This window comes from Pseudoalteromonas sp. BSi20652, from assembly GCF_000239855.1.
In the GTDB taxonomy this organism is placed as follows: Bacteria; Pseudomonadota; Gammaproteobacteria; order Enterobacterales; family Alteromonadaceae; genus Pseudoalteromonas.
Genome location: NZ_BADT01000191.1, coordinates 1 through 105,321, shown reverse-complemented (window position 1 = coordinate 105,321; position 105,321 = coordinate 1). Strand labels below are relative to the sequence as shown.

Here is a 105,321-nt window from a genome sequence, read left to right as displayed (position 1 = left end):
CGAAGCTAAGTTGATAATAATTCCCCGTTGGCAATGATTATCAACTAATTGTATTGGTGATAAGGAATTTATTTCCACTTGTGTCTTTTTAACCAAAAATACACGCCGCTTACAATAAAAAAGGTCAACGAAAGTGCGATTAATAACCATAAAAATTGCACTACAGGGCCAGCAAATTCACCAATATGAAACTTATATTTAAAGTTCCATACCTGTGTTGTAAGGTTAGTTTTACTAGCATCGAATGAATTTAGTATATTGGCGTTATAAGGGTTTACCCAAACCCAACTATAAGCGTGGCTTTCGTCAGGGTTTTTGATTCTGAGCGCCAATGGCTCGTCTGTCTTTTTTAGGTAAATATATTCTAAATAACTCGCCATTAGGAAAAATAGCCGTAGCATTTTTAATCGCTAAATTATATTGGTAGGGAAGGTTTACTGATATAGGCGTTTCTATTTTTGGGGGTTTAGGCCTGTTTTCTACTTTGTCAAAAGTGACAAACTCTACGATTGATTGAGTTTGTGTTTTCCAGTTAAAAGACATGCCAGTAAAGGCAATAAATATTAGCGGAATGAAAAAGAATACGCCTAAAACTGTGTGTAATTGATACAGTAATACTCTTAATTTTGCCCCAGGTTTTATAGCTAAACGTTTAATTCTATTTTTTGGCTTTACCCATATATAAAACCCGAGCAATACATTGACTAAAAGCATCAATGCACAAACCGACATCCAATTTCTAAAGGTTTTTTCACCCTTACTATTTTCAAATAACAACCAACGATGTAAGCCTTGAGCAAATCCGTAGATGGTGTCAGTTAATTCATAAACGTTTATTACATCGCCTGAGTAGGGGTTAACACTGGCATAGTGTTTATTGGTTAACCTGAATTGCCATGCAGCATTCGCTTTTTGTTCTGGCATAAAAAAGAATGACTTTTTGTCTCAGTTTGCATTTCTACATTTTGTATAAGCGCATCGTAATGTATTGAACGCGTTTGCGGCGTTACTTGCCATTTTTCTGGCTCTATAAAATGTTGAATATTTTTTGCATAAATCATAACAGCACCAGTTAAGCTAACTATTAATAAAAATAGTCCGCTTATGAGGGCAAGGCTTAAGTGAATTCTTCTTAACCAGAGTTTCAATGACAATATCTCAATGATGAGTTTAATGTGGTTTATTGTAAATGATAATGCGATGTATTTTCAATCAAATAATATTTTTGTTAAATGTATGGCCAATCTAACAGATGCTAGTTTTCGATTATGCCGTTTTTAATATTAAAGTGGCCATGTAAAACGTAATTAATACCGACTAATTAGTTTGAAATGTTTAGTGGGTTTGTTATTAACCATTTTCCCTTTGAGGATAACCGTTAATACATTGTGATACTGTATGTTATATGTTTATAACACCAGTAATGGTAAATCGTTTATTATTTTGCTGATATTTACATAGTTATAAGTACTGATGTGAGCGATTGTCATTTATAACCCATTTAAAAAATCATTTATAAAAATAGTGCTTATATCACCATAATTTTTAAACAGCTAAAAATGCGCTAAATATTTATTTTTTAAGGAGTTTGCAGCTCAAAACTTGCGTCTTTTAACATTTAGTGCATTAATATAAGTTATATAAAACAACAAAATCTGCTGGAAACCAAGCATGGATAAAGGTTTAAACTTTGGTCAGTTTACAGGCAAAGGACACACTGTTCGATATAAGCTGATTACAACTTTTATAATTATTGCATTAGTACCCGTGTGTTTACTTACCTGGTTTAGTTTTCAGCATGTAAATAATACCCTTAGGCACAATGCGAATAACGAACTTAATGAGTTAAGTAATATAGGCAAACAGTTTGCTAATATTTGGTTTTCAGACCATGTGAACGATCTATATTTACTTAAATCGCAGTTAGATAGTAACCCAGCCAAAAAGCAATACTTAACTAACGAATTTGTTAAACACTATGATTTTGTTAATTATGTTGAGTTTATCGATACCTCATCTTTTGATATTGCCCCTAATTCTTATTTTAGTCAGTCCCTGCAGCGTGATTTTATAACAATATACACTGAAGAAGGTAATACCTCTCAACCACTTTTTCGCACTATTGTGGTTAATGGGAAAGGCCACCACATAATTGCATTGCCAATAGTGAACACGCAAAATCAATTACAGAAAATATTACTCGCTGATGTGAATTTACAGGGGTTAGTAAATAATTTAAGTAAAATACACGCAGCTAGTAGCAATATTGCATTTTATTTAATGCATAACAAAAAAGTTGAAAAGCAAGCCACGACGACGACTCTAGATAATCAGTTTTTTTCTTCAAAATAACTCTCCTTCACAGCAAATATTTACATTTACAGATAACAGTGATCAGACATTTTATGCCTATATAAGTGATTTAGACTTTTTGAGTGAACAAGGTTGGCAGCTGTTCGTGTCAAAACCAGCCGAGGCTGCTCTTAAAGGGAGTGACTACTATAAACAGTTTGCTATTTTAACAAATGCCGGTGTCTTGATTCTTATTTTATGTTCATCATGGTGGTTTGCTCGCAGGTTGTCTCGCCCTTTAATTCGGTTAACCAAAATTGTAGAAAGCATTAAAGATGGTCAAGATATTACAGTTCCCATTTTAAAAGATAGTACTGAATTTAATCAGTTATCAATTAATCTTCACAAGCTAGTTAAAGTAAAAGAAGAGCAAAAAAGTTTGTTACAAAAGCAGCGCTCTGCTCTGCAAATAGCACTAAAACAACTGGCTGAACAAAAAGCAGCGCTTGATGAACATGCTATTGTTGCTATCACTGATTTAAAAGGGACTATTACTTTTGTAAATAAAAAGTTTTGTGAAGTGAGTGGTTATAAAGAGCATGAGCTTTTAGGTAAAAATCACCGACTTCTAAATTCGGGTACGCACCCTAACGCATTTTTAAAGAGATGTATAAAACTCTAAAAAGAGTTGAAATATGGCATGGGCAAATATGCAACAAGGCCAAGGATGGAGATTTTTATTGGGTAGATACGACCATAGTCCCATTTTTAGATGATGAAGGTAAACCACAAAGTTACGTTGCAATACGAACAGATATGACAGCGTTAAAATTGCAAGAATTTGAATTAGAACAACATAAAACACAGCTTCAATTAGTAATAGACAGCACTGCTGTAGGTATTTGGGATTGGTATATAGATACTAATAAAGTGACTTTTAACAATCGTTGGGCTGAAATAATAGGGTATAAGCTCAGTGAGTTAGAACCTTGCACAATTGATACTTGGTATAGGTTCGCTAATCCTGAAGACGCAGTTAAATCTGATTTAAAATTAAAAGAACATTTTGCTGGAAAAACGGACTATTACGTCAGCGAAGCACGAATGAAGCACAAACTAGGTCATTGGGTATGGGTGCTAGATACTGCAAAAGTAGTTGAATACAATAGTGATGGTTCGCCAAAAACGAATGATTGGTACGCATTTAGATATTACCAGCCAAAAACATACCGAATTTGAATTACAAATTAGTCGCGACCGTTTTGCATCGCTGGTTGCAAATATTCCCGGCATTATTTATCGATGTACGTTTGATGATACGTGGGTCATGCTTTATTTGAGTGAGCAAACTCTAGAGGTTACTGGCTATACCCCAGATGAATTAACAAACAATAAAGTGTTGAGCTTTTTTTGTTTAATGCATAAGCATGATAAAACTGAAGTTGAAATAGAGATCCGTAAGTGTATACAAGCTAAAAAATCATGGTCGGTAGAGTACAGATTAATTGATAAAAGTGGAGCACTTCGTTGGGTGCATGATCGCGGACAAGCAATTTATAACGCTAAAAATGAAGTAATATATCTCGATGGATTTATTCTAGATATTACCGAACGTTACAATACGCAATCAGAGATTAACCGCCAGCAAAGTTTGCTTGAATCAATGAGTAAGCAGGGTCGAATTGGTGCATGGGAAATTAACTTAAAGGCACAAACGCTTTATTGGTCAGATGAGGTAAAAGTAATTCATGAATTACCTGCAGATTATAAACCTGATTTAACAACAGCTATAAATTTTTATAAAGCAGGGGAACATCGCGAAAAAATATCACAGTTGTTTAATAAAGCGCTTACTTTAGGTGAAAGTTGGAGTGTTGAGCTTATTATTTTAACCAATAAAGGGGAGGAACGATGGGTTAAATCTATGGGACAAGCTGAATTTAAAAATGGTGAATGTGTTCGTGTATACGGATCATTTCAAAATATAGATGCACATAAACGACTTGAGTTAGAAAGTGAAAAATCAAATAGATACAATAAAAATCTTGCACAACTCACCATTGCCCCAGAAGTACAAAATAGTAACGTTACACAAGTTGAAAAGTTGATTGTTAAATCAATGTGCGACGTATTAGAAGTTGAACGTGCCAAATTATGGATATTTAATGACACCAGCGACGCCATGAGCTGTCACAGTTTATATATTAAAGATCAAGGATTTGTTGAATTAAGCGAAGTACTACATATTGCTGATTACCCTGATTATTTTCAGTTTATTAGGGAGCATAATTTAACGGCAATTAATGATGTAACCAACCATCCTGCTACCACTGAGTTTATTAAAGATTACATATTCCCTTTAAATATAAAATCTATACTTCATGCCTTTATTTCTATTGGTAACAGTGAGCTAGGCGTTTTGTGTGCTGAAAAAGTAGGTCAACACCATAATTGGACGCAAAGCGAAGAAACGTACTTACGCTCATTAGCAACGTTAGTAGGCAGTACGCTTGTATCACAACGAAGAAAAGAAATAGCAGAAGAACTCAAAATTGCATTAATAAAAGCTGAAGATGCTGCAATAGTTAAAAGCCAGTTTTTAGCCACGATGAGTCACGAAATTAGAACACCAATGAATGGTGTATTGGGCATGCTAGAACTTATTCAATTAGAGCCGTTATCAAAATCAATAGAAACAAAAGTAGGCATTGCTAAAAGTAGTGCGCATTCATTATTGGGAGTTATTAATGACATTTTAGATTTCTCAAAAGCTGAGGCGGGTAAAATTGAGCTCGAAAATATTAACTTTAATGCAAAAGATTTAATTGGTGAAATTGCTGCCGCACAAGCATTTACTGCACAAGAAAAAGGCATTGAAATTATTCTTGATTTAGTTCGCTTAGAGCCTGCACAGCTATGTGGCGATCCTGGTCGAATTAGGCAAGTACTTACAAACCTTCTAAGCAATGCAGTAAAATTTACAAACGAAGGTGAAGTTGTTATTAGCGCTCAAATAAATAAAGTAGAGAAAGGCTTAGCGTTTCAAATAAAAGTAAAAGATTCGGGTATCGGGATAAATGAGAAAAAACAACAAAAGTTATTTACGCCTTTTTCGCAGGTTGATGCTTCGACAACCCGAGAGTATGGTGGTACGGGGTTAGGTTTAGCTATTTGTAAACAGTTATGCGAGCTAATGAATGGCTCTATTTCATTGACAAGTGAAGCCGGTACAGGAAGTGAATTTACAGCGACTATATCGGTAACTCAAGGGGACCAAAAAGAACGTTATATTCACAAGCTTGATATAAAAAACTTATCAGTATTAGTTGTTGATGACAATAAAACAAATCGTATTGTAATATCTCAACAGCTAGAGCATTGGGGTGCTCAGGTCGAGCTTGCCAGTGATGCATACGAAGCATTGGAAATGTGTGAAAAACGCATTAATAACAAACAAACAATGTACGATATTGCTGTACTTGATATGCAAATGCCAGGTATGGATGGCATTGCACTTTGTAAAGCGCTCAAAGCACATAACGATTATAAAAATATGCCACTGGTAATGATGACCAGTATTGCGGGAATGGAAGGCGCCCAACGCTATTCAGACGCCGGATTTCAGGCTTATTTTCCTAAGCCAGTGACCACGGCCGATATGATTTCTGCGCTTTGTGTTATCACTAATAATAAACACAATGATGTATTACCTTTGGTAACATCTGGCTATATTTCATCTTTGAGAAAAGAAAAGCTACAGAGATATGCTCACATATTATTGGTTGAAGATAACTTAATTAATCAACGGGTGTCTACCTTAATGCTTAAAAAGCTAAACTGTGACATTACGCTGGCAGAAAATGGTCAACAAGCGGTCGATATTTTGAGTAAACACGAGGATGGCTACTTTAACGTGGTGTTAATGGATTGCCAAATGCCGGTTATGGATGGTTTTGATGCAACCGCTGCGATTAGAAATGGTGACGCGGGTGATAAACATAAAGACATTAAAATAATAGCGCTAACGGCTAATGCTATGGAGTCGGATAAACAGCGTTGTTTTGATGCAGGAATGGATAATTACCTAAGCAAACCAATTCAATTAGCTATTTTAAAAGATAAATTAGAACAGTATATTTAGGGAAAGTTAAATGAGTAAAGTAATTGAAATTCGTGATGCGCAGCCAAGTGATGCAAAAACAATTCTGCATTTTATTAACGAACTGGCAATTTACGAAAAAGAGCCAGATGCGGTTAAAACTAACGAACAAGCTATTTTAGATACATTATTTTGCGAAGGTGCAACTGCGCATAGTATTTTATGTTTAGATGGTGATGAGCCAATTGGTTTTGCGGTTTATTTTTATAACTACTCTACGTGGCTTGGAAAAAATGGTCTGTATTTAGAAGACTTATATGTGAGCCCCGATAACCGTGGTAAAGGAGCAGGTAAAGCAATAATGAAGCACTTAGCCAGTACGGCTCTACAAAACAACTGCGGTCGATTTGAGTGGGTTGTGCTTGATTGGAATAAACCCGCGATAGATTTTTACGACAGTATTGGTGCTAAGCCGCAAACTGAGTGGATTATTTATAGGTTAACAGGGAAGGAATTAATTGACTTTGCTAAGTAACCTGAGTTTAGTTTAAGTTATAAAAATTCATTTTCATTTATATTTATATTATGGGTTAGTCAATAAAGTATGTGATAAATGCACAGATGATTTTAGGTCAAAAAAAGTGATTAAATTTACTTTATCCTGAGTCAGCAGCAATCCCTTTTAATTGCGTTGACTGTGCACCTTTTCGATATTGTCTAACGTTTCAACTTTGGCAGCAATTATAATGATAATTCAAACAAAAATACCTAGCCCAATAGACGATATAATTATTCAAGCTAGTGACTTAGGTGTGAGTTACGTTGGATTTTATCCTCCAAAGGAGTATTCATTTACACCCTTAAGTAATATTACTAACAAAGCTGTGCTCATCTGCGTTGCGCAATTAAACGAGTATTTTAATAAACAACGAACCACGTTTGATGTTCCACTCGACACTAAAGGTACACCCTTTCAACACAATGTGTGGCAAGCGTTGTTAACAGTGCCTTTTGGTCAATCTCAAACATATGGTTATATTGCTAACATTCTAAAAAACCCAAAAGCAGTAAGAGCAGTCGGTGCTGCTAACGGTAAAAACCCGATTAGCATAATTGTACCGTGCCATAGAATCATTGGTGCAAATGCAAAGTTAACGGGTTATGCGGGTGGGCTTGATAGAAAACGTTGGTTATTGGAGCATGAAGGATTAATGTAATTTCATCACTTGCCACTAAAGAGTGTGATCTTTGTGGATTGAAATTTGTTCAATCTAGGGGCGATTTAATCGTGAAGCAAGGTGTGTAATCTAGTGGGCTCGGTAACTACTTCTGCGTTATCCACTGCCTTACATCCATGTAATAATAAGTAAAAACCGAGCAAAGCTTCCACGTCCTGCTTACGCCCTTCACCTGTATTAATGTAGGAAACAAAGAATCAATCGTCCCTAGGAAGAACCCAAAGCTCAACGCGCCTTAGTGTTTAAAGAATAAATATTATTGGCAAATTAACTATGCAAATTGGTATTAATTTAATATTGAGGTAGCATAAGCGCACTTTTTTATAAAATGGCACCCCAATGGCTCAATTATATTTTTACTACTCTGCAATGAACGCGGGTAAATCAACTACGTTATTACAATCTGCATTCAATTATAAAGAACGTGGTATGGAACCTGTTATTCTAACGGCAGCCATTGATGACAGACAAGGCGTGGGTAAGGTGTCATCTCGTATAGGCTTACAAGCGGATGCGCATGTATTTGATGCGAGTAAAGATGTATTTGATCTGATTCAATCACTTAATAACGACAAAAAACGCCATTGTGTGTTGGTTGATGAATGTCAATTTTTATCAAAAGAACAAGTAATGCAATTAACCGATGTAGTTGACGAGTTAGGCATACCGGTTTTGTGTTATGGCTTGCGCAACGACTTTAGAGGCGAGTTATTTGTTGGATCTCAATACTTACTTGCATGGGCTGATAAGCTGGTTGAGCTTAAAACAGTGTGCCACTGTGGGCGTAAAGCAAACCACGTACTACGAACAGATGAAAACGGTGATGCTATTGCAGATGGTAACCAGGTGGAAATTGGCGGCAATGACCGCTATGTGTCGGTATGCCGCAAACATTATAAAGCCGCGTTAAATATGGGTCGATAATGCCGTTATAAATGTATCAATATCTTTGCGCGTAATATCTAAATGCGTTACTAGCCTAAGTTGTTTACTTGGGCTAAATAATATTCCTTGTTGTTTAAGTGCCTCAGCAATCTCTTCAATGTTTATACTGCTAGTGTAGGTTGCGTAAACCATATTAGTGGTATTACTCATATCTACAGTAAAGCCACTGATTTGACTTAATTGTTGAGCCAGATAACGTGCATTTGCATGATCGTCTTTTAAGCGCTCTACATTGTGCTCAAGTGCATATTGTGCAGCAGCTGCAAGCATTCCTACTTGACGCATACCGCCGCCAAGTACTTTTCTCCAGCGCCTTGCTTTATTAATAAGTGCCTGCGTACCTAATAGTAACGAGCCAACGGGCGCACCTAATCCTTTAGATAAACAAACAGAGACTGAATCAACGTGTTTTGTGATTTCAGTGATATCAACGTTTAGCTCAACAGCGGCATTAAAAATACGTGCGCCATCTAAGTGCAGTGCTAAATTATGCGTATTAACAAAGTTGCGTGCTTGGGAAAAGTACTCAATAGAGAGTACTTTGCCGCCAATCGTATTTTCTAAACTTAGTAAACGCGTATTAGCAAAGTGGAAATCGGCTGGTTTGATTGCTGCGGCTATTTTTTTAAAGCTAATGCTGCCATCGGCTTCGTTTTCGATAGGTTGCGGTTGAATTGATCCTAAAACTGCCGCGCCACCGCCTTCAAATTTATAGTTATGCGCATTTTGGCCACAAATGTATTCGTCACCACGCTCACAATGTGCCATTAATGCAAGCAAATTAGCTTGTGTGCCTGAGCTACAGTAAAGTGCGGCTTCAAAATTAAAACGCTCACACGCATAAGCTTCTAACTGGTTAACGCTTTCATCATCACCATACACATCGTCACCAACAGGTGCATTGTGCATAATATCGCGCATTTCTTTTGAGGGTTTTGTAACCGTATCAGAGCGAAAGTCTATCATGATTTCCTTATCCTTTTAATGGTTTAAGCCAGTTCGCTGCAAATTTGCTCGCGTGTTTCTTTATCAAAATAGCTCCAGGCAATAAAGCGACTAATTTTTTGTCCTTGTGCCATATCAACTATTTTATATTCGGCTATTGGATGCGTTTTTAATACTTCTTCTAGCGGTGCAATGTTGTCTTTTTTAGAGACTAAAGAAGTAAACCACATTACCTGTTCAGCAACATCTTCGCTTTCTTTAATCATATTAGAGATAAATTTAACTTCGCCGCCATCGCACCATAATTCATTATTTTGACCGCCAAAGTTAAGTGCATTACTTGGTGTTTTACCTAAGTTTTTCCACTTTCGTTCGCTGCCTTTTGTCGCTTCTTCAGCACTGGCATGAAACGGAGGGTTACATAAAGTTAAGTGGTATAACTCTTTTTGATTTATTACGCCCTTAAAAATATGTGATGCATCTTTTTGGTGTTTTAACGTTACTTTTAAGCCATTAAATTGGGCAATTTGTTTCGCTATTTTTATTGATGCTGCATCAATATCGCTCCCCGTAAAATGCCACTTATATTCACTTGTACCAGTAAGTGGATAAACTAAGTTAGCGCCAGTACCGATATCAAGCACTTTAATTTGCTTACCAAAAGGTATTTTTTTTTGATTATCATCACTTAATAAGTCGGCCAAGTAGTGAATATAGTCAACACGACCAGGTATTGGAGGGCATAGGTTATGCGCAGGAATATCCCAAAAATCAATACTATAATGTGCTTTTAAAAGAGCTTGATTGAGTGTTTTAACAGCTTTGTTATCACTAAAATCAATGCTTTTAGTACCAGCAGGTGTTGTTATAACGAAGGGCAGTAGAGCAGGGTGCTCGGTTGTTAATAAATCGAAGTCGTACCCATTTTTATGTTGGTTACGAGGGTGTAATTTTGAACGTGCTTTATTTTCTTTCATGGCTTCATTTTAACAACAGATATGATGGGGTAATTGTAACAAATGCTGATGTGTAAAGTGCAGACATTTCCTTTGGTAAATTCAATATTACTGGTAGGATGAGTTGAAAATAATAAAAAGGAATAACTGTGGCAATTTCTCAGCAGTCAATAATAATTAATTTAGATAGTCAGCAAACCCTTCATTTACGTCGTATAGCCGATGATAATCAACAAGGTCCTGTTGTATTTTTTATGCATGGGGCAATTGAAAATGGGAAAATTTTTTATACTCATAGCAACAAAGGATTAGCCCCTTTTTTAGCCGAACAAGGCTATCGTTGCTATGTCGCTGACTTACGCGGCCGAGGCGATAGTAAACCGGTTATTTCACGTCAAGCACAATATGGACAAACCGAGTCCATTTTAGAAGATATTCCCGCCTTTATTAATCAAACAGAATTACTCGAAGGTAAAAAAGCCTGACTACTGGGTAGCGCATTCGTGGGGTGGTGTATTGATGAACAGTGTGTTTGCACGTTTTCCTGAATATATTAATGATGTAAAAGCGTGTGTGTATTTTGGCTCTAAGCGTTCTTTATTTAATAACCACCCTAAAAAGTTACTACAAGCCAATTTGATTTGGTTTTTATTGGCGCCATTGCTTGCTAAAAAACACGGTTATTTACCAGCAAAACGTTTAAAATGGGGAAGCGATGACGAAAGCCAAAAATCGCATTTTCAAAGTATGCAGTGGGCTAAAAAAACACCATGGATAGACTCTGATGACGGTTTTAACTATGCACAAGCACTTAAAAACCTGAATGTTCCTCCTACGCTGCATATAGCCGCAGTAAAAGATAAAGCATTAGCGCAACCAATCGATATTCAAAAATTTATGGATGAATCGGGGCCAGGCATTCAAAAAATGCTGATTTATGGGCGTAAACACGGGCATCATTTTGATTACGATCATATTAATATGCTCACTCATCCAGATGCCCGAAAAGATCAGTTTAAAGATTTACTTAATTGGTTTAACGCCCATCCTGCGATTTAACTTTCATTGAGTAATTTTAGTAATGGAGTTTTATAACGCTCCCATTTTGCAACAGCAGTGTTGTTTATTGGTTGACGAATAGCATGTTTACTTAGTGTGTTTACAGGCGAGTTACGCTTATAAAATGCTAATGAGCTTTCTTCAAATTGACAGCCTAAAAAACTCAGTAGTGATGTAAGCTGCTCTTTTGGGTTTGTTACTAACTCTTCGTAGTGAATGTTGTAAATAGACAGTGCGGGTATTGTTTGCCAGTGAATCATTAGCTTTGTATATAAAGCATGATATTGCTTAAATTCAACAAGTGAGCAAAAGTAAGGCTCGTTTTCAGCAAAGTAATTACTAAAAACAGAAAACGACTGTAGCGTTAAAGTCGCGGTCTAAGTTTATAAACTTCGCATTAGGAAATAGTATATGTATAAGCCCAATAGACTGATAATTACTTGGTAGTTTATTAATAATAAACGGTTTAATAGGCGTAGCGGTTTTTAACGTGGTTATATAAATTTCGCGCGCTTGAACAACAAGTTCATGTGTTAAATGGTTTAAGCATTGTGGATACGCAAAGCCCGTTTTTTGCTCTAAAAAAACAGCCACATTGTTACTTATACTTGTGCTTTCACCTATGCTGCTAAATTCACTGTGATTAGCGAGCATTTGTTCAAGTAATGTCGAGCCGCTTCTAGGCATACCAATAATAAATACGGGTGTAACATTGCCTGTAAATTGCTTACTGGCAGAGCTAATCAGTGCATTGGTATTATATTTTATTATTTCGTCATAAAACGTAGTTAAATCGTCAGTGTTAAAATTACTTAGTTTTCTCTGTAGTTTATTTGCCAGTACAAAGTAATTGAATGCTTGATCAGTATCTTCAAGGGCATCGTAACTTTTTGCCAAGGCATAATAACACACCATTTTTAATCGTAGATTATCTGTTTGAGTTAAAAAATGGTGCAAGTTACTAACGTAGTTATGTTCTTTATTAAAACGACCTAATTGAGCTAATTCAAATAAAATATACGCGGTAACGGGGTATACACCAATGCTAAGTGCATGAGCAAAGGTTGTATGGGCTTTATCTAGATCGCCATGTGTTAAGTAGTGTTGGGCTAAGTAATAGTGAGGATCTGGATTATGACTTGCCAACTTTTTTGCGTATTCAAGCACCGTTAGCGCATCGTTTGGCGAATTAACACCGTTAAATGCATCAGCAAGGGCGTGTAATGGTTCAAGCATATGAGGCATGCGCTCACAGGCTTTTTGGAGTAGGTATACAGCAGAATCATAGCGTTGTAGTCGTAGTGCAATTCTACCTAAGCCAAATAAAGCTTCACCATTATCAGGGCTGCTTTTTAGTAGTGCTTTATAATGAAATTCTGCTTCTTTGAGTTTGTTTTGCTGCAGTAGTTGGTTGGCTTTTGTAAGTAGCATAATTTACCGATTTTATTAAAAATATGATCATTTTATTGTGTTAAATAGCGCACTCACTGCATTAAAAATTATTCATAGTCGATTGAATGGGTGCAGAAAGCAATTACCGGAAGCAACACTATGTCATAATTTCGCCTTGTTATTACGCTATTACATCCACGCTATAATAGAACACTTATTTAATGCAATTAATATCATACATTATTATTTTTTATTCACTATAAAATTAAAAAGGCGAAATGTTTTAACATTTCGCCTTTGGTTCTTCATGAAAATAGTTTAGAAAGTATATGTTGCTTTAGCGTAGTAAAAGCCACCATTAATACCAAACGGAGATGTTTCGTAGAACTGACCACCCCAGTTATTGTTAGGCGTATCAATTCTATCAGCAAAATCTAGCTTTTCAGCATCTTGGTCAAATAGGTTTTGAGCACCAACTGAGAAGCTAATTGATTCATTTAAGAAGTAAGTTACTTCAGCATCAATAGTGACTGCAGAATCCGCAGTTTTAGCTGTTTCATCAAAATCAACATGAACACCTTGATATTCGCCGTAGTAATTTGCACGGGCAAATGCAGAGATTGATTCCCACTGTTGAGACAATGTGAACGTTGCACGATGATTAGGTAAATCTTCTTCTAAACGTTGTACTTTAAACGCGCCTGTAATATCACTAAATTGAGTTACTTCAGTGTCATTCCAGTTGTAAGCAAGACTAAATGTTGAACTGCCACCCATTAATTCAGCTGTATAGTTTGCAACTAAATCGATACCTTGCGTTGTTGTATCAAAGTCATTTGTAAAAAAGCTTACTTGTGCAAGACTCTGAACATTAGGTACACCTGCAGCTTCAAGGGTATCTTTGTCTGCTTGGCTTAAGTTGATTTTATCTGATTGGCTAATACGGTCATCTACTTGAATATTGTAGTAATCAAGTGTCAAGAATAAATCGCCTACTGTGTATACTGCACCTAATGTATAGCTTTGTGATTCTTCCGGTTCAAGTTCTGTTCCGCCAAGCTGTACAGCGATTGGGTTTGTTGGTGGAAGCAATGCAGAATCTTGTAGTACGCCATTATCTAAGCTTGTTTGGACGTTACTTACGTTAGCTTGACCCACTGTTGGCGCGCGGAAACCCGTACTTACAGAACCACGGATGTTTAAGTCTTCAGTAACATGATACTGAGCCATAACTTTGTAGTTTGTTGTAGTACCAAAGCTGTCGTAATCTTCAAAACGTAGAGCTAAACCAACCAAAAAGTCTTCAGTAAAGGGGGCTTCAATGTCTACAAATGCTGCGTAGTTACGACGGGTATATTCACCCGCATCTGATGGTTTAAAACCAGGAAAGCCATTAGAGCCTATACCAAAACCTTGTTCAGTAAATTCACCCGCTGTAAATGATGCTACATCGCCAGATATTACCGTAAATGTTTCTTCATGCCATTCTAGGCCACCGGCTACATTTACATCATAGGCTAAACCAAAATCAATTCCTTTGGAGATGTCAAAGTTAAAGTTTTTCTCTAGTTGCGAGTATTTACCTGGGCTAAAGTCACGTGGTGAGTCTAAGCCTAAAGATGCATTAACTGTGTCGAAAATAAAGTAGCGAGATTCATTAAGCCCTACTGTACCACTTAAGTCATAGTAAGCGTCTTTTAAGAAGCCACCAGTAAACATACCTTTAGTACCGATAGTTAAAGAGGTATCAGTAATGTTGCCACCAAAGTTAGGTGTAAACCCGCCTGGTATAGTTTCATTGAATGCAAAACAATTAGCAGAGGTTAGTGAATCTATTGCAGATTGATCTGGCGCACCGTTAGCTTGAATTTCCACTAGTGGACAATCTAGTTGAGCGTCATAACCATCTAAAGAACCCACTAATACAGTTGGAGTTGCAGCATCCCAAGCAGCTTGTCCTGCTTCATCAGTAGGGCGGCGCATATTAACGCCGTTAACTTCACGTATATTTCCGCCATATACGCCAGGACGAGTTGTTGGATTACGGTAGTAAAATCCACCACGTACATCTCGTTCAGAGTAATTACCAAACATGTAAAATTCTGAGTCGTTAGTTAGCTCTAAACCAACGTTACCAAAAATTGAAATGTCGTCATCTACTTCTGGTGCACCCCAAACTTGAGCTAAAGAAGATACACCTTCAACACCCGCAGCGGCTAAAGCAGCTGCATCTGGACGTTGAACTGAGCGACTTGTTGCATCAGATGTTTTGTATTGAAAGCTTAAATTGGCAAAACCGTTATCGGTAAATGGTAAGCCTACGTTACCTGAAATCTGCGTAGTGTCACCGTCGCCTTCGTAATACTGACCCTTACGAACTTCTAATTTGCCACCTTCAGATGCGTCTTTTAGTTGAAAGTTCATTACACCGGCAATAGCATCAGAACCGTACTGAGCGGCAGCACCGTCACGAAGTACTTCTACCTGTTTAATCGCAATACTTGGAATAACTGAAATATCAGAGCCCTGCGCACCATCGTTAATACCACCGCCTAAAAATGCGATTACAGATGCACGGTGACGACGTTTGCCGTTTAAAAGAACCAATGTGCTGTCTGATGGTAAACCACGTAAGTTAGCTGGGCGAACAAGAGATGCCGCGTCACTAATAGGGTTTTGGTGTACGTTAAATGATGGCACTGCACCTTTTAAAAGCTCAAGCATGTCAGTATTGCCTGATTTTTCAAGCTCTTCACCACCAATAATATCAATAGGAACCGGTGAATCACCGATTGAACGTGGAGCTGAGCGCGTACCTACTACGGCAATTTTCTCTAAATTCTTATTAACTTTAACCTGTGCTTGCTCATCTGCTGCTACAGCAGAACCTGAAATAAACAACCCTGCAGTGGTTGTTGCTAAGGCAAATTTAATTGCTTGATTTAGCGCTTTATTTTTAAGTTTCATTCTAATTTTCCCCAGTTAGAATAATTTTATGTTGCGACGTTAAACTGACACATCACTTGTTTTTAAATTTATTAAGTTCACAAAAGTATTTAAAAATTATCGTTTTTTTAAAACAGCCTAGTCAATTTGGCTTACTTTTTGTGATGTCCTATTAACAGCCTATACATAAAAAACGAGGAGGGCAATCGCTAATTAACCATTAAATAACAAAAAAGCACAAGAGAAGTAAATTTGCAACAATGGTGCATAAAGGGGCTGTAAATGAACTGATTCAGTGCAAAGTGAGTTTAATTAGGTGATTTAATGCAAAGTTATAGTTTAAATGTTACTGCTTTGTTTCTTTTTTGTTGTTTTTAAAGAGTGGAGGTTGCTTTCTATGGAGCTGGTTTTTCTTTGTATTCGCCTCATACACAGGCAGAACAGCTACCGCAGCGGCAATAGTCATCTGATTTAGGGTGCGTGGGTTTAGTTATGATGGAGCTTGGCGTTTGTTGCATTCTAAATTGCTTGTAAGTGCTAGATTGGTGCAAAGAGCAAAGTAACGGCCTTAGCAAGTAAATTATTCTTTGTTAACTAAGCGCCGTGTGTGAAAATGCAAGCTATGCGAATATATAAAGTTATTCACCGTGCACCTTGGCGGGTAGTTAAAATTAGTAAAAAACGCCAACAGCTGCGTTTTCGCCGTGCTATGGTGGCGCTTAAAATTGCACTTGCGCAAGAAAAACAAGAAACCAAAGAAATGCTCTCTATTTATAGACGCTACACTCAAGGTCAAACAAGTAAAGAAGAGTTAAAACGCGCAAATGAGCAATTTGTTGATATTTTAAAAGGGTTAGGACTCGGTGTGTTTGCAGTATTACCTTTTGCCCCGCTTACAATTCCTTTAGTTGTTAAATTAGGGAGTTTGGTGGGAGTTGATGTACTGCCAAGTTCGTTTAATATGAACAAATCTATTAAAGAACTAGATGCTAAAATAGATCAAGAAAATCAAAAGCAAGAATCTAAAAACAGCTTAAAAAAGTAATTAAAATCCCTTTAAATTAGCAATACCTTTTAGGTGCGCTTATTGATATGCTCTTAAGTACCATTTTTATATTATATGAGCTTTTTAATGAGTGCATTACTACGTCATACATCTTCTGGTATTTCTTTATCTTTTATTCTTAAAAACGAATTATCTGACTGGCAAGCACAGCAGCCTGCATTTATACAAAATTGGTTAACTAATACAGGTTTCGAAAAGCAAGGTGTTGCTTTAATCCCTGATGCTAAAACGGGCGAGTTAAGCCAGGTATTTTGTTTAATGCAAAGTAGCGATGATTTTTGGGCTGCGGGTAATTTAGCAAATACACTTCCTACTGGTACTTATCAAATTCAAGGCGAGAGCGCTTTTGTAGAGCAAGTTGCTTTAGGGTTTGTGCTTGGTGGTTACGAATTTAGTGAATATAAAGAAAAACCAACAGCAAAAGCGCAATTAGCCATTAGCGATAAAGTGTTGTTTGACCGTATTAGCCAACAAGCTGATGCCATTACACTTGCACGTGATTTAGTTAATACTCCAGCGGTAGATATGATGCCGCAACATTTATCGCAAGTAATGGAAGATTTAGCTGCAACTTACAATGGCGAATTTTCACAGTGGATTGGCGATGAGTTACTAGAGCAAAACTACCCGACTATTCACATGGTGGGTCGTGCAAGCGAAAATAAACCGCGTTTACTTGATTTAAAATGGGGCGCAACAGATGCTCCATTAATTACACTAGTAGGTAAGGGCGTATGTTTTGACTCGGGCGGACTTGATTTAAAACCAAGCTCTGGCATGCGTAACATGAAAAAAGACATGGGCGGCGCGGCGCACGTAATTGCACTAGCACAGCTTATTATGGCAGCTAACTTACCAATTAGATTACGAGTGCTTGTACCCGCTGTTGAAAATGCAGTATCGCGCAATGCATTTCGCCCTGGCGATGTTGTTAAAACACGCAAAGGCATTATGGTCGAAATTGATAATACAGACGCAGAAGGGCGCTTAGTATTGTGTGATGCATTAAGCGAAGCACAAAACGATAATCCTGAGCTAATTATTGATTTTGCTACCCTCACGGGTGCATGTCGTGTTGCGTTAGGCACGGAGCTTCCGGGCTTTTTCTCAACGCAGCGCGATGTAGCAAACGGTATTATTGATGCAGGTTTAAGTGTCCATGACCCTGTTTGGCAACTTCCGTTGTTTGAGCAATATAAAAGCTTACTAAAAAGTGATGTAGCCGATATGGCAAACTGCGCAAGTACACCGTTTGGTGGTGCTATTACTGCAGCGCTTTACTTAAAAGAATTTGTTGAACCAACAACACCGTGGGTACATTTTGATGTAATGGCGTGGAACTTACGTGCATTACCAGGTCGTCCAACGGGTGGTGAAGCATTAGGTATTCGTGCTGTATTTAACTACTTACAAAATCGTTTTAATAAATAAGTTTTTGATTCAATAGTAAGAACTTGAGCTTATGAGTTTTAAACCTCATAAAGCTCAAGTGGCAAGTCATCTGGATCGGCAAAAAAGGTAAACTTTTTGCCGGTTATTTCATCCACTCTAATATCCTCAACGTTTACATCGCACGACTCTAAATACGTTTTTGCAGTTTGTATATCTGCTACCTTAAAAGCTAAATGCCTTAAGCCTTGTGCTTCGGGATAGCTGGGTCTTTCGGGCGAACCATCAAACGAAAATAGCTCTATTTGGCTACCATCGGGCATGGCTAAATCTAATTTATATGAATTACGATCAGCTCTAAAGTGCTCATTAATAACGTTAAGTTTAAGTACATTGCTATAAAAGTGTTTAGAACGTGCATAGTCACTACAAATAATCGCAGCGTGGTGAATACCTAAAAGTTTCAAATTTAATTCCTTAAAAAGCAAAAACGCACTTAAATAAGTGCGTTTTATATGTTGCTTATTACATGTTGTATTAGCTTGGCTGCGCTTCTTTACATGCTTTAACGGCCGGTGCTACAAGCTCTAAACCAGTTTTATCACACGGCGGTAAAGCAGCATCGCTTACACTAATAGGCGTTACACGTTCGCCCCATTTTATGTAACTTGCAGCCCAGGTAAGGCCTGCACCAAATGCAGCAGACATAATGTTTGAATGCGGTTTAATTAACCCTTGCTCAACGGCTTCACATAACGCAATAGCAATAGTAGCCGCCGAGGTATTACCATATTCACCAATGTTAACCATCACTTTTTCGTCAGGTACTTTTAAACGATGCTGAATAGCCTGAATAATACGTAAGTTAGCTTGGTGTGGAACGAGTACATTAATATCATCAAGGCTCAAATCGGCTTGTTTAAGCACGTCGTCGCACGCTTCACTCATGCCTTTTACAGCTCGTTTGAAAATTTCACGACCTTCAAATAATAAATCAGATGGGCCAATTGGCTCATATTTATTTAAATCGCTACCAAAATTAGTGATGTGTAAAATATCGCGGTCTTCACTGTCACAACCAGTTTTGGTACCAAGTAAACCCGCTGGCGTATCTGCTGCTTCAAGTATTACTGCACCTGCGCCATCACCAAATAAAACAGCGCTGTCGCGACGTGCCCAGTTTACGTACCAGGTCATACGTTCAGCGGCAATAACGACTGCTTTTTTGATCATACCGGCTTGAATTTGTGCTGTAGCAGCTTGCAATGCATATAAAAAGCCCGAACATGCTGCGTTTGTATCCATTGCGGCAGCACCGGTTGCACCAATATTTTTTTGCACTTGCGAGGCGGTATTTGCCACAACAGTAGAAGGTGTACAGGTTGCTAATATCACTAAATCAATATCTTTAGGATCAACGCCTGCGCAGGCAATAGCATGCTTAGCAGCAACGGTTGCTAGATCGGCGGTACTTACATGGCTCACTCGGCGAGATTTAATGCCTGTACGCGTGGTTATCCACTCGTCGGTGGTATCAACTATTTCACTAATTTCATCGTTGCTAATGCTTGCTGGTGGAATGCATTTACCCCAACCAGTGATATGTGCGTAAGGCATAGTATGTTCTCTTAAGGTGGTCTGACATGTGTTACTAATGGGGGAGTTATACCAAAAAACGGCTTTCAAGACTAGTTTATAGCATGCTTTGTATCGTAAATATTCGCAATTACAGGTTATTTAAGGTATTGCTAGTATAAAAAAGGAGCAAGTATGAAAACAACATTAATAACAACATTCACTGCAATAACGATGGCGTTAATAACAAATGGGGCATTTGCTCAACAGCATAAAATTATTTATGCGGGCAGTTTACTTGCATCCGAGGATCAAAAAGTAAAAACAGAGCAAACGTTAGTCATAACAGATAATACAATAACAGCCATTAAAAGTGGCTACCTTACAAAGGCAGAACTTAACCTACCTGATGCCGATATTATCAATCTTAAAAATCAATTTGTAATGCCTGGTCTTATTGATATGCATGTTCACGTTACGTTTGAGCGAGATGCTAAAGCAAACCCTCATCGCTGGGCAACAGAATATGATGCCGATTATGCTTTGCGCTCAATCAAATATTTACAACGTACGCTTGATGCGGGGTTTACATCAGTGCGGGATTTAGGTAGCGATCATAAAGTAATATTTCCGCTAAAACGTGCTATTGAACGAAATGATATTAACGGCCCTCGCATTTTTGCAGCGGGTAATACAATATCGCCTACCGGTGGACACGCAGATATGCACGGTTATCGAAAAGATATTACAGATGCGGTTACAGGCGGGATTGGTATTTGTAATGGCGCGGATGATTGTAGCCGTGCGGTACGCGAGGTAATTAAAAGTGGCGCTGATGTAATTAAAATTACTGCCACGGGTGGAGTACTAAGTAATACCGCTGCTGGTGTTAACCAACAACTTACAGATGCAGAGCTGATTGCAATTGTTGATACTGCTCATCACTTGGGGCGTAAAGTTACAGCGCATGCACACGGTACACAAGGTATAAAAGCGGCCTTAAAAGCCGGTGTAGATTCTATTGAGCATGGCTCTTATTTAGATAAAGAGGCAATAAAGTTATTTAAAAAAACGGGAGCTTATTTAGTACCGACGCTTTTAGCGGGTGCAACGGTAAGTGAAGAGGTGCTTACAAATCCAAATATGCCACCGGCAATAGCCGACAAAGTGCGTGAAGTGACTCCAAAAATGCAGGCTTCGTTTAAACTTGCACTGAAAAACAAGGTTAATATAGCTTTTGGAACAGACTCTGGGGTGTCGCGTCATGGGCTCAATGCTAACGAATTTAGTTTAATGGTAAACAATGGAATGAGCGAAGCCCAAGCTATTAAATCAGCAACCATACATGCAGCTAAACTGCTGGGGCAAAGCGCATTCATTGGCGACTTGAGTGTTGGTAAACAAGCAGATATTATCAGTGTGAATGGCTCACCGCTTAAAAATATCGACGTACTTAAAAACGTGCAATTTGTTATGAAAGCCGGGCAAGTTTATAAACAATAGGGAAGGTTATGAGCAGCAAAATAAAAGTGTCGTTGTTTAATCATTTGATTGACGCTGAGCGCCAGTTACTAGACCCAGAAGTTCGCCAATCTGAGCGCGCATTAGATGCTTTACTCGATGATGAATTTATCGAAATTGCTGCCAATGGCACTACATTTAATAAATACCAAGTACTTACCCGCTTACCTACCGAGGTTGTGCCACAGTTTTATAATCAGCATTTTAAGGGCCGAATGCTGAGCGATGATGTAGTGCAACTTAGTTATCAAGCAGCTTATAGGCGCTCTGCTCGCAGTGAATTTAATTATTCATTGCGTATGTCGCTTTGGCGTAAGCAAGGTGAGCAATGGCAAATGGTGTTTCACCAAGGAACGCCTTGTGCGCCGTTTTCAATTTCGATGGATGATGATTAAAAATTACATAACCGTTAAAATAACCTTATTAAATATTTGATTGGGCAATAACCTCTTGTTAATGCAAACCGACCCCACCATTAGTCGACTATTAATGCTGCGAAGCGGCGCTATTGCGGTGCAATTAATCGCGGTGCTTAGCGTTTATTTTTTACTTGAACATCAAATTGCATTACTGCCTTTACTGATTGTTATTGCCGTTGAGGCTGTGTTTCAGCTTATTAGCCTGTTTGCCTATCGTAATGTAAGCCGCGCTAAACCTTTGGGTATGTTGATGCAGCTAACCGCTGATGTATTATTTTTAACGGTTTTGCTCTCACTAAGTGGCGGTGCAACCAATGCATTTGTATCACTGTTATTGCTGCCAATAATGATCGCTGCTGTTACGCTGCGAGAAAAAGGATTAGCTTATATTGCGGTATTAGCTATTGCCGCATACAGTTTTTTACTGATTAAGATGCCCGATCACAGCATGCATCAAATGAATATGAGTGGTCACTTTATTGGCATGTGGGTTAATTTTGTTTTAAGTGCTAGCGTAATCGCATTAGTGATTGGCGCAATGAGCAGGGCACTTAAAGAGCGAGAGCGAATTATTGCAAACGTGCGTGAAAAACAATTACGTAATGAACAGCTTGTTACCCTTGATGGGGCCGCTGCACAAATAACCCATCAACTAGCGACCCCAATTGCAAATTTACAGCTATTGTTTGAAGAGTTATTAGAAGACCAACCAAACAACCCCATTGTTAAGCACATGCAAGCGCCGCTTACTCAGTGTAGTACGCAACTTAACGACTTTAGAAAACTCTCAGAGCAATTACGTCTTAAAAATTCGCAAGAGCATACCACCGTAAAGCAACTGCAGACACAAATTACAGACACACTTCTACTGCAATACCCTGATCAGCAAATTAAATGGATTACGCCACCTATTGCAGCAACATTGATAAGTGATGCCATGTTATTGCCTGCTATTTTAAATTTATTGCAAAACGCCGCGCTCGCTAATCAAAAACAAGGTCAAACTCAATTAGAGCTGAGTTGGCAGCAAGATAACTTACATAGTGAATGCGTTTACTTGTTAATTCGCGATTTTGGCCCTGGCTTTTCATCATCGCAATTAGCAGAGCTGGGCGGGCAACTTATGCCAAGTGATCAAGGAATGGGGCTTGCTGTGCTTTTATCAAACGTTACTTTTGAGCGTTTAAATGGCTCACTTACCTTGTTTAACCATATCGATGGCGGCGCTGTCGCCAAAGTTAAACTCGCTATTGTAAACACTGAGAATAACGCCTCATGAAGTTACTTATAATTGAAGACGACATTAATTTAGCCAGCACACTAGCAAGGCGCCTAACTAAACAAGGCTTTACCTGCGAGGTGGCGCATAATCAAAGTGATGCGTTACTTGCTGCGCGCAAACTATTGCCCGACTTTGTTTTATTAGACATGAAACTAGGTGACGACAACGGACTTGCACTCATAAAGCCGCTGCGTAGTTTGCTCACTCAGGCTCATATTGTTTTACTAACTGGGTTTGCAAGTATAGCAACCGCAGTAGAGGCAATGCGTTTAGGCGCAAACGACTACCTTACTAAGCCGGTTGATATGGCAACATTATTAAAAGCGCTTAACACCGAGCCTGTGGCATCGGCATCGAGTGTTATTGATGATGCGGTTATGTCACCAGAGCGTTTAGAGTGGGAGCATATTCAACAAGTATTACACAGTAATAATGGCAATGTGTCGGTTACCGCGCGGCAACTTAATATGCATAGACGTACTTTGCAGCGCAAGTTACAAAAAAAGCCGGTGCAGCAGTAATTTAGTACTTAATTTAAGGAAAGTGTTATGAGCGATGATGCAGCGACAATAATACAAAATCAAAAAATTATATTATTTGATGCGCAATGTAAGCTTTGCAGCGCGTGGTGTAACTTTATTATTGCTCACGACACTAATACTATTTTTAAATTATGCAGCGTGCAATCTCCAAAAGGGGAACTGTTGTTAACGCATTTTGGTTTTTCAACAAGTGAATATGTCTCAATGGTGTTTGTTGAAAACGGTAAAGCGTATACACAAAGTCATGCTTTTTTTAACGTTGTTAAGCAGCTAGGTTACCCATACAAGCTAGCAAACGTATTCAGTATTTTGCCAAATAGGTTTAATAATTGGTTATACGATAGGGTTGCTTTAAATCGGTATTCGTTATTTGGAAAATATCAGTATTGCAGAATTCCCAACCCAGAGGATGCTAAACATTATTTAACCTGAACGCAGGTAAAGAAATTTACTAATGTTTTGAATCATAGTGCTCCATTAGACAAATACTTTAAGCAGTGGAATAACCGCAATGATGCAATATAAGCTGCTTATGCATCGGTCAGCTGTTAGGGTTTTTTCTTCTTGCCTTTGGTTGATTACTACTAATCTTGAGGTATTAATTTATACAAATTGATAGGTTATAAAATGGCTAGGCCTCTCAGGTTAGAGTGTACGGATGCGTTATAGGGCTATCCTCCCCGAAAATTAATAGAAGCCAAATGTATAATTTTTCTTATTGTAAACATAGGAGGAAAATATGAAAAAATTTATATCTATGTCTAAATTGTTATTTTTAATAGTAGCTGTTTTTTCTGTAAAAGCATTTCCTTTACAGGAAAATATTGAATGTAAAAAAGTATCATGGGGTCAACTATTTAAGAATCAAAGTGAGCTGATTGGAACTAAAGTGTGCTTAGTTGGATATTATGGACACCTTGATTTTTATGAAGATCGTGCAGCTTTAGAGAATATGTCAAAGCAATACTTAGTATTCCCATTTTACGGTGATGTAACGGAGGGGTTTGTTAAGCGTTGTAGCAATAGAATGCTTTTAGTGGAGGGCGTTATTTCCAGCCATGAAAAAAGTAAAGCACCACGAATAAGGAAAGTAACTAGGTTAAGCCCATTCTCAGACCCTGAATATAGCTGCTTAGATCAAATATCAGGTTTCGTGAATTAAAGTGTACTATTGAGTGTTGCCAATTATTAGATTGGTTAGCTATAAGTAGATGCTAGGTTTAGGTGGCTGTGCTAAAATCGCCGCGTTTAATTTTAGCTAACGGTATAAAAGGCTTTTTTAATGGCAAACACAGCACATGCACTTCACATTTTGGTTAAGCACAAAGAAATTGCAGAAGATATTATTAAGCAATTGGGTAAAGGTGCAAAGTTTCAAACCTTAGCTAAAAAGTATTCGTCATGCCCATCGGGCAAAAAAGGCGGAGACTTAGGTGAATTTGGACGCGGCCAAATGGTTCCACAGTTTGACAAAATTGCATTTAAAGGTGCAATTTTAGAGCCACATCTGGTTAAAACAAAATTTGGCTGGCATGTAATTAAAGTACTTTATCGTACTTAGTTTATTTAAACTGTTTAATAATTGACGCGTCTTAGCAAGCGTCCTTCTCATCACCTATCCTAAATTTTATATTTTGGCGAACTAAGAATTAGGATGGGTATCATCTTAACTTTCTTAATTTCCTCCTTAATAAAAAAACTGTATAAATAAACAGCTCTTGTTGTTTTGTCTAATATTACTGATCTCCACCATTTCGGTGTATTTTTGCACTAACTTAAAAGGTTTTGGAGTTAACTAATTGTTTACAGGTGTTTATTTGATGGCTAAGATAAATACATTGTAATATATGGACATTTGTCTATTTATAAAACAAAAATGACGAAGACAAAATTTTTATACATTTTTGTGTAAATATCTAGATTAACTTGGGATTAGAATGAAAAAAATTTTATTTGTATATTTATTAATTGTTAGTTCTCTATCGTATGCCGAAGCTGAAAAGGAAAATACAGTTACTGAAACCACAAAGTCAATGGTTTCTGGTCTAGTAAAGTTCAGTAAAGATTTAATCGAAGGTGCAGACGAGGGGGTGGATGAAGGTCGCAAAACAGGCTTAAGTCAAGATGGAGCAGTTTTAATTGACAATGGAACCGATCTTGAAAAATATCTAAGTATAAAGCTATTGAACGTGAATAAGGAGTCGGATACGGTATCTTCCATTGAATTAGGTTTTAAAAATAGTAACGAACATCCAGTTCGAGTAATAAACTTAGTCGAGTCTGAAAATATAATTGCCATAGATATTGATGGTTATGCTACTAATCTGGCTAAAGGTGAAGGTAATCCTTTAAATGTCACCATACCCAGTAAAGCGGGTAAAAAGCAAAAGTTTTATTTTGAACTTGCACCAGACTCCATTAAAGAAATTAGGATAATGGGTAAAGTATACACTAAGTAAAATGTATAACGCAGCCTTCCATCAAACTGCATAAGCTTCGTTTTTTTTGGTGTGACTTTAGCGTAATAACCCAAAACAATCTATGTTTACTTCGCTGTTTAAGGCAGTGATATGCTCAGTTATAGGAAACCAATGAAGAAGCTTGTATCTACTGACAACGTCATTGGGAACCTGCATGAAATAGCATTGACACCCATCCTAACTTTTAGGACTCGTAACAGTTTGCTCGGTTCCGCTTCGCTTCACATTTTAGCAAACAATTACAAGCCGCTTAAAACGGCGTTATATGCTTTTATCGGGTTGAGTGTAATATTTTGAATATCGAGTTTAACCAAAAAGAATGCTGTGATCACTTTGGTGCTAAATTTTCACCTGTAGAACAAACTCAACTTGTAACTATTTCTAAAGGTATTTATGAGAGTGTTGTTCCGGTGGAAGGTGTTAGATACCCTTCACCAGAACATATGAGCGGTTGGTGGTTAACTACCGATGAATATGATGGTAATTTAGATTCACTGGTCACCGTACATTTCCATCATTTAATTGAGAAACGCCCTGAATTAGCGTTATACATGGCGCTACCATTTGGTTGGCTACCGTTTTAATTTAGGTGGTAAAGATGAACACGTTTGGCTAGACCATGAAGTGGCAAACGAAAGCATATAACAAGAATATTAAACGGAAAAATTACAGTTGGCTGTTTTTCGTTCCTCAAACATTATAGCCAACTATATTTTTCCGCTTATGTAAGCGTTATATTTTAAGGATGATTCGTGCGTAACCTTCTAACTATTTTACTTTGCTCAACTTTAATAAGTTGTGCGTCAACTCAAAAAGATCAAAATACAGACCCAACTGTTTATCAACTAGATCAAGTTGACGCTCCAACTAAATGGATTATTCATATCTCACCTATTTATCCTAAAAAAGCCGCAGAAGAAAAGCTTGAGGGATGGATTAAAATGTCTGCTGTTATTACCGAAAATGGTAAAGTTACTGAAATACAGGTTTTAGATTCTCAGCCCAAGGGAGTCTTCGAAAAAGAGGCTAAGCGTGCATTTGGCAAGTGGGTTTATAAGCCTGCATTGTTAAATGGTAAAACTGTCAAAGTATATCGAGAAGAAACATTAGAATTTAAAATATAATAAGCTGTTTAACAAGGACAAAATACAGTTGGCTTTTGCTCCTTCGTCGCTAATTTTAGCCAATAATATTTTGCCCATTAACAGAGAGTTATGTGCTTCAATAAGTCTGAGAATTACTCAAGCAAGGAGAGAGTATTTTGACATTAGATGAATACAGAAAAGAATTTGAAAAATCTTCAAACAGATCTATTTCAATGCCGGTTGCTGGAGCCATTATTTGGAGTTTAGTTGGGCTTTTAAGTACACAATTTAGCGCAAATATTTCTATTTATATTTTACTTTTTCAACAGGCGGGATTTTTCCTATAGCTTTATTAATTGCTAAATTTAGGAAAGAGAACTTAGTTTCCTCATCCAATCCTTTAGCGAAACTAATGGGTCTATGCATCTTAATGGTCAATCTTCTTTGGGTAGTCCATATACCATTACTTTTAAATATACCTGAATTTGTTCCTTTGAGTTTAGGCGTTGGATTAGGACTTCATTGGGTAGTATATTCTTGGATCGTTAATCATCCTGTTGGCTTAATTCATGCTGTGTTAAGAAGTATTTTAATTGTAGCAGCTTGGTATTTTTTCCCTAATAGTAGTATTTCAGCTATCTCTTGCGTTATTGTTTTAACTTATTTAATAAGTATCTATCAAATGTTAACTAGAGATATAATAAGCACATAACAACACGCCCTGAGGTGGACAGCAAGCGCTAAAGCTCACTTTCCACCGCAAATTTTAACAGCGGTGATCCCTTACTTTTTAATGCAGTTAAGTAAGTTGATTCATCGTAGGGCGTATGTGTCTTCCAGCACCTAAATAGGATTCGTATCTACTTAAATGCCAATGATCTGATGATGGTATTATGGGGTTTTCCTTTAGCTTCTTGCGAATAAATTAACGTGAAACCCATCTTAATTGGGTTAGCTTTACTTGTTCAATTGAGGTACCTGTCTTGCTTTTTTTTGCTAAATAAATTAGCTGTTTATGTTCGTCGAAACTCAAATAAGTTACTGTGTCGTATGGCGCTTTACTTATCCGACCTACGTTTTCAAATATATTTGAAGGGTGGTGGTTACCTTCTCTGCTAGGCTAGTTGTCTAATATTGAATATTCGTTGGGTTTCGCTACGCTCTATCCAACCTACGTGTTTAACTTAAATTTTTACGCAGACGAAAATAGCGTTGCCTGAGCGTTCTACCCATCAGCCGAGATTAGTTAACCACTACAGATACCTATCCTAATTTTTATACAGTGAAGTTCATTTACGAGAATCCAAAAGGCTGTGTTAGAGATAAACCGCTTGTGATATTACAAATAGTCACGCGCATTTAATACTGTCATTTGACGATAAAATATCAAATAAGTTTATAGTAAGATAATTCTTGTTCGCTTACTTATACGTAGTAAAAAAAGGCTGCACATTGCAGCCTTTTTTAAGTATTAAACAACAATTTTACTCGTTAAGCATCTTGCTTGGCTTCTTCTTCACTAATTTGTTTAAGTGCTTGAATGAATGAGTCGCTTGGTTGTCCGCCAGTAAGTGCATATTTATCGTTTATGATAAATGTAGGTACTGACGTAATACCCATCTGTTTAAAGCGGTCTTGCTCTTGGCGTACGTCTTGTACGTATTTGTCTGAATGTAGAATACCGCGCGCAGTTTCTTTATCAAGACCTACTTTTTCAACAACGTCGAGCAGTGCTTCTTCTTGATTTAAGTATTTTAAATCTGTGAAGTGCGCTTCAAAAAAGGCGAGTTTTAGCTTCGTTTGCTTACCTTCTTCACGTGCCCACATTAATAAACGATGCAAATCAAAGCTGTTGATCATGATGCGTTTGCCATCAAAATTAAAGGTAAAGCCTGCACGTTGTCCCGCTTCGAACATGTTTTTACGATTTTCGTCGCCTTGTTCTTCACTTAGGTTGTACTTTTGCATTAAATGTTCGTTTAAGTCTTGACCTTCAATTGGCATATCTGGATTTAGTTCAAAAGGATGCCACGTAATATCTGCGCTCATTTCGTCTTTGAGTTGCTCTAATGCAGTTTCTAGGTTTTTATAACCCACTACACACCAAGGGCACATTACGTCTGAAACGATATCAATTTTAAAGTTTTTCATATTTATCCTTTTGAGGATTGCTTATAACTAAGTATAAAAAAGGATATTGGGATTAATTTAGCTTTATCAATACCAAACTAAAAAGAGCAGCTAAACAGCTGCTCTTTTAGAAGGTACTAATCTTTAGGCATTAAGCCCAAATGGGTCGTCAATGCTATGGCTAGGCTCTGTAAACCAATGAGGGCCGTTGTCGGTCATGTAAAAATGATCTTCTAAACGTACGCCAAATTCATCAGGTATAACTAACATTGGCTCGTTACTAAAGCACATGCCTGGGACAAGTGGGGTTTTATCACCGCCAACTAAGTATGGCCATTCGTGAATATCTAGCCCAATGCCGTGACCCGTTCGATGCGGGCAACCCGGTGTTTGGTAATGCGGGCCTAGCCCTTGCGCTGCTAAATAGTTACGTGCGCCCGCGTCTACGTCTTCGCAGGTGGCACCAATTTTAGCTGCATTAAATGCCGCCATTTGCGCTGCTTTTTCATGATCCCAAAACATGCGTTGGCGCATGGTTGGTTCGCCAAATACATAGGTACGGGTTATATCTGATAGGTAATCGTGTACTTTACAGCCGGTATCAATTAATACCATATCGCCTTTTTTAAGTACTTGGGCGTCTTTAACACCGTGCGGAAAAGAAGTTGCAACACCAAATAAAACAATACAAAAATAGTTACCTGGCGCGCCTACTTTTTGGTGTGCTTGCTTAATAAAGGCTTCTACTTCGGTGGTGGTTATTCCCTCATAAAGCATGCTTGCTGTGGCTTGATGTACGGCTAAGGTCATATCCATCGCGCGCTGCATTAAGCTAAGCTCATTAACTGATTTATGCATGCGGCAATGCGCCGTTACAGGTTGTGCGTTTATGAGTGTTAAACCCGTTTGTGCTTTATTAATGCCGTCGAATATAAAAAATTGTGCGCTTTCATCAATGCCAATGGTTGCGTTTTCATTAATATTTAACTTTTTTAGTACTTCAACAAAAAGTGCATAAGGATTTTCGTGCTCTTGCCACCCGTGAATAGGACCATCTATAACTTTAAATCCGTTTAAAGAGCCAATTTCGAAATAAGGCGCAATGTATTGTACTTCACCAAGGGCGGGTAATATTGCGCCAACCATGCGCTCGCTCGCGTACCATTTCATACCTGTAAAGTAGGTTAGGTTGGTGCCAGCGTTTAAATAAATTGCATCTATGTTGTTTGCAAGCATATACGCTTGCGCCTTTGCTATGCGCTCTAAATGCTCGGCAGGCGTAATAGGGGCTAGCGTTTGCGTCATATTACTTAGGCTTGCCAGCGCTTGCTCGCTTGATTGTGTACCTATACCTATGGTGGACATATTTTTCTCCTTGGATTTTATTAGGGCGCGTTGGTTTTTGGTGGTTGAATTTTCAGCAGTGTGTTTGGTATTTAAGCAAGGCAGAGTCTATGAAATGTGGTTGTTCCCCATAAATAGGCGATAACGCAGGATAAATGCCAAACATGCACTGCCCGAAGGGTTCTGTCTAGGGACAATTTACTCTTTGTTGCTCGGTTTTTACTTAGCCCACTAGGTTACAAACCTTGCGCCGCGATTAAATAGCCCCTAGATTGAACAAATTTCAATCCACAAAGGCCAACACTCCCTAGTCTGTTTCATACCAAGGTAAAATTCAATGTTATGCGATGAGAGGCTATTAGTTTATAGCCTCTTAAAAGGTCATGTTATTTTTTAGCGTATGGTAAGCGCGTTAGTTTATTACTTGTGTGGTAGCTATCAAGCCCTGTTACTGCCACTGTTTCTATTGCTTGTAAATCTAGGAAACCATCACTTTGAAGTGCTACTTCATCTAAATACACATCCATAATTTCGCCAATGACGAGCTCAGTGCCATTAATAGCTAAATGCTGGCTTTCTACAAATTTAACAGAATATTTTAAACGACTTTCTTTTACAAAAGGGGCTACAAAGTCGTTTAAGTATTCAGGCGTTAGGCCTGTTGCATCAAACTCAGATTCTTCTTTGTCGTAACGAGCCGAGGTTTGATGAGCTTGTTTGTAAATTGATTTATTTACTTGATTTATAGTGTAAGTGCCCGTTTGTAAAATGTTTTCAAACGTATGACGAGGAACACTATGAGGGCGCATTATCATACCTACCAATGGCGGATGTGCGCCCAAATGAATAACAGAACTCACTATCGATAAATTCGTATTTCCTTGTAAGTCTTGTGTGCCAATTAAATTTGCACTTTTAAAACCTGAAAGTGAATTTATTAAATGTGTACGGGTATGTTTTTCAAGTGCGTCAATTTGTGCTTTAGTAAAATGCATTAAAAATCCTTACCAAGGTATGGTTGAGCCTTGCCAGTCTAAATAAGCGGGTTCGCCGTTTAGTTTTAGATCAGGGTTATTATTTGTTAATTCAAAAAGTTGTTCAGCCACAAATTCAGGCGTGAATAATTTACCTTTGGGTACATTTTTTTGAAAAGGCTTTGAAAGTGCTGTGTCGGTAGTCCCTGGATGGAACAATATAAGTTTAGTATTTTTAGCGCGCCTAGCAAGCTCTATAGCGGCTGTTTTAAATAGCATGTTAAGCGCTGCTTTTGATGCGCGATACGTATACCAACCACCTAATTTATTATCGTTAATGCTTCCTACGCGAGCGCTCAGTGCTGTAACAGTACACTGCGTTTTGTGTGTTAACAGCGGCATTATGCTCTGTAAACACAATAATGGCGTGAGTGTATTTGCACAAAGTAATTCATTAAAGTAATCAGCGTTTAAGTCTTCTAACTTTTTTTCTGGCATGTGCTGAGCGTTATGAAGCTTACCATTAAACATAATAACTTGATGTAAGTCAGCTTTTATATCTTTTAATAGTTGTGTGAACGATGCCAAACTTTTAGCACTGTAGTCGGTACTAAAGTGCTCAATATTTGTAGAGGTAATACTGTTTTGTTCACTTGAGCTTACACACAGTACTTTAAATTGCGATGCATGATTATTTAAGTGCTCAACATACGCTTTTGCAATAGCGCTACTAGCGCCAAATAAAACAATGGTTTTCATTTTCTACCCTTGGTTTTTAAACTGCATTGCCCATTAGAACAGGTTGTGTTTGGCATTAATAATTGGCTGATGGAGTGTCGGTACTTGGCAAATAACAAATACCCACAGTCTGCGAATAAGCGAATTATTGGCAAGCGAAAAATTTTCAACCAGCTATGTTTACCTACTATTTTCCAAGCTTCGTAAGTTACATCAAGCCCGTAGATCATTTCACCTGATTGCTTTTGTGCTTGAAGGTAAGTCATTGCTTTGTCTTTATCAATATGTGAGTAGCGCTCACTGAAGTCGACCGCGTTAAGATCTTCAAGCGTAATCAGATTTTTGCTGTCAGCATGTTTTAGCTGATTCATTTCTGTACTGCATAGTGGGCAATTTCCATCGTAAAAAATGATCATATAATCGCTTTGTGATTATTTTATATATGCTTTTTTACGGGCATGGTTTGTAAATCGATCTATTAAATTTGCTCTCATAATGATATTAATAGTGTCCTACGAAAAAATGGAGACTGATAAATGAGTGAACAATACGCCGCCTTGCGAGGTAATGTAAATTTACTAGGGCAACTACTAGGACAAACAATCAAAGATGCCCAAGGTCAAGCGATTTTAGACAAAGTAGAAGAAATTCGTGCTTTATCAAAATCATCTCGCAGTGGTAACGAAGACGACAGACAAGCGCTTATAGAAGTACTTCATGCGCTTAGTGACGAAGAGCTTTTACCGGTTGCCCGTTCATTTAATCATTTTTTAAACCTTGCTAACGTAGCAGAGCAATTTCATACCGTTTCGCGTTTTAATGATGTTGGCTTTGGTCAACAAAACCCTCTCACTCAAACATTACAAACGTTAGCTACAAAAGCAGAACAAGGTCAGTTAGATGGTAATCATTTGGCCGAAACACTTTCAAAACTCCACATAAATTTAGTCTTAACCGCTCACCCTACAGAGGTGACGCGCCGTACTATTATTAACAAACACGTTGAATTAAGTGATTGTTTAGCGTCGCTTGAACGAAAAGATAATTTAGTGCAAGAGCGGGACAATATTTTGAATCGTATTGAGCAACTGATTAGCCAAGCTTGGCATACCGATGATATTCGTCGTTCTCGCCCAACGCCTGTAGATGAAGCCAAATGGGGTTATGCCGTAATAGAAAACAGCCTTTGGCATGCAGTTCCGCGCTTTTTACGTGAATTTTCAGCAAATGTTAAAGAGCAGTTAAGTTTAGAGTTACCAACAGATTATAGCCCGATTGAGTTTACGTCTTGGATGGGCGGAGATCGTGATGGTAATCCATTTGTAACATCGCAGGTAACAACGCAAGTCCTTGACCACGGTCGCTGGATGGCGCTTAACCTGTACTGCAGCGATTTAGACACGCTCAGTGCTGAGTTGTCTATGTCAGATGCTAGTGAAGAGCTAATTGAGCTTGCAGGGCAAGAGTTTGAACCATACAGAGCTGTTCTTAAAAATCTTAAAAGCCAAGTAGCTGAAACCGTTGTGCATTTAGGCGCTAAGATTAAAAATAAGCGCAGCGATTCTCAAGACTTAATTACAGATATTAATCAGCTTAAACACCCGGTTGAGGTTTGTTATCGCTCATTGTTAAAGTGCAATATGAAAGTAGTTGCTAATGGCTTGCTGCTCGATTTGTTGTATCGTATAAACAGTTTTGGCCTGCGTTTAGCGAAGTTGGATGTTCGACAAGATTCATCTCGCCATGGCGATGTATTTTCTGAGTTGACTCGTTATTTAGGTTTAGGCGACTACAACCAATGGCAAGAGCAAGACAAACAAGCATTTTTACTTGCTGAGCTTAATTCACGTAGACCGCTTATTCCAAAGCATTGGCAACCAAGCCCAGATGTACAAGAAGTACTTGATACCTTTGATGTAATTGCCAAACAAGACGAAGCGACATTTGGTTTGTATATTATTTCGATGGCACGAACAGCGTCAGATGTTTTAGCCGTTCAACTGTTGTTAAAAGAAAGCGGTTGTAGCTTTGATTTACCTGTTGCGCCGTTGTTTGAAACACTCGATGATTTAAACGCAGGCAGTGATGTTATTACTACATTGCTTGATAATGTTTGGTATCGTGGGCACATTAAAAACACACAAAATGTAATGATTGGTTATTCGGATTCAGCTAAAGATGCCGGCATGATGGCAGCAGGCTGGGCGCAGTACGAAGCAATGGATAAACTTGTACAACTGGCCGATGAACGCGGTATTGAGCTGATTTTATTCCATGGGCGTGGTGGCACAGTAGGGCGTGGTGGTGCACCCGCTGCACAAGCGCTGCATTCACAACCGCCAGGTTCACTAAAAGGTGGTTTACGTGTAACCGAGCAGGGCGAAATGATCCGCTTTAAATTTGGTTTACCCGATGTAGCACTGCAAAGCTTAAATATTTATGCCGGCGCCGTACTACAAAGTAACCTGTTACCGCCGCCGGAGCCAAAACCAGAATGGCGCGAAGTAATGAAGCTAATAAGTGAGGAGTCGTGTGAACACTACCGTAATGTGGTTCGTCATGATGAAAATTTTGTGCCTTACTTTAGAATGGCAACTCCTGAACTTGAACTCTCTAAGTTACCGCTTGGTTCTCGTCCAGCAAAACGTAACCCAAATGGTGGCGTTGAAAGTTTGCGTGCTATTCCGTGGATTTTTGCTTGGAGTCAAAACCGTTTAATGCTTCCTGCATGGTTAGGAGCTTTAACAGGCTTAAAAGCCGCGCTTGATAAGTATGGTGCAGAAACGCTCAATGAAATGAGCTTACAGTGGCCGTTCTTCAGATCGCGCTTAGAAATGCTAGAAATGGTATTTAGTAAAGCCGATTGCTGGTTGAGTGAACATTACGATAACGCGCTGGTGGAAAATATGTACAAACCACTGGGTGTAACGCTTCGTAAAGAGCTTCAAGAAGCCATTAGCTTAGTGCAGTCTCTTAGCCCGCAAAAAAGCTTATTAGCTGAACAGCCTTGGATTAAGGAGTCTATTAGCTTACGTAACCCATACACAGATCCACTTAACTTGTTGCAGGTTGAGCTTTTACGCCGTGCCCGCTCAGAGGAAAAACACAACGAAGGTGATATTGATAATGCATTAATGATCACGATGACTGGTATTGCAGCAGGTATGCGTAATACTGGCTAACATTTTATTTTGTCAGTCATATCAATTGATATTAAAAGGGAGCACGCGATGTGCTCCTTTTTTGCGTTGAATAGGCTGGTATTTAACACACTAACCTTTTAAACTACTTAGCCATTGAATAATTATAAAATGTTATGGCTTCAGCAACTTTTACTGTACAGCAAGATACAGCACTTACAAATTCTCACATCACATTAAGCGTAGCGCAAACAGCGTCATTACGTAGCCAGTTAAAATCACAACGTGGCATATTAAATTATAATAATATTAAGCAGTTATGCTCGCAACTTAATGTGTCAGATGATGCATTATTACAAGGTTTAGTGCCTTTAGCTTCTGAGTATGCCGTTGCGCCAGTATCAGACTTTCATGTGGGTGCTATTGTAAAAGCACTTGATGAAAAAGGGGAGGTGAGCTTTTACTTTGGTGCAAATGTAGAATTTGATCATCAAGCATTAAGTTTGGTGGTTCATGCAGAGCAATCGGCTATTAATAATGCATGGTTAAACGGCGCTAAAAAAATAGTTAAAATAGCCATTAGCGATGCACCATGTGGATATTGTCGCCAGTTTATGAACGAACTAGCCGATGCAAAAGAGTTTGATATTTTACTTCCTACTCAACAATTTAAACTTGCTGAGTTACTGCCGTATTCATTTGGTCCTACCGATTTAGGTAACGAATTTAGCTTATTTAATCCAAAACCACAGCTAGCCACGTTCAGCGTTGATGACCTTGATAAAAAACTTGCTCGATTTGCGCTCCATGCTTATGTGCCTTACAGCCAAAACTTTAGTGCCGTAAAAATAAGTACTTTTGATGATGGAGACTTCTACGGAAGTTACGCCGAAAATGCCGCTTACAGCCCAAGTTTATCGCCATTACAGAGCGCGTTAAGTCAGTTCTTTTTAGCCGGGCTTAGCTTTAACGAAAGCACAGTGAGAGGAATAACATTGTTAGAAACGGCAGGTCAAGAAAATCAGTCGCAAGTAGCAAAGGCTGTGCTTGCCAGTTTTACGCATTTACCCGCACTTAGAGTAATTAGCGCGCCATTAAAATAGTTGCCCGCATACAATAAAGCACAGCTAAGGCTGTGCTTTATTAAGCGTGTTATTGTATCGAATTAAATAACTCACTAACTAAAAACTATTGATATAGCCTTTATTAATCAAGTAATACTTTAGCTGCTTCTAATACTACCGCTACAGATTTACGCTCAATTTCACCATGGTCTACATTTGGTATTTCTTGGCGAGTACGATTAACAAGTACGCCTGCAACACATGCGGCTTGTAAACCCAATGCCGCACACATAGTGAATAATGTTGCAGATTCCATTTCGTAGTTCATCACGCCTAGTTTTTGCCACTCTTCACAGCTGCCTTGTAGTGATTTAGGAACGTAACCAGAGTGCGTATCGTAACGCTCTTGTCCTGGGTAGAATGTATCGCTTGATGCAGTTATACCAATATGGAAATCGATATTTAAGTTTTTACATGCTTGTACCATAGCTTGTGTTGCATAAAAGTCAGACACAGCAGGGTAGCTAAGCGGTGCAAAATGCTGACTTGCACCGTCTAAACGTACAGACGCTTGGCTAATTAAAATATCGCCTTCGTTAATGTGTGGCTGAATCGCACCGGTTGTACCAATACGTAAAAATTTACGTACGCCAAGTTGTGCTAATTCTTCTACTGCAATTGACGTTGATGGACCACCAATACCTGTAGAGCAAACAACCACAGAGTGACCATTTAATTGACCTAAATAAACATGGAATTCGCGAGTTTGAGCAAGGCAGGTTGGATTGTCTAGGAATTGTGAAATGCGTGCAGCACGATCAGGGTCACCTGGTACAATCGCAAGTTTTGCACCTTTTAGATCGTCAATACATAGTCCTAAGTGAAATACCTTTTCCATAGCTAAGCCTTTTTATAATAAATTATGTCAATCTAGCATCATTACTAGAAACGTTTATCAAGTACAGGACGATTGTCCGTTTTACCTTAACTCCTCCAAATAAGTCTTACTAATTTAAAGTAGCTATTTGATTTATTCATCAAGTATGAATATTCAACCACGCACTCATATGCACAAAAAAGTTACGCTGTTGACTTGTGCAAGCAGACATAATAAGTATCACCTGAGCGCGTAGCTGGCATTAAATAGTTAATAGCTTAATTTTGTTAATACCTCATAGATTCAATGGTTTAAATTTATATTGACTGCTTAAAAGCCAATGTGTCTATTTGTTTTAGGCACTAATTTATTTACCAAAGTGACATTAATCTGAAGTTTAGGCATTTTTATTTATTTTGCATAACTAATCAAAACTAATTAGCTACGTACAGAAAAAACCAAAGGAGTTTATTATGAGCACACAATTTGACGCATTTAAAAACAAAGTTGAGCACTGTTTGTGCGCACCGGGTGATGGCGTATACACTGTAAACACTGCAAAAGAGCGTAAAGCCGCACTGCGTAATAAACTTTATGGGCAAACTGACAACGTTGATAACTTGTGGCGTGAGTCTTTAAATGAGCTACCAAATTCTCCACATAAAGCGGTAATGCTAGGTATTAGCTCAGACTGTGGCGGTGGTATTTTACGCGGCGCAAACTGGGGGCCATTGTTTGTGCGCTCAGCATTAATTGATCAGCAACCGCAGTGTCATTCGTTTGATTTAGGCGATGTACGTGTAATCCCACATTTACTTCATGATAAATACCTAAATGATGAAACCATTTCGAATTGCCAAAAAGCGTTATACGGTAATGAAGATAACGAGTATTACGTAAGCCCATTATCAATCACTGAAGATGTGTGCGACAGTTTTTACGCAACATTTAAAGATAAAGGATTATTTGGTATTGGTGGCGATCATTCAATTAGTTACTCACTTACCAAAGCGTACTTAAAAGCAAAACGTGAGCAAGGTAAACGCACGGCTATTATTCACTTTGATGCGCATACCGATTTACTTGTTGAGCGCTTAGGTATTGATTTATGTTTTGGCTCGTGGTGTACACATATATTAGAGTTTTTACCGGCGCCACATCATTTAATTCAATTTGGTATACGCTCAAGTGGCAAGCCAAAAGCGCACTGGGAAAGTACCTTTGGTGTTAAGCAACATTGGGCACATGAAATCATTGAGCGCGGCGCAGCAGCGGTTGCTGCCGACGCAATTGCACAGTTAAAAGCCGATAACGTAGATGAAGTGTACGTAAGCTTTGATATTGATGCGCTTGATGCACAGTTTGCATCTGCCACAGGTACGCCGGAGCATAATGGTTTAACACCACAGCATGCGCTTGATATTTTATCAGCCATTGCAGATGAGTTCCCGATTACGGGTGCGGACATGATGGAAATAGCGCCTTTTACCGACAGCTCTTTAGTTGGTCAATCAAGCTCTGAAATAACGCTTAGAGAAGGAGCTAAAATTTCAGCTTTTTTAATTAGTGCAATGAACAAGTAGCTGTAGGTGCTATAAAAACTAGCACTATCAGCGTATAAATGTGCATTACACGGCTAAAAACTAGCAGTTAATAAAGCCTCAGCTATATTTATTAAATACTTATAATGAGTTAGTTGAGGCCTTGCTAAATGAAATTGTTGATTTTTTTATTGTTCATTAGCTGTATTAAAGTTGATGCAACTGAAATTACAATAGTAACGGAAGTCTTTCCGGACTTTCAGTACCTTAGCGAAGATAACAAACTCGCTGGCCGGTCCGTCGATAAAGTTCATAAAGCGCTGGAAGGTACAGGCATAAATTACACTATGTTTGCCCATAGCTGGGCCATATCTTACAATGCAGCACTACGCGATAAAAACACCTGTATATTTTCAATTGTCCGATTACCTAATCGAGAAAGTAAGTTTAAGTGGGTAGGTGAACTGGAAAGCTTTGATTCTGCTATCTATGCCCTTAAGTCTAGAAATATAAAGTTAAATACTCTCAATGATGCCAAAAAATATAAAATAGCAGTGCTGCGTGATAACTTTAGTCACCATTATTTACTCGAGCGAGGTTTCAGTGAAAGCAGGCATTTATTACTCATAGATAACCTAGATAAAATAGACAGGCTTATCCGTACCCGCCACAATATTCTTGACTTTGTTGTTCTTAACAAAAAGCAATTTAACTACCGAGTTAAAACTGAGCCTAAGCTTGAGCTACTTGAGCCTATACTTAGCTTAAATACAGCCCAGTCTCCATTATTTTTTGCTTGTAATATAAATATGGATCCGGCCTTAGTTGCTCAATTAAAAGTCGCCTTTGAAGGTGTTTAAACAGTTTTAAAAACAGTTAAATCAATGTAACTCCATGAAATTAAATCACTTTAATATATTTTATAAATATAAATTGCCGCATTTAAAAAACCGATTATAATCCAGCTGCTTTTTGTTTTAAAAAAGCATTAACTTTTTGGAGCGTTAAATGGGTGATTTAATCGGGATTAGCTTATTGATCTTGATCAGTGCGTTGTTCGCTATGTCAGAAATAGCAATTGCAGCATCGCGTAAAATAAAACTGCGAGTTATGGCAGATGAAGGGAATATAAAAGCAGCAGCGGTACTAAAGCTACAAGAAAATCCAGGGGCTTTTTTTGCCATGATCCAAATAGCACTCAACGCGATAGCTATATTGGGTGGTATTGTGGGCGAGCAGGCTTTATCGCCTTATGTAGAAAGTGTGTTGGTATTGTTTTACCAAGGTGTGCATTTAGAAAAAATTAGCTTTTTATTCTCGTTTTTTACTATTACATCCTTGTTTATCTTATTCGCCGACTTAATGCCAAAGCGTTTAGCGATGATCATGCCAGAGGCTGTCGCCGTTAGAGTGGTAACTATAATGCGCTGGGTGACCTTTGCATTAACGCCACTGGTTATGTTTTTTAACGGTGTAACTAATTTTGTACTGCGTTTATTTAAAGTACCTGCTGAACGAGAAGACAATGTTACAACAGAAGACATTGTAGCAATGATGGATGCTGGTGCTGCCTATGGTAGCTTACAAAAACAAGAGTATGAATTAATTGGTAATGTGTTTGACCTAGAAGCACGTTTTTTATCAAGCGTAATGACGCCTCGTGACCAAATTGTCTATTTTGATTTAAATGAAAGTAGCCACGATATTGCGACTAAAATTATTGACCATCCTCATAATCACTTCTTGGTGGTATCAGGAAGCTTAGATAAGCTGCGTGGCTCTGTTGAATCCAAAGACATTTTAAGACAAGTGCTCAAAGGTGATGTAGCAAATATAAATGATGAACTTATCGATAAAGATGTTTTTTACCTTCCAGAAACGTTAAGTTTATCTGAAGCATTAAATGCGTTTAAAAGTGCAGCTAAACCGTTTGCCGTTGTAGTTAACGAATATGCTTTATCCGTTGGTATTGTTACCGTAAAAGATTTAATGAAAGGTTTTATGGGCGATTTAATTACTCATCAAGGTGATGAACTTATAATTGAGCGTGACATAAACTCTTGGCTTGTTGATGGTTTAACCCCTATTACTGATTTAGCTAAAGTATTAGATATAGAGGAGTTTCCACAGCAAATGCATTACGAAACCGTTGCAGGCTTTTTAATTTATACCATGAAACGTATTCCTAAACGGGCAGAACACTTAACGTATGCGGGTTTTAAGTTTGAGGTTGTTGATGTAGAAGGAATTAGAGTGGAGCAGTTACTTGTTTCGCGAGTTGCGCCAGCGATAATTTCAGAGCCAACAGTGGAGTAACGCACACTCGGGCCTATGTTTTTTTAATTACAAATAAATTTATGAGCCAAGCTATGCTTGGCTTTTTTGTGTTTTTAATTAAGGTCAGCGACATTTTATTAACAAATTGCCCGCTGCGCTTTCATTAAATTAACATTACCCGCTGTTTAATGCTTACATTGCTTTTTGGAGTGTAAGTTTCTGTAAATTTATCGTATTAAGATTCATAATTGACCATTTTTAATTTAGAATGATCGTTCATTCTAAATTAAAAGGTATTTGTTATGCAGCGTTCCCGCATTGCTTTATTTATATTATCAGTCCTTGTTGGTTCTGTTGCGTTAACTGGTTGCGACCAGAGAGCTGAACAATCACAACCTTCTGCACCAAAAGCCGTTCCAGTAGGAGTTATTACATTAAAAAGCCAAGCGCTTACTCTAAAAAAAGAATTACCTGGTCGTATTAGTGCATTTCAAATTGCTGAAATACGCCCACAGGTAAGTGGTATTATACAATCGCGTTTGTTTACTGAAGGTAACCGAGTTGAACAAGGCCAAGGGCTTTACCAAATAGATCCTGCTACATTTAAAGCCAATTTAGCAGCAAGCGAAGCGGCTGTAGCACGTGCCGAAGCGAGTATTTCAAGTAGTAAATCTAAGGCATCACGTTTTGCTGAGCTTTTAAAAATTAAAGCGGTAAGCCAGCAAGATTTTGACGAAGCAGATTCGGCATACAAACAAGCAAAAGCAGAATTATTGACCGCTAAAGCGCAGTTACAATCAGCAAAAATTAATCTTAGTTACAGTCATGTGTATTCGCCAATTAGTGGGCAAATTAGTAAATCGAACGTGACTGTTGGTGCTTTAGTGAGTGCAAACCAATCAACAGCGCTGGCTACAGTGACTCAACTTGATCCAATTTATATTGATTTAACCCAATCGAGTAATGAACTTACAAAGCTTAAAAAACTGATTACTTCAGGTGATTTAACGGTTGACTCTACAAGTCAAACTGATGTTGAACTAACAATGGAAGACGGTTCAATTTATCCCCATAAAGGAGTATTACAGTTCTCTGAGGTGACTGTTGATCCCAGTACGGGCTCAGTAATATTACGTGCCAAGTTTCCAAATCCAGAAAAACTGTTATTGCCAGGTATGTATGCCCGCGCGTCTATTGTTGAAGGTGTAAAAGCGGGGGCTATTTTAGTGCCGCAGCGTGGTGTTAGCCGAAACAGCAAAGGCGAGCCAACAGCAATGGTGGTAAGCAAAGACAATACCGCACAAAGCCGCGTACTAAAAGTAGACCGTACAATTGGTGCTAATTGGCTTGTTAGCGATGGTTTAGCTGATGGTGATAAGTTAATAGTGGAAGGTTTACAAAAAATTCGCCCAGGTGCACCAGTGAGTCCTTCTGAAGTTCAATCGTCTATTACAGCCGATAAAGCGCAATAACGGAGATTTTTAATGTCACGATTTTTTATCGATAGACCTATTTTTGCATGGGTACTTGCTATCGTAGTGATGCTGGCAGGTATTTTGGCGATTAAAAATTTGCCAATTGCACAGTATCCGTCAATTGCACCGCCAGCTATTAGCATTACAGCAACGTTTCCAGGTGCATCTGCACGTACGCTCGAGGATACGGTAACACAAGTTATTGAGCAAAAAATGAAAGGGCTTGATGGTCTGCTTTACATGTCCTCAACGTCTGAGTCTAGCGGCTCTGCAACACTAACACTTTCTTTTAGTGCCAATACAGACCCTGACATAGCACAGGTCCAGGTTCAAAATAAATTAGCAACTGCGACCCCTCTGCTACCTGAAGAAGTGCAAAGGCAAGGTATTGTAGTTGCAAAGTCTGCGCGTAACTTTTTAATGGTGTTGGCGTTTGTATCAAAAGACGGCAGCATGAATAATATCGACATTGGTGACTATGTGTCATCAAACGTGCAAGACATCGTATCGCGTGTTGAAGGCGTAGGTGAAGTACAGCTGTTTGGTTCTCAGTACGCGATGCGTATTTGGTTAGATCCTTCAAAATTACAAAATTATAAACTGACTCCAGCAGATATTAGCGCATCGATATCTGCACAAAATGCGCAAGTATCAGCGGGTCAGCTAGGCGGTATGCCTGCCGCAGCTGGGCAACAACTTAATGCAACGGTAACGGCTCAAAGTCGGCTTAAAACGCCACAACAGTTTGAAGAAATTTTAGTTAAAACAAATTCAGACGGCTCTTTTGTTCGTCTTAAAGATGTTGCTCGCGTTGAACTTGGTGGTGAAAGTTACCGCGTTGTTGCACGTTATGATGGACAACCTGCGTCTGGTTTAGGTATTAAATTAGCTAGTGGCGCTAATGCACTTGATGCAGCTGATGGCGTAAAGGCCGCAATTGCCGATCTAAAAGCGTTTTTTCCTGAAGGTTTGGACGTAGTTGTGCCTTACGATACAACACCGTTTGTATCGTTATCAATCGAAAAAGTAATACACACATTAATAGAAGCTGTTGTGTTAGTGTTTGTTGTTATGTATCTGTTTTTACAAAACTTTCGAGCAACACTTATACCAACAATTGCTGTGCCTGTGGTATTGCTTGGTACATTTGGTATTTTATACACCTTTGGTTATTCAATAAATACACTGACTATGTTTGCAATGGTGCTTGCGATCGGTTTACTCGTAGATGATGCGATTGTTGTGGTAGAAAACGTAGAACGCTTGATGACCGAAGAAAAACTCTCCGCGCTTGAAGCAACACGAAAATCCATGGATGAGATTAAAGGCGCGCTTGTTGGTATAGCAATGGTGCTCTCGGCGGTGTTTATCCCTATGGCATTTTTTAGCGGCTCTACGGGTATTATTTATCGTCAGTTTTCTATAACACTCGTATCGGCAATGGGTTTATCTGTTTTAGTGGCTCTTATTTTAACGCCAGCATTATGTGCTACGCTTTTAAAGCCGAGCCATGTTCACGATAATACATCATTGTTTGGTAAGTTTTTCTCTGGTTTTAACCGTGGGTTTGATAAAACAAACAGCGGTGCGCAAAGCTTTGTAAGCCGCATGATCAATCACTCTAAACGTTATTTACTTATTTATGCAGTGATAGTGGGTGGAATGGTGTATGTATTCTCGCATTTGCCAACGGCATTTTTACCAGACGAAGACCAAGGTATTTTATTTAATCAGGTTTCATTACCTGCGGGTTCTACAACTCAACAAACTTTAGAAGTTGTTAAAAAAGTAGAAAACCATTATTTAAATGAACAATCTGAAGCAGTTAACGGTATTTTTACTGTGACGGGGTTTAGTTTTGCCGGTTCGGGTCAAAATTCAGCAATTGCGTTTGTTAACTTAAAACATTGGGATGAACGTCAGCGCGATGATTTATCGGTGCAAGGTGTTGCCGGTAAAGCAATGGGATATTTTTCAACCATAAAAGAAGCGTTTGTATTTGCGTTCCCACCGCCTGCAATTGTTGAACTGGGTACTGCAAATGGTTTTAATATATTTTTACAAGACCGTGTAGGTCTTGGTCATGATGCACTTTTAGCTGCGCGGAACCAGTTATTAGGACTGGCAAGCCAAAGTCCAATTTTAGCGGGCGTACGTCCAAACGGTCAAGAAGACATGCCAGAGCTACAACTCGATGTTGACTTAGCTAAAGCACAAGCACTTGGCTTATCGCAAGGTGATATTAACAGTACACTAGCCACAGCATGGGGCAGTAGTTATGTGAATGACTTTATTGACCGTGGTCGTGTTAAAAAAGTATACCTACAAGGTAATAAAGACTCGCGTATGGTTCCAGAGGATCTGAATAAGTGGTACGTACGCAATAAAAGTGGCGACATGGTGCCGTTTTCAGCCTTTGCAAGTTCCTATTGGACGTATGGTTCGCCTCGTCTTGAACGTTACAATGGCTTTTCAGCAATGGAAGTTCAAGGTACGGCTGCGCCAGGTTACAGTACAGGTCAAGCAATGGATGAAATGGAACGTTTAGTTAAGCAATTACCAAATGGTATTGCTTCTGAGTGGACTGGTATTTCATTCCAAGAACGTTCAAGCAGTGGTCAAGCGCCAATGCTTTATGGCATATCGCTTTTGTTTGTTTTTTTATGTTTAGCAGCGTTATATGAAAGCTGGTCTGTGCCTTTTGCGGTAATGATGATTGTGCCACTGGGTATATTTGGTGCAATTATGGCGGCATTAACGGGTGGGCTATCTAACGATATTTACTTGCAAGTAGGCTTACTAACCACCATTGGTTTAGCATCCAAAAATGCCATATTAATTGTTGAGTTCGCAATTCATAAAATGGATGATGGACTTGGGTTAGTTGAAGCGGCGGTTGAAGCTGTGCGCCTTCGTTTACGTCCAATACTGATGACTTCAATGGCATTTATTTGTGGCGTTATTCCACTTGCGATTGCGTCAAGTGCGGGTTCTGGTGCGCAAAATGCGTTGGGTATTTCTATTATTGGCGGTACGTTAGCGTCTTCAATTTTAGTTGTTGTATTTGTGCCATTGTTTTTTGTATTAGTTCGTCGTGTGTTCCCTGGTAAGTCTAAAGACCCTATTGAGGAAAATGCACAGTGAGCTTAAATACATTTACTCTAGGCGAGTTAGCGCTTGTGGTTTTAATTTTATGTATAACTGTTTAATACAGTCGTAAGTCTAAATAGGTGTTGAAATTTAGCCCGTTAAATATACTCATATACGTATTTAACTTGTGATTTAAACACCTTTTGTCGAACCAAGTGGTTCGGTAATGGAGTTTAGTATGAAAAACAAAAGACATACAGATCCCGCTCTTGCAAATGCGCGAAGAGAACAAGTACTTTGCGCCGCAGCTGACTGCTTTCGCCGTAAAGGTTATCACGGTGCAGGTATGGCTGAAATATCAAGAACAGCAGGAATGAGTGCAGGGCATATTTATAATTACTTCGAAAGTAAAGAAGCAATTATTGAAAGTATTATAGAAAAAGACATGGAAGAAATGTTTTCTATATTTCAAAAATTTGAAGAGCAGCCGGGTGACATTTTAACGGTTTTGTTGGATGGCTTAAATATTGGTGTTAAAAGACACATGGATACAGGGTCATGCGTTGTTGATTTAGACATGATGGCTGAAGCGGGAAGAAACAATAAAGTAGCCAGTTTATTACGAGATGCTGATACTCAGGCGCGCAACAGAATGCGTCAGCTTCTTACAAGTGAAAGTAGTGTAATTAAAGACATTGATGAGGCAGAGTTAGATAGTCGCATAAATGTTATTTTTTCTGTAATGGCAGGTTTATTACTGAGAAAAGTACTCTACCCTGAGCTTACAGAAGAAACGGTGTTAATAGCGCTTCGTCCAGCTATGAAAACCTTACTGATGCCATTTGACAAAACACAGTAAGGCTCAAACTAAATAACCAAAAGTGAGCTAGCCAATATTTTGGCTAGCTTTTTTATTTTAGTCTTTTTAAAAGCGCTCGATTGACCATTGAAGTGCAATGATTGCAATAGCAACGGAGCCCATTGGCATTACCCACTTTTTATACCAAGTGTAGTGTCGTACATAAATGAGTATTGGTAAGGCTATCAGTAATATACTAAGTTGACCGATTTCGACGCCTAAATTAAACGCCAATATACTGAGCAGTTGATAGTCGCTCGACAGGCCAAGCTCGCCAAGTACGCTCGCAAATCCCATCCCATGCAGTAAACCAAAAGCAAAAGTAAGCCAACCTAAACGAAGTACCAACGGCCACACATTATTTAATGCTGCAAATAAAACCGATATAGCAATTCCAAGCTCTACCCAGCGACTATTTGGTGAGACTAAGTTCATAGCGGTGGCGGTAAGCGTAATAGAATGCGCAAGCGTAAACGCGGTTACTATCCATGCTGTGTGTTTAATAATGTGTTTTTTAGAGCTAATACCTTGCCATGCTTTATCGCTGTGTTTTAAAACACAGGTAAGTAACAGGGCGATTAAAAATAAAATATGATCAATACCAATCCAAATATGTAAAACACCTTGGTAAACGTATTGATTAAAGGTACTTAAATAACTTGTTTGTTCAAAGCTGAACGTTTGTTGTGCCTCATTGATATTAAATACACGAGATACACCGTTAATATTTACGATGGATTTATGGTTAGCATCAGTTTTGAAAAAAGCGGAATAGGAAAGGGTGATTGCTTCATTGTCATCACAGCTAAACTGCAGCGGAATTACCAAATAAGGTTGGTTAAAATGGTTATCTAGCTGATAGATACCTTCACTTTTTAAAGGGCATATTTGCGCGCTTTGCGTGATATTTAAATTTTCTTTAATGAAGTTATTTATTGAGCTGCGTTTTGCTTTTATTTCTGCCCACGAAATTTGTCCGTTTTTATCTAAATCCAGAGGCACTGGGTGCTCTAAGTCGGCAATATTAATTTGCCAGGTACCCGTGTATAGATTTTTGTTGGTGTCGTTATTGTTCTCGCTATTTAAGGTTATATAACTTGTGCTTAATTGATGGGCAAAGCTGTAAGTTGAAAAAATGCACAGCATTAAAGTGAGTATAAATAGATAAGGCGTTTTCATAGTGTATCTCGTTGCATCGCTTTTGCTTGAATAAGTAATTGCTCATCGGTGCTCATTTTAGCCTGTTGCCAATTAATATGAGCCCAGTAAAGTGCTTTTTCGCGATTTGGTTGTACATCAAGGTAATATTTAGCTAAGTCACTTGCATGAAAAGAATCATTACGAAGCTCTCGTAGCGTAACTCTTTGCGCCATTGTATTTTGCCATTTTTTATCGCGTTTATTCAGTTTTTTTTCTGCGATGGAAAGTCTTAGTAAAATAGCATCCTCTAAATTACTTTTATCAGTAAGCAATACGCTTAATGTATTTAATACTTGTTGCGGTTGATTTAGCGCAATTTGAATATCGGCCCATAAAACAATAAGACTCACTGGGGCTTGAACTAAATCTACACTTTGTAAGTGAGACAAAGCTTGTTTGTAGTTATTTAAACGATAGCTCATTTCACTTAAAACATGGTTTGTAGCTAGGCTAGTTTGATTATTATTTATAATTTTTACTAATGCTTGGTAGCTGTCTAAAACGCTTTCATGTTGGCTTTGTACATCAAGTACACAGGTGCTAGCAGTAATCGTGCTTACTTGTCCAATTAAGGCTACACAGTGTTTTTTTGCTTGTGTAAACTTACCTTGAGTCATAAATATATTGGCTAGCAATAAATGGCTATTACTATGCTGTGGCTCTTTAATCAAAACGTTGTTAGCAATATCAATAGCTTCGTTGAAAAGGTGCTCTTTTTGTAAAACGCGAGCATATAAGTAACCAATTTGAGACGTGGGTGTTTGTTTATATAGCTGGGCTAAACGGGTTTTAAGTAGCCCCTGTAAGCGCTCTGTTTGGCCAGCATATTGGCTGTTAGTGACTAATGTATTTATTTCGTCAACAGAGAGAGACGCACTAAGCGTTGAATTACTTTTAGCAATAATTGCATCATTTTTTGGGGTAAAAGGCGCAGCGTTTAACGTAAAAGGTGTTAGGCATAAAGTAATAAATGCGACGGACTTAAAAATTGATAAATGCATTATAAATATCCTTTGAAAAAAGCCATCCATGGCCTGTCAGCTTAATTACTTGGTTAGTTACCGTTTGTTGAAATTAATCCATCAACATCGGTATCGGTGTTTGTAAACACCCGACCGTTAACAGTTAACGGCTCTGCATTTGGCGCTTGATTAAATGCATCGGTTGCAAATTGAGCAAAGTCGACTTGTAGTGCGTCAATTGTAATGTTCACTGTTGCAGTTACTTGCGAATTAACGCCATCACTTACACCAAACATAAAACTATCTGAACCTGTTACTTCTTTATTTGGGGTATAGGTAAAATTACCATCGCTGTTAACGGTAACAGTTCCGAGAGTTGGCTCACTTGTTAACGAATAAGTAAGCGAATCGCTATCATTGTCGGTTGCGCTAAGCATATCGGTAATGCTTACCTCAGTTTGTGTAGTTAGTATTGCATCACTTGCAGTAGGCGCTGTGTTTACAACCGGTGTAGGCTGTTTTTTATCATCATCGCTACTACATGCTCCCAATGTTAATGCACTGAGGAGAACACAAATATGGGTAGTTTTTAAATTACGCATTATTTTACTCCTTATTTAGAGCCAGCAAGCGGTGTTGCAAGGTATGGGAATGATGAGTCCATCATTGTTGCATCAATAGGTGCGCCATCTGTAAATGGTACTGTGCCTGTATTAGCATCCTCTGGTGCACAAAGTCCTAAATCAGTGTCTTCACCATTTACAGGAATAGGATGACATAAACGACCCATCACAACACGAAGTGCAATATCAACCACATCATCACCTGGGCGACGACCATTTGGGAAGCCGGCTAAATCATTACCCGCTACACCAAATGCAGATTGATCAGCTTGCGCTGTTGCTGCAATGTTTGTATTTAAACGCAGCATTTCTGAAGGTGTTACCGTTGCTTGTTGATTAACGCCTGCAAACCCCGTTAAAAATGCAGTGATTAAATCAGTACGCGGGAAGTTAGTGGGTGCCAGTGTTTCTAAGTTTGCGCCAAGGGTCGTATTAACAGCATCTTTAAACAAAATGTTTAATAACTCTGGTAATGATGGGTGCGATACATAATCTAAAAATTGTGCATCGTCCTTAGGATGTGCAGTAGAGAATGTGTCTTTGTCTTTGATGCCAATTACAAGCTCGTTTACAAGCGGGCTACCCAAACGTGAAACTTGTGTTAAAGCACCACCATTAACGGCGTTATTAGCAAATTTAGCATTAGGGTTTAATACGCGAGCTTGAGGCAGGCTTGCTGTTGTCCACGAACCTATTACGCCGTTACCTTCGCCAACAACACAGCTTTTAGGTATTTCGATAGCGATTGATGTTACGTTTTTATCTGCAAGGTCGTCGTTATCAGCTGATTGTGTTATACCACCTGGAAAACCACCGCCGTCACCAGCACCAGGGGCACTATCACCTTCTACAGGTACATAGTTAACTAAATCAAATGTTTTACCTAGGTTAACTACAAATGGGTCTTTACGTTGCCCTACAAAAACTTGTGCCATGCTTTCACAGTTAGGAATTGAAACCTGATACACAAATTGGTCAGCGTAAGTTTGGTAATCGCTCATTGAACCAAATGTTTTATTGCCCACATAATCAAGCGGTTTAGAAAATGTGCTGGTGTTTGATGCAGTGTTATTTAATACCGTTGTTTCGCCAGTACGCGCCGCGCCGCTTATCATGCTTACTGTGTATGATTCGCTAAAATTTGCTGCGCTGTCATCACCTGCAGCCACGCCGCCCACATTTTTAAGCGGTACAGACACCGTGCGTTGATTACCTTCAGGTCCAACCGTTAATTGCACGCCTTTATTATCGTTAGGGAGCATGCTTTTAAAGTTAAACGCAAATGTAATATCTTCAACAGCATCGCCGTCGTTATCTATATGAATGCTGTAGGTAGCATCTGGGTCCATTGCAAAGTAATTAGGACCGCCGTATGCATCTTGCAGCGGGATATAGTTAGCTATTAGTGTTACAAAATCACCACGACCTTGCTCGTAACTATTAAATACATAAAAATCGGTTGAATCTAAAGTCGGGAAACGGCTTATATTTGGCGCTTCTCTGTGGCTAGATGCTTCACTTGGTGCACTTACAAACGTACTACATATTACTACTGCGAGTATTGATGGAGTTAAAGCTTTCATGACTTTGTCCTTTAGTTTTGATTGAAGTCATAGCTAATAACGGGGCAGGATTTAAATTGGATGCAAAAAAATTAAATTATTTCTATTTTTTAGTTAAAAAGTTTAAAACAAGGTTGGCTGTTTTATGTAAGCAGCCAACTTTGGTCATTATAGTAGGGTTATAAAAGTACTAGCTCTGTGGTGTATAACACCTCGGTCGGTGATCCATTTGGCGAGCCGCCAATAGGCTCTAAACTCACTGCTAGCAATGCGATATCACTTGCGTTAAAACGGTTATCTTTAAATAATATTTTACTGCCTTGCTTGGGCAGTAAACCCAGTGAAATAGGTGCATCTTGCCCTTTTAAAATCATCCAGAGCTCATAATCTTTATTAGTTTGAGCAACTAATTGGCTACTTGCTTTAATTGAGAGCCCTTGCTCGTTTACATCAATAAACCACAATGATTGTTTATCTTGATTTTGAACCAAAGCAATTTGCTGAGTTTGCATAACATTGGTGCTAGGTTGAATAACCAAAAAGGCTAAAACAATACACGCGGCAGTTGCCACAAAAGACCATGTACGCCAAATTGAAGGCTTGGTATGTATGACTGTTTTACTTGTTTGTGGTCTGTTTTCAACAAGCTGTAGTATATTTACCCATACATCGTCACGTGGCGTTTGCGGTGTAATAGCACTCGCTAAGTTGTTTAGGTTTTGCTCCCATAGACTTGTTGCTTCACGTGCTTGATTTGAGTTAAGTAACAGACGCTGAAAACGCTTACGGGCAAGCCCTCTAAGTGTGCCAAGCACGTACTGCCCAGCAAGCGCGTCTAATAGTTCGGGTTTATTATAATTCATAATGTTAAACACCTTTGTAGCTGCATAAGCCCACGCCTGATCCAGCTTTTAACTGTACCTAATGGCGTTTCTATATGATCCACTAACTCGCTATGACTTAGCCCCTTGTAATAAGCTAAGTGAATAGCTTGTTTTTGTTGCGGCTCAAGCTGTTCGATACAATTAACCAGTTTCGTTTCTTCATCGTAATTAACGTCAACACTTTCATTTTCATTTTCATATTCGTCATCGCCTAACGACTGCTCTTTTCGTACTTTGTGATAGCGCAGTGAGTCAAGACTTCTATACCTAACTATACTTATCATCCAACTAATAACGGTGCCTTTAGAGGCGTTATATTCAGATGCGTTATGCCAAATTTTTATAAAAGCGTCTTGTAGTGCCTCTTCCGCATAAGCTCTGTTAGTGAGCATATTTAAACTAATAGCAAAAAGTTTGCCGCTAGTTTGTTGATATAAACTTGAGAAAGCATTTTTGTCTCCTTGTGCTGTTGCGCACAAAAGAGGGAGTAAATCATCGTTATCCATAGGGGTCCTGTTTTTCTTATTATCATTGAGTAAACGGTTGAGAGTGTGATTTGGATGCAAAAAATTTAATTGATTTTTAGATTAGCTGTTTTATACGTTAGTACAAGCAATAACCGATCAGTGTTTGAAATTTAGACGTGTAAGTATAATTTATTCACATGTTTGTAAAAAATGCACAAAGAGCAGATTGCACTTAAATTTATTTTATTATTAACATTACATATCAATAACTTATTATTTTAATTTGAATTTAAAATGCCATTTATATGGCGTGATATTTGCAAAAGAGTACATAAAGCCGTTTAAATTAAAATTAGAAAATCGGAATTATTTACACAAAGGAGAAACTATGTGGGCTGCAATTGGTTATTCACTTTTAGCATTACTACTTATTTTTATTGGTTGGGAAGTAAACTCTGTTTACTTTGCTATTGTTTTTTATTGGACTGCACTGTCACTTTTATTAGTGAGTACCGCATATATTTTTAATACAGCAAAAATATTTAGAAAACGTGAAAATGGGGTGATCCCATTTTATATACGTTGGGCGTTTGTGCCATTTTTATTTGGTGTGCAAATTTATAATGCTTGGGCACGTAAGCATGACAAAGTGCCGCCCATCCAACAAATAAATGAAAACCTATTTTTAGCTTGCAGATTATTTCCCTCAGACATAGACACATTAAAAGATAACGCAATTACGGCAATTTTAGATGTAACGTGTGAATTTGACGCTCTTGAGTGGAGTTCAACACAAGAGAATATAAATTACTTAAACATTCCGGTGCTCGATCATAGTATTCCTACCCATTCTCAGTTAAATCAGGCTATTAATTGGATACATCATCATATTAAAGAAAACCGTCGCGTAGTTGTACATTGTGCTTTAGGCCGTGGGCGGTCTGTTTTTGTAATGGCGGCTTATTTATTGAGTCAAAACAAAAATGCAGATGTACATGAAGTACTTGCACAAATAAAAGAAACCCGCGAAACCGCAAACTTAAATAAGCATCAGCTTCGTCATTTAGCTAAGCGTCATAAAAAAGGTGAGCTGCTGATTAAAAACAAAGCAGTTTTAATTGCAAATCCAGTATCTGGTACACGATTATGGCAAGAAAAAGAGCACTTAATTGTTGCGCGGTTATCGGCCTATTACGATTTAAAAGTACTTACTACTTCACAAGACGTAAACGGTATTGAGCTTGCTAAACAAGCGATTACGCAAAAACCAGACATAATAATAGCGTGTGGAGGCGATGGTACAGTGGCCGAAGTTGCAAGCGTACTTGTAAATACACAATGTAAGCTAGGTATTATACCAATGGGGACTGCAAACGCACTTGCGCATGTATTGATGGGGATTAGCTCTAAATTTATTCCTGTTGAACAAGCCTGTGATTTAATAATTGATGGTCAAACAAGCACAATAGATACCGCTTATTGTAATAATGAATTAGTACTTTTATTAGCGGGCATTGGTTTTGAGCAATCAATGATTGAAAAAGCAGATAGAGAGTCGAAAAATAAGTCGGGGCAACTTGCCTATTTAAATGGTTTTTTTGAAGCCTTTGGTGAGCAAAAATCACAGTTACTTAGTGTAAAACTCGATGATAATGAGCCCAAAGAAATATGTACAAATAGCTTTATTGTGGCCAATGCTGCGCCTTTTACAACATTGTTGGCTCAAGGTGGTGGGCAGCCAGATCATAGTGATGGGCTGCTCGATATAAATTGGCTAACACCCAATAATGAAGATTCAACCACAGTACTAAGTATTGCAGAGCTGATGTTTAGTAGCTTAACGCAAACACATTTAGCTATAAATTCGCATCATACAAATGCTAAAAGAGTAGAAGTTACAGGCGAAGGAGAGCTTAAGTACGTACTTGACGGTGAAGTTAAAACTGCTCACAAACTCGTTATTACTATTGAGCCTGCCTCATTAAATGTGATTTGCAAAGAGCAATAAATCGCGCTAATTACAATCAAAAAGGAGCTTAATTAGCTCCTTTTTTACTATCATTTTTTAATTGATGGCCAAACAAACCCTGTTGTATCCGGCGCTTGAGAAGATGTTTCTCTCGGTGCACTTTTCGGTCTACGAATAGGTTTATTGTTTATAGTGTGAATATAAAGTGCTTCTACTTTATCGCGAGCCCAAGGCGTTTTACGCAAAAACTTTAAACTCGACTTAATGCTCGGTTGATCAGTAAAACATTTAATTTTCACTTGCTCGCCAAGTGTTCTCCAGCCAAGTCGCTGTTCTAACTCAACAAGTATTTGTTCTAACGTTACCCCGTGTAAAGGGTTTTTAGGTTGATTATTCATAGCCATACTACTTATTTAAACTGCGTGCATTGTAGCTCAAATCAGCTTTTAGCGCTAATTCACAGTGATTGTTTTAGGAGCTGTTGGGTAAATAGCATTACCTTGTTTATCTATTTTAAGCCAAATGAGTTGGCTGTTACTGTGCTGAGGGGTTTTAGCACCGCACAAAAGCGTAAAAGAGTGAATTTGTATTAATGCGCCTTCGCTATAGCGTTTGTTGTCGTACCAACAGTTTGATTCTTCATTTACAAACTGGTTTGCATCAATAATTGAATGGGTTTTAAGTGTTGCTGCCTCACTAAGTATTGAATACGATAAGCTGCTAAAACAAAAGCATAGAATTAAAAAGTTACGCATTATAGGCCTTTAAATAGGGAGGGTTAAAAATAATACATTAAGCTAAAAAACGTGCTAGTGTAAAGTACACAAAGTGATTTTAATTATAAACTTAGTTACTCACAGAGCAACTTGGATTCAAATAAAAAGGTGCACACAATGCAATTTAATCAAACAATGATCGAAGAATTCACACTATTAGCAAAGTTTCCTCGCGACAGTAAAATGCAGGGTATAAAATTACACTCAGACGCAGAGCCAAGCTTACTTAGTGCAGCGCAACGTTTATTTGAAAAAGGGATTATAGATAGCCCAGATGGCGGATATTTAACTGATCTGGGCTTAGATTTAATTGAGCACATTACGGTTATTCATAGTGCGCTACAAAGCTAGCTAACCTGAACTTTGGTTAGTTACTAAACTAGCTTAATTTGCATCGGGTTGATTTTGCGGTGCAGCATCATTAAATGCAGCTAATTTATTACAGTGTTCGTAAATAGCTGCAATTTTTGGATAAGCGCTCATATCTACGTTAAAACGAATTGCGTTAAATACTTGCGGCACTAAACAAATGTCAGCAAGTGTTGGTTGGTTACCAAAACAGTAGTCATCATTTTCGTTTAGCATCAGTTCTATTTTTTCAAAACCCACTTCTATCCAATGTCGATACCATTTATTTTTAGCCTCGTCATCAACACCTAATTCGTTCGATAAATACTTCAGCACGCGTAAATTATTAACAGGATGAATATCACACGCTATTGCAAAGCTTAAATTTCTTATTTGTGCTTTTTGCCACGCAGTTCCTTTAATTAATGGCGATTGCGGATATGTTTCATCTAGCCATTCCAGTATTGCAAGCGATTGTGCTAAAACACCATCATCGGTTTCAAGTGCCGGTAGTAACCCTTGAGGATTAGTCGCTAAGTATTCTTCCCCAAGTTGCTCCGATTTTAAAAGGTTAACAATAGCAAGTTCATGATCGATTGCTTTTAAGTTAAGCGCTATACGCACTCTATAAGCCGCTGATGAGCGAAAGTAGCTGTATAATTTCATAATTAATCCTGTGAACCTGTAAATTGTTTTTTAATAGTACGCCAGCAATCGGTGTAATTTGGTTGGCGCTCTTTACCTTCTAATGCATATTTTGTCGGTGAAATTATATAGCGCGACTCAAACATAAAGGCCAATGTGTTTTCGTATTTTTGTGGTGTAAGCTCAGCGTTTGAGGCTTTTTCAAATACGTCGGCTTCAGGTCCATGTGGCGACATACAATTGTGTAAACTTGCGCCACCAGGTACAAAACCATGCTCTTTTGCATCATACACACCCTCAATCAAGCCCATAAATTCGCTCATAATATTGCGGTGATAATACGGCGGGCGAAATGTATTTTCGGCTACCATCCAACGCGGTGGAAATATCACAAAATCGACATTTGCCGTACCCTCAGTAGCAGAAGGAGAGGTTAGCACAGTGAATATAGACGGGTCAGGGTGATCAAAGCTCACTGTATTCATTACATTAAAACGCGATAAGTTGTATTTATAGGGCGCACTATTACCTGTCCATGCAACTACATCAAAAGGAGAGTGCTTTATTTCACAGCTAAATAAATTACCGTTGAATTTAGAAACAAGTTCAAAGTCACCTTCTTTATCTTCAAAGGCAGCTACAGGGTATTGAAAGTCTCTGTCGTTGGCATAACCGTTGGCACCAACAGGTCCTCGCTCTGCAAGCTCTAACGCATGGCCATAATTTTCACAAATATAACCACGGGCTGTATCGTCAATTAAATCCACAGAGAACTTAATTCCTCTGGGAATTACAGCAATTTCACCTGGTTTAATGCTTAACTTACCGCACTCGGTGTGAATTAATAACTCACCTTGCTGAGGGACAAACAACATTTCGCCATCGGCATTGCAAAAATAACGTCCTTGCATTGACTGATTAGCGACATATACATGAATGCCAATACCAGATTGCCCATTAGCACTGCCATTAGCTGCCATCGTTACTAACCCATCAATAAAATCAGTAGGCTGTGAAGGTATATCAATAGGGTTCCAACGTAGCATTGTTGGTGGCGTTATGGCTTCAGTGATTGGGGCTGTTCTTATTAGGCCATTATCAATTGCTTGGTAATCACCTTGCACTACAGACGGGCGAATGCGGTAAAACCAAGTGCGGCGATTTGAAGCGCGAGGAGCCGTAAATGCAGTAGAACTAAATTGCTCGGTGTATAAATCGTATTTAACCTTTTGTGGGCTAAATTGTCCTATTGGCAATGCACCAGGTAGCGCTTGTGTTTCAAATTCATTACCAAAACCGGTCATATAACTTAACTGTTCTGCCATTACTGACTCCTGTGAGAGGGGGTTGGTTTAATATAATTTTTATTTCAGTTAAGATACTCTCAAGTGAGACTAATATCAAATATGCAACTACGCACCTGCGTAAATATTAATGAACACCAAAGTAAACCTTATAAAGCTGGGATAACCAAAAATGAAAATTGATTTAGCAACATTCTTACCTTATCAATTAACCAATGTAGCAACACGTGTAAGTAACGACTTTGCCAAGGTTTATCAAACTAAGTACGGTTTAAATATTCCCCAGTGGCGAATACTTGCTAATTTAGCGCAGTATGGTCAAAGCAACGCAAAGGATTTATGCACGCAAGCAAATATGGATAAATCGACCGTTTCACGCGCGATAAAAGTATTAATTGATAAAGGTTTAGTGAGAAGTGAGTTAAATGCACAAGACAAACGCGCAGCATTACTTGTGCTGAGCCAAGCAGGGCAAAGCTTATATGAAAATATAACGCCCGATGCGCTGAATTGGGAAAAACAATTACTGAGCACTTTAACTAACGAAGAATACGAAGTGTTAGTGAGTATTTTTGAAAAGTTAAATAATAAATTAAAGGCATAAAAAAGCCCACAAAGTGGGCTTTTAAAAGATGTTTTAGGTTACAGTTCTAAATTAGAAAGTGTAACGAACGCCTACACGCATTTGCCATACAGATGCATCAGTTTGTACTGATGTATTTGCATTGTTTGCATTAAAGTCAGAGTAAACGTAGCGACCTTGATCATCAAGTGATGTTGAAATCATGCTAGCACCTACGAAAGGACCTTTCTTAAGTACGCCCCAATCATCGTTTAATAGATTTGTAAGGTTATCAATTACGAAGAACGCTTCACCTTTATGTCCGTCCATAAAACCAGGAAGCTCTTGTGTTAACTTAAAGTTAAACTTAACAAACCAATCAGAGTTTTCTGCGTTACGACCTGAAATTTCACCACGTTTTAAGCCTTCAGAGGCAATAAATTCATTGAATTCATTGATATCAGCAGCACTCATGTTGTAAACAACGTTAGGATCGTTTTCAAGTGGAACATACAATAGTTGGCGGTTGCCATTCCAGTTGTTGTCACCGAAGGTATCATCACTATCATCAAACGTGTAGCTGTAAGGTAAGCCTTTATATGCTTCACCGAATAGGTTAAAGCGAGTAGCAAATCCATCAACAAACTCATGGCTATAACCAAGAGTCATAGTAAAGCGATGTGGAATTTCGTAATCAGATGAAGCAACACCTGGGTTACCCGGATTTGTTAGGGCAATGTTACCGTAGTTAGAACCAGCTACAGAGCTAGTCATTGGGTTAACATCATCAGAATCTGTGTATGCATAACCAAAGTTAACGCTTACACCATTATCAAACATCTTGCTAACCGCTAATGAAATAACAGATGAATCACCGCTATCACCGCTCACATTTGTTAGTAAGTATTCGTTAGAACGACCTTCAATTGATTCGTAAAGAGGGCGGCCATCAAATGTAGTTTCGCCAGAATCTTGAAGTGCGATGTCACGCATTAATGCAGCATCTTTTTTCTTCGAGTATAAGTAATCTAAAGAAATTACATATTCGTCTTCTGTCGTATATGTCGCACCAAGTGAATATTTCCACTCTGAAGGAATTTCGAAATCTGGGTCAACAGCATTTGCAGTTGAATCACCTGAGCCGATTACTGTGCCAGCTACTTTATCAAATTGAGACTGAGGTATTTCAAATCCAGGAGTACCATTATTAACATTAGGTGTTGCGAATAAATCGATAGCACCAAACTGATTTGCGCTAATATTAGTAATGCCGTCGTTTGAGTAAGAGTTAGATAGCCAAACGTTAGGGTTACCACCTGAGAACAAGCCAACGCCTGCACGAACTTCAAGTGCGTCTGTAGCGTACCATTGGAAGCCAACACGTGGTTGAATTAAATCAATACCATCAAATGTACTTTGGTTACTGTAGCCATAGCGGTCAGTAAAGTTTTGATTTAAGTTAGGTACGTCATCACTAGTGTATTTATCGTAGCGTAATCCAAACGTTATGTTTGCATCTAAATCAGTGAATGAATACTCGTCTTGCACGTAAAATGTATGCTGAGCATATGAGAAGCTCGCAGCAGCATCATTTGGATCATTCGTAGCTGCCGCATTGTTGTAGAATATAGCACTTGCAATACCGTTTTCAAAATCATTGATATTGTTAAAACGATATTCACCTTCAGTGTGCTGAACGAATAAGTTAAATACATCCAACTCTTCAAACTCGTAACCTGCCGTAATCGTATGCTGGTCAAGGTAGTAAGTACCTGCTACTTTAAACGTTGTAGTATCGTAATCTAAGTCATTTGATTGGCGTGAGTCATCTGGACCAATATAAACTGTACCACCATCTTCGGTACGAATTTGCATTTCACCAAAGCTACTTGCAGCATCTAATGATTGTACTGTTGCATCTAGCTCAGATTTACCTAAACGAACTTCAGTAGAGAAGTCATCTGACCAATCAGAGTAAACAGATGCAATGATTGAAGTGAATTCCGCACTTTGGTTATAAAAGTGATTAGATAGTGATACACGGCTAGAACCAGTATCAGACTGTGAAACAGTATTACCATCGTTGTAGTTGTAGATTAAGTTTGCACGGTGATCTTCGTTGATATTCCAATCTAGTTTAACTAAGATTTTTTCATCTTCAACAGGCATACTTGAAGGCATTCCGCCTACATCGTAACCATATACAGTTTGAGCAATGCTTGTGATACGCGAGATATCATCAGCAGTTACACTGCCACTGCTTAAACCATCGTAGTTAAATTGTTGAACACCTTCAAGTTTTTCATATGAAGTGAATAAAAATAGTTTATCTTCAATTAGTGGAAGACCTACGTTGAAGCCGTAACGTTTTTCAGTATAGTTACCGTTATCAACGTCATCACCTTCAATTTTATCACCCTTGAAAGAGTCGCTAGTGTAATCGTAGAAAACAGCGCCATGAACATCATTGCCACCAGATTTAGTTACTGCGTTGATGTTACACGATGTAAAACCACCGTATTGAACGTCAAATGGTGCAAGTTCAGCTGAAACTTGTTCAATTGAATCAAAAGAGAAAGGGGCGCGAATAGTAGGGTAACCATTTGAGCTTAAGCCGAAGTTATCGTTCATACGAACGCCGTCTAGCGTTAAGCTGTTGTAGCGAGGGTTACCACCACCACAGTTAATTGAACCACGGCTATCATCAATTGTGATACGCGGATCGATACGAATAATGTCTTTTAAATCACGGTTAATAGCTGGCGTATTTTCAAGATCAGTTAGCGTAAATGTAGACGCAGGACCAGTACCACCAGACATAGAGCTAATTGGCGCGCCAGAAACCACAATTTGTTCCATGCTTGATTGTGATTCAAGTGAAACGTTTACTGGGTAGTCGTTACCAATATTAAGAATAATGTTATTGAATTCTTGGTCTGCATATACATCAGAATCAACAATTACTTTATAAGGACCGCCAACACGCAGGCCTTTAGCTGTGAAATAACCAGCGTCATTTACTTCAGTTGTTTTTACTGATCCAGAAGGCACATGTAAAATTGTTACTTTTGTACCAGCTGCTGGGTTGCCATTAGGACCCATTACTTGACCTTTAATTGCAGAGGTCGTTTCGTTAGCCATTGCAGCGCCACTTACACCAACACATGCTGCAATAGCAAGTGAAAGAGCTGTTTTGCGTAATTGAGTTTTCATTTAATTTTCCCGTGTAGTTAATCATTAAATTTTTATATTTTTATTTTAAATTTTGCATAAAATAAACATTCAAGGTTCATCTTATTTAAAATCCGCTGCTAGTGTACCTCATTTATTCGTTACAAATAAAATACAACTGCAATATTTTTTAATAAATAGTACGATTATTGTCTATTTACATGTTTTCTTGAGTAATAACTCTATAACAGGAGCATATGTTACGTTAGCTATATGACAAAAATGTGAAATTATAAGGTCAAATACAAAAACGGATTGCAAAATTTGTATCGTGTTTAAGATTAAATATCAGCCATAACTACACTTTTAAAATAATTAAGCCAAGGCCAAAATTATTGTTCATGCTAAATTTTAAGGGTAAAGATTAACTTTAATCGTACTTTGTTTGTTAGTCGTCATTTTAAGTGCAGTTTTAATTCATTTGCAGAGGGATCAAATAAAGTATTTAGCAATCCCGCTAAGCGAATTCCTGCTTGTTGAAGGCGTTTTTTTACAATTGGGGTATTTTCAAAAACGTAGCTATAACTCACTTCTTCGGTTGTTGATTCATAAATTTTATTAGCTAAGTTACGCGATTCCTCTAACCACGTTGTTGGCGTGCTTTGTAAATATTCGGCAATTAATTCACTATTATTTGTATCTATAAATTGAGCAAATTCGGTATACGATAAATTTTGGTTTTCAATCAGTTTTGTATCCCAGAGGCTATGAAGGTTTGTATCTTGTTTAAAGAACGCTACTTTTATGCTGTTACCGCCTCGGTCTTCACTTCGACCAGCATGAAATGGTTGATGACTGTCACCTACTAAATGAACTAAAAAACGTAAACTAAATTGTTTATCGCTTAAAGAACTCTTATCGTCAGTCAATGTTTGCATTGAATAATGGATACCTTCAAGAATATTACTTACCGATTCTTTGGTCTTTGTATGGGAGTGATTAAGGCTTAAAGGTTGGCCTGGTGCGGCATTAATATAATGCCAGCGAGATGAATTTTTTTGCCAAAATACACCAGGGTCAGAGCGCATTTCATCTGGCCATGTTGATATTTGAGCAAGCGATTCACCCTTTAGAAGCGGTAATATTGTTGTTTTTGTTGTTTCGTTTAAATGTGTCTCGGCTATTTTACCTATAATACGATGACCATTTTGACCCCATGCGTACGCATCACTACTTGTAAAAATGGCACTAATTAATAATGCTGAAGTTATTGTGAGCTTGAAATTGTTATGCATTAGCACTTCCTAAGTTAATTTTTATTTTGCTATTATAACTTATGCAATCGATTATCCTTACTTTTGCGATTAATGGAAAGGAGTTAATTAAATTCATGGTTTTTTGTTTATAGTTATTATAAGTCAGTGGGTTACGGTTTTTCGCATCGTTTTTAAAAAGTAATAAGTGACAATATTCAGGCATACCGTAGTCTTTTTTTATAACGTTTACTTTATGTTTTAAACGTACTTTGTAACACAGGATGTTGCTTAATTTGGCTTTGGTGTCAACTAAGTGCAAGTAAAGCAGGGCTTCATTTTTCTATTGTAATTGCACTTTAAGTGAATGTTGTGGTGAACTAATTCATTATCTGTAATGAGTTCACCACAAAAAGAGGCTGAAGATTTTTTATTGATAGGGTTTACTTAGGCGTAAACTCTGCTGTTTTAAGTGGACTGTTTTTTTGATATAAAGTCTTGAAGTGCCTGGGCATCTGTTTCGTCGGTACTAACAAAGCCTTTTTTATTTGTAAGTTCAGGATAACCATCACCTCCAGAGGCATTGTAGCTATTTAGGCTCATTCTATACGTTTTATTTTTATCAAGCGGCTGACCATTAATTACTACATTAAGCAACTGGTTATTTTTACGCTCAAACGATAATTTATGGTATTGCAAATAAGCGCCAGCATCCGGTGGGAAGCTCGTTACTGTATTTAAATAATCCCATAAATCACTGCCTTGCCAATCAATATAGGTAATACGGTTTTTAAAAGGATGTACTTTTAAAATATCTTTATAGCTCACTTCACCAGCTTCTATTGAGCTTCGAATACCACCACCACTTATTAGTCCAAAGTCTGCACCTACTACATCCATTTGAGCTTGAATAATTACGCGAGCAAGATTTGTTTGTTGGTAGCGAACTTTGTTTCTGTCACCTTCTAAGCGAGCATCTACTTTACCAATGGTACCTTCAATTTGTTTAGCGCCTTTAGCTTGGTATACCGCTAAATAAGATTCAAGTTTAGGGTCTGGTTTAATGTACTCGTTTGCTAATACTTCTTTAGTAGAGCCATCAGCTTGAACTTTATCTACATACAAATTAACAGGCATAAGTTTGTACTCTAGTAACGTTAATTTTCCGTCTTCAAGCTTAAACTCTGCTTTACCAACATACTTACCCCATTCATGGGCTTGCATAATGTAAGTACCGTTTTGCTGATCGGGTTTACAAGCAAGGCCAGGTTTAAAGTTATCGTCATTTACATTTGTATCACTCATACACACAGGTTCTTGTGAGTGGCCACCAATGATCATATCAAGCGTGTTTGCAGGAAGTAAGCGAGCAAGCGTTACATCACCTGGCGCATTTATACCAAATTTAGCATCTACAAAATGGCCCATATGCGTAAGTGCAATAGTAATATCTGGATTGTATTGAGCTTTAATTCTTTTTGTTAATTTAGCGGTAACGTGAACCGGATCTTTAAACTCTAAATGGCCAATATATTGTGGGTTACCAATTTTAGCTGTGTCTGTTGTTGTTAAACCTATAACAGCAATAGTTAAGCCATTCTTTTTGAATATTTTATAGCTATCAAACGCGTGTTCGCCTGATTCTTTTTCAAATATATTGGCAGATAAAAAAGGGAAGTTCACCCATTTTTGCTGTTGCTTCAATACATCAATAGGGTTATCGAATTCATGGTTACCTAATGCCATTGCATCGTAACCAATTAACGACATACCTTTAAAATCAGGTTCCGCTTTTTGTAAATCTGACTCCGGAATACCGGTATTAATGTCACCACCAGAGAGTAGTAATACTGCATGACCTTGCTTTTGGGCTTCATTACGTAAAGAGTCAATTAACGTTTTGCGAGCGGCCATACCGTATTCGCCTTTTTCGTTTTGCCAAAAACGGCCGTGGTTATCATTAGTATGAAGAACAGTTAAATATTTAGTAGGAGTACCGCTAGAAACAGATTCAGGAGCAGGAGATGTGCATCCAAGTACACTAAAAATAATCGAAAATAAAATAATTATACGCATAAAATACCTATGGATTAAGGTCTACTTAATTTATCAAGCGGGTAGTTTAAACTAGTTTTATGCTAAAAAAACGTACTTATTGACATTTTATTTAGAAGGTACAGTTAATCGATTTGTGGCAGCACGTTCGCGGCGCTTTAACTCTGCATCCGCATATTCCCGCTTATTATGGTTAGTACCTATCATCCACGTTAAAAAGCTTGCTGGTAGTTTTGTGTATGGTTCGCCTTTGTGTAAACCAAAGTCGCAAATTGTTTGTTTAGTGTGTGGCATTGTTAGTTCCTGTTGTTTGTGTTTTTTAAATTTAACAAAAAGTTGCCACACTTTTAAGATGATTTAATTTAAAATAATTAGATTTATATAGCAAAAAAGAATATAAATAATGGTATATGTAATTAATTTGTTATTAATACGGTCTTAATTGTACCAACTCGCACTTTAGAATCGATTTTAATCGCCGATGGCATTAATGTGCTAACGGATAAAATAATTATCTAAAAACTATAACAACAGGAATACACCATGAAAAAAATTTTACTTGGCTCAGTACTCGCTGCAGCAAGCTTTACAAGTGCTGCCACTATTGTCGAAATGAACACCAGCCAAGGTACAATAGAAATTAACTTATTCGATCAACAAACACCTAAAACAGTCGCAAATTTTTTAAGTTACGTTCAAGACGATTCATATAACGAAACAGTGATCCACCGCTCTGTTAGTAACTTTGTTATTCAAGGGGGGGGATTTACATTTTCTGACTCGCTAGATGCGATTACTACAAAGCCTGCTGTAGAAAATGAACCTGTTTTTTCTAATGTTAAGGGCACCATTGCGATGGCTAAACTATCGGGTGATGCTGATAGTGCAACAAGCCAGTGGTTTTTTAATATCACAGATAACAGTGCTGCACTTGATACGCAAAACGGTGGCTTTACTGTGTTTGGACAAATTACGGCAGCAAGCCAATCAACGTTAGATAAAATTGCAGCGTTAGTACACTGTGGTGAAACACCTGTGGTTGGTATTACTGCTGAGCAATGTGCAAGTACTGATGTAACAATTAGCAATGCTAATTTAGTGACTATTCAAAATGTGGCGATAATGGATGATGATCCTAATTCAGCGGCAGGTCTTACTGTTATTGAAAATACGCGAATTGATTCTAACTCATCAACAGACTCAGGTAGCAGTTCTGGCGGTGGGTTAATTTGGCTTTTAGGTGCTTTTTTACTTGCGGTTCCTCGTTTAAAACGTGCTAAATAATTAAAATTAACAGTAATGTGGATGGCGTAAACCAGCCGCCCACATTATTATTAAACTTTGCTGTTTAAAATAATACTCGCCAAACCATCGTAAGCCAAATTGAAAACACACAAACACAACCTAGTAAAAACACGTTAAAACGTGCGCGTACGTTATTTTCACCTAAATGAATAACACTATGCACAATACGTGTTGCTACAAATAAACAGGCCAGTATAGCTACAAGCGAACTGGCACTATTTAGTTGTAGTGCAAGTAAGCACCCTGCGTAAAAAAGCACAGGTATTTCAAACTGATTTGAAAAGTTTCTATCTGCAACCCTAATAGAATCGCCAGCTTTATCTAATTGCATTGTTTTAAAATCGCTCAAATCTAGTTGTTTGTTTTTAGCTGCTGCAAATCGCCTTTTACCCATAATGAGCATGACAATCAGTGAAAGCGTAACTTGTGCAAACATGGCAAGTATGATGATTTTTTCCATTGTTTTTCCTTATTATTATTTAGATTTTGTGTATCTTTTGATATTGAATGATTTTTAATCTCGAAGGTTGGCAGACTCGCAACTAATAGCCGATTATGAAGACATTTTTCACAATGTGTTACACAAAATAGCGTTATTTTGTAGAAAGTTATTAATTGAAAATGTTAGTTTAGCGTAACTATATTGCTTTGAATTGGCGCACGCTCTTTTGCGCAATACTTTTTAATGGAAAAAAAATGAAAAAGATTATTGGTTTTAGTGCTATTGCACTTGCAGTTTTAAGTGGTTGTTCAAATACTGCTTCGGTTTCTGTCGCGCCTCAGGTTTCTGTATTATCAGATACGTTAGTTGTAAGCCCTAACGATAACCGCGAATATAAAACACTTAAATTGGCAAACGACATTGAAGTTATTTTAGTGTCTGATCCGAGCGCTGAAAAATCAGCAGCGGCACTAAGCGTCGGTGTTGGTTTACTACACGACCCGATGTCGCAACAAGGTATGGCTCACTACTTAGAGCACATGCTGTTTTTAGGCACCGATCGTTACCCAGACACAAAAGGGTATTCTGATTTTATGACCAAAAATGGTGGCGCGCATAATGCCTATACGTGGCTTGATATTACTAATTACATGTTTAAAATTAATAATGACGCGTTTGATGAAGGGCTAGACCGTTTTGCTGACTTTTTCAAAGCGCCTAAGTTATACCCTGAGTACACAGATAAAGAAAAAAATGCAGTAAACGCAGAGTGGTCAATGCGTCGTGAAATGGACTTTTTTGGTCAATTTAAACTCGCGCGTAAAATGATGGGCGAACATCCCGCTAATCGCTTTTTAATTGGTAATCTAGAAACACTTGGTGACAAAGAAAATAGTTCACTTCATAAAGAAACGGTTGATTTTTATAATAAATATTATTCTTCAAATATTATGAAAGTAGCGCTTATTTCTAATTTACCTATTGCTGAAATGGAGCAAAAAGCGCAAAAATACTTTGCTGATATAAAAAATAAAAACATCGAAAAACCTACAGTGACTGCAAAACTTGATTTTGATAACGCTGGCGGAAAACGCGTGTTTTATGCACCAAATGAAGATGTAAAACAGCTGCAACTTGATTTCACCATTGCTAATAATAATAGCGAATTTGCGCTTAAACCAAACCGATTTGTAGCGTATCTACTAAGTAATGAAATGCAGGGTAGCCCAGCGCAACTGCTTCGTGACAAAGGGTGGGTATCTCAGTTGTCAGCTTCAGCTGCACCAAATCAATATGGTAACTACGGGTCATTAAATGTAAATGCAGAACTTACAGATGAAGGCATGAAAAATCGTGACGAAATAGTCGCGACTATTATGCAGTACATCGACTTAATTAAAAACGAAGGGGTTGATAGTAAGTACTTCAACGAAATTCGTACATCACTAAACAACCAGTTTAAGTTTTTAGAAAAAGGTGATGAGTTTAATTATGTAAGCTCGCTTACACAAAGCATGCAAGACTATCCGTTAAATCACGCTATTAATGCGCCATATTATTATGCAAAATTTGACGCTGACGCGGTAAACAATGTACTTGAGCAGTTAAATGCCGATACTCTTCGTATTTGGTATGTATCACAGCAAGAAGAAACTGACTCGCAACTACACTTTTACGACGGCAAATACCGCATTAGTGATATTAGCGATGATGAAATTGCCAGCTGGAAAATACCAAGCGAGTTCAAGCTAGCATTACCGACTGTAAACAATTTATTGCCTGAAAATTTCGCGATAAAAACTCAAGCATTTAAAGAGCAAAAACACCCTGAGCTTGCTTACGATAAAAATGGTGTAAAAGTATGGCGCCAAGCAAGTCAAAAGTTTGCAGAGCAGCCAAAAGGGCTTGTCGAAGTTTATATAAATACTCAACCAGGTTTGAACGATATTAAAGCTGAAGTCCTTTATTCTGTTTGGGCTGATTTGTACAATATTCAACAAAGTCAGTTAAGTACCGAAGCAGCAATCGCTGGTATGAGCGTAAGCTTAGCACCGAGTAATGGTCTTGTTTTATCTATGAGTGGTTTTACAGATAAGCAAGACGTATTGCTTAAACAAGCCTTAAGCGGATTAAAAGCCGATGAAACAGCACAAGCATTTAGCCAAGCAGTAGATCGCTTTAAACGTAATTTACTAAACCAACAAAAACAGTTTCCGTATGCACAAGCATTTGGCGAGTATTCAAAACTAACGCGTACAGGTGGCTTTGATACAGACGCGCTTATTAAAGCGGCTGACTCAGTGAGTGTTGCCGACTTAGCACAATTAAAAACCGCTACGTTTGTACAAAACGATTTACGCGTATTTAGTTACGGTAACTACAATCAGCAAGATATAGACGCGATTGCACAAGAGTTAAGTGCAACATTACCAAGTAATCATAAGCGCAGTGAATTTGCGCAAAGCAAAGCATGGTTGCCACAACCGGGCGAAACGTTGGTACTGCAAAAAGATATTGATGTAGCTGATGTAGCTGTAGTTGATATGACGGTCCACCCAGTTGCAGGCTATAAACAAAAAGCAGCAGCAGCTGTATTACAAAGTCACTTTAGAACAGTTGCGTTTGATAAAATGCGTACTGAGGAGCAACTTGCATACGCAGTAGGTGCATTAGCTCGCCCAATCGAGGATTACTCTGCAATTGGTTTGTATATTCAAACACCGGTTAAAGGTCCTAAAGAAATACAAGCCAGGTTTGATAAGTTTAAAAAAGAATACGCAGTTGAACTTGATAACATGAGCGAAGAGACGTTTGAGCAGCTTAAAAACTCTACTCTTGTATCACTTAAAGAGCAGCCTAAAAACTTGAGTGACGAAATGAGCCCACTTATAAACGATTGGTACCGTGAAAACTTTACCTTTGATTCTAAGCAAAAGCTGATTGATGAAGTTGAAAAAGTAACGCTTGCAGATATAAAAGATTACTACAAGCAAACAATGCTTAATCCTAATGCCGCACGTTTAAATGTGCAATTACGCGGTACTAAGTTTATAAAAAGTGACTTTGCCGATTTACCAAACCAAACTAAAATCACGACGCTTGATGCCTATTACAATGGTATTAAACTACAAAAATAAGCTTTATTTATGTAGCTAAAAATAAACCCCAATGTATTACTACATTGGGGTTTTTATTTATTAAGCTAATTAAGTCATTACTAAAGCTTAAGCCATTACTAAAAAGCCTATAACAGCTAATGCCGCAGCAATCAGTGTATATGGCAATTGTGTAACGGCATGGCTCATTAAATTACAACCAGAACCTTGCGCTGCGAGTACGGTTGAATCTGAGTAAAAACATGCTTGGCTACCAAAAGAAGAAGCCGATAATAGCGCACCAATGACCAATGGTATGTTTGCATCAACTGCATTTGCCAGTGGCATAACAATCGGAATTGATACAGCAAAAATACCCCAGCTAGACCCTGTTGCAAACGCTAAAATAGCCATTGAAATAAATACCACGGCTGGTAAATATGCAGCGGTCATATAAGGGCTTAAGCTACCAATAACAAACTGAGGCAAACCAATTAGGTCGCATACATCTTTAAATATAAACGCTGCTATAACAGTACCAATAGCGGGAATCATACTTTTAAAGCCATCAAGCATGCGTTCAATCATTTCACTTACGCTCATTAATTTTTGTAATGCATAAAACGGGAGAGTGACCGCCATTGTTGCTAATAAGCCTTTGTATACGTCTATTTCAAAGTAAACAGTAAATGCAACCAGTAAAATAATCGGCACTAAAAAGTTACGTAATTTACCTTTAGGGTCGGCATCTTCAAAGCTTTCTTCTACTGCTTTTACTGCATATTCATCTGCTGTTTGAACGTCATTGTATTGGGCTGGATCAACTTGAGCTTGCTCAATTTGCGCCATTTGTTCTGCTTTTTTCATTGGACCAATAGCAGGAATAACACCCAACACAACAAGTAAAACAACAAGCACTGCAAACCACGCATAAAACATATACGGAATAGCTTGAATATAAACCGCAATACCTTTGCCTTCTTCAGCAATACCGTTATCTACGAGTAAGCCACCAAAAAATACCGCCCAGGTAGATAAAGGAACAAGCACACAAATTGGTGCAGCAGTTGAGTCAACAACGTAAGCTAGCATTTCACGACTAACTTTAAATTTGTCGGTAATGCGTTTCATGGTTTCACCCACAGTAAGCGCATTTAAGTAGTCATCAATAAAGATAACCACACCTAAGCAAAAAGTCATAAACAAAGATGAACGCTTACCTTTGGTGTACTTAAGAGCTAGTTTGCCAAAAGCAGACGCGCCACCTGTACGCACTAATAGCGCGATAAGTGCGCCAAAACCACCACATACAAGTATTAGCCAGCCGATGGTTTCGTCTGTCATCACTTTTAGCGATGTACTCGCAAAGTTAGTAAGTACCTGTGCAGGATCGGCTATAACTAAACCAACTAAAGCACCAATAAGTAAAGATAAAATAGGGCGGCGTAATACAACAGCCAATACAACCACCACTAATGGTGGAAGTAAACTTAACGCAGAAGGTTCAAGCATTTAAGTATTCACAAAATTAAAAGCATAGTTTAAAAATTAAAAAAGTATTAATTTTTAAACTGCTTATACAAAAACAAAGAAGATGATAAGTTTGTCGTTAAATCATCTTCCAAGTCACTGCTTTTGTACGCGTGGGAGGGACACATAAAAAGTTATGTTAAATAGCTGTTTAAGTGAAACGCGTTGGCTTTGGCGCCAGACGGTGCAAGGAGTGCAAACCGCTATTGTTGTGCCTGTAAAAACATCGGCGCAAAAATAATCCGCTTTTTAATTTCAGTCAACAAAAATTTACATGTTTGATAAAGTTTTATTAGAGGCGGTTTAATTGAGTGCTTTGTAGCGCTAATTCCTTGATGTAAAGAGATGCCATTCATCAACTTAAAAAATTATTGAAGAAGCAGCAAAAAGTAAGATTCGACGGTAATTGATGTTAAAACCGCCGTGATTATATTGTCACTTAATGATTAAAGTCTTGCTTGTTCTATTTGTTTTGCAACATTTAGGTTTATATTTAGCCATGTTGCTTCAAGTGTCGAAACCAGACCGTCATAGCCGTCATCATCTATAGGTACTAGGTTTGAAAAATTATGAATACTTATAAGACGTCGGCCTGTTTCAGGGTGTGTGTAATATAAACGCCAAAGCCCAGAAATATCAGCGTTACCTCCCATATCGCCATTAAAGTGCTGAATCTCGTATTCAAGCTCATAAAACGTTTGTTGATCGAGTTCAGTAATGACCGGTAAGCCTTTTATTACCATCCAGTTGGGCATAGCATTAAAAAGTGTTTGCTGGGCTGTTGCAGTGAGCATTACATCCGGCGATTCGCCCCACAGGTTGTAATTTGCAGCATGAATTTGGTTGCTGTCTATTTTCATAGCAATGCCCAAATTATTTAAAGCACCTCTGAGTACAACGGTTTGTACTCTTAATTGCGCATCTGTGTCTGCTACATTTCGAGACGATGCACCTATAGGCTGCTCAAACTGATAATACTGTGTGGCAGTTTGTATTGATGAACTACAACCTGCCAATAGTAATAATAAACTTGCAGTTAAAAAAAACGATTTCATTATTGCTTCCTTGGTTTTGGGTCGGCTGGTAATGACTTATCAAAAATTAGCATGTTAGGTTGCTCGTTTAATCCGCGAGTTAGAGGCTGAAGGCCCTCACTTAAACGTTTAAACTCTTTTAATGTTTGCTGTATTTGATGATGAAGTTCTGAGCCTGCTTGGTAACTGGCCATGGTTTTATCAAATTGGCGCATAGTGACTTCAAACTGCTCCATGCTTTTTGTCATCTTTTCGAAATTACGGTTAAAGTCACCCGGTAAATTTTGTGTATCTTTTTGGCTTAGCAGCTCTCTCATTTCATTAGCAAGCGCTCGATAATCGGTAAATGTGGCTTGCATTTGCTCTAAGCTATCTTCAACTTTTAAGTTGTTTACTTTATTAAGTACATCAGAGACTTGATCTGCTAATACAGTTATACCGCTAGAAATACTCGGAAAAACATCATACTGCACAAGTTTACCTAGGTGTGCTTGCGGTGCATCTGGGTATATATCAAAATCTACATACACAGCACCCGTTAATAAATTACCAGGCTTTAACGAGGCGCGCATACCACTTTCAATCCAGCCCTTTAGGCTACCTTGCCAATATTCTTTAGCTGAGGCACTGTCATGATACAAACGTCCGTATTCTACTTTTATAAGCACTGGAACCGCTGTATTGTGATTTCTAAAGTGGGCTGGTTTACCGTCAACAATTACATTGGCAGGGGTTTCAACAACAGTACCTACGCGCATACCCCTATATTCCACAGGTGCACCCGTGCGAAGTCCGCGAACCGATTGCTCAAATTCTATAAGGTAATAGTCAAAATCATAAAAACGCTCTTCTAACGCTTCTTTATAGCTCTGGCTTAATGAAAAGCCATGTCCATCTTTTGCTATTTCACCTGGCGCTTGTTGCTCAGGAAAACCAACTGAAATACCACCTTTTAAAAGCTTGCTTAAAGAGCCTGTGTTTATATTAATGCCATCGGCAGATAGGTCTATTTCAATACCTGCATTTACCCAAAAAATTGAGTTCATAGTTATGAGATTTTGATAAGGCTCTTTAATAAAAACACCATACTTCATTGCTTGGTTTTTCCAATCGAAAGTAGCTGTTTCTACTTGACCTATTTTATAGTTTTTAAAAAATATGCCAGTGCTAACATCAAGTACTTCAGCGTTGTAACTCATTAATTTAAAACGGCCACCCTCGACATCTTTACCGATAAGAGCCGGTTCATCTTGTAACTCAAAACGCTCTTTTAGCTCTTTACTCTCACCAGGAGAAAATTCTAAATAGACACCTGATAGCAGTGTACTCATTCCGCTAATACCGGTTTCATCAATGCGTGGTTTAACGACCCAGATTTTTGCATCATCAGTTAATAAATGATTATAGTTTTTATCTATTTGCGCTCGGGCAATAACACTGTCTTGAGAATCGGATAAACGAATGTGATCAATTTGACCTATTTTTACACTGCGAACTTTTATTTCTGTTTTACCTGCAATAATACCTTCAGCTTGTGGCATTTCTATAAAAATAGTGGGACCTTTATTTGACAGATACTGATACAGCATCCATACACCCATCAGTAGTGCAATGGCCGGAATGATCCAGATAGCTGAAATTCTGGGTTCTTTTGTTATTTCGGCTGTTTCGGTCATTCTTTAGTCTCTGAAGTTTTGTTTTTAGGTGAATCCCACAATAATCGCGGATCAAAGGCGTGGGCAGCCATCATTTGGCATATTACCATAACTGTAAAAAATACAATGCCTAATCCTGGCGTTACTGACATTAAATTACCCAACTGTATTAGGGCAACTAAGATGGCGACCACAAATACGTCTATCATTGACCATTTGCCAATAAACTCAGTAAGTTGATAAATTCGTGTGTAACTTTTTGTGTGACTGTTTGCAGGCCTTGAAACCATAATGCATAAAAAGATCAATACAAAGGCTTTGGCAAGTGGCACAACAACACTGGCTAAAAATATAATAGCTGCAATAGGGTAGGAGCCACCGTTCCAAAGTGTAATTACACCACCAATTAAAGTAGAAGGCGTTTCATCTCCTAAGCTCGTGGTGTGCATAATAGGTAATATATTAGCGGGGATATAACAAACAACAGAGGTTATTAGCCAAGCTGCTGCTTTTTGTACGCTATGTGGTTTTCTTACATGTGTTTTAGTATGACAACGCTGGCAAATATGGCTAGTGCATAGTTGATGGCAAACATGACATGCTTTGATATTTTCATCTATTGCGCGTTTTGCATGCTGTGCGCCTTCGAGTATTTTTACTGGCTTTATTTGAGCCCATAAGCGCGGGCGGTTTAAGTGAACAAGCGCTGCTATGTATAAAATAACAAACCCTACATAAGCCCAAAAACTTGTGCCAAAGCTAATATCAGCCAGTGACATTATTTTTACCATACTGACGAGTACGCCGATTAAAAATATTTCCGACATAATCCATGGCTCTAACGCAAGCGTGAATTTTAATAGTCGCCTTGCAATGCCCTCGGGCAACGTTTTTAATACCCCAAGGTGCAGAGGAATTAAAATAAGAAGTAAGCTCATAGGCAAAGCAATGATGCTTAAATCAATAAAAAACCCGAGTAATTCGCTATCGTGATTAAATAAAATTCGTGCAGCATCGGGCAGAGTAATTGTTTGCGTAATGCCACTACTGCTAAATGATAAAAAAGGATAAAACATACTGCTCAGCAGCATTAGTAGCGCGCTAAAGCTGAGTGCAACTATACGACTGTCGTGATTCACATCGGCTTCGCAAAGTTTATGGTGACAATGTGGGCATATCGCCATTTGTTTTGCGATTATGCGAGGTATATCTATGATCAGATCGCAGCAGGGGCAGACAGTTTGCAATTTAATACCAAGCAAGAAAAATGTTTGTCCAATTTTGCAATATTTAATGCATTAATACAACGCGAACAGCGAATAAGCCTTTAAAAGCCAAACATTTTAATATTGTTTGGCTTTAGTACTTTTAGTCAAATAACGCCACTGTTTGGCGTGTAAGCGCTATTAGCTCACCGGATTGTGACCATATACAGCCATCTTCTAAACCGTAACCATCTTTTGAATGATGAGTGATTGCTTCAAAACCAAGCCATTCGCCAGGTGTTAAGTTTGGCTCTTGCACAAACTCTAAATACCACGACATGCTACTTGCAGGAGCAGGCTGTTTAAACATTTGTAAAAGTGTTGGCGGCCATGCATCTGTCAATGCAATCACATGGGCTTCAGTTATTTGCTCTGGGGTGTGCTTAAAGCGCATCCAGCCACCTAAATGAGAGGTTTCTGCACTACTAAATGGCATACCCCCTTGCTGTGGGCATAAATCAATATGTTGAAAAAACTCAGGCATTTGGTCTTTTATAAAAGGTAATGTATGTCGCTCGTCTACCTGCTTTAAACTCAAAGACTTTGAAACAGGCACATGAATACCCGACTCTCTACCTTTAGCAAAACACGCTTGTACAATAACGCAAACTTGCTCATTTTGAATTGCTTTAGCGAGTACCTGCGTGCTGCTTTTCCCTTGTCGCAGTATTTCAATTGATAAAGAGAAAGGAGTATCAGCTAGTAACGGCCCGACAAAATTAGTGCTGAGTGAAAGTAGGCGACGATCATCCGTTACCTTACTTCTGATTGCTTGATATAATAGTGCAGCCGAAAGTCCACCAAAGGCTGTTCTGCCTTGGCACCAATTTTTTGGAAATTGCATTGTACTAGTTAATTGTTCTGTATTTTCGACTTGACCAATTTTTTCCGCTTGTTGAAGTAGTTGCTCAAAATGCATGAAGATGTCCTTTTATAGTGCGATTTAATAAATTTATAACATAACCCAACTAGTCAGACCAGTAATTAAAAGCACCTCTGGCAATGCAAAAACCGTCATTCCTTACAAATATTAGGGTTATTTTGTAAATAAATCATAAAAAATGAATTTTTTTCATTTTTACAGTTGAAATAAGTTTGGAGCAACCCTATTAACTAGTCATCGAACGTTTAACGAATATTGAAGTTGGAGAAATTTCATGGGTAAAATTATTGGAATAGATTTAGGTACTACAAACTCTTGTGTTGCAGTACTTGATGGTGGCAAAGCACGTGTTATTGAAAACGCGGAAGGCGATCGCACAACCCCGTCTATAATTGCTTACACGCAAGACGGCGAAACATTAGTAGGTCAATCTGCTAAGCGTCAAGCGGTTACTAACCCGACAAACACATTATTTGCAATTAAGCGTTTAATTGGTCGTCGTTTTGAAGACGAAGAAGTACAACGTGATATCGGCATCATGCCGTTTAAAATTGTTAAAGCTGATAACGGCGATGCATGGGTAGAAGCGGGCGGCGAAAAACGCGCTGCACCACAAATTTCTGCTGAAGTACTGAAAAAAATGAAGAAAACAGCTGAAGACTTCTTAGGTGAAGAAGTAACTGAAGCCGTAATCACAGTACCTGCATACTTTAACGATTCACAACGTCAAGCTACGAAAGATGCTGGTCGTATTGCGGGTCTTGAAGTTAAACGTATTATCAATGAGCCAACGGCTGCGGCACTTGCTTACGGTATGGATAAAAACCGTGGCGAAAACGTGGTTGCAGTATATGACTTAGGTGGCGGTACTTTCGATTTATCAATCATTGAAATTGATGAAGTTGAAGGCGAGCACACTTTTGAAGTACTTGCTACAAACGGCGACACTCACTTAGGTGGTGAAGATTTCGATAACCGCGTAATCAACTACTTAGTAGCTGAATTCAAGAAAGATCAAGGCTTAGACCTTAAAAATGATCCACTTGCAATGCAACGTGTTAAAGAAGCTGCTGAGAAAGCAAAAATTGAACTTTCATCTGCACAGTCTACAGAAGTAAACCTTCCGTATGTAACTGCCGATGCATCTGGTCCTAAGCACATGAACGTGAAACTAACACGTGCTAAGCTTGAGTCACTAGTTGAAGATTTAGTAACTAAAACAATTGAGCCACTTAAACGTGCACTTGCTGATGCTGATTTATCAGTAAGCGACATCAACGACATTATTCTTGTTGGTGGTCAAACACGTATGCCTTTAGTACAAAAAATCGTTGCAGAGTTCTTCGGTAAAGAGCCTCGTAAAGATGTTAACCCTGATGAAGCAGTAGCCGTAGGCGCAGCGATTCAAGGTGGTGTACTTGCTGGTGACGTTAAAGATGTACTATTACTAGACGTTTCTCCATTATCTCTAGGTATTGAGACAATGGGTTCAGTAATGACTGCATTGATTGAGAAAAACACGACGATTCCTACTAAGAAATCGCAAACATTCTCAACAGCTGAAGATAACCAATCTGCTGTAACAATTCACGTGTTACAAGGTGAGCGTAAACGTTCAAGCGACAATAAATCTCTAGGTCAATTTAACCTAGAAGGTATTCGCCCAGCACAACGTGGTACACCGCAAATCGAAGTAACATTCGATGTTGATGCCGATGGTATCTTACATGTATCTGCGAAAGATAAAGATACAGGTAAAGAGCAAAAAATCACAATTCAAGCATCTTCAGGCTTAAGCGATGACGAGATTGAAGCGATGGTTCGTGATGCAGAAGCACATGCTGAAGACGATAAAAAGTTTGAAGAACTTGTAGCTGCTCGTAACCAAGCTGACGCTTTAGTTCACGGTACACGTAAGCAAATTGAAGAAGCTGGCGATGCATTACCAAACGAAGACAAAGAAGCAATTGAAGCTGCTGTTGTAGATTTAGAAGCTGCAATTAAGAGCGACAACAAAGAAGAGATTGAAGCTAAAACTCAAGCTCTTGCTGAAAAGTCTCAAAAACTAATGGAAATTGCTCAAGCGAAAGCACAGCAAGGTTCAGCAGACGCAGGCGAACAACAGTCAACTAAGCAAGACGACGACGTTGTTGATGCAGAGTTCGAAGAAGTGAAAGACGACAAGTAATTGTTGCTACCGCTTCTCGCTAGCCAAAAACACTTAACTCAGTTAGGTGTTTAGGTTAGGATGAACAATTGAGGCGCGCGAGCAATAGCTTGTCGCGCCTTTTGCATGTATTCAAGGTTTAAAAATTCAATGATAAATCGATGCGATTTATCGATTTATCCTGCAGCTTACGCTGTAAACAGAAAAGAGTAGTGTGATAGATATGTCAAAACGCGATTATTACGAAGCCCTCGGCGTAAGCAAAGATGCGAGTGAGCGAGACATAAAAAAAGCGTATAAACGCTTAGCGATGAAATATCATCCAGATCGTACCGCAGGCGATAAAGATCTCGAAATAAAATTTAAAGAAGTTAAAGAAGCTTACGAAATCTTAACCGATCCTCAAAAACGCCAAATGTATGACCAGCATGGTCACGCGGCATTTGAGCAAGGCGGTGGCGGTGGTCATGGCGGCTTTGGTGGCGGTCATGGCGATTTTGGTGATGTATTTGGTGACGTATTTGGCGATATTTTTGGTGGCGGCGGTGGTCGACGTCAATCTCGTCAACAACGTGGTTCTGACTTACGTTACAACATGGACTTGAGCTTAGAAGAAGCGGTTCGTGGTAAAGAAGTTGAAATTAAAGTACCAACATGGGTGGGTTGTGAGCCGTGCGATGGCAGTGGTGCTAAAGCAGGTTCTAAACCTAAAACATGTACTACGTGTCATGGTGCTGGCCAAGTACAAATGCGTCAAGGTTTCTTTGCTGTTCAGCAAACGTGTCCAACGTGTCAGGGACAAGGTCAGATTATTTCAGATCCTTGTAACAAATGTCATGGTCAAGGCCGAGTAGAAAAAACTAAAACGCTTTCAGTTAAAATTCCAGCTGGCGTTGATACTGGAGACCGTATCCGCTTAACTGGTGAAGGTGAAGCCGGAATGCACGGCGCGCCATCTGGCGACTTGTACGTGCAAGTATCGGTTCGCGAACATGAAATATTTGTACGTGAAGCAAATAATTTATACTGTGAAGTACCAATTAGCTTTACTACAGCAGGCCTTGGTGGCGAAATTCAGGTGCCAACACTTGATGGTCGTGCAAAACTTAAAATACCATCTGAAACTCAAACGGGCAAAATGTTCCGTATGCGTGGCAAAGGTGTTAAATCTGTACGCAGTGGTGCCCAAGGCGATCTAATTTGTAAAGTAGTAATCGAAACGCCGGTTAATTTAAATGAGCGTCAACGTGAACTACTTCAAGAGTTAGATGAAAGCATGGGCACAGATAGCTCTAAAAACCGTCCAAAAGAGCAAGGCTTTTTTGACGGTGTTAAAAAGTTTTTTGATGATTTAACTAAATAAATTTAAATTATTATAAACAAAAAACGACGCTTTTAGCGTCGTTTTTTTTGCTTTAAACTTAATTTTTGTTACTGTGAATAAAAAAGATGAAACAGCATGACGCCAGCAATAGATCTACTTAAAAAGCAAAAAATCCCCTTTGAATTACTCAGTTATGAGCACGATAAGAATAATAGCCATTACGGGCTTGAAGCCGTTGAAAAGTTAAATTTAGAGAGTGCACAAGTATATAAAACCTTAGTGCTTGAAACACATGAAGGACAATTAATTGTTGCTGTAACTCCTGTATCTGAACAAGTTAATTTAAAACAGTTAGCAAAATTATGTGGTGCCAAAAAAGTAGCCATGGCTGCACCACAAAAAGTACAAGTTAGTACTGGCTATATTTTAGGAGGGGTGAGTCCGCTTGGACAGAAAAAACGTCTAGCTACGTTTATTCATAGCAGTGCTTCCCTCTTTGACACTATTTATGTGAGCGCCGGAAAGCGAGGCTTAGAAATAGCACTTTCACCAACAGATTTAGCCTTATTAACCAATGCAAAATTTGGCGATTTATAAATTTTATTTTTATAATTACCTTCTATACAAAAAATTAATTCAAGTTAAGCTATTTGCTCAATCTCCTATTTATAACTACATTGGGAGTATCTTTATACCGTTAATATTTAAAACCAAACGGTATTACACTTTTTGTATACGGCTGTTTGTATGAACCTTTCAGATGTTGATTATTTTGCGATACTAGTGGCTGCACTGTCTTCTTTTATGCTTGGTGGTGTGTGGTACTCAAAAGTACTCTTTAAAAATGCTTGGTTAGAAAGCATTGGTTTAACTGAGCAGGATTTACAATCGGCTAACCCAAAGTTGATATTTGGTGGCAGCTTATTTTTAGTTTTTGTAGCTGCTTTAATGTTGTCTCTTTTTTTAGGGAAAAACTCAGATATAGGCGAGGGAATTGGCACGGGCTTTGTTATCGGTTTATTCTGGGTCAGTAGCTCACTGGGGTTAAGTTATATTTTTGAGCAACGACCTGTAAAACTATTTTTAATTAATGGTGGTTATCACATTTTGCAATTTTCGCTGATGGGGCTTATTTTAGCAATGTGGCCCTAGTCACTTAACAACAAGCTTTGTATATAAATCTAATTAAAACAAGCATTCATAAAACATTCGTAATGGAGGTTATATCTGTTTTGTCACCTTTTTAATAGTTACTTGCGAGGATAATGGCAGAAGTACCTAGGTTTAGATTAAATCTGTATAATCTGCGTATTTTATAAGTTCAGTTAAACCGATGCTTTATTAGAGATTAACAACCTTGTTCTATCTAAATACTAACATAAAGCCCTAACATAACCTCTGAGATTTAATGGCTAAACCAAATAAAAAAGGACCAACTAGAACGGTTGATATTTTTTGCTCCGCTTGTAAAGCGCCTTTATTTAAATATAGAAAAGGCGGCAAAGGAGCACTTATTAAATGTTTTATAGAACGCATCACCGAAGACTTCACAAACGAGGCCTGCATATGCCCAAACTGTAATCGTCCTTTTGCAAGGCATGCATTAATAAAAGGCACACCAGCTTATAAAATGATTGGTGGTAAAGTAATATTTAAATAAGCACCTTACTTATACGGACATATGCCCTTGTTAGAATTTAGCATATTGTTAAGATCGCCCGGTTTTGCTGTTTCAATGAATGAAAAACACCCTCCCCATGGATCGGGCCAGTTTTTTGGGTTATTTAAAAATGGATAAAGGATAGTTTCGTGATAGCACTCTTGTTTGACATTATAGGTATGACTGGCACTTTTTTGGTTGTTGGTTCATTCTTCTTACTACAGCTAGGTAAAACATCTCCAACTAGTTTAATGTACAACATGATGAATTTAACAGGGGCAATTTTATTATTAATTAGTCTTTGTTATAACTTTAACTTGGCAAGTTTTGTAATAGAGATATTTTGGATTGCAGCATCATTAATTGGCTTGTATAAATATGTTAAAAACAGAACCGCTTTAGCTGCGAAAGCAGCAAATTGATTACTTTAATTTAACGCTAAATAAGTCGCTATAAATATAATTGTTTATAGCGACTTATTTAAATACGATTGTTAATAAAATCTATATTTTTGTCAAAAATTATCCACAGCACCAGCCCTAAATGACCTCTATTGTTTATTGCTATTTTAATTTAGTATCAATTGCTTATTTTTAATTTAAATCTTATCTGCCTTCAAGGCTTGTTAATAACGCTTTAATTATTTTCAGCTCCAAGACACGCAGGATAAAACAATCCTCAATTTGATGAAATAGTCATTATGTGGTTTGATGCAGTCAAATTAGAGCAATTGATTTTTAGTTTAATTATAAATACTAACTAAGCAATGGATGGCTCTGTTATACGTAACTTATGTTTTCAGTTGGCGTATTTTGAAATGTGTGTAAGGTTGTAGTTACTTTACTTTTTAATCACACAAGCACCGTTTTGTGCACCCTTAACCAGCGCTTTGTGAGGATTAAATCTTCATTAAAACCAGAAAATGACACAAAACCCTGCAAGCTTTCTGAAGCTATGTAATGAAGCAGGGGTCTTAAATTTAAATATTAGAGGTCTGCCATGAGAGGTAACATACTCAGCCACCCCCCCGATAAGAATAAGTATCTCCAATGGTTTTTTTTAGCATTAGGCCCTTTAGTCATGCTATCAACATGTTTACTCGATCCGCCAACGGGTATGTCCGTTGTTGCTTTTAAAACTGCGGGTTTAGCATTTTGGATGGCATTGTGGTGGGTGAGTGAAGTCGTGCCAATACCAGCAACTGCTTTGCTGCCGTTAGTAGTATCGCCACTTGCAAACATAGCATCAATTAAGAGTGTTGCAGCTCCGTACGCACATCCGTTAATATTTTTATTCTTGGGTGGTTTTTTGATTTCTATTGCCATGGAGCGCTGGGGATTACATAGACGTATTGCACTTAGCACGATGTTATATGCAGGTAAAAAACCAAGCCTACAAATTTTAGCCATGATGCTGGTTACCGCATTTTTATCTATGTGGATGTCTAATACAGCAACAGCAGTAATGATGCTGCCTATTGCGCTTTCTGTAACTCATTTAGTGAAGCAATCAGATCCAAGTAATGAAGGGTTTGGCAAAGCATTATTGTTATCAATCGCTTATGGAGCCAGTATTGGTGGCATTGCGACTTTAATAGGTACGCCGCCTAATGCATTAATGGCTGCGTATTTATCGGATAGTTATCAGATAGAAATTGGCTTTGCGCAGTGGATGATTGTGGGTTTACCTTTGTCTTTGAGCATGCTAATTATTAGCTGGTTTTGGCTTACTAGGTTTGCATATAAAGTAGATCTAGGCGTTAAAACGAATCAAAAAATTGATACAAAAGTGGTTTTCTCTGAGCAGTTAAATGATCTTGGAATAATGCAACGTGCAGAAAAAGGCGTGTTGTTTGTATTTGTGCTTGCTGCTTTTTGCTGGATATTTAGACCTGTACTGGGTGATATGGTAGGTCTTAAAATTTCAGATACTACAATTGCCATTGCAGCAGCATTACTATTGTTTGTAATGCCTGCAAATAAAGGCAGTGATGAGCGTATTCTTGATTGGCAAAATGCATCAAAAGTACCATGGGATGTATTACTATTGTTTGGGGGCGGACTTACACTAGCAGCACAAATTAAGTCATCAGGGCTTGCTGATTTTATTGCTCATATAATTGAAGGCGTAAGTGCTATTCCGCTAGTTATGAGCGTGCTAGTTGTCGTTGCTTTCATTACGTTTTTAACTGAAATAACAAGCAATACAGCTACAGCGGCTGGTTTTTTACCGTTATTAGGCCCTGTTGCTGAGTCTATAACAGGGTCACCTCTTGTGTGGGTTATTCCTGCAGCTATTGCATGTAGTTGTGCATTTATGATGCCGGTAGCAACACCTCCTAACGCGATTGTATTTGGCTCAGGTCAGATAAAAATGCGTGATATGATAAGAGCAGGCTTTGTACTTAATCTCGTTGCAATTGTTTTAATCACCTTAGTAACAATTACAATTGCAGCGCACGTATTTAACTTTTAAATACGTGCTAAATTAATGTCAACCAGCCTGTATAAGAGTTGCTTTGTTTACAGAAACAACGAAAACAAAGGGGCTCTTTTATTTGACGCATTTGAGGTGAATTCACTGTCTTTAGTGTTATTGCCCGAAATACATAACAAGGTTATAGTCTTGTATTATTTTAAAAGCTGAGCAATCTATTTTGACCACTGACACATCACACACTGCTTCTTTGATCACACAATTTGATGAGTTACAAACGGCCTTTTTGGCTACCCCGTGTTTATCAATAAAAAAGCGTATAACTATTTTAAAAAAGTTGCGTGCACGCGTTGTAGAACTTGAAGAAGAACTAGTGAATGCAGCATCAAAAGACTTTGGTTACAGAACCGCGTTTGATACTTTGCTCGGGGATATATTACCGACAGTGCAAGGGCTTGCTCATACAATAAAAAAATTACCAACATGGTCAAAACCAAGCAGGAGAGCGGTTGGTTTAAGTTTGTGGCCGTCAAAGGTTAGTGTCATCTATCAACCTAAAGGGGTTGTTGGTGTAATTGCTCCGTGGAATTACCCGATTCAATTAGCCATTGTGCCTGTTATTACCGCTATTGCAGCGGGTAACAGAGTAATGCTTAAACTAAGTGAATTTACACCTCACACTAATACGGTGCTTGAAAAGCTATTTAACGGCGAAATGCAGGAACATTGTAAAGTAATACTAGGGGAGAGTGATGTAGCGACTGAATTTTCGTCTCTCCCATTTGCTCACTTACTATTTACAGGCTCAACAGGCGTTGGCAAATTAGTAATGGCTTCTGCTAGTCGTAATTTAACACCTGTAACATTGGAGCTAGGGGGTAAATCGCCGGTTATTATTACCGAACAAGCAGACATTAGAAAAGCGGCTGAGGCTTTGTTGTTTGGGAAGATGGCGAATGCGGGGCAAATTTGCGTCGCGCCCGATTATGTATTTGTGCCAAAGGCACTTGAGCATCAACTTGTCCAACAATTATGTGAACTGTATAAAAAGCACTTTAAAGATGGTGTTGAAGGAAAAAATTTAACATCGATTATTAGTGATTCACATTACCAGCGCTTAACTGGCTATTTAGACCAAGCAGAGGAGCTTGGCGCGAGTATTGTAAAACCGCTTGATCATAATCAGCAAGATGCAGATAAACATCGTTTAGGATTACATATTGTTACGCACGTCACTGATGAAATGCACCTTATGCAAGATGAATTATTTGGTCCAATACTACCAATAATGAGTTATGACAAACTCGACGATGCGATTGATTACATAAAACGTCATCATCACCCATTAGCGCTTTATATATTGGGGCAAGACAAGAGTGCTCAAGAATATATTATAAAACAAACGCTAAGTGGTACTGTTGCTGTTAACGATACGCTTGTACAAGTGACAGCCGATGACGCGCCATTTGGCGGCGTAGGGCATTCAGGAATGGGGCATTATCATGGTAAGGAAGGTTTTTTAACCTTTAGTCATGCTAAAAATACGCTTGTTTCAGGCTCACTTAATCCGCGAATTGGGATGTTACTTAAGCAAAGTAAGGTACTTATTAAGTTATTAAAATGGCTTTATATTCGCTAACCTAATTTACGATTAAAATTAAAAAGCCTGAGCTATACTTGAAGTTACCTTCTTTAGTTATCAGGCTTTTTATTCATTGAATATTAATAAAGGTTTAAAACAAACGACCTTCACCAGCATAGGTACCCGCTAAAATTCTAGCGTAAATAGCATCTGCTTTTTCTTTTGCCTCTTCGATTTCTTTTGGAAGCATTTTACGCTCATCAAGCTTGCGGCTATGATTTGCTTCCATATTACCATTATACTCAGCAATGGTATTCCAAATGTATGACTTTTCAAGGTCTTTAGGCATACCTAAACCTTCAAAATACATAAGTGCTAAGTTAAATTGGGCAAGAGAGTAATTATTAGCTGCTGCTTTTTCGTACCATTTTTTTGCAAGTTCGTAATCAAGTGACACACCGTCGCCATTGGCATAAATAACACCTAGATTAAATTGTGCAGCAGGTAAGTTTTTATTGGCTGCTTTTTCAAATAAAGTGATAGCCATTTGCTTATCGAGTTTTACACCTTTACCATCACTGTATAAAACAGCTAATGCAAACATTGAATCAGGATGATTCTTTTTTACGCCTTGTTGGTAAAGTTGAGCTGCTTTACGGTAGTCACGTATAACGCCAAACCCCCCTTCATACATTTTAGCAAGTTCATAAATACCTGGCGCAAAACCTTTGTCAGCAAGGTATTCGAACTCTTTGAGTGCGTCTGCAAATTGACCTTCATTGGCGGCTTTTATTCCGTTTTCTAGCGTTGCATGTGCAAAAGGGGTAATGAGCAAAGCTCCGCTAAGCAATAAAGTTTTTAAATTAAACTGTGACATAGTAATGCCTCCAATTAGTAATAGTTGCAATATGTACTGACCAATTTAATTCAATCTGCATTAATAAACGTTATTTTATGACAATTGTGGGCTAAATGCTTGATTAAAACGTTTAATAGCAGATGTAAATAATAATGGCTTTTGTTTGTTATGTTTTACGCTTGCTTAAACAAAAATGCAAGGCGATAACCTTCAAGCTAGGTTATATAATATGCTATTGAGCTTAATAAAATGGTTAACTAAGTACATTTAGTATTGGCAGTGTAAGATACAGATATTACAAAAAATTTAAAGATATAAAAGAGCTGCTACAGCTTTATTTTTCGCATTAATTTTTTATTAATATGATCATGTTTTTAATATCAACTTGTATCATTAATTAGGCAAGTAGTAATAAGTACAATACGACGCGGTCTTGTTAAATAAACATCAGGTCTATATTTTCATTTATTGAGACTCAGGTCGTCACATTGTGCTTATATGGACTACTACAGGTAAGATTTAAACCTTATTTATTATTAAGGTTACCAAGCCTTTGCGTTTTACTTAGTGAGTAAATTTGGAATAGGGAATGCCATGCTAGACGACACTAAAATGAAAAAAATCACACGTGCATGTTTAGCCATCAGCATGCTGTTTTTGTGCAGTTGCTCTGCATCTTTTACTTATAACAACTTAAGTTGGCTTTCATCGTTTTGGGTTGATGATTACGTTGATTTAAATAAACAGCAAAACAAACAATTAAAAAAAATTATTGAAACAACACAGTCTTGGCATAGGTCAACACAGCTACCAGCATATAAACAAGATATACAAAATATAAAAACGTTGTTTAACCAAGGTATAAACCCAGCACAGCTTAAAGTTCAAATAGTCTTTGCAAAAAAGCATTGGCGTAACCTTCTTGAGCACGCTTATTTGCCTTTGGCGGAGTTAGCTGTAACGTTAACGCCGATACAGCGACAGGAGTTTATAAATAATATTCAAGAACAAATAGATGAAGAGCGTGATGAATTTTATGAGCAAACACTTCTTGCACGAAAAAAAGAGCGTTTAGAAGCGCAATTAGAATACTATAAACAATGGCTCAATAAGCTCAATGCTGAGCAAAAAACCTTGATTAATTTAACCAACGAAAAACATCAAGATTCAGGTGAGTTTTGGCTAGAGTATAAACAAAGGCGCTTAAATGCAGCTAAAACAGTGCTCGAAAATACGAGCCTGACACAAGCTGAATTTATAAAGCAATTAAGTACCGTAATAAAAGAACGCGAATTGTATATGAGCCAAGCGCATCTTAAAGTGAACGAGGAAAACCTCAACATGTATGTAGATCTTTTGAATTCGTTAAGTATAACGTTGACCGAGAAGCAACGTAATAACATAAATGTGCGTTTTGATGAGTTAATTGACACGTTAGATGATATCATTGAAGGTTAGTGTTTCTTGTTACGCTTGGTTACTCAAACACAACAAAAATTACAGCAAATAGGCTTACAGGGTTGTTGCTTAGCTATTGAAATTATCCAAATGAACCCAATAAATTGGTCACTTAGTGTGGCTGAAATCATCAGAACACATGATGATTTGTTAAGGTAAAAGAGTATGGTTACTGATTTAAAAAGTATATTAAAAAGCTGGGAACCTTTAAAAGACCAACAAGAATGGGTTTTGGCCACCTTGTATCAAATCGAGGGATCTAGCTATCGTAAATTAGGCGCAATGATGCTTATTTCGAGTTTAGGTCAGCGCTTAGGTATGCTCTCTGGTGGTTGTTTAGAAGCAGATATACAACGCCATGCTAAACAAGTGATGAGCACATTAACAAGTAAAACTATAAGTTATGACGCAACCGATGAAGACGATTTAACGTTTCAGTTAGGTATTGGTTGTGGGGGTATAGTGCACATCTTACTTCAGCCAATTCATAAAAATAATGAATACTTACAGCTTGATCACATGGCTAAAGCGCTGAATGAAAATAATTCGGGGCGCTATCTTCAGCAAGTTAACCCTGTAGTACCTGCTGGAAATGGGGTGTTTACCCAAAATTGTGAGCAACAAGGGTTATCAATAAACCGAAAAGCGCAGTTAATTGAAATTAACAATGCGACATCTTTACAAATATCTATTTTTCCTCCTCCTCATATACTTATTGTAGGCGGTGGTGCCGATGCGGTTCCTGTTTATACATTCGCTAAACAACTTGGTTGGAGTGTGACTGTGTGGGATACGCGTCCTGCAAATGCAAAAAGGCAGTACTTTACACATGCCGATGCTATTTTACGCACCACGCCAAGCGAATTGCGCAAATATTGTTTAGCTCACAAGATAGATGCTGCCATTTTAATGGCTCACAGTGTAGATATTGATGCCGTTGCCCTTGGTGCACTTGGTGATATTGACCTTAAATACATTGGTTTACTGGGACCTAAGCATAGACGAACACAAGTACTAACACAGGCTAATACCTCTGCAGAGCAGATAAAATCACCTGTATTTGGCCCTGTAGGTTTAAATCTTGGTGGCGACTCACCCGAGAGTATTGCACTTTCACTCATAAGCGAAATACACGCTGTGTTTTCAAAAAAAAATGCGACCTCACTAAGCAATTGGGGAAATGATAAGTGTTAATAGCAAAGGTTGTATTAGCAGCTGGGCAATCATCGCGATTTAATGGTTGTAAATTAACCGCTGATGTTGGTGCAGGTCAAACGATGATTGAGCGCGCGGTTAATAATTTGCAAGCACTTGATACCTCGCCTGTATTTATAGTTACTGGGGCATGGCATCAAGAGGTAAAAAACAAACTTAAAGACAATAAAAATATTAAGTTAATAGAAAACAAACAGTGGGGCAAAGGTTTAGGCGACTCTATTGCGACAGCGACAAAAGCTATTTTAAAAACCCAACAGCCTGATGGCATTTTATTTATACTTGCTGATCAGGTTGAACTCACAACACAGCATTTAAATGAATTAGTTACAAACTTTAAAAAGCATCCTTCACGTTGGTGCGCTAATTATGGTAAGCGCTTAGGCGTTCCGGCTATATTTCCAAATGTTGATCTATCGAAGCTTTGCGACTTAACTACAGATAAAGGTGCACAGCATTTACTACGTTGCAGCGATGAAGAGGTCAATACCATTAATTTAAAATGTGCAAGTTTAGATATAGATACTCAAGCGCAATTAAATGATTTTTTGAGTAAAACATAATAACCGTATTTTAACGAAACAAATGTAAATAAGGTTAGTAGTTATATTTTAATAATTATAGTAACTCTTTAAGTTATACGCATAGTTTAAAGAGTTACTATAAAAAGCTTAATCAAGGGGCAAGCTATGGTGACGTTTACAATTAATGGCAAGGTGGTTGAATCACACGCAAGTGAAGATACACCGTTGTTATGGGTTATTCGTGATGAAATTGGGTTAAAAGGTACAAAATTTGGTTGTGGTATTGCAATGTGTGGTGCATGTACTGTGCATTTAGATGGGCAGGCAACGCGTTCATGTGTGTTACCGATAGGTGCCATTGCAGGTAAAAGTATTACTACCATTGAAGGGCTTAATAACGAACACCCATTGCAAAAAGCGTGGGTTGACGAGCAAGTACCGCAGTGTGGTTACTGTCAATCGGGTCAAATAATGCAAGCCGCTACATTGCTTGCCACTAACCCAACCCCTTCAGAAGAAGAAATAACCAATCATATGAATGGCAATTACTGTCGCTGCATGGCGTATAAGCGTATTAAAACAGCTATTCAACGAGCGGCCGATGAGTCAAAAAGTGTTGTAAATATTTTTGATCCAAATGCACAAGACGTTTAACTGGAGCTGATAATGAAAAAATTATTTCAAAAAAATAGTGAAACCGTTAATTTAAACCGTCGTTCGTTTATGATTGGAACTGCAAGCGCAGGTTTGGTTATGGCGTTTGCTCCTGCGTTTTTTTCGGGGTCGGTAAGTGCAAAAGAATCGATAGCTGAACAGGCTTTTTCTCCTACAATTTGGTGGACAATGAGCACCGATGGCGCTGTTGAGGTAAGTATTGCTAAAGCCGAAATGGGACAGCACATAGGTACCGCATTAGCGCGTATTGTTGCAGACGAACTTGAATGTGATTGGGATAAAGTATCGATTACCTACGTAGATACCCATGAAAAATGGGGCTATATGGTAACTGGTGGATCATGGTCGGTTTTTCAAAGCTTCAAGCCATTGTCTCAAGCGGGTGCAGCGGGCAGAATTGCGCTAATAGAAGCCGGTGCGAAAATGTTAGGTGTAGCCACTGACACATGCCGCGCAGAAAAAGGTTATATAGTATCAGGCGATAAATCAGTAAGTTACGCTGATTTGGTTAAAAAAGGTGAGTTTAACCGTACCTTTACAAGTGAAGAAGTAGCAAGTCTACCATTAAAATCTGCCAATAAACGCCATTTAACTGGGCTAAAACAAGACTTCAAAGCCCTTGATATACCTGCTAAAACTAACGGTACTGCCGTGTATGGTATAGATGTAGAAGTTGAAGGAATGCTATACGCTCGTCCTGTTATTCCACCAACGCGTTTTGGTAGTGAAGTAATAAGCGTTGATGATACCGCAGCAAAAGCAATCAAAGGCTATAAAGGTTATGAAATATTAACCGATCCTAGCAATACAGTCGAAGGCTGGGTTGTTGTACTTGCTGATAATTACCCCAGTGCCATTAAAGCCGTTGATGTGCTAAAGGTTAAGTATAAAAAAGGTAAATCAGCGAACGTAACCGAGGCTGATATTCAAAAAGAGGGCGTACGTTTATGCGAGCAAACTGATTCAGGAACTTTATTTGTTGATGAAGGTGATATAAAGAAAACCCAAACCGACGCCAATGAACTACTCGAATCAGTCTATACCACAGCAACGGCAAGTCATTATCAGTTAGAGCCTTTAAATGCACTTGCTGAATTTAAAGATGGAAATTGGATTATCCATACAGGTAACCAATGGCAATCACTTACACTCCCTGCAATAGCTAAAGCACTTGAAATAGCACAAGAGAAAGTGATTATTCGTCCTTACTATTTAGGTGGTGGTTTTGGTCGTAGATTATTTGGTGATTGGACTGTGCCTGCAGCTCTTACAGCAAAAGCGGTAGGAAAACCTGTAAAACTTGTGTTTACGCGAGCGGATGACAGTTTGTTTGACCAATCGCGCTCGGCGTCGGCTGCAAAAATGACCGCATCGTTTGATAAAAGAGGTACTTTTACTGGTTTAGAACATGCTTTTGCAGCAGGTTGGCCAACTAAAGCAATGGCTCCAGGATTTTTATCTCCAGGTGTTGATGGCAATGGCAAGTTTGATGCATTCTCGGCGTCGGGTGCTGATCATTGGTACAGTATGAATAGCCATCGTGCAAGAGCCATTAATAATGAGCTTGTGCAAAGTACATTTATTCCAGGATGGCTTCGCTCGGTAGGACCAGGCTGGATTGCTTGGAGCCTTGAGTCGTTCATTGATGAAATTGCTCACAAGCAAGGTAAGGACCCTGTCGCTTTTCGCTTAGACATGCTTGATGCTAAAGGTAAGCAAGCAGGTAAAGCGCCTGAGAGTATTGGTGGCGCATCGCGTTTACACAATGTACTTAAAAAAGTATCTGAGAAAGTTGCTAATGTTAAGCTAGGTGAAAGTGAAGGCCTTGGATTTTCTGTAAGCTCAGGGCAAGAGCGCACTATGCCTGCATGGATAGCAACGGCTGCACATGTGCATGTAAATCGTGCAGATGGTAAAATAACGCTCAAAAAGCTATACGTCGTTGTTGATGCGGGCTTAATAGTGCATCCTGATGGTGCGCTAGCGCAATTAGAGGGTTCTCTACTTTGGGGAACGAGTCTTGCCTTGCATGAGTCAAATACTTATCAAAATGGGCAGGTTTCAGCCACTAACTTTAATACTTACTTACCACTTAGAATGAACGATGTGCCAGATATGGACATTGAATTTGTGCAAAGTGATGAGTTTCCAGTTGGTTTAGGTGAGCCTGGTGTTATTGGCATAGCACCAGCCATTGGTAATGCGGTATTTAATGCAGTCGGTGTGCGTTTACGTCACTTACCAATGAAGCCAAGTGAACTTAAAAAAGGCTTAAAGGCGTAAAATAAAAAATAACTAAAAAGGTACGCCTTAGGCTGCCTTTTTAGTTACTAAATATATATTTATGTAATTATTATTTATGTATCAATGAGTAGGCTGTTTAGATTGTTATTACTCATTGATATTAGTTAAGGTTTATTTATGCTAGTCGACCCAACAGGGCGAAAGTTTAGTTATTTACGTTTGTCTATTACTGATGTGTGTAATTTTAAGTGTGTATATTGTTTGCCGGATGGTTATCAAGGTGTTCACGACCGTGGCTTCCTCAGTATTGATGAAATAAGTAACACGGTAAAAGCATTTGCCCACCATGGTATTGAAAAAGTAAGAATTACAGGTGGAGAGCCAACCCTTCGAAAAGACTTTATAGATGTTGTTCGTGCTACAAAAGATGTCCCGGGTATAAATAAAATAGCCATGACTACCAATGGCTTTTCCCTTCATAAAAATATTCATAGCTGGGTGGATGCAGGCTTAAATGCTATTAATGTAAGTATTGATAGCTTAGACCCTCGCATGTTTAATACCATTACTGGGCACGACAAATTTACCTCAGTAATGAAAGGTTTAGATACTGCGCTTGAAACGGGTATTGATTCTGTAAAAATAAATAGTGTGCTTATGAAGCAATACAACGCTCAAGAGTTTGATACGTTTTTAAATTGGGTTAAATATCGCCCCGTTACTATTCGCTTTATTGAGTTAATGCAAACAAACGACAACAAAGCCTTTTTTGACGCCAACCATGTTTCTGGTCAAGTTCTAAAAACTCAATTATTACAAACAGGTTGGCAGCAAGTTGCTCGTAGTGCATCAGCAGGTCCGGCTCAAGAGTTTGCCCATCCTGATTATCAAGGCAGGATTGGCTTAATCATGCCTTATAGCAATGATTTTTGTAGTACCTGTAATCGATTGAGAGTAACGGCAAAAGGTAATTTACATTTGTGCTTGTTTTCCGAAGAAGGTATATCCTTGAGAGAGCATATGAGTAGTAATTCAAATTCAGATCTTATCGCATTACTATCACGTTATATTAAAACTAAAAGCCATCTCATCTATTACAGCAAGGTAATACAGGAATAACGACTAATTTATCTATGCTCGGTGGTTAGTACTGAGTAATTTTGTCGTCGATAATGAGCCAAACGTCTTCTAATTAGTATGAAATGCGAATAAAAGTTTGAATCTTCAGCTTTTTATATTCAGGGGGGGTTGTTATATTAAATTTTAACGTTAAACTAAATTTTTATTTCGAATTAAGTTGTTAGAATGGATATCGCAGCTCTTAATAGCACTAAATCATTAAGAAAGAATGTTCTAAGATGGATGAGTCTTTGTTTTGGTTTTTTATCAGTATTGTTTGCGATTTTTAATTTAACCGTAAATAACTTCCCGTTGCTTGGCTATATTGAAATCTGCTTTTCTATTTATTGCATACTTACTTACATTTCGCTTATTCACCGCCCATTACAGTTTTGGCAAGCTGTTGTAATGTGTATACTTATTACACTTATAGTTGTTTTAGGAACAGCATTGGCTTCTCCTCGTAATGGTGTGTTTGTATGGGCATTTGCATTACCTATTTTGTATTACCTGCTTTTAGGTAAGCAATACGGTGTAGTATTATCTGCAAGTTTATTGGCAATACAAATGTATATTTTAGGTACTAAGTCTAACCTTTCTCCGTTTGAAACGTTTAATTTATCACTTAACTTATTGTGTACTTATGTAAGTATTTGGGCGATTTCACATGTGTTTGAAGGGAGTCGTTCACATTTTTCAAAACGCCTTAAAAATTTAGCATTACTCGATCCGTTAACAGGAGCGGGTAATCGCCTTTCAATGAGCCACTATTTTGAAGTTGAGCTGCGTGATAAATCACAGCTTTATGTCTTATTACTCGATCTAGATTACTTTAAACTAATTAACGATGAGCACGGACATGGTGTTGGCGACAAAGTGCTTGTAGAAGTTGCAACGCTATTAAGAATAGCGCTAGGTAGAGGGTATGTTTTTAGAGTAGGCGGTGAAGAGTTTGCATTATTTAGTTCATTTACAAGCGATGAGCACGCACTTAACACGGCTGAAAAAATAAGGGCTCAAGTAGAAGATACACGTTTTGATATTGATGGTTTATCAATTAACGTAACAATTAGTATTGGTGCGGCTAAATTTAGAAGCACTAATACGCTTGAGGACTTTGTTGAACAAGCCGATAAACAACTTTACAAAGCTAAGCGATTTGGACGTAACAAAGTGTATTGTAAATTTAAAGTTGAGCCTGAAATTGAAGCTGCTTCGATTTAATATAAAAACGGGTATTATTAATAACGCCTAAATTGAATAAATTTTATCCGCAAAGATCAACGCGCACTAATACATTTGCTCAAAATTGGGGATCCCGTTTTCCCAAATAGGTTTGTCTTTTCCTAGGTATTCACGTACTGCATCAAAAAATAAACGCGTTCTGACTGGTAAATCGCGATGAGGATACACCGCATACATAGCGCTGTATTCCATAAGTTTAATATCAGTTAACAAAGGGACTAATTTTCCCTCTTTAATTTCATCACCAATAATAAAGGCAGGCGCAACAAAATAAGTCGTTCCCGAAAGTGTTTTCATTAACAAAGATTCGGCATCGTTTGCACGAAATACGCTCTTTATTTTTTGATCGCACGGTTCACCTTTATTATTATAGTAATCAATACTTTCTACTCTAAACGAATTATTTGCATAACTTGCTGCAGGGAGACTTGCTAGCTCTTCCATTGTTTTTGGCATGCCGTAGGTTTCAATAAATTCTGGGGCTGCAACAATTAATAAGCGGTTTCGGGCAATTTTACGAGCTATAAGAGATGAATCTTTTGGTTCGCCCACTCTAAAAGCTAAATCAAAGCCTTCTGAAACAATATCAACTAATCTATCGTCTAAACGAAGCTCTATTTCAACCTGCGGGAAGCGTTTTTGAAAGTCATTGAGAACTGGTTGCAAGTAACGACGCCCAATGAGCGTAGAGGAGGTGATTTTTAAAACGCCGCGAGGCTCTAAATGATAGTTTTCGGCCATACGCACGGTTTCACCTAGTAGCTCTCTGAGCTCTGCGGCTTTTTTTATCATTTCTGCGCCCGCAGCAGTAAGTGAAAACGAACGGGTGGTCCGATTGAGTAATCTCACGCTAAGTTCGTCTTCTAATCGACTAATTTGTTTAGAAATTACAGATCGGTCGATGTTACGAATTTCAGCTGCTTTGGCAAAAGAACCTTGCTCTACCACCTCAAGCAACATTAAAAGCCGACTTGTTGTATCCATTATTACACTCTAATTAATTTATTGATGCCATTTTGGCACTAATGAATTTAAAAATCTATGGTTTTTGTCCGCAGGTTTAGTCCGTACCATGCAAAGCTAATTAAAAAAGGAGCGTCTTCATGAAAAAACATATAATTGCTGCTGCACTCACTGGCGCATTACTAACACTTGCAGGGTGTGCTGATGAAAGCATGCCCCCTTCTGTTCAAGCACAACAACTTCAACCAATTGATGTTGCATCTGTATTAGTTAAACCAGTTCAAAGCTGGCACACCTATACGACGCGCTTAGAATCTCCTCAAGAAGTGGCATTAATGCCACGCGTATCAGGTGTTATTGAGAACATTGCATTCAATGAAGGCGATAATGTTAAAAAGGGCGACTTATTATTTAAATTAGACGACCGCCCATTTGCAGCGGTTGTAGCAAGCCTTGAAGCGCAAATTAATAGTGCACAAGCTGCGTTAGAACAAGCCAAAAGTGAAGCTAAACGAGCCGTACGTTTAACGGAGCGTAAAGCAATTTCGACTGAGCAAGCAGAATCACGCACCTCGGTTTTACGCCAACGCGAAGCACAAGTTGCTGCATTACAAGCTCAGCTTACATCGGCTAAACTTGATTTAGAATTTACATCAGTTGTATCGCCAATTGATGGCATTATTTCGCGCGCAAATATCACTAGAGGCAACAACATTATTGCGGGTCAAAGTGTGCTAACAAGCATTGTATCTAACGAAAAAATGTACGCTTACTTTGATGTTGATGAACGTACTTGGAATAGTGCTTTTAGTAATGTAACCGCTGCTAGCCATCAACCCGTTGTAATGCAAAAAGTAGGGCAACACGAATTTGCCTATAAAGGCTATATCAACTTTATTGATAACCAAATTAATCCCTCTACAGGTACGTTACGTGTTCGCGCTGTATTTAACGAAGATAGTGACCAACTTCGTGCAGGCTCGTTTGCACGTATTAAACTAGCGGCTAACTCAATTTCTGAGCAAGTAATTGTCCCAGATAGAGCAATTGGTACCGATTTAAAAAATCGCTTTGTATTAACAGTTGGCGAAAATAATGTGCTGCAGTACAAGTTAGTGACAGTGGGTGAGCGTTATGGTTCACTCCGGGCTGTAACCTCAGGTCTTTCAGAGGGCGATATTATTGCGATCAATGGTCCTGCTCGCGTGGGTCCTGGCATGCCAATTGAACCAAACACAGTAACAATAGATAGCAGTGATGTTGCGTTTACACTCTCTAATGACGAATCACGCATAGTGGCCAAGCAATAAGGTTTATTGATGAAATTTTCACTACTTTTTTATCCAAAGGCCGATATTTGCGGCCATGTTATCTTTAATTATTTTAATTGCGGGTGGCATTTCTTTATTTCAGCTTCCGGTAAGTGAATATCCAGAAGTTGTTCCACCAACAGTGGTTGTTACAGCAAGTTACCCAGGTGCTAACCCAACGGTTATTGCGCAAACGGTAGCAACACCACTGGAGCAAGAAATCAACGGCACTGAAAACATGTTGTATATGTTTTCACAAGCAACCAGCGATGGACGTATGACGCTAACGGTGACATTTGCACTAGGTACTGATTTAGACCGTGCCCAAGTACAAGTACAAAACCGTGTTAACAGTGCATTGCCGCGCTTACCAGAAGAAGTACAACGTTTAGGTGTTGTAGCCGAGAAATCATCACCCGATTTAACCATGGTGGTGCATTTATATTCGCCAGAAAAAACGCATGATACCGCATATTTATCTAACTATGCCGATCTGTATATTAAAGATGAAATTGCACGTTTATCAGGTGTAGGCGACTTGCGATTATTTGGCGCGGGTAAATACGCAATGCGTGTGTGGTTAAATCCAGATGCATTAGCAGCACGTGAGCTTACAGCAACTGATGTGGTAACAGCACTGCGTTCTCAAAATCAACAAGTTGCCGCTGGTAGCTTAGGTGCACAACCGGTGTCAAACGACAGCCAATTCCAAATATTATTAAACGTTAAAGGGCGTTTAAATAGTATTGAAGAGTTTGAGCAAGTAATTATTAAAGTAGGCGATGAAGGGCAATTAACGCGTTTATCTGACATTGCACGCGTTGAGCTAGGTCAAGACACTTATTCACTACGCGCAGAGCTAGACACTCAACCAGCGCTTGCTATGCCAATATTCCAACGCCCAGGGTCTAATGCGATTGAGCTTTCTGATCAGGTGCGTGAAACCATGGCACGTTTATCTAAAGATTTTCCTGAAGGGGTTAAATACGACATTGTTTACGATCCCACTGTATTTGTACGCGGCTCGATTGACGCAGTAATTGCAACCTTGCTTGAAGCCATTGTACTGGTTGTAATTGTAGTTATTGTATTTTTACAAACATGGCGTGCGTCTATTATTCCGCTTATTGCTGTGCCTATTTCACTTATTGGTACGTTTGCTGTTATGCAGTGGTTAGGTGTATCAATTAATACCTTATCGTTGTTTGGCTTAGTATTAGCCATAGGTATTGTTGTAGATGATGCGATTGTAGTTGTTGAAAACGTTGAGCGAAATATAGAGCAAGGTTTATCGCCGCTTGAAGCAACACGTGTTGCAATGAACGAAGTAACGGGCCCTATTATTGCGATTGCATTGGTATTGAGTGCGGTATTTATTCCAACGGCATTTATTACCGGACTGTCTGGTCAGTTTTATAAGCAATTTGCATTAACAATTACGATTTCGACTATTATTTCGGCGTTTAATTCATTAACACTTTCGCCTGCATTAGCTGCGTTATTATTAAAATCGCACGATGCAAAACCCGATGCGTTTACACGTTTATTAAATAAATTATTTGGTCGCTGGTTGTTCCAACCATTCAATCGAGTATTTGATCGTGGTGCCAAAGGATACGAAAAATTAGTTAAAAAACTCATTCGTTTAAGTCTTATTGCAATGGTGGCCTATGTTGCATTGGTTGGCGGTACTATTAAATTATTTGATGCTGTACCAGGTGGCTTTATTCCACAACAAGATAAGCAATACTTAGTGGCAATTGCCCAATTACCTGATGCGGCAAGCCTTGACCGCACTGAAGATGTGTTAAGACAAATGCAAAAAATTGCCTTAGATGTCCCGGGTGTTGCGCATACGGTAGCCTTTCCTGGTTTGTCGGTAAATGGTTTTACCAACAGCCCTAACAGCGGCATTGTTTTTACCCCTTTGGATGCATTTGAAGACCGTACCGATCCGAGTAAATCAGCGATGGCAATTGCTGCGCAGTTAAACCAACGTTTTGGCGCAATTGATGAAGCATTTGTAGCGGTATTCCCGCCACCGCCAATTCAAGGTTTAGGCACTACAGGTGGGTTTAAATTGCAAATTGAGGACCGATCAAACAAAGGATTCGAAGCGTTATTCAATAGCCTGCAAACGGTTATTGGTAAAGCACAAAAAGATCCTGCGTTAATAGGACTGTATTCAAGTTTTCGTATTCAAGTACCACAAATGGATATAGATGTAGACCGTGAGCAAGCGCTTATTCAAGGTATTCCACTTGATGAAGTATTTAATGCGCTACAAATTTACTTAGGTTCGGTATATGTAAATGACTTTAATTTGTTTGGTCGCACGTATCAGGTAAATGCGCAAGCAGATGCTGATTACCGTTTAGATCCTGATCAAATCCTTAATCTAAAAGTACGTAATCGCGCAGGTAATATGGTGCCATTAGGCTCAGTATTAACTGTTACGCCAACAATTGGTCCAGACCGTGTAATGCATTATAACGGTTACCCAAGTGCAGAACTAAACGGCAGCCCTGCACCAGGTTACAGTTCTGATCAAGCACAACTGGCTATTGAAGCAATACTGGCTGATAACTTACCAAGTGGAATTGAATATGAGTGGACAGAAGTTACTTATCAACAAGTACTTGCTGGTAACACCATGGTGTATGTATTCCCATTAGTTGTATTACTGGTATTTATGGTACTTGCTGCTCAGTACGAAAGCCTGCGTTTACCATTGGCTATTATATTGATAGTACCAATGACCATATTTTCAGCGTTGCTGGGTGTGTGGTTTGTAGGCTCAGACAATAATATATTTACGCAAATAGCGTTAATAGTATTGGTTGCCTTGGCATCTAAAAATGCAATTTTGATGGTCGAATTTGCTAAAGACAAGAATGACACAGGTTTATCTCACATGGATGCAATATTGGCTGCATGTCGTATGCGTTTACGTCCAATACTAATGACCTCAATTGCCTTTACAGCAGGTGTTATACCGCTTGTATTAGCAACCGGTGCAGGGGCTGAAATGCGCCATGCAATGGGTAATGCCGTGTTCTCAGGCATGATTGGTGTAACCGTGTTTGGCTTATTGTTTACACCAGTATTTTATATGCTTGTTGTAAAGAAAGAAGACAAAGCGCAGGAGTTACCACATGAATAAGTTAACAAGCAAAACGCTAAAAACACGCTTAACAATAAGTGCTGTATTAGTGACTGCGTTTTTATCTGGTTGTGCTAGCAAAATTGATACAGTTAGTGAGCAAAAAGCAATTAATGAGTTTGTTTCAAAAGCCGCGGTTGCAGAGCAGCTTACTGGCGTTGATGAGATTAGCTGGTGGAAAGGGCTTGATTCAAGCCAATTAAATCAGTTAGTAACACAGGCGCTTGAAAATAATTACGACTTAAAAACAAGTCAGCTAACACTTAAAAGTGCATTAGCACGTTTGGGTGAGCAAAAAGCGCAATACTTACCACAAGGTGGTGTAGAAATTGGTGCTCAGCGCAGTGGTTTAGGTGATGTAAATAGTCGTCAGTCGAGTGCGAATTTAGCGCTTGATTGGCAGCTTGATTTGTTTGGGCGTATTACCGCATTGGTTGATGCAGCAAATGCATCGGCCATGAGCCAAGCAGAGCAAGTACGTTTACTGCAAATAGAAGTGGTGTCGTCGGTTGTTAAAGGGTTTGTGAGCTACCAAGGCAATGTTGAAAAACAACACATTATAGCGATGCAAATAGAAGCGCTTGAACAAAGCATAGAAGTGCTACAAGCACGTGTTGATGAAGGTGTGGCTAACGAGCTTGATTTAAACCGTACTATGGCGCAATTAAGGCAACAACAAGCACTGGTACCTGCTTTTGAATATGCAAAATACCGCGATTTATCTACGCTTGCCGTACTTACTGGACGATTAACGCAAAACGTTGAATTAAGTAATGAACAAGCTATTTTAGAGCATGAGTTTGAGGTTTTTCTTAATGAACCCACTAACGCAATTGCACTAAGACCCGATATTAGCCGCGCGCTTTATGACTTTAGCCAAGCTAACAGTTTGAGTGTTGCAGCAAGCAAAGCGCTACTACCCGATATAAGTTTGAGCGGTTTTGCAGGCGTTGTAAGCATTGGTAGTAATGGCTTTAGCGATACTCAGCAGCAATGGCAAATAGCACCACAAATTCAGTGGTCGTTATTAAGTTATCCTGCACTTTTAGCACAGCGCGATGCGCAACAATTTTTAAGTGAAGCCGCGTATAGTGATTATCAACAAGTTGTGCTCAAGGCTGTTAGCGAAAGTGAACTTTCGCTGCAACTTTTAGTCAATAAAACACAGCAAAAACGTTTTGCTGATGAGCGCTATGAGTTTGCCAACAAAGCATTTTTACAAGCCCAGGCAATGTACGAAGAGGGGCAAATTCCTTATCTTGAGTTGTTAGATGCACGTCAGGATGTTTTAATAGCGCAAGAAAATGCTGTCGATTTAACAATTTCATCGTTACTCGCTAAAGTTAATGCATATCAGTCGTTTAACGGACGATGGAGTCATGCATTAAGTAACACAAATAAGTAGAGCTTTATTGATGTCTGATACTGATATTTTACATGAATACACTGTACCGAATACAATGCGTGCCATTGTATTGCTAGAGCCTAACGAGCAAATTAACTTAACTGATGTTGAGTTACCTGTACCTGAATGTGCAGATAACGAACTACTGATTAAGGTAGAATACGTAGGCTTAAACCCTGTTGATGGGCAGTTTGCTAAATCAGGTTTTTGCAAATGGCACTACCCTCATATTTTAGGTCTTGATGCCGTAGGTGTGGTGGTAAAAGCCAACAAAGGTATTTTTCCTAATGTGGGTGAGCGAGTTATGTGGCACGCAAGCGTTGGCGGTCAGGGTGTACTCAGTGAATATACAAAAGTACCTAACTACGCAGTATCGGTTTTACCTAAAGGGTTAAGCCCCGCAGTAGCTGCTATTTTACCTTGTGCTGGTATGGCTGCGCTTATTAGCCTCGACAAACTTGAAATTGTTGAAGGGGATACCGTACTTATAGAAGGAGGTTCAGGTGCTGTAGGGCAATTTGCTATTCAGTATGCTAAACAACGTGGAGCAGATGTATTTGCAACGGCATCTAAGCGAAATCACAAATTGGTTAAGCAGCTAGGTGCGGATATGGTTTTTGATTACAACGATAAAAAGTTGTGTGAAAAAATTCGTAGAGAACTCGGTCCACAAGGCTTTGATGCCGTTATAGACACGATTGGTGGTGAATCAACTGCTCGAAATATTGAGCTAATGCGTTTTTGTGGAAAAATTGCCTGTTTAAACCCATTACCTTGCTTTGATCAAGAGCTTATGTATCGCAGAGCACCTAACATTAGTGTGGTTTCGCTTGGTGGTGCATGGCTTGCTAACAGTTTATGTGCGCAGCAGCGCTTAAGCTTTATGGGCAACTTGTTACTAGAAGGCGCCTGTAATGGCGATATTAAAACGCCCTCACTAACTGCTGTTGAGTTTAACGCAAAGGCGGTGTCTGATGCGCTTAATAAGCAATTAGCGGGTGGTTTTACGGGTAAACAAGTTGTACACGTAGCACCTTAAAAATATTCCTACTTTTAAAAACGCAGCATTTTTATGCTGCGTTTTTTTATGTCTTTTTCTACCCTATCAAATCGTATGTGTATTTATTAGCTGTTTTATTCATCATTTTAGGGAAAATAGTTATTTTCAGCGTACAACTGTAAGCCTTTGTGTTTCAACAGTTTACGTTCAAGTAAAAAAATAATTTTAAATAACTGTTAATTAATTGAATAGAGTAATTGATCTAAATGATTTTTTATGACGTAATGTAGTTATTATTTAGCTGGTCGGATGAGTTCAATCATGAGTTTACGCACAAAATTAAAAAAAGTATTACCAAGTATATCTATCACTGAGCAAGAAGCGCTAGACGCAGGCGATGTATGGCTTGAAGGTTCTATCTACCGAGGTAAACCTGATTTCAGCGCATTACGTGACGTTCCTGCAGCTAAACTAAGCGCGGACGAGCAAGCATTTTTAGATGGTCCAGTACAAGAGTTATTGGGCATGATCGACGATTCAGTGATTCAAAACGGTATTCACCTGCCAAATGACATATTAGAATTTTTGAAAAAAGAGCGATTTTTCTCGCTTATTATCCCTAAGTCGTTTGGTGGTTTAGAGTTTAGCCCTTATGCAAACTCTACTATTGTTGGCACAATTGCGACTAAAAGCTCAGCAGTTGCAGTAACCGTAATGGTTCCTAACTCGTTAGGCCCAGGTGAGTTATTACTTCACTTTGGTACGCAAGAACAACAAGCACATTACTTACCACGCCTTGCAAATGGTACAGATATTCCATGTTTTGCATTAACAAGCCCTGAAGCGGGTTCTGACGCAGGCGGTATTCCTGATGTTGGTAAAGTAACTAAAGGTATGTACAACGGCGAAGAAGTGCTTGGTTTAGAAATTACTTGGGACAAGCGCTACATTACACTTGCACCAATTGCTACCGTGCTTGGTTTAGCATTTAAAGTAGTTGACCCTGATGGTTTACTAGGCGGTAAAGAAAACCTAGGTATTACCTGCGCACTTATTCCAAAAGAGCACCCGGGTGTACAGCTTGGTAACCGCCATGACCCAATGGGTATCCGTTTTTACAACGGTACTACACGTGGTAACAAAGTATTTGTACCAATGGGTTTTGTTATTGGTGGGCAGAAAAATATCGGCCGTGGTTGGCAAATGCTGGTTAGCTGTTTAGGTGCTGGTCGTGGTATTTCATTACCTGCGCTAGGTGTTAGTACAGCGCAAGTTGCATTTAAATCAGCATCTGAATACGCAGCAGTGCGTGAACAGTTTGGTTTAGCTATTGGTCAGTTTGAAGGTATTCAAGAAAAACTAGCTGACATTGCAGGTAAAACATACCTACAAGAAGCAATGCGCGTACTTACAACTGAAGGTTTAGGCATGGGCTTAAAACCATCAGTAGTAACCGCAATCGCTAAATACCACATGACAGAGCTTGGTCGCGACGTGCTTGATTCAGCAATGGATATCCAAGCAGGTAAAGCGATTCAAAACGGTCCGCAAAATACACTAGCGAGTGGCTACGTTGCACAACCTATTGCAATTACTGTAGAAGGTGCAAACATACTTACTCGTAACCTAATGATATTTGGTCAAGGTGTTATGCGTTGTCACCCATATTTACAATCTATGGTTGAGTCAATTCATAGTGAAGACAAAGGCGCTGACGCAGAATTTAACGGCATTTTACGTAAAACAATTGGCTACAGCACAGCAAACAGCTTACGTGCTTTTCGCTTAGGTGTTTTACCATTTACAGCAAGTGCTAATTCTGAATTACCAGAAGTACGCGACTACGAAAAAGCAGTACATAAATTATCTGCAAAACTTGCAGTGTACGCAGACTTTTCGTTACTGGTTCTTGGCGGTAAGTTAAAACAAGCAGAAATGCTATCGGCACGTTTAGGCGATGTAATGAGCTTCCTATATGCTGCTATGGCATCAATTAAATACTACGAGCAAAAAGTAGCGAGCAGCGAGCGCGAGCAAGCAGCACCTTACTTCCATTATGCAACTCGCTTTGCACTACAAAGCGCAGAAGAAGCGCTGCATAAGTTTTTAGATAATTTCCCAGCAACTGGTACACGTAAGTTTATTCGTTTTATTACAATGAACTACTCAACTAAAATGCCAAAAATTAGCGATGATTTAATCCGCGAACTAGCTAAGCAAGCTCAGCTAGATACCGCATTTAAAGCGCAAATCACGCATTTAGTTAAACCAGTAGTAGGCGATGGACATCATATTAATGAGCAAGCTTACAAAGCTAAAATGGCATCACTTAGCGAACTGGCTAAAGTTAAAAAGCACTTCGAGCTAAAGTAATTAAGCCAGGCGCACGCTTTAACATCACGCTTGATAACGCACTAGCGGCAAACGTAATTACGCAAGCTGAGCACGTTCAGTTAATTGATTACAACATCAAACGTGAAAAAGCGATTCGTGTAGATGAGTTCGATTTCGATATGAACCTATTAGATGACAACGCACAGCCAATTAATCCGCTTAAAAGCGTAGTTAATCAATAAAATTCAATGATGCAAAGCGCCCGCAGTATCGGCGCTTTTATTTTTGATTAAAAAATTAGTGTGGAGCCCCGTTTGGATAAAACCAAGCGGGGCTTTTTTATGTGTTATTTAAAGTAAAAACAGATGGAGGTATGCCATTATAAGGGTCCTAGAATAAGGTTGAATAAAAAGCATAGCGCTTGTGGACTGAGTTTTTTTAGACAGAAATTTATAATCTTGAAAACGGGCTAACAACTCCATTGGCACCTTGTTGTAGTACATGGGTATAAATTTGTGTGGTTTTAACATCAGAATGGCCAAGCTGAGCTTGAACAGTTCTTATATCGGCACCATTTTGCAGTAGATGAGTAGCAAAAGAGTGTCTTAATGTATGAGGTGTTATTATTTTTGTTAACCCTGATTTTTGGACGGCTTTTTTAACCTCTTTTCTAATACAAGAGTGATGAAAATGATGTCGCCTTATTTCACCACTTTGAGGGTCTGAACTTAATATATGAGAGGGAAATAAATACTGCCATGCTAGTGTTTTTGCGGCTGAAGGATATTTTTTTGTTAAGGCATATGGCATCCACACGCCAGCATATTTAGTATTATTTAAATCAAGCTTTAGATACTCATCAACGTTCAAAATTTGAGTTCTCAGCATAGGAATCAGCTCTGTGGCAA

General features: G+C 38.5%; 84 protein-coding genes and 8 pseudogenes. 55 read left to right on the top strand and 37 right to left on the bottom strand.

Annotation, left to right across the window (positions count from 1 at the left end; all coding sequences use genetic code 11):
• Window positions 1-68: 68 nt before the first annotated feature.
• Window positions 69-1,148, bottom strand: a pseudogene (locus P20652_RS19955) (PepSY-associated TM helix domain-containing protein).
• 523 nt (window positions 1,149-1,671) lie between these two features.
• On the opposite strand from P20652_RS19955, the gene P20652_RS21165 reads away from it, so the two are divergent.
• From P20652_RS21165 to P20652_RS03435, 7 genes and pseudogenes are all read left to right on the top strand, one after another.
• Window positions 1,672-2,352 (top strand): hypothetical protein, encoded by a 681-nt coding sequence (locus P20652_RS21165; RefSeq protein ID WP_008171453.1) that lies wholly within the window; start codon window positions 1,672-1,674, stop codon window positions 2,350-2,352.
• Window positions 2,353-2,458: 106 nt separating this feature from the next.
• Window positions 2,459-3,057, top strand: a pseudogene (locus P20652_RS21160) (PAS domain S-box protein); the annotation flags it as partial.
• 51 nt (window positions 3,058-3,108) lie between these two features.
• Window positions 3,109-3,531 carry a PAS domain-containing protein gene (locus P20652_RS21155; protein ID WP_370587559.1) on the top strand — a complete coding sequence of 141 codons (423 nt, stop codon included), beginning with the start codon at window positions 3,109-3,111 and terminating at the stop codon, window positions 3,529-3,531.
• Window positions 3,464-6,433 (top strand): response regulator, encoded by a 2,970-nt coding sequence (locus P20652_RS21150; protein ID WP_237707149.1) that lies wholly within the window; start codon window positions 3,464-3,466, stop codon window positions 6,431-6,433. Before P20652_RS21155 ends, P20652_RS21150 begins: the two co-directional genes overlap by 68 nt.
• 10 nt (window positions 6,434-6,443) lie before the next feature.
• Entirely contained in the window at window positions 6,444-6,926 is a 483-nt protein-coding gene (locus P20652_RS03425) for a GNAT family N-acetyltransferase (RefSeq protein WP_008171443.1), read from the top strand.
• Window positions 6,927-7,137: 211 nt separating this feature from the next.
• The gene (locus P20652_RS03430; protein ID WP_008171441.1) at window positions 7,138-7,608 is read left to right on the top strand and encodes a methylated-DNA--[protein]-cysteine S-methyltransferase; all 471 of its coding nucleotides are present in this window, start codon (window positions 7,138-7,140) and stop codon (window positions 7,606-7,608) included.
• Window positions 7,609-7,968: 360 nt separating this feature from the next.
• Window positions 7,969-8,553 carry a thymidine kinase gene (locus P20652_RS03435; protein WP_008171439.1) on the top strand — a complete coding sequence of 195 codons (585 nt, stop codon included), beginning with the start codon at window positions 7,969-7,971 and terminating at the stop codon, window positions 8,551-8,553.
• On the opposite strand, the gene ltaE is transcribed toward P20652_RS03435, so the two are convergent.
• Window positions 8,536-9,540: a low-specificity L-threonine aldolase gene (gene ltaE / locus P20652_RS03440; protein WP_008171437.1), complete on the bottom strand. Its 1,005-nt coding sequence runs from the start codon at window positions 9,538-9,540 to the stop codon at window positions 8,536-8,538. The genes P20652_RS03435 and ltaE overlap by 18 nt on opposite strands.
• 23 nt (window positions 9,541-9,563) lie before the next feature.
• Window positions 9,564-10,496, bottom strand: coding sequence for a 23S rRNA (adenine(1618)-N(6))-methyltransferase RlmF (rlmF, locus tag P20652_RS03445; RefSeq protein WP_008171435.1), 933 nt, complete (start codon window positions 10,494-10,496; stop codon window positions 9,564-9,566).
• Window positions 10,497-10,624: 128 nt separating this feature from the next.
• Here rlmF and P20652_RS18885 point away from each other — a divergent pair.
• Window positions 10,625-11,534 (top strand): annotated as a pseudogene (locus P20652_RS18885) (alpha/beta fold hydrolase).
• On the opposite strand, the pseudogene P20652_RS18880 reads toward P20652_RS18885, so the two are convergent.
• A pseudogene (locus P20652_RS18880) lies at window positions 11,531-12,965 on the bottom strand (sulfotransferase). The pseudogenes P20652_RS18885 and P20652_RS18880 sit on opposite strands and share 4 nt — an antisense overlap.
• Before the next feature lie 279 nt (window positions 12,966-13,244).
• A complete protein-coding gene (locus tag P20652_RS03450) occupies window positions 13,245-15,893 on the bottom strand; it encodes a TonB-dependent siderophore receptor (protein ID WP_008171426.1) in 2,649 nt (882 codons plus the stop codon).
• Between the two features lie 601 nt (window positions 15,894-16,494).
• On the opposite strand from P20652_RS03450, the gene P20652_RS03455 reads away from it, so the two are divergent.
• Both P20652_RS03455 and P20652_RS03460 read left to right on the top strand, forming a co-directional pair.
• Entirely contained in the window at window positions 16,495-16,917 is a 423-nt protein-coding gene (locus P20652_RS03455) for a hypothetical protein (RefSeq protein ID WP_033017908.1), read from the top strand.
• 87 nt (window positions 16,918-17,004) lie between these two features.
• On the top strand, window positions 17,005-18,369 hold the full coding sequence (locus tag P20652_RS03460; protein ID WP_033017905.1) for a M17 family metallopeptidase: 1,365 nt from the start codon (window positions 17,005-17,007) through the stop codon (window positions 18,367-18,369).
• Between the two features lie 38 nt (window positions 18,370-18,407).
• On the opposite strand, the gene P20652_RS03465 is transcribed toward P20652_RS03460, so the two are convergent.
• Both P20652_RS03465 and P20652_RS03470 read right to left on the bottom strand, forming a co-directional pair.
• The gene (locus P20652_RS03465; RefSeq protein ID WP_008171419.1) at window positions 18,408-18,794 is read right to left on the bottom strand and encodes a VOC family protein; all 387 of its coding nucleotides are present in this window, start codon (window positions 18,792-18,794) and stop codon (window positions 18,408-18,410) included.
• Window positions 18,795-18,864: 70 nt separating this feature from the next.
• A complete protein-coding gene (locus P20652_RS03470) occupies window positions 18,865-19,944 on the bottom strand; it encodes a ketoacyl-ACP synthase III (RefSeq protein WP_008171417.1) in 1,080 nt (359 codons plus the stop codon).
• Between the two features lie 153 nt (window positions 19,945-20,097).
• On the opposite strand from P20652_RS03470, the gene P20652_RS03475 reads away from it, so the two are divergent.
• From P20652_RS03475 to P20652_RS21135, 12 genes are all read left to right on the top strand, one after another.
• Window positions 20,098-21,405, top strand: a complete 1,308-nt coding sequence (locus tag P20652_RS03475) for an amidohydrolase family protein (RefSeq protein ID WP_008171414.1) — start codon at window positions 20,098-20,100, stop codon at window positions 21,403-21,405.
• Between the two features lie 8 nt (window positions 21,406-21,413).
• Entirely contained in the window at window positions 21,414-21,818 is a 405-nt protein-coding gene (locus P20652_RS03480; protein ID WP_008171412.1) for a DUF4440 domain-containing protein, read from the top strand.
• Window positions 21,819-21,879: 61 nt separating this feature from the next.
• Entirely contained in the window at window positions 21,880-23,121 is a 1,242-nt protein-coding gene (locus tag P20652_RS03485; RefSeq protein ID WP_193371791.1) for a HAMP domain-containing sensor histidine kinase, read from the top strand.
• The gene (locus P20652_RS03490; protein ID WP_008171408.1) at window positions 23,118-23,645 is read left to right on the top strand and encodes a response regulator transcription factor; all 528 of its coding nucleotides are present in this window, start codon (window positions 23,118-23,120) and stop codon (window positions 23,643-23,645) included. Before P20652_RS03485 ends, P20652_RS03490 begins: the two co-directional genes overlap by 4 nt.
• Before the next feature lie 27 nt (window positions 23,646-23,672).
• Window positions 23,673-24,098, top strand: coding sequence for a thiol-disulfide oxidoreductase DCC family protein (locus tag P20652_RS03495; RefSeq protein WP_008171406.1), 426 nt, complete (start codon window positions 23,673-23,675; stop codon window positions 24,096-24,098).
• 307 nt (window positions 24,099-24,405) lie between these two features.
• On the top strand, window positions 24,406-24,828 hold the full coding sequence (locus P20652_RS03500; protein ID WP_008171404.1) for a hypothetical protein: 423 nt from the start codon (window positions 24,406-24,408) through the stop codon (window positions 24,826-24,828).
• 120 nt (window positions 24,829-24,948) lie between these two features.
• Entirely contained in the window at window positions 24,949-25,227 is a 279-nt protein-coding gene (locus tag P20652_RS03505; protein ID WP_008171402.1) for a peptidylprolyl isomerase, read from the top strand.
• Window positions 25,228-25,603: 376 nt separating this feature from the next.
• Complete coding sequence (locus P20652_RS03510; protein WP_008171401.1) at window positions 25,604-26,125, top strand: hypothetical protein; 522 nt, start codon at window positions 25,604-25,606, stop codon at window positions 26,123-26,125.
• A gap of 314 nt (window positions 26,126-26,439) precedes the next feature.
• Window positions 26,440-26,730 (top strand): hypothetical protein, encoded by a 291-nt coding sequence (locus P20652_RS18870; RefSeq protein ID WP_008171399.1) that lies wholly within the window; start codon window positions 26,440-26,442, stop codon window positions 26,728-26,730.
• Between the two features lie 168 nt (window positions 26,731-26,898).
• Window positions 26,899-27,270: an energy transducer TonB gene (locus tag P20652_RS03515; protein ID WP_008171398.1), complete on the top strand. Its 372-nt coding sequence runs from the start codon at window positions 26,899-26,901 to the stop codon at window positions 27,268-27,270.
• 137 nt (window positions 27,271-27,407) lie between these two features.
• A complete protein-coding gene (locus P20652_RS21140; RefSeq protein ID WP_008171396.1) occupies window positions 27,408-27,578 on the top strand; it encodes a hypothetical protein in 171 nt (56 codons plus the stop codon).
• Window positions 27,579-27,661: 83 nt separating this feature from the next.
• Window positions 27,662-27,943 carry a hypothetical protein gene (locus P20652_RS21135; RefSeq protein WP_237707148.1) on the top strand — a complete coding sequence of 94 codons (282 nt, stop codon included), beginning with the start codon at window positions 27,662-27,664 and terminating at the stop codon, window positions 27,941-27,943.
• Window positions 27,944-27,971: 28 nt separating this feature from the next.
• Here P20652_RS21135 and P20652_RS21130 read toward each other — a convergent pair.
• The 6 genes and pseudogenes from P20652_RS21130 to P20652_RS03540 all read right to left on the bottom strand — a co-directional run.
• Window positions 27,972-28,148 (bottom strand): annotated as a pseudogene (locus tag P20652_RS21130) (IS110 family transposase); the annotation flags it as partial.
• A 574-nt stretch (window positions 28,149-28,722) separates the two neighbouring features.
• A complete protein-coding gene (locus tag P20652_RS03520) occupies window positions 28,723-29,382 on the bottom strand; it encodes a DsbA family oxidoreductase (RefSeq protein ID WP_008171394.1) in 660 nt (219 codons plus the stop codon).
• Between the two features lie 123 nt (window positions 29,383-29,505).
• On the bottom strand, window positions 29,506-30,726 hold the full coding sequence (locus P20652_RS03525) for a Xaa-Pro peptidase family protein (RefSeq protein WP_008171392.1): 1,221 nt from the start codon (window positions 30,724-30,726) through the stop codon (window positions 29,506-29,508).
• 365 nt (window positions 30,727-31,091) lie between these two features.
• Window positions 31,092-31,700, bottom strand: coding sequence for a flavin reductase family protein (locus P20652_RS03530; RefSeq protein WP_008171389.1), 609 nt, complete (start codon window positions 31,698-31,700; stop codon window positions 31,092-31,094).
• Window positions 31,701-31,709: 9 nt separating this feature from the next.
• A complete protein-coding gene (locus tag P20652_RS03535; protein ID WP_008171387.1) occupies window positions 31,710-32,438 on the bottom strand; it encodes an SDR family NAD(P)-dependent oxidoreductase in 729 nt (242 codons plus the stop codon).
• The gene (locus P20652_RS03540) at window positions 32,435-32,833 is read right to left on the bottom strand and encodes a thiol-disulfide oxidoreductase DCC family protein (protein ID WP_033017898.1); all 399 of its coding nucleotides are present in this window, start codon (window positions 32,831-32,833) and stop codon (window positions 32,435-32,437) included. Before P20652_RS03540 ends, P20652_RS03535 begins: the two co-directional genes overlap by 4 nt.
• A gap of 120 nt (window positions 32,834-32,953) precedes the next feature.
• Between P20652_RS03540 and ppc the strand changes: the two genes are divergently transcribed.
• Both ppc and cdd read left to right on the top strand, forming a co-directional pair.
• A complete protein-coding gene (gene ppc, locus P20652_RS03545) occupies window positions 32,954-35,599 on the top strand; it encodes a phosphoenolpyruvate carboxylase (protein ID WP_008171383.1) in 2,646 nt (881 codons plus the stop codon).
• A 134-nt stretch (window positions 35,600-35,733) separates the two neighbouring features.
• Window positions 35,734-36,660 carry a cytidine deaminase gene (gene cdd / locus P20652_RS03550; RefSeq protein ID WP_008171381.1) on the top strand — a complete coding sequence of 309 codons (927 nt, stop codon included), beginning with the start codon at window positions 35,734-35,736 and terminating at the stop codon, window positions 36,658-36,660.
• A 103-nt stretch (window positions 36,661-36,763) separates the two neighbouring features.
• Here the strand turns inward: cdd and udp are convergent, their stop codons facing one another.
• Complete coding sequence (udp, locus tag P20652_RS03555; RefSeq protein WP_008171380.1) at window positions 36,764-37,519, bottom strand: uridine phosphorylase; 756 nt, start codon at window positions 37,517-37,519, stop codon at window positions 36,764-36,766.
• Between the two features lie 452 nt (window positions 37,520-37,971).
• Between udp and P20652_RS03560 the strand changes: the two genes are divergently transcribed.
• The 6 genes from P20652_RS03560 (at window position 37,972) to P20652_RS03580 (ending at window position 46,740) form a co-directional block, all read left to right on the top strand.
• On the top strand, window positions 37,972-39,081 hold the full coding sequence (locus tag P20652_RS03560; RefSeq protein ID WP_008171378.1) for an arginase family protein: 1,110 nt from the start codon (window positions 37,972-37,974) through the stop codon (window positions 39,079-39,081).
• A gap of 128 nt (window positions 39,082-39,209) precedes the next feature.
• On the top strand, window positions 39,210-39,899 hold the full coding sequence (locus P20652_RS18860) for a transporter substrate-binding domain-containing protein (protein WP_033017895.1): 690 nt from the start codon (window positions 39,210-39,212) through the stop codon (window positions 39,897-39,899).
• A gap of 148 nt (window positions 39,900-40,047) precedes the next feature.
• Complete coding sequence (locus P20652_RS03565; protein WP_008171374.1) at window positions 40,048-41,355, top strand: hemolysin family protein; 1,308 nt, start codon at window positions 40,048-40,050, stop codon at window positions 41,353-41,355.
• Between the two features lie 263 nt (window positions 41,356-41,618).
• Window positions 41,619-42,788, top strand: coding sequence for an efflux RND transporter periplasmic adaptor subunit (locus tag P20652_RS03570; protein ID WP_008171372.1), 1,170 nt, complete (start codon window positions 41,619-41,621; stop codon window positions 42,786-42,788).
• A 12-nt stretch (window positions 42,789-42,800) separates the two neighbouring features.
• The gene (locus tag P20652_RS03575) at window positions 42,801-45,935 is read left to right on the top strand and encodes an efflux RND transporter permease subunit (RefSeq protein WP_008171370.1); all 3,135 of its coding nucleotides are present in this window, start codon (window positions 42,801-42,803) and stop codon (window positions 45,933-45,935) included.
• A 184-nt stretch (window positions 45,936-46,119) separates the two neighbouring features.
• Entirely contained in the window at window positions 46,120-46,740 is a 621-nt protein-coding gene (locus P20652_RS03580; RefSeq protein ID WP_008171368.1) for a TetR/AcrR family transcriptional regulator, read from the top strand.
• Window positions 46,741-46,806: 66 nt separating this feature from the next.
• Here the strand turns inward: P20652_RS03580 and P20652_RS03585 are convergent, their stop codons facing one another.
• From P20652_RS03585 to P20652_RS03610, 6 genes are all read right to left on the bottom strand, one after another.
• A complete protein-coding gene (locus P20652_RS03585; RefSeq protein WP_008171365.1) occupies window positions 46,807-47,919 on the bottom strand; it encodes a HupE/UreJ family protein in 1,113 nt (370 codons plus the stop codon).
• Window positions 47,916-48,941 carry a hypothetical protein gene (locus P20652_RS03590; RefSeq protein WP_008171361.1) on the bottom strand — a complete coding sequence of 342 codons (1,026 nt, stop codon included), beginning with the start codon at window positions 48,939-48,941 and terminating at the stop codon, window positions 47,916-47,918. The genes P20652_RS03585 and P20652_RS03590 overlap by 4 nt, the downstream gene beginning before the upstream one ends.
• A 53-nt stretch (window positions 48,942-48,994) precedes the next feature.
• Window positions 48,995-49,504 (bottom strand): Ig-like domain-containing protein, encoded by a 510-nt coding sequence (locus P20652_RS03595; RefSeq protein ID WP_008171360.1) that lies wholly within the window; start codon window positions 49,502-49,504, stop codon window positions 48,995-48,997.
• 11 nt (window positions 49,505-49,515) lie between these two features.
• Entirely contained in the window at window positions 49,516-51,108 is a 1,593-nt protein-coding gene (locus P20652_RS03600; protein ID WP_008171358.1) for a DUF4331 domain-containing protein, read from the bottom strand.
• A gap of 158 nt (window positions 51,109-51,266) precedes the next feature.
• Complete coding sequence (locus tag P20652_RS03605) at window positions 51,267-51,950, bottom strand: anti-sigma factor domain-containing protein (protein WP_008171356.1); 684 nt, start codon at window positions 51,948-51,950, stop codon at window positions 51,267-51,269.
• Window positions 51,947-52,477 carry a sigma-70 family RNA polymerase sigma factor gene (locus P20652_RS03610; protein ID WP_008171354.1) on the bottom strand — a complete coding sequence of 177 codons (531 nt, stop codon included), beginning with the start codon at window positions 52,475-52,477 and terminating at the stop codon, window positions 51,947-51,949. The genes P20652_RS03605 and P20652_RS03610 overlap by 4 nt, the downstream gene beginning before the upstream one ends.
• A 349-nt stretch (window positions 52,478-52,826) precedes the next feature.
• Between P20652_RS03610 and P20652_RS03615 the strand changes: the two genes are divergently transcribed.
• A complete protein-coding gene (locus tag P20652_RS03615; protein WP_008171352.1) occupies window positions 52,827-54,446 on the top strand; it encodes a diacylglycerol kinase family protein in 1,620 nt (539 codons plus the stop codon).
• 50 nt (window positions 54,447-54,496) lie between these two features.
• On the opposite strand, the gene P20652_RS03620 is transcribed toward P20652_RS03615, so the two are convergent.
• On the bottom strand, window positions 54,497-54,805 hold the full coding sequence (locus tag P20652_RS03620; protein WP_024591820.1) for a VF530 family DNA-binding protein: 309 nt from the start codon (window positions 54,803-54,805) through the stop codon (window positions 54,497-54,499).
• A 54-nt stretch (window positions 54,806-54,859) separates the two neighbouring features.
• Window positions 54,860-55,162 (bottom strand): DUF1496 domain-containing protein, encoded by a 303-nt coding sequence (locus P20652_RS03625; protein ID WP_008171350.1) that lies wholly within the window; start codon window positions 55,160-55,162, stop codon window positions 54,860-54,862.
• Window positions 55,163-55,300: 138 nt separating this feature from the next.
• Here P20652_RS03625 and P20652_RS03630 point away from each other — a divergent pair, with 138 nt between their 5' ends.
• Window positions 55,301-55,534: a TIGR02647 family protein gene (locus P20652_RS03630; RefSeq protein WP_007582405.1), complete on the top strand. Its 234-nt coding sequence runs from the start codon at window positions 55,301-55,303 to the stop codon at window positions 55,532-55,534.
• A gap of 33 nt (window positions 55,535-55,567) precedes the next feature.
• Here P20652_RS03630 and maiA read toward each other — a convergent pair whose 3' ends face one another.
• Complete coding sequence (gene maiA, locus P20652_RS03635) at window positions 55,568-56,197, bottom strand: maleylacetoacetate isomerase (RefSeq protein ID WP_008171348.1); 630 nt, start codon at window positions 56,195-56,197, stop codon at window positions 55,568-55,570.
• A 2-nt stretch (window positions 56,198-56,199) separates the two neighbouring features.
• Window positions 56,200-57,501 (bottom strand): homogentisate 1,2-dioxygenase, encoded by a 1,302-nt coding sequence (gene hmgA, locus P20652_RS03640; protein ID WP_008171346.1) that lies wholly within the window; start codon window positions 57,499-57,501, stop codon window positions 56,200-56,202.
• Between the two features lie 151 nt (window positions 57,502-57,652).
• Between hmgA and P20652_RS03645 the strand changes: the two genes are divergently transcribed.
• Window positions 57,653-58,084 (top strand): MarR family winged helix-turn-helix transcriptional regulator, encoded by a 432-nt coding sequence (locus tag P20652_RS03645; protein WP_008171345.1) that lies wholly within the window; start codon window positions 57,653-57,655, stop codon window positions 58,082-58,084.
• A 51-nt stretch (window positions 58,085-58,135) separates the two neighbouring features.
• Here the strand turns inward: P20652_RS03645 and P20652_RS03650 are convergent, their stop codons facing one another.
• The 4 genes and pseudogenes from P20652_RS03650 to P20652_RS03665 all read right to left on the bottom strand — a co-directional run bounded on the left by P20652_RS03650 (window position 58,136) and on the right by P20652_RS03665 (window position 64,815).
• The gene (locus P20652_RS03650; RefSeq protein WP_008171343.1) at window positions 58,136-61,255 is read right to left on the bottom strand and encodes a TonB-dependent receptor; all 3,120 of its coding nucleotides are present in this window, start codon (window positions 61,253-61,255) and stop codon (window positions 58,136-58,138) included.
• A 413-nt stretch (window positions 61,256-61,668) separates the two neighbouring features.
• On the bottom strand, window positions 61,669-62,508 hold the full coding sequence (locus P20652_RS03655) for a S1/P1 nuclease (protein WP_008171341.1): 840 nt from the start codon (window positions 62,506-62,508) through the stop codon (window positions 61,669-61,671).
• A 401-nt stretch (window positions 62,509-62,909) separates the two neighbouring features.
• Window positions 62,910-64,542, bottom strand: a pseudogene (ushA, locus tag P20652_RS03660) (bifunctional UDP-sugar hydrolase/5'-nucleotidase UshA).
• 87 nt (window positions 64,543-64,629) lie between these two features.
• Entirely contained in the window at window positions 64,630-64,815 is a 186-nt protein-coding gene (locus P20652_RS03665; protein WP_008171336.1) for a hypothetical protein, read from the bottom strand.
• A 249-nt stretch (window positions 64,816-65,064) separates the two neighbouring features.
• Between P20652_RS03665 and P20652_RS03670 the strand changes: the two genes are divergently transcribed.
• The gene (locus P20652_RS03670; protein WP_008171334.1) at window positions 65,065-65,805 is read left to right on the top strand and encodes a peptidylprolyl isomerase; all 741 of its coding nucleotides are present in this window, start codon (window positions 65,065-65,067) and stop codon (window positions 65,803-65,805) included.
• Window positions 65,806-65,869: 64 nt separating this feature from the next.
• Here P20652_RS03670 and P20652_RS03675 read toward each other — a convergent pair whose 3' ends face one another.
• The gene (locus P20652_RS03675) at window positions 65,870-66,286 is read right to left on the bottom strand and encodes an MAPEG family protein (RefSeq protein ID WP_008171332.1); all 417 of its coding nucleotides are present in this window, start codon (window positions 66,284-66,286) and stop codon (window positions 65,870-65,872) included.
• A gap of 236 nt (window positions 66,287-66,522) precedes the next feature.
• Here P20652_RS03675 and P20652_RS03680 point away from each other — a divergent pair, with 236 nt between their 5' ends.
• Window positions 66,523-69,405, top strand: a complete 2,883-nt coding sequence (locus P20652_RS03680; protein ID WP_008171330.1) for an insulinase family protein — start codon at window positions 66,523-66,525, stop codon at window positions 69,403-69,405.
• 87 nt (window positions 69,406-69,492) lie between these two features.
• On the opposite strand, the gene P20652_RS03685 is transcribed toward P20652_RS03680, so the two are convergent.
• The 5 genes from P20652_RS03685 to P20652_RS03705 form a co-directional block, all read right to left on the bottom strand.
• Window positions 69,493-70,875 carry a Na+/H+ antiporter NhaC family protein gene (locus P20652_RS03685; RefSeq protein ID WP_008171328.1) on the bottom strand — a complete coding sequence of 461 codons (1,383 nt, stop codon included), beginning with the start codon at window positions 70,873-70,875 and terminating at the stop codon, window positions 69,493-69,495.
• Window positions 70,876-71,339: 464 nt separating this feature from the next.
• The gene (locus tag P20652_RS03690; RefSeq protein WP_008171324.1) at window positions 71,340-71,948 is read right to left on the bottom strand and encodes a PqiC family protein; all 609 of its coding nucleotides are present in this window, start codon (window positions 71,946-71,948) and stop codon (window positions 71,340-71,342) included.
• Window positions 71,948-73,603, bottom strand: coding sequence for an intermembrane transport protein PqiB (pqiB, locus tag P20652_RS03695; protein WP_008171323.1), 1,656 nt, complete (start codon window positions 73,601-73,603; stop codon window positions 71,948-71,950). The genes P20652_RS03690 and pqiB overlap by 1 nt, the downstream gene beginning before the upstream one ends.
• Window positions 73,600-74,766 carry a paraquat-inducible protein A gene (locus tag P20652_RS03700; protein ID WP_237707147.1) on the bottom strand — a complete coding sequence of 389 codons (1,167 nt, stop codon included), beginning with the start codon at window positions 74,764-74,766 and terminating at the stop codon, window positions 73,600-73,602. Before P20652_RS03700 ends, pqiB begins: the two co-directional genes overlap by 4 nt.
• A gap of 184 nt (window positions 74,767-74,950) precedes the next feature.
• Entirely contained in the window at window positions 74,951-75,766 is an 816-nt protein-coding gene (locus P20652_RS03705) for a thioesterase family protein (protein ID WP_008171319.1), read from the bottom strand.
• 238 nt (window positions 75,767-76,004) lie between these two features.
• Between P20652_RS03705 and dnaK the strand changes: the two genes are divergently transcribed.
• The 8 genes from dnaK to P20652_RS03745 all read left to right on the top strand — a co-directional run bounded on the left by dnaK (window position 76,005) and on the right by P20652_RS03745 (window position 84,956).
• The gene (gene dnaK, locus P20652_RS03710) at window positions 76,005-77,918 is read left to right on the top strand and encodes a molecular chaperone DnaK (protein ID WP_008171317.1); all 1,914 of its coding nucleotides are present in this window, start codon (window positions 76,005-76,007) and stop codon (window positions 77,916-77,918) included.
• Window positions 77,919-78,120: 202 nt separating this feature from the next.
• Window positions 78,121-79,260: a molecular chaperone DnaJ gene (gene dnaJ, locus P20652_RS03715; RefSeq protein WP_008171315.1), complete on the top strand. Its 1,140-nt coding sequence runs from the start codon at window positions 78,121-78,123 to the stop codon at window positions 79,258-79,260.
• 96 nt (window positions 79,261-79,356) lie between these two features.
• Window positions 79,357-79,818 carry a Cys-tRNA(Pro) deacylase gene (ybaK, locus tag P20652_RS03720; protein WP_008171313.1) on the top strand — a complete coding sequence of 154 codons (462 nt, stop codon included), beginning with the start codon at window positions 79,357-79,359 and terminating at the stop codon, window positions 79,816-79,818.
• Window positions 79,819-79,968: 150 nt separating this feature from the next.
• Window positions 79,969-80,373: a DUF1761 domain-containing protein gene (locus P20652_RS03725; RefSeq protein WP_008171311.1), complete on the top strand. Its 405-nt coding sequence runs from the start codon at window positions 79,969-79,971 to the stop codon at window positions 80,371-80,373.
• Window positions 80,374-80,629: 256 nt separating this feature from the next.
• A complete protein-coding gene (locus P20652_RS03730) occupies window positions 80,630-80,881 on the top strand; it encodes a hypothetical protein (protein WP_008171309.1) in 252 nt (83 codons plus the stop codon).
• Window positions 80,882-81,030: 149 nt separating this feature from the next.
• Window positions 81,031-81,303 carry a hypothetical protein gene (locus P20652_RS03735; RefSeq protein ID WP_008171307.1) on the top strand — a complete coding sequence of 91 codons (273 nt, stop codon included), beginning with the start codon at window positions 81,031-81,033 and terminating at the stop codon, window positions 81,301-81,303.
• 658 nt (window positions 81,304-81,961) lie between these two features.
• Window positions 81,962-83,356, top strand: a complete 1,395-nt coding sequence (locus P20652_RS03740) for a DASS family sodium-coupled anion symporter (protein WP_008171305.1) — start codon at window positions 81,962-81,964, stop codon at window positions 83,354-83,356.
• A 181-nt stretch (window positions 83,357-83,537) separates the two neighbouring features.
• Window positions 83,538-84,956 carry a coniferyl aldehyde dehydrogenase gene (locus P20652_RS03745; protein ID WP_008171303.1) on the top strand — a complete coding sequence of 473 codons (1,419 nt, stop codon included), beginning with the start codon at window positions 83,538-83,540 and terminating at the stop codon, window positions 84,954-84,956.
• Between the two features lie 94 nt (window positions 84,957-85,050).
• Here the strand turns inward: P20652_RS03745 and P20652_RS03750 are convergent, their stop codons facing one another.
• Window positions 85,051-85,776, bottom strand: a complete 726-nt coding sequence (locus P20652_RS03750; RefSeq protein WP_008171301.1) for a tetratricopeptide repeat protein — start codon at window positions 85,774-85,776, stop codon at window positions 85,051-85,053.
• 576 nt (window positions 85,777-86,352) lie between these two features.
• On the opposite strand from P20652_RS03750, the gene P20652_RS03755 reads away from it, so the two are divergent.
• From P20652_RS03755 to P20652_RS03785, 7 genes and pseudogenes are all read left to right on the top strand, one after another.
• Window positions 86,353-87,216, top strand: coding sequence for a DUF6279 family lipoprotein (locus P20652_RS03755; protein WP_008171299.1), 864 nt, complete (start codon window positions 86,353-86,355; stop codon window positions 87,214-87,216).
• A gap of 165 nt (window positions 87,217-87,381) precedes the next feature.
• A complete protein-coding gene (locus P20652_RS03760; protein WP_008171297.1) occupies window positions 87,382-88,410 on the top strand; it encodes an XdhC family protein in 1,029 nt (342 codons plus the stop codon).
• Window positions 88,404-88,994 carry a nucleotidyltransferase family protein gene (locus P20652_RS03765; RefSeq protein WP_008171296.1) on the top strand — a complete coding sequence of 197 codons (591 nt, stop codon included), beginning with the start codon at window positions 88,404-88,406 and terminating at the stop codon, window positions 88,992-88,994. The genes P20652_RS03760 and P20652_RS03765 overlap by 7 nt, the downstream gene beginning before the upstream one ends.
• Window positions 88,995-89,120: 126 nt before the next feature.
• Window positions 89,121-89,609, top strand: a complete 489-nt coding sequence (locus P20652_RS03770; protein WP_008171295.1) for a (2Fe-2S)-binding protein — start codon at window positions 89,121-89,123, stop codon at window positions 89,607-89,609.
• A 12-nt stretch (window positions 89,610-89,621) separates the two neighbouring features.
• Window positions 89,622-91,913 carry a xanthine dehydrogenase family protein molybdopterin-binding subunit gene (locus P20652_RS03775; protein ID WP_008171294.1) on the top strand — a complete coding sequence of 764 codons (2,292 nt, stop codon included), beginning with the start codon at window positions 89,622-89,624 and terminating at the stop codon, window positions 91,911-91,913.
• Window positions 91,914-92,051: 138 nt separating this feature from the next.
• Window positions 92,052-93,022 (top strand): annotated as a pseudogene (gene moaA, locus P20652_RS03780) (GTP 3',8-cyclase MoaA).
• Between the two features lie 157 nt (window positions 93,023-93,179).
• Window positions 93,180-94,217: a diguanylate cyclase gene (locus P20652_RS03785; protein WP_139048238.1), complete on the top strand. Its 1,038-nt coding sequence runs from the start codon at window positions 93,180-93,182 to the stop codon at window positions 94,215-94,217.
• 66 nt (window positions 94,218-94,283) lie between these two features.
• Here P20652_RS03785 and P20652_RS03790 read toward each other — a convergent pair whose 3' ends face one another.
• The gene (locus P20652_RS03790) at window positions 94,284-95,222 is read right to left on the bottom strand and encodes a LysR family transcriptional regulator (RefSeq protein WP_008171289.1); all 939 of its coding nucleotides are present in this window, start codon (window positions 95,220-95,222) and stop codon (window positions 94,284-94,286) included.
• 119 nt (window positions 95,223-95,341) lie between these two features.
• Here P20652_RS03790 and P20652_RS03795 point away from each other — a divergent pair, with 119 nt between their 5' ends.
• The 5 genes and pseudogenes from P20652_RS03795 (at window position 95,342) to P20652_RS03815 (ending at window position 104,655) form a co-directional block, all read left to right on the top strand.
• Entirely contained in the window at window positions 95,342-96,511 is a 1,170-nt protein-coding gene (locus P20652_RS03795) for an efflux RND transporter periplasmic adaptor subunit (RefSeq protein WP_008171288.1), read from the top strand.
• A 31-nt stretch (window positions 96,512-96,542) separates the two neighbouring features.
• The gene (locus tag P20652_RS03800) at window positions 96,543-99,674 is read left to right on the top strand and encodes an efflux RND transporter permease subunit (RefSeq protein ID WP_033017881.1); all 3,132 of its coding nucleotides are present in this window, start codon (window positions 96,543-96,545) and stop codon (window positions 99,672-99,674) included.
• Complete coding sequence (locus P20652_RS03805; RefSeq protein WP_008171286.1) at window positions 99,667-101,079, top strand: TolC family protein; 1,413 nt, start codon at window positions 99,667-99,669, stop codon at window positions 101,077-101,079. Before P20652_RS03800 ends, P20652_RS03805 begins: the two co-directional genes overlap by 8 nt.
• A gap of 10 nt (window positions 101,080-101,089) precedes the next feature.
• A complete protein-coding gene (locus P20652_RS03810) occupies window positions 101,090-102,118 on the top strand; it encodes a zinc-binding dehydrogenase (protein ID WP_008171285.1) in 1,029 nt (342 codons plus the stop codon).
• A 282-nt stretch (window positions 102,119-102,400) separates the two neighbouring features.
• Window positions 102,401-104,655 (top strand): annotated as a pseudogene (locus tag P20652_RS03815) (acyl-CoA dehydrogenase).
• A gap of 208 nt (window positions 104,656-104,863) precedes the next feature.
• Here P20652_RS03815 and P20652_RS18850 read toward each other — a convergent pair.
• Window positions 104,864-105,321: tyrosine-type recombinase/integrase (locus tag P20652_RS18850; protein WP_033017879.1), on the bottom strand; the 458-nt coding region annotated here is incomplete at its 5' end.

Bases quoted from the DNA above. Each gene is read 5' to 3' on its own strand.
- P20652_RS03475 (WP_008171414.1), top strand. From the start codon at position 20,098: ATGAAAACAACATTAATAACAACATTCACTGCAATAACGATGGCGTTA.
- P20652_RS03770 (WP_008171295.1), top strand. From the start codon at position 89,121: ATGGTGACGTTTACAATTAATGGCAAGGTGGTTGAATCACACGCAAGT.
- P20652_RS03490 (WP_008171408.1), top strand. From the start codon at position 23,118: ATGAAGTTACTTATAATTGAAGACGACATTAATTTAGCCAGCACACTA.
- P20652_RS03805 (WP_008171286.1), top strand. From the start codon at position 99,667: ATGAATAAGTTAACAAGCAAAACGCTAAAAACACGCTTAACAATAAGT.
- P20652_RS18860 (WP_033017895.1), top strand. From the start codon at position 39,210: ATGAAATTGTTGATTTTTTTATTGTTCATTAGCTGTATTAAAGTTGAT.
- dnaJ (WP_008171315.1), top strand. From the start codon at position 78,121: ATGTCAAAACGCGATTATTACGAAGCCCTCGGCGTAAGCAAAGATGCG.
- P20652_RS03485 (WP_193371791.1), top strand. From the start codon at position 21,880: ATGCAAACCGACCCCACCATTAGTCGACTATTAATGCTGCGAAGCGGC.
- P20652_RS03520 (WP_008171394.1), bottom strand. From the start codon at position 29,382: ATGAAAAACTTTAAAATTGATATCGTTTCAGACGTAATGTGCCCTTGG.
- P20652_RS03605 (WP_008171356.1), bottom strand. From the start codon at position 51,950: ATGAATTATAATAAACCCGAACTATTAGACGCGCTTGCTGGGCAGTAC.
- P20652_RS21165 (WP_008171453.1), top strand. From the start codon at position 1,672: ATGGATAAAGGTTTAAACTTTGGTCAGTTTACAGGCAAAGGACACACT.
- hmgA (WP_008171346.1), bottom strand. From the start codon at position 57,501: ATGGCAGAACAGTTAAGTTATATGACCGGTTTTGGTAATGAATTTGAA.
- P20652_RS03450 (WP_008171426.1), bottom strand. From the start codon at position 15,893: ATGAAACTTAAAAATAAAGCGCTAAATCAAGCAATTAAATTTGCCTTA.
- P20652_RS03435 (WP_008171439.1), top strand. From the start codon at position 7,969: ATGGCTCAATTATATTTTTACTACTCTGCAATGAACGCGGGTAAATCA.
- P20652_RS03775 (WP_008171294.1), top strand. From the start codon at position 89,622: ATGAAAAAATTATTTCAAAAAAATAGTGAAACCGTTAATTTAAACCGT.
- P20652_RS03625 (WP_008171350.1), bottom strand. From the start codon at position 55,162: ATGCGTAACTTTTTAATTCTATGCTTTTGTTTTAGCAGCTTATCGTAT.
- P20652_RS03630 (WP_007582405.1), top strand. From the start codon at position 55,301: ATGCAATTTAATCAAACAATGATCGAAGAATTCACACTATTAGCAAAG.
- P20652_RS03670 (WP_008171334.1), top strand. From the start codon at position 65,065: ATGAAAAAAATTTTACTTGGCTCAGTACTCGCTGCAGCAAGCTTTACA.
- P20652_RS03610 (WP_008171354.1), bottom strand. From the start codon at position 52,477: ATGGATAACGATGATTTACTCCCTCTTTTGTGCGCAACAGCACAAGGA.
- P20652_RS03705 (WP_008171319.1), bottom strand. From the start codon at position 75,766: ATGCATTTTGAGCAACTACTTCAACAAGCGGAAAAAATTGGTCAAGTC.
- P20652_RS21150 (WP_237707149.1), top strand. From the start codon at position 3,464: ATGGTTCGCCAAAAACGAATGATTGGTACGCATTTAGATATTACCAGC.
- P20652_RS03615 (WP_008171352.1), top strand. From the start codon at position 52,827: ATGTGGGCTGCAATTGGTTATTCACTTTTAGCATTACTACTTATTTTT.
- P20652_RS03505 (WP_008171402.1), top strand. From the start codon at position 24,949: ATGGCAAACACAGCACATGCACTTCACATTTTGGTTAAGCACAAAGAA.
- ltaE (WP_008171437.1), bottom strand. From the start codon at position 9,540: ATGATAGACTTTCGCTCTGATACGGTTACAAAACCCTCAAAAGAAATG.
- ybaK (WP_008171313.1), top strand. From the start codon at position 79,357: ATGACGCCAGCAATAGATCTACTTAAAAAGCAAAAAATCCCCTTTGAA.
- P20652_RS03460 (WP_033017905.1), top strand. From the start codon at position 17,005: ATGAGTGCATTACTACGTCATACATCTTCTGGTATTTCTTTATCTTTT.
- P20652_RS03750 (WP_008171301.1), bottom strand. From the start codon at position 85,776: ATGTCACAGTTTAATTTAAAAACTTTATTGCTTAGCGGAGCTTTGCTC.
- P20652_RS03755 (WP_008171299.1), top strand. From the start codon at position 86,353: ATGCTAGACGACACTAAAATGAAAAAAATCACACGTGCATGTTTAGCC.
- P20652_RS03650 (WP_008171343.1), bottom strand. From the start codon at position 61,255: ATGAAAACTCAATTACGCAAAACAGCTCTTTCACTTGCTATTGCAGCA.
- P20652_RS03690 (WP_008171324.1), bottom strand. From the start codon at position 71,948: ATGAAATCGTTTTTTTTAACTGCAAGTTTATTATTACTATTGGCAGGT.
- P20652_RS03730 (WP_008171309.1), top strand. From the start codon at position 80,630: ATGGCTAAACCAAATAAAAAAGGACCAACTAGAACGGTTGATATTTTT.
- P20652_RS03495 (WP_008171406.1), top strand. From the start codon at position 23,673: ATGAGCGATGATGCAGCGACAATAATACAAAATCAAAAAATTATATTA.
- P20652_RS03620 (WP_024591820.1), bottom strand. From the start codon at position 54,805: ATGAATAATCAACCTAAAAACCCTTTACACGGGGTAACGTTAGAACAA.
- P20652_RS03535 (WP_008171387.1), bottom strand. From the start codon at position 32,438: ATGAAAACCATTGTTTTATTTGGCGCTAGTAGCGCTATTGCAAAAGCG.
- dnaK (WP_008171317.1), top strand. From the start codon at position 76,005: ATGGGTAAAATTATTGGAATAGATTTAGGTACTACAAACTCTTGTGTT.
- P20652_RS03585 (WP_008171365.1), bottom strand. From the start codon at position 47,919: ATGAAAACGCCTTATCTATTTATACTCACTTTAATGCTGTGCATTTTT.
- P20652_RS03675 (WP_008171332.1), bottom strand. From the start codon at position 66,286: ATGGAAAAAATCATCATACTTGCCATGTTTGCACAAGTTACGCTTTCA.
- P20652_RS21135 (WP_237707148.1), top strand. From the start codon at position 27,662: ATGGTCAATCTTCTTTGGGTAGTCCATATACCATTACTTTTAAATATA.
- P20652_RS03655 (WP_008171341.1), bottom strand. From the start codon at position 62,508: ATGCATAACAATTTCAAGCTCACAATAACTTCAGCATTATTAATTAGT.
- P20652_RS03645 (WP_008171345.1), top strand. From the start codon at position 57,653: ATGAAAATTGATTTAGCAACATTCTTACCTTATCAATTAACCAATGTA.
- P20652_RS03600 (WP_008171358.1), bottom strand. From the start codon at position 51,108: ATGAAAGCTTTAACTCCATCAATACTCGCAGTAGTAATATGTAGTACG.
- P20652_RS03565 (WP_008171374.1), top strand. From the start codon at position 40,048: ATGGGTGATTTAATCGGGATTAGCTTATTGATCTTGATCAGTGCGTTG.
- rlmF (WP_008171435.1), bottom strand. From the start codon at position 10,496: ATGAAAGAAAATAAAGCACGTTCAAAATTACACCCTCGTAACCAACAT.
- P20652_RS03740 (WP_008171305.1), top strand. From the start codon at position 81,962: ATGCTATCAACATGTTTACTCGATCCGCCAACGGGTATGTCCGTTGTT.
- P20652_RS03525 (WP_008171392.1), bottom strand. From the start codon at position 30,726: ATGTCCACCATAGGTATAGGTACACAATCAAGCGAGCAAGCGCTGGCA.
- P20652_RS03665 (WP_008171336.1), bottom strand. From the start codon at position 64,815: ATGCCACACACTAAACAAACAATTTGCGACTTTGGTTTACACAAAGGC.
- P20652_RS03590 (WP_008171361.1), bottom strand. From the start codon at position 48,941: ATGCATTTATCAATTTTTAAGTCCGTCGCATTTATTACTTTATGCCTA.
- cdd (WP_008171381.1), top strand. From the start codon at position 35,734: ATGGCTTCAGCAACTTTTACTGTACAGCAAGATACAGCACTTACAAAT.
- P20652_RS21155 (WP_370587559.1), top strand. From the start codon at position 3,109: ATGACAGCGTTAAAATTGCAAGAATTTGAATTAGAACAACATAAAACA.
- ppc (WP_008171383.1), top strand. From the start codon at position 32,954: ATGAGTGAACAATACGCCGCCTTGCGAGGTAATGTAAATTTACTAGGG.
- P20652_RS03785 (WP_139048238.1), top strand. From the start codon at position 93,180: ATGGATATCGCAGCTCTTAATAGCACTAAATCATTAAGAAAGAATGTT.
- P20652_RS03810 (WP_008171285.1), top strand. From the start codon at position 101,090: ATGTCTGATACTGATATTTTACATGAATACACTGTACCGAATACAATG.
- pqiB (WP_008171323.1), bottom strand. From the start codon at position 73,603: ATGACCGAAACAGCCGAAATAACAAAAGAACCCAGAATTTCAGCTATC.
- udp (WP_008171380.1), bottom strand. From the start codon at position 37,519: ATGGAAAAGGTATTTCACTTAGGACTATGTATTGACGATCTAAAAGGT.
- P20652_RS03570 (WP_008171372.1), top strand. From the start codon at position 41,619: ATGCAGCGTTCCCGCATTGCTTTATTTATATTATCAGTCCTTGTTGGT.
- P20652_RS03500 (WP_008171404.1), top strand. From the start codon at position 24,406: ATGAAAAAATTTATATCTATGTCTAAATTGTTATTTTTAATAGTAGCT.
- P20652_RS03760 (WP_008171297.1), top strand. From the start codon at position 87,382: ATGGTTACTGATTTAAAAAGTATATTAAAAAGCTGGGAACCTTTAAAA.
- P20652_RS03790 (WP_008171289.1), bottom strand. From the start codon at position 95,222: ATGGATACAACAAGTCGGCTTTTAATGTTGCTTGAGGTGGTAGAGCAA.
- P20652_RS03595 (WP_008171360.1), bottom strand. From the start codon at position 49,504: ATGCGTAATTTAAAAACTACCCATATTTGTGTTCTCCTCAGTGCATTA.
- P20652_RS03680 (WP_008171330.1), top strand. From the start codon at position 66,523: ATGAAAAAGATTATTGGTTTTAGTGCTATTGCACTTGCAGTTTTAAGT.
- P20652_RS03700 (WP_237707147.1), bottom strand. From the start codon at position 74,766: ATGGCGATATGCCCACATTGTCACCATAAACTTTGCGAAGCCGATGTG.
- P20652_RS03530 (WP_008171389.1), bottom strand. From the start codon at position 31,700: ATGCATTTTACTAAAGCACAAATTGACGCACTTGAAAAACATACCCGT.
- P20652_RS03725 (WP_008171311.1), top strand. From the start codon at position 79,969: ATGAACCTTTCAGATGTTGATTATTTTGCGATACTAGTGGCTGCACTG.
- P20652_RS03580 (WP_008171368.1), top strand. From the start codon at position 46,120: ATGAAAAACAAAAGACATACAGATCCCGCTCTTGCAAATGCGCGAAGA.
- P20652_RS03455 (WP_033017908.1), top strand. From the start codon at position 16,495: ATGCGAATATATAAAGTTATTCACCGTGCACCTTGGCGGGTAGTTAAA.
- P20652_RS03430 (WP_008171441.1), top strand. From the start codon at position 7,138: ATGATAATTCAAACAAAAATACCTAGCCCAATAGACGATATAATTATT.
- P20652_RS03685 (WP_008171328.1), bottom strand. From the start codon at position 70,875: ATGCTTGAACCTTCTGCGTTAAGTTTACTTCCACCATTAGTGGTGGTT.
- P20652_RS03540 (WP_033017898.1), bottom strand. From the start codon at position 32,833: ATGATCATTTTTTACGATGGAAATTGCCCACTATGCAGTACAGAAATG.
- P20652_RS03470 (WP_008171417.1), bottom strand. From the start codon at position 19,944: ATGCCTTACGCACATATCACTGGTTGGGGTAAATGCATTCCACCAGCA.
- P20652_RS03560 (WP_008171378.1), top strand. From the start codon at position 37,972: ATGAGCACACAATTTGACGCATTTAAAAACAAAGTTGAGCACTGTTTG.
- P20652_RS03510 (WP_008171401.1), top strand. From the start codon at position 25,604: ATGAAAAAAATTTTATTTGTATATTTATTAATTGTTAGTTCTCTATCG.
- maiA (WP_008171348.1), bottom strand. From the start codon at position 56,197: ATGAAATTATACAGCTACTTTCGCTCATCAGCGGCTTATAGAGTGCGT.
- P20652_RS03480 (WP_008171412.1), top strand. From the start codon at position 21,414: ATGAGCAGCAAAATAAAAGTGTCGTTGTTTAATCATTTGATTGACGCT.
- P20652_RS03795 (WP_008171288.1), top strand. From the start codon at position 95,342: ATGAAAAAACATATAATTGCTGCTGCACTCACTGGCGCATTACTAACA.
- P20652_RS03425 (WP_008171443.1), top strand. From the start codon at position 6,444: ATGAGTAAAGTAATTGAAATTCGTGATGCGCAGCCAAGTGATGCAAAA.
- P20652_RS03575 (WP_008171370.1), top strand. From the start codon at position 42,801: ATGTCACGATTTTTTATCGATAGACCTATTTTTGCATGGGTACTTGCT.